Genomic DNA, 115,343 nt, shown 5'->3' with positions numbered 1-115,343 from the left:
CGGATAAGCTGGATACAATTACTGGTTGTATCTATGTTGGTTTAAGACCATCTGGCTCTCAGGATCCGTATGGACTAAGAAGACAAGCAATCGGAATCCTGAGAATATTACTAGCACAAGATTGGAAAATATCCTTAGAGGAACTATTAAGGATTCCGATTACGTTATATGAGGCATCATCCATAAAAGGAACACCAGATTTTGAAAAAGAGTTAAATGATTTTATGCGTCAGCGAATGGACTTCATTCTTAAAGAAGAAGCAATTGAAGTTGATGTCATAGCTGCTGTAACAAAAAATGCAGTAGGAAATGTAGCATATACGATAGAAAAAGCTAAAATACTTTCCGAAAAACGGAATGATCCTAGATTTAAACCAACACAGGAAGGGTTAGTTCGAGTTCTGAATTTAATGGAGACAAAAGAAAATCGTGAGGTGAAAGCGGAGTTATTCCAAACTGAGTCTGAAGCAGCATTATCTCAGGCACTACAAAACGTTACGAAAGCTTTCGCGAAAGCAAATGCAGCCTTTGATGCTGAGGAAGCATTGAATCAGCTTGCAACACTCGCTGAACCTATTCACCACTTCTTTAATGAGAACATGGTCATGGCCAAGGAAGAAGCAATTCGAAATAATCGGCTTGCATTGTTAACGAATATTGGATCTCTTATTTTGAATTTTGCTGACCTGTCTGCAATAGAGTGGAAACAGCATTTTTAACTTAAACGAGCTTAGGGAGTGGAAGCGTATATTATTCGTAATATAGACAGTACGCTTCATTTTGTAAGAAGCCATACTCATATGTGTAAGGTGAGGTTTATATGACAATTGTATGGCATAGATTCCTTTTCCACTCGTAATCATATATAATATTTAGAAGCTGTATGACATATTGAACGTGGGTGGTGAGATAGTGGAATTATCAAATAGACAAGAAAAAATCATTGAAATTGTAAAAGAAAATGGCCCGATTACAGGGGAAAACATAGCTGAGAAGTTGCATTTAACGAGAGCGACACTCCGCCCAGACCTTGCTATTTTAACAATGGCTGGATATCTGGACGCACGTCCTCGAGTCGGCTATTTTTATACAGGGAAAACAGGCTCCGAATTACTAACCGAAAAAATAAAAAAGTTTAAAATTCAAGAATATCAATCCATTCCAATTGTCGTTAATGAAAGTGTCTCAGTGTATGATGCCATTTCAACGATGTTTTTAGAGGATGTTGGAACGTTGTTTGTAGTTGATGAACATTCTTGTTTGACAGGTGTTCTTTCTCGGAAAGATTTGTTAAGAGCAAGTATTGGAAAACAAGACCTCAATCATATTCCGGTACATATCATTATGACGAGAATGCCGAATATAACAGTTTGTAGAAAAGAAGATCCATTAATTGATATTGCCAAAATTTTAATCGATAAGCAGATTGATGGTGTTCCTGTTGTAAAAGATACGGATGCTGGTTTAGAAGTGGTTGGAAGAGTTACTAAAACAACGGTAACAAAAGCATTTGTAGAATTAATTATGGATGAGCATTTATAAAGGCAGGGAGGAGAAATAATAAATGAACACGAAACCACTTGCTTATGTGTTATCTGATTCGGTAGGTGAAACAGCTGAATTAGTAATGAAGGCTGGATTAAGCCAATTTAATAATGGGGAATATAGAATTCAACGAATTCCATATGTAGAAGATAAAAAAACAATTGACGAAACCTTGCAGCTTGCAAAAGAAAATGAAGGGATTATTGGGTTCACGTTAGTAGACCCTCTTTTAAGAGGCTATTTGAATGAGCAGGCGAAAATGCTTCACGTAGAAGTAATCGATATTATGGGTCCAGTTCTTGCAGCGATGGAAAGAGTATATGAAAAATCACCTCGAATGCAGCCAGGACTTGTCCATAAGTTAGATGAAGATTATTTTAGGAAAGTAGAAGCAATCGAGTTTGCAGTAAAATACGATGATGGACGTGATCCGCGAGGAATTTCTAGAGCAGATATTATTTTGATTGGCGTTTCGAGAACGTCAAAAACGCCTTTATCACAATACTTAGCTTTAAAGCGATTAAAAGTTGCAAACGTACCAATTGTTCCTGAAGTAGATCCTCCTGAGGAATTGTTTGAAGTAGATCCTAATAAATGTATTGGATTACGTATTAGTCCCGACAAATTAAATGATATTCGTAAAGAAAGATTGAAAGCGTTAGGATTAGGCGATCAAGCTACTTATGCTAATATGAAACGAATTCATCAGGAGTTAGATTATTTTGATAAAGTTGTTGAAAAAATTGGGTGTAATGTCATCGATGTTTCAAGTAAAGCTGTAGAAGAAACAGCAAATTTAATTCTTCAATCAATTCAAAAATAAGTCTAAGCAAGGAAAATATCCGCTAAGATAGGATGTTTTCCTTGCCGATTTTTATGTACACATAAATTACCAATAAATTTAAGCGCATTTAAATGGAATTACCATTGATGATGTATTATAATTAGTATTTGTGTAAAAATAGAAGTGGTATATGGCCTAGAATGCTTTATTGAACAGGAGAGATATTCTGAAAAATAAGACATTGAGAAATAAGAAGGAAATCGCAAAGTGAACGTAGAAGTATTATTAAGGCATCAAATCCAAGTAAGAATCTATGTTTAACACTTCACATCAAGAGGAAATACTAGAAGTGAGTGAACATAGTAAATTCATCATGTAATCATCCTTCTTCACGTTATTTTACCCTAAGAAGGAAATTTTTTTCGACTTTATCAAAAAAAATGTCGAATGATGAAGGATTTTTTAAAGCGACATCGAATAATATAAAAGCATGGTGGTATCATTGTCTAATCAAATACCAGAAGAATTAATTGAACAAGTTCGTCAAGCAAATGATATTGTAGAGGTAGTTGGAGAATATGTTCAATTAAAAAAACAAGGAAGAAACTTTTTTGGATTGTGTCCTTTTCATGGAGAGAAGACTCCATCTTTCTCTGTAACCCAAGATAAACAAATTTTTCATTGTTTTGGGTGTGGAAAAGGAGGAAATGTTATTACATTTCTTATGGAAATGGAAAGCTTCTCGTTCCACGAAGCTGTGCGGGAGCTTGCAAGAAGAAGTGACATTGCTTTACCTGAATTTGCTGTGCCGCAAGAAACATCTATGTCCCAAGAGCAGCAGCAGATGGTACTTGCTTTTGACTGGCTAACCAAGCTTTATCACCACTTGCTCAGATACACAAAGGATGGTAAGGAAGGTTATCAATATTTTCAAGATCGAGGAATAAATGACGAAACCATTGATGCATTTAAGCTGGGATTTGCACCTCGAGTGAAAAATTTCACGGCTTCTTTCTTGGAAAAAAAGGGAATCCATCAACAAATTCTAGTTAAGGCAGGTTTAATTACTGTACATGATGATCACAGTATTACGGACAAGTTTAAAGGAAGGGTTATTTATCCAATTCGGAATCACCTCGGGAAAACAGTAGGATTTGGAGGCAGATCCATTACAGAGGATGGTCCCAAATATTTAAATAGTTCAGAGAGCGAGTTATTCCGAAAAGGAAAGCTATTGTTTAACTTTGATTTGGCGAAAAAGTATATTCGAAAAACAAATGAGGTCATTTTGTTTGAAGGATATATGGATGTAATTTCTGCCTACCAAGCAGGAATTCGCAATACTGTGGCAACAATGGGTACGGCATTAACGGAAACGCAAGCTAAGTTGTTAAGAAGGTATACAGAGTTAGTTGTTATTTGTTTTGATGGTGATCAAGCAGGATTAGAAGGTGCGTATAAAGCAGCGACATTGCTTCGTCAAACTGGATGTCAGGTGAAGATTGCCAATATAAAAGACGGTCTTGATCCAGATAGCTTTATTAATCAATTTGGTGGGGAGGCCTTTCAAAGGGAAGTTATCACACCAAGTGATCCTTTTATTGCGTTTTACATGCGCTATGTAAAACGAGATTTTAATATGAGTCTTGAAGGAGATCGCATTCAATATATCGAATTAATTATTAAAGAGCTTAGTAAACTGGAAAGTTCTATTGAGCTTGAGTTCTATTTAAATGAACTGCACACTGAATTTGATATATCTTTGGAAACTTTAAAAGAAGAACTAGGCAAGCATCGTGGAACCAATAAACATAAGCAGGATAAGCGATTAAAAGATAGATATACTAAGGAAAAATCTAACTTTTATCAAGCTCCAAAGATGCTACCAGCTTTTCACAAGGCTGAAAGACAACTTATTGCTTATATGCTGCAAGATCATTATATTGCGAGTAGGGTACAGGAGGAATTAGGTGCAGGGTTTAATATTGATGCACATAAGATAATAGCGACCCATTTATATGCATATTATGAAGAAGGACGTTCATCCAATGTAAGTAATTTTATTCAAATGCTTGAGGATGAGGAAGTAAGGCAGTTAGTAATTGAGATTGCAATGATCCCAATACATGAAGAAATAAGTGAAAAAGAAATTAATGATTATATTCGACTTATTCAAATGGAAACAAACGATGTTTCAAGTATCCGTGAATTAAAAAAACAGCAATTATTAGCAGAACAACAAAATGATACTGCGAAAGCAGCACATATAGCAATGCAAATAATCCAGCTTCAAAAACATATGAAGCAATGATTGATACAATATGTAATTTTGGAAGGAGGGGGACTCATGGCTGAAAATAAGTCTTCACAAACGAAAGAAAATGAAATCGAATTAACCCTTGAACAGGCGAAGGATCAAATACTGGAAATTGGGAAAAAACGAGGCTCATTAGCGTATGAAGAGATAGCAGATCGGTTATCTCACTTTGAATTAGAATCCGATCAAATTGATGAATTTTATGAGTTTCTAGGAGAACAAGGTGTAGAGGTTATTGGAGATTCAGAAACAGATCCTAATATGAAGGAAATTGCGAAAGAGGAAGAAGAATTCGACTTAAATGACTTAAGCGTCCCTATTGGAATTAAGATTAATGATCCAGTCCGGATGTATTTAAAGGAAATTGGGCGTGTTAATCTACTCTCAGCAGCGGAAGAAATTGAATTAGCGACTCGCATTGAAGAAGGCGATGAAGAAGCAAAACGTCGTCTCGCTGAAGCGAATCTTCGACTGGTTGTTAGTATTGCAAAGCGCTATGTTGGACGCGGAATGCTATTCCTTGATTTGATACAAGAAGGGAATATGGGTCTAATTAAAGCAGTAGAAAAATTTGACCACCGAAAAGGTTTTAAATTTAGTACGTATGCAACATGGTGGATTAGACAAGCGATAACGAGAGCGATTGCCGATCAAGCTAGAACCATTCGTATTCCAGTTCACATGGTAGAAACAATTAATAAGCTAATTCGAGTTCAACGTCAATTGTTACAAGATTTCGGTAGAGAACCAACTCCAGAAGAAATTGGTGAAGAGATGGAACTTTCACCAGATAAAGTGCGAGACATTCTTAAAATTGCCCAGGAGCCTGTTTCATTAGAAACACCAATTGGGGAAGAAGACGATTCCCATTTAGGTGACTTTATTGAAGACCAAGAAGCTGTTTCTCCATCAGACCATGCAGCATACGAACTGTTAAAAGAACAGCTTGAAGATGTGCTAGACACGCTTACAGACAGAGAAGAAAATGTTCTTCGTTTACGATTTGGACTGGATGATGGAAGAACACGGACATTAGAAGAAGTTGGGAAAGTTTTTGGTGTAACTAGAGAAAGAATTCGACAAATTGAGGCGAAAGCTTTAAGGAAACTTCGACATCCAAGTCGTAGTAAACGATTAAAGGATTTCCTCGATTAATTTTAGCAAGTCATTGGGAGCATTTGAACAATGACTTGGCTAATCCTGTTTTTACAGGAAGCATTGAACCGAGGTGTATATGTTGAACGATCAGCGTACAACCACAATTATTAAAGAAATACTTTATTGGAAGCAACATAAACTATTGCCTGAAATGTATTGTGATTTTTTGCTCGCACTATATACAAATGGTGAAGCTTCAACATTCGAAGATGAAGAAAAGATTTCAAATCAACGAATGGGTACTTGGACAATGAAGAAGGGACTTCAGTTCTTTCTTCTAGTCCTATTGGTACCGTTTTCATTTCTTGTCATTTATTTTACTCAATTTCAACTTGTTTTGCAACTTTCTATTTTACTTTTATTTTTTGGTTTTTCGGGATGGATGCTCAACAACTATAAGCATGTAAGGGATTCTTCCTTTCATATTGCTTTAGTAGTAATGCTTATTCTGTTTTTAATTATTTCTGATTTTTTTGTAAAACAGCTTGATTTGGGAAGTGCTGTAAGTGCAATAATCGTTTTATTTCATTTTATTTTTTGGTTTTGGATAAGTAGAAAATTACGTTTAAATTACTTAATGATTAGTAGCTTTATTGGATTATTTATTGCAGTTGGCTACTTCATTTTATAATTTTTACATCAAATGCTTTAAACTATTTAGGTTTTCAAGTAAAATAGATATAGCTTTTAGCTACATAACAAAGAAAATGGGGATACATAAGGAGGAAATACAATGAAGAGAAACCCAGTTATACCTTATGCAATTATTGCTATTATTGGGATTCTTGCGGTGATTGTGATCTCAGTTATCGGAGTTAATCAGCGTGATGACATCGAACAAGCTCAGGAAGGTGGAGCTACTGAGGAACAAGGGGGCGGAGAAGTTTCAGACGATCCAGAAGCAATATATGAATCAAATTGCGCAGCGTGTCATGGAGCTGATCTATCAGGAGGAATGGGACCAGATTTAACTAAAGTCGGTTCTAAACTTTCGGTTGATGAAATTACGGATGTGATAAAAAATGGTAAAGGCAATATGCCTCCACAAAAAAGTCTTGCTGACGAAGAAGTGAAAGTAATCGCTGATTGGCTTAGCGAGAAAAAGTAGGATGCATATGTTATGATGATAGATGTCATAAAAAGTAAGCTTTCTGTGTGATATGCCAGAAAGCTTTTCTTTTGTTTTAATATTGATAAATAAATTCCGTTTATTCGTTACACATAATTGATTTTTAACAATGAATTTGACACATGATAAATAGGAGGCAAGAATGTCCATGCAATTGAAATTATCCGAACGGCTGAAAACAGTCGCTTCTTTTCTGCCCGAAAACGCTCTGTTTGCAGATATAGGCTCTGACCATGCATATTTACCTTGCTATGTTTGTAAGTGTGATTCATCTTCACGAGCAATAGCGGGTGAAATTAATCATGGCCCGTATCAAAGCGCATTAGCAACGATTCAAAATTTTGGGCTTGAGCATGCAGTAGACGCTAGACTGGGGAATGGTTTGCAAATATTACGAGATGGTGAAGTAAAGCAAATTGTTATTGCTGGCATGGGCGGTTCTTTAATTCGAGATATACTAGAAAACGGTAAAGATAAGCTATCTCTTGTTAATCGTATTATTGCCCAACCAAATATTGACGAACGGGATGTTCGCAGATGGATGCAACAGCATCAATTTCACATTAGTGCCGAAGTATTGATGCTAGAAAACGGGCATTTCTATGAGATAATTGTAGGAGATCGTTGGAAAGAAGAAAAAGAAACGATTATACTTGATGAAAAGCAGCTTCTATTTGGACCGCACCTTTTAAAAGAACGTTCAAAGCTTTTCTATGAAAAGTGGAAGAGTGAACGAAAAAAATACAATCGAATTATTTCAGATATGAAAAATGCCAAAAAAATAAATGTTGAAAAGCTTTCCCAATTTGAAATGGAATTAAATTGGATTGAGGAGGTTTTACAGGATGGATAAACAACTAAAAAACAACGATATATTTCGCGCATTAGAACAAATGGCACCAAAGCATTTTGCGTATGAATGGGATAATGTAGGACTGCAAATTGGCTCTTCTAACCACTTAGTGAAAAAGATAATGACAACATTAGATGTGACAGAAGCGGTAGTCGATGAGGCAATTGAAAAGGACGTAAGCTTACTTATCGCTCATCATCCAATGTTTTTTAACCCGCTAAAGCAACTAAATGTTGATTCCATACAAGGAAGAATTATAAAAAAGTTACTTTCTCACAATATTTCCGTTTATGCTGCCCATACGAACTTAGACATTGCCGATGGTGGGATAAATGACATGCTTGCACAAAAGCTGGGTATTAAAGTTAAAGGAGTAATGGAAGACGTATTCACGGAAAAACTTTATAAGCTGGCTGTATTTGTTCCTAAAACACATGTTGATTCCGTGATGGACGCACTGAGCGAAAGTGGGGCAGGTCATATAGGAAACTATAGTCATTGTGTATTTCAAACAGAAGGAGAAGGAAGCTTCAAGCCGTTAGAGGGAACAAGTCCTTTTATTGGAAAAGAAAATCAACTAGAAAAAGTCAATGAGATAAAGCTAGAAACGATAGTACCAGAAGAGAATGTCTCTCGTGCCGTTGCTGCTATGCTTGAAGCCCATCCATATGAAGAAGTTGCCTATGACATCTATTTACTTAGCAATAAAGGAAAGAACTATGGGATAGGAAGAATCGGCGAGCTAGAAGAGGACATGACTCTTGCGGATTTCGTTGCTCATGTAAAGCAATCACTCGGGGTGCGAGGATTGCGTGTTGTCGGTAATTTATCGAAAAACATACGTACAGTAGCTATTTTAGGAGGTAGTGGTGAAAAATATATTCCACAAGCGATCCATAAAAAAGCAGATGTATTTATTACTGGAGATGTTACCTTCCATACTGCTCAAAACGCGTTGGATAGAGGATTAGGGATTATTGATCCTGGTCATTATATTGAAGCAATAATGAAGCAGTCCATGAAAGATTTTTTAAAGCAGCTTTCTTCTGCATATGGAGTGGACGTTATCGCTTCTGCGGTAAATACAGACCCATTTCAATTTTTATAAAGCATTCAACACTAACGAAACAATCTTCGAAAATGGAGGGAAATAATGGAGATAAATAAATTTGAGCAATTTTCTTTTAAACCCGAATTAATGCAAGCCTTGGAAAAGCTTCATTTTACGAAACCAACTGAGATTCAGACAAAGGTGATACCTGCAATTCTTCAAGGGAAAAGCGTCATCGGTCAATCCCATACAGGGTCTGGCAAAACACATGCTTACCTATTACCTTTATTCCAGCAAATGGATGTATCTAAAAGAGAGGTTCAATTTGTGATTACAGCTCCAACAAGAGAGCTTGCAATGCAAATCTATGATGAAGTAAAAAAAATCATTCGCTTTTCAAATCAAGAAGAAAAATGGATCGCAAAATTATTGGTTGGTGGAACAGATAAGCAGCGAATGATGGAGAAGCTTAAAGAACCCCCACATATTATTGTTGGAACACCCGGTAGAATTTTAGACATGGTTAAGGAAGAAGCAGTATCTATCTTTACTGCGAGTTCTTTTGTAATTGATGAAGCGGATTTAATGTTGGATTTAGGTTTTATAAATGAAGTTGATCAACTACTTTTACGGGCAAAACCGAGCATTCAACTACTTGTTTTTTCAGCTACTATTCCACAGCGGCTAGAACATTTCTTTAAAAAATATTTAGAAAATCCGCTTCATGTAAAAATAGGAGATGAACTCTCACCTACAACAATGGAGCATCGTTTAATTGCGGTAAGACATCGAAATAAAGCAAATATGATCATGGAAATCTCTAAAACCATTCACCCTTATCTAGCGATGATATTTGCGAATAGTAAAGAGCATGCCAATGAATTAGCTGGTGAGTTACAGGAAAAAGGGCTAGATGCTGGAATATTGCACGGTGGATTAAGTCCAAGAGAAAGAAAAAGAGTGTTAAAGGATATTCAACATTTGCGTTTTCAATACATTGTTGCAACTGACTTAGCAGCTCGAGGAATTGACATTAAAGGGGTAAGCCATGTTATTAATGCCGATATTCCAAAAGAAGAAGAATTCTATATTCATCGTGTTGGAAGAACGGCTAGAGCTGGATTAGAAGGAACAGCAATTAGCTTGTATACAGAAGACGATATCCCACTCATTGAAAAATTAGAAGATAAAGGGCTAACTTTCCGCTTTTTTGATGTTAAAAATGGCGAGTGGAAGGAAGCACATCCATGGAATAAAAGAAACCTTCGTACGAAAACAACAACAGATGTGGAAAAGGAAGCTTGGAAGCAAGTACGAAAAACTAAAAAAGTAAAGCCTGGCTATAAAAAGAAAATGAAAAAGCAGCAGGAGCAAATTAAAAAGACGTTAATTAGAAAAAAGAAATATAAGAAGTAATTTTTTAGCAGGAGAGGTGGAGAAGCATGTTGAAAATAGGATCTCATGTATCAATGAGTGGGAAAAAAATGCTCTTAGGATCGAGTGAAGAAGCACTATCTTACGGTGCCACTACATTTATGATTTATACTGGCGCGCCACAAAACACAAGAAGAAAACCAATTGAAGAGTTAAATATTGAACAAGGTCAATTGCATATGTCTGAGAATGGAATTACCGATATTGTCGTTCATGCTCCATATATAATTAATATTGGTAATACTCAAAAGCCAGCAACCTTCGAGCTTGGTGTTAACTTTTTACGAAATGAAATCGATCGTACAAAAGCTATTGGTGCGAAGCAAATTGTTCTTCACCCAGGCGCACATGTTGGTGCAGGAGTTGAAGAAGGAATTAATCGTATTGTTCAAGGGTTAAATGAGGTTCTGGAAAAAGATGACGACGTGCAGATTGCATTAGAAACAATGGCAGGTAAAGGATCAGAAATTGGTAGAAGCTTTGATGAATTAGCCAAAATTATTGATGGGGTCACGTATAATGAGAAGTTATCTGTTTGTTTAGATACATGTCATATCCATGATGCAGGCTATGATGTTGTGCACGATGTTGATGGCGTCTTAAATGAGTTTGATAAAATTATTGGTGTAGATCGGATAAAAGTTGTTCATGTAAATGATAGTAAAAATGAACGAGGAGCACAAAAGGACCGTCATGAAAACATCGGCTTTGGACATATCGGGTTCGACGCTTTACATTATGTTATCCAACATCCGCAATTTGCCGATATTCCCAAGATTTTAGAAACGCCATTTGTAGGGGAAGATAAGAAAAATAAAAAAGCTCCATATCTTTTTGAAATTGAAATGATTAAAAGTGGTAAATTTGATGAGCAATTAAAGGAAAAAATTCTTAAAGCTTAAAAGAAAAGGAATAGTGCCCATTTGAGCATTATTCCTTTTCTTTATGCAAAAAATCCTTCTAGACCATATGTTTTGATAAGTTCTTTAAATAACTGATTCGCTTTCATTGCTGTTTCTTCATCTGTAATTAACGCCAAGTCTTTTAGCATTTTTTTCCTTCCGCTTTCGTGAAATGGATCTATTTTTTGTGTGCGAATGTATGTTGAGATTTGTTCCGCCTGACTTCTTGTAATCGAAAATCCATATTCTCTTGCATATTGTTGGATTTCACGAGGAGATGTTTGTTTTATTTTCTTTAATGCAAGTTCTTTAATAAAGTCGTTCATCTAATAACTCCTTTCATAAATAAACGTTCCGTCTTAGTATATGGATGAAAAGAAAAAATGTATCTTGTACGAATGAGCTCTTACGTCTGTTACCAAAAAATAACGTCTTTTTTTTTCGCAGTTATCCATAAACTATGCATGCACCTCAATTTTAAAAAGGAGGTTGGTTCCAGAATGGATGATTATAAAGGACGAAATGAATTTAACGATTATGGAGAGAATAATGTAGAACGAACGGCAGAATCAGCTAACTACAACACGCCCAATACTACTTTATCATCATTTAGTAAGCGTGATGCAGAAACAGCTGCAGAATTAACTGCTAATAATACCCGGGCGGCAATTAACGATAGAGATGACGACAGAGCGTACGAAGCGGGGAGTGCAATTGGATGGATAGCATTAGCTTTATCCATCGCTTCCTTTTTTTGGGTCCCCATCATCTTCGGTGGAGCAGGGATTATTGTAGGGTTTGTAGCTCGGAACCGCGGAGTTACAACTTTAGGGAATATTGCGATTGCAGCTGGAGCTATCGCAATCGTTATATCCTTATTTGTAAGTCCATTTGTATAGATAAAGGAGAAGAGGCTTTAAATAGCCTCTTTTCTTGTATTATAAAAAACATTATCAGGGAACTTCGTCGCTATAAACAGGAAAAAAGTAATATTTTCCTGGTGTTAGCTGATATGGATTGACAGATGGGTTTGCAATTTTAAAATCAAGCATTATTTGTTTAATATCGATTTCGATTTCTTCCTGTTTATTTACTTTCTCAACAATTGAAAGCACATTTTCACCAGGAGCTACTTGTTTTTTAATTACATAAAAGGAACCTATTTGTTGCATTTCGTCATCTTGTAGTCTTGGAATATTAGCTTCTTTAAATAAATCCTGATACATACTAAAAGCAAGCAAAAGAATTACGATATATATTGCTAATCTTTTAATAAAGTTCATTTTAATGCCCCTTTTCATGAAACCTATTATAATAAAGGTACGTATTATAATATGAACTGTAATGGAGGTGGCCTCGATGGAGATTTTTTCACAGGATTGGATAGGAATTGTAATAACTGGCTTAGGTACTTTATTTTTAATAGGTGAAATATTAGTCAATATGCGTGGTTTTTTTGCCTTATTAGGAATTGGTTTTATTACTGTATATTTTTCGGTATATCTAGAAACAGGCTCTCTTATGCTTATGCTTATTATTTATTTTGTTGGATTATTACTCATCATAATCGATGGAAAGCTACTTAATGATGGAACGTTAGCGACTATTGGTTTAGCAAGTATGCTTACTGCTGTTGCACTTCCTGCTCCGAATTTCACTGCGGGTCTTTATGCTGTTTTAGGCGTATTATTAGGCGGAGGCATGTCTTTTCTGTTTTTAAAGGTGTTTAAACGAAGAGAAATGTGGACTAAAATTACACTTACAGATCAATTAACAAATGAAGCAGGCTACAATTCAATGAATCAAGAATATGGAAAGTTATTGAACCTAGAAGGTATAACACTTACAGATTTGCGTCCGGTCGGTACAATTCGTATAAATCAAAAAGATTATAGTGCAGTATCAAATGGGCAATGGATTCCTAAAGGAAGCAATATTGTTGTTGATCAAGTAGATGGAACAAAAATTCTTGTATCAATAAAAGATTAATATTACTAAATATAAAAAAGATCCGTGAGCATGTGCTTATGGATCTTTTTTTAAGCCACTTCGAATGAAAAAGATTTATTTGGGGAATCAATGAGATAGAAATGGATGATTTTATATATATATTTTAATTAATTGTAAATTTAATGTTAAGTATGTCGAAAGATACTTTACAAAGCGTTATGAATTTACAATAATGGAGAAGGTGTCACATATAATCTTAGCATTTGAAGGGATGGAGTACCGTTGGAAATTGATATTCAAACACTCCTATTTGAATTTATAGGTGGATTAGGAATATTTCTTCTTGGAATAAAGTATATGGGAGAGGGTTTACAAAGATCTGCTGGTGATCGACTTCGAGATATTTTGGATCGATTCACAAGCAACCCATTTTTGGGTGTATTAGCGGGAATAATTGTTACCATATTAATCCAAAGTAGTTCAGGAACAACTGTGCTTACGGTTGGACTAGTAAACGCGGGCTTCATGACGTTAAGACAAGCTATTGGTGTTATCATGGGGGCAAATATCGGAACAACTGTAACAGCATTTATAATTGGTATTGATATTGGTGAGTATGCATTACCGATTATTGCGCTCGGTAGCTTTCTTTTATTTTTCTTTAAGCATAAAAAAGTAACTGCAATTGGACAAGCCGTATTTGGATTTGGGGCTTTATTTTTTGGCTTGGAGTTAATGAGTAGTGGGATGTCACCATTAAGAAGTTTAGAGGCATTCCAACAGCTTACATTAGATATGAGTCAAAGTCCTATTTTAGGTGTAGTTATTGGAACAATATTTACATTAATTGTACAAAGTTCTAGTGCAACAATCGGAATTTTGCAAGGGTTATTTGCGGAGGGAGCAATTGAATTACAAGCTGCCATCCCTGTTCTCTTTGGAGATAATATTGGAACTACAATTACAGCAATTTTAGCGTCTTTAGGAGCTTCTGTTGCTGCAAAACGAGCTGCTTACACACATGTAATCTTTAACTTAGTAGGAGCTACCGTATTTATAGTGTTCTTAGGATTGTTTACGAAGTTTATTTATTTACTTCAAGGACAATTCTCACTGAATCCAGAAATGACGATTGCTTTTGCACATGGAAGCTTTAATATAGCCAATACGATTATTCAATTTCCATTCATTGGAGCATTGGCTTGGATAGTCACGAAACTAATTCCTGGGCAAGATGTAATTGTAGAGTATAAGCCGAAACATTTAGATCCTATTTTTATTCAGCAATCTTCGACACTTGCGCTCGATCAGGCAAAGGCAGAAATCATCCGTATGGGTGAATATGCGTACAAAGGCCTTGAAGAAACGAATCTTTATTTAACAACACATCAGCAAAAGCATTCGGAAATGGCAATGCAAATTGAAGGTGCGTTAAATAATCTTGATAGAAAAATCACCGAATATCTTGTGGAGATTTCAGGCGGTTCTATGTCAGAGTTAGAAAGTGCAAAGCATACTGCGCTAATGGATACAGTTAGAGATGTTGAACGTATCGGTGATCACTTTGAAAATATTATCGAGCTCATTGATTATAAAATTTCAAATAAGGTGACGATAACAGAGCAAGCACAGGAAGACTTAAATAATATGTTTGATTTAACAATTCTTACGGTAAAACAAGCAATTAAAGCACTCGAAAGTATGAATAGAGAAGAAGCACTAGCTGTTATTCAAAAAGAAGATCAGATTGATAAAATGGAACGAACCTACCGTAAAAAACACATCATTCGAATGAATGAAGGCCTATGTACTGGTTCAGCAGGTATTGTTTTCGTTGATATTATCAGTAATTTGGAACGTATAGGAGACCATGCTGTTAATATAGCTGAAGAAGTACTTTCAGACTAAAATGTTTTATAAGAAAGGGATTAATAGGAACATCCCTTTCTTATCTTTTTTAATTTTCTGTATAGCGTATCGTTTTCCGAAAATAATTTTTATGTTGAATTCCCTTTTAGAAAATGCTATAGTAATTATTGTCGTCATAACAAGAATGCGAATACATAGTTGATAAAAAAGTGCTTGACAGTTTTTGTCGAACGTGATAAATTATATTTCGTTGTCATTTTGAAAAAATGGTTTAGGAATCACAATTGAGTGAGTGGGAATAAGTTCCTAAATGTCTTTGCAAACGACAAATAATAAAAATGATGTTGATATTTTTCCACAGTAGCTCAGTGGTAGAGCAATCGGCTGTTAACCGATCGGTCGTAGGTTCGAATCCTACCTGTGGAGCCAATTTGGCGGTGTAGCTCAGCTGGCGAGAGCGTACGGTTCATACCCGTGAGGTCGGGGGTTCGATCCCCTCCGCCGCTACCAACTTTACATCATTATGGCGGTCGTGGCGAAGTGGTTAACGCACCGGATTGTGGCTCCGGCATCCGTGGGTTCGATCCCCACCGATCGCCCCATTAATAATTTGATAAACGGACCCTTAGCTCAGTTGGTTAGAGCTATCGGCTCATAACCGATCGGTCGCAGGTTCGAGTCCTGCAGGGTCCACCATTAATATCTCGGAGGTATACCCAAGTCTGGCTGAAGGGATCGGTCTTGAAAACCGACAGGGGTGTCAAAGCCCGCGGGGGTTCGAATCCCTCTACCTCCTCCATACATATGTAATTAGAAGAATTAACGCTCGGTAGCTCAGTCGGTAGAGCAAGCCGCAACCTTCCATGATAAGCACCTATGTGCAGGCATGCGAAGAGTGCGACTTCACGGAATAAGCATGCAACACGACGAGCAAAGAATACTTCCTCGAAAAACATCGAAACAAGTTAACGAGCGAGGACAAGTTTTAAAAAATTCATACATTATATGGCTCGGTAGCTCAGTCGGTAGAGCAAGCCGCAACCTTCCATGATAAGCACCTATGTGCAGGCTTGCGAGGAGTGCGACTTCACAGAAAAGCATGCAACACGACGAGCAAAGAATGCTTCCTTGAAAAGACATCGAAATAAGTTTACGAGCGAGGACACATTTTAAAAAATTCATACATTATATGGCTCGGTAGCTCAGTCGGTAGAGCAAAGGACTGAAAATCCTTGTGTCGGCGGTTCGATTCCGTCCCGAGCCACCATTAACGATTATAAGCAACGATAAGTTGCTTTTTTTGTGCATAAATTTCCTTTAACACCATTTTTATCGTGCAAATGGTTTGCAAGTTTTCTAAACCTTTGATAACCTAATTTTGAAAGGGACGTAAGCTTACCCTTTATATTAAAGAATTTTGAGGAGGAATTATTTATGGCAAAATTTGAATTACCTGAACTACCTTATGCATATGATGCATTGGAGCCTACTATTGATAAAGAAACAATGAACATTCACCATACAAAGCATCATAACACGTATGTAACGAATCTTAATGGTGCAATCGAGGGACATGCAGATCTTCAAAACAAATCATTAGAAGAGCTTATTAGTAACATGGATGCAGTTCCAGCAGATATTCGTACAGCAGTACGTAATAATGGTGGTGGTCATGCAAACCATAGCTTATTCTGGAAAGTACTTTCCCCTAATGGCGGTGGTGAACCAACTGGTGAGCTGGCTGATAAGATTAATGGAACGTTTGGTAGCTTCGATAAATTTAAAGAACCATTCGAAACAGCAGCTAAAACTCGTTTTGGCTCAGGCTGGGCTTGGTTAGTTTTAAATAATGGCGAATTAGAAGTGATAAGCACGCCAAACCAAGACAACCCATTAATGGAAGGAAAGACGCCATTATTAGGCTTGGATGTTTGGGAGCATGCATACTACTTAAAATATCAAAATAAGCGTCCTGATTATGTTGCAGCATTCTGGAATGTAGTAAATTGGGATGAAGTAACAAAAAATTATAACGCAGCAAAATAAACTTTAATTAAAATGAACATGGGAATTCTTCCTATGTTCATTTTTTTTGGCAGCTTCAATGGTGATTTCCTTAGTTTCAAACAAGTGACGTCTATTCTTGAATATTTGTGCATGAATTGCTCAAACTAAATGTGAAAGCAAAGGAGCAATGAATCATGCAAAAAATTATCCAGCACGTTGTCGGAAAAGACGGTATTAATCGAGATCTAGTGCTACTTTTAGTTATTGGTGGATTATATTCTTTGGGTATATTCCTTTCAAATACATTTGTAAATGTTTACTTATGGAAACAAGCAGGAGATTATTTAACAATTGCTATGTATAATCTGGCAATTTTTTTATTTCAACCTACTACATTCATTTTTGCAGGAAAAATTGCCAAAAAGGTCGATCGAATCATCGTTCTTCGTCTTGGGGTTATTTTTTTATCGCTTTTTTTTCTCTTTGTGTTAATTATTGGTGAGAAAGCTGCAACGTTTAATTTTTTGCTAGGAAGCTTACTAGGAATTGGCTATGGCTTTTATTGGTTAGCGTTTAATGTACTTACCTTTGAAATCACTGAACCAGAAACGCGAGATTTTTTTAATGGGTTTCTTGGTATTCTACAATCATTCGGAGGTATGGTTGCTCCTCTTAGCGCAGGCTTCATCATTGCAAATCTCCCAGATAATATAGGATATACTACTATTTTCACCATATCGTTTTTGTTGTTTATCGGTGCTGTTTCTGCCAGCTTCTTTCTAAAACGACGTCAAGCAGAAGGTGACTTTTACTTTCGACGTGTGCTTGAAGAAAGAAAACAGAATAATAATTGGAAGCGTATTTTAAATGCGCATATCTTTCAAGGATTACGGGAAGGGATTTTTACATTTGTTATAACGATATGGATTTACCTTGTAACAAATAGTGAACTCGCATTAGGAATGTTTAATTTATATTTTTCCGGTTTGTCTTTTGTGTTTTACTTTTTAGCAACAAAATATATTAAACCACATTCACGAAAAAAGGCTATATTATTTGGAAGTGTAATACTTTATTTTTCTTTGATTATCATTCTGTTTCAATTGAGCTATGTTTCATTAATAATTTATGGCATTTTGATTGGAATTGCGTATCCAATTATTAATGTTCCATACTTTTCATTAACCTATGATGTAATTGGGAAAGCATGGAAGGCAAAGGAGCTTAGAGTAGAATATATCGTAGTAAGAGAGCTATACGTTAATATCGGAAGAGTAGTTTCCATTCTCGTGTTCATAGGTGGAGTTACACTTATAGAAGCAGAAAAAATTATTCCTGTGCTGTTGCTTGTTTTTGGAACAGGTCATTTGTTTATCTACTTCTTTATTAAGGATATATATTTAAAAAGTATTCCGAATAAGGAAACATTAGTCAAATATCAAATGACAGATGAAAAAAATCGATAAAGGTCTTAGCTTCCCCTTATAATAGATGTTATAATTAAAAATACACATGTAATGAAATATATAGTTTAAGGTAATGGGGGAGTAACATGAATAAAAAGAAAAAGAAGAAAAAAGCACAGCTTCCTTTTCGTTTAAATATATTATTTTTTGTTGTGTTTATATTATTTTCAGTATTGATATTACAGCTTGGTGTTGTACAAATATTGAATGGGGAGAGTTTTCAAGAAGAAATTGACCGAACAATTCAAGATACTACAAGTGTCCCTGTACCGCGAGGGAAAATTTATGACCGTAATCATAATGTAGTCGTAGATAATGAAGCCCTTTATGCAATCACGTATACGCCACCAAAGGGTGTGCAAGCAGACGATCGGTTAGAAGTGGCAGAAAGGCTTGCTAAATACATTTCAATGTTTGATAAAGATCCAAAAGAAAAGAAAAAACAAATAGCTCGGATAACAGATCGTGATAAAAAAGAATATTGGTACTTGCTTCATTCCGATGAAGCAGAAAAAAGGTTGAGTCAAAAAGAAGCAGCAGATATGGAACCCGGAGAACAGTATCAAACTATTCTTGATCGCATTACCGAAGAAGAAATTAGTCATTATGATGAACAGGATTTAGAAATTATCTTGATTAAAAAGGAACTAGATAAAGCGTATTCGTTAACACCACAAATTGTAAAGAATAATGGAGTAACTCCTGAGGAATATGCTCGTGTAGCAGAGCATTTAAATGAAATGCCAGGTATTAACGCTACAACAGATTGGAATCGTGCATATCCATATAAAGATACAGTGCGCAGCATTATTGGCAACATTACGGATGAAAAAAGAGGAATACCTCGTGAGAGCATGGAATATTACTTAGCGAAAGGCTATAGTAGGAACGACCGTGTCGGTATTAGTGGCTTAGAAGAGCAGTATGAGGATGTGCTTCGTGGTAGGAAGGAAAAAATCGAATATACGACAAATAAGAATGGGCAAGTTGTAGATATGGAAACAGTTGTCAAAGGTGAGCGTGGCAAGGATCTTGTGCTTACCATTGATATGGAATTTCAAGAGAGGCTAGATAAAATTGTTCGTGAGGAATTGAAAAAAACAATTAATAAGCTGCCATCACTAAACAGATATTTAGAAGATGCGATTGCCGTTGTCATGAATCCGAAAACAGGGGAACTATTAGGTGTTTCTGCACAGCATTATAACCGGAAAACAAATAAATACGAAAATGCGGATTATAAGGCGTTATATGATGCTCATCGACCAGGATCTTCGGTAAAGGGAGCAACAGTTTTAGCAGGATATGAAGAAGGAGTTATTTCTCCTGGAACGCGATTATATGATAGTCCAATTAAAATAAAAGGTACACCTACGATGAAGTCTTACAAAAATATGGGGTGGGTTGATGATTTATATGCATTAGAGAAATCCTCCAACGTATATATGTTTCATATTGCACTTCGTATGGCTGGCGAATATTCGACACCAAATAATACACCCGTCAATTTTAAGGGTGATCCGTTCTTAAAAATGCGTAATTATTTTAGTCAGTTTGGCTTAGGTGTGAAAACAGGAGTTGACTTCCCATATGAATCAAGTGGATTTAAAGGGAACGCACCATTGGCAGGGAATTTACTTCATTATTCTATCGGACAGTATGATACCTATACAGCATTGCAGCTTGCACAATATGTGTCAACGATAGCGAATGGTGGATATCGCGTGAAGCCCCATTTTGTGAAAGAAATTCGCGAGCCTAGCCCTTCTGAAAAAGATGTAGGACCGGTTTTTCGAACGATTCATCCAGAAGTACTCAATCGAATTCAAATGAAAGATGCATATATTGAACGCGTACAAAAAGGTTTTAGAAGAGTTTTTACTACAGGAACTGCTAGTGTGTTTGCGAACGAACCGTATAAAGCAGCAGGGAAAACGGGTACAGCAGAGAATGAAGTATATAAAGATGGGAAAAAGCTTGCGGATACAGAAAATCACATATTAGTAGGCTATGCTCCATATGATGATCCTGAAGTGGCCTTTGCGGTTATTATTCCAAATACTGGACTTAGCAGTAGCCAGCATCCAAGTAACAAAACGATTGGAAAAGGCATTTTAGACACGTATTTTGAATTAAAGGAAGAACGTGCAAAAGAAAATGTAACAGATGCGAAAGAAGAGACGGAATCAGAAGAATAAGCTGAATAATAAATGAAAGCAGGCAGCTTTTCCGATAGGAGAAAGCTGCCTGCTTATTTAAGTTTATCTATCTTGTAATTGCCTCTGCAATTTCAAAAAAGCTCATTCCGCTGTTTACTTTAAACTCGCCTTGTTGAACGCGAGTACTGTAATTTTCTTTTTCAAGATATTGATTAAATTTAGAAGCATCGTCAATTATTTTATTGCTTTCAAGCATGTCCCCAATTTTAGATGATGGCATGCCAGATTCAATCTTGACTGTATATGTTTTTACTTCTTCTTTTTTCGTTTCTTCTACAGGGTTCGACTGATCTTTGTCATCTTTAGCTGTATTTGTATCTGTGCTATCAGAATTATCTTCTTTTGTTGATTGTGAATCATTATCTTTTTTGGAGTTTTCACCAGAGTCTGGCTTAACAGCCTGTTTGCTTGTATCTCCATTTACGGATAATGTAATGTACTCTGATTCTGTTAAGACTCGATATCCTTTATCTTTCATTTCTGAGATCATTTCGTCTACTGACATATTTTGTGCAGCTTTTTCAGGGTTATCGAAAAAGTAAAATACAGCGAGAAGAATGAGACCCGCCGTAAAGAGCCCTATAGAAAACGAGCGTATAAAATATTTCACTTCTAGTCACCTTGCTTTTCTCTAATTTTTACTTGCTCACTTTGAAGGATTTAAACGCTTGTTTCCTTTGAATACGCTAGTTCGCTAGATATATCATCGCCTAGCAATTCTTCCTCCAATATTTTAATTTTTTTCTTCATTTGATATGTATCCTGCATCGTCGCAATCGATAATTGTTCGATTTGATTTTCTAATTCGTCAAATTTATCTTTCATAAAAAATGAATAGACAAATAAAACAATTGCTACGCCAATAATGGCAAATCCTGCAAGTATCATTTTTCTTACCCTCCATAATATTAGTCAATATTAGTTATACCATACAACACCAAAAGTGAAAACAGTAAATTTTAACAAGAGCATCTTGATTGATTGGTTAAGATTTGATATTATAAATAAGTCTGATATGAAGTAATTTGAATGTTCATGGCAAGATTTGATAGTTTGGAGGGAAAATTCATGCGCGTAAACATCACGTTAGCTTGCACGGAAACAGGAGATCGCAATTACATTTCAACAAAAAATAAGCGTACAAATCCTGAACGTCTTGAGCTTATGAAATATTGTCCACGTCTTAAAAAACATACGTTACATCGTGAAACAAAATAAAAACGAGAAGCTTTCCAGTTATCCTTTACTTTTTGGCAAGAAAAGGATTAAAATGGAAAGCTTTTTGTTTATAAGCTCTTTCATATTCCTTTCATCGACATTGTCATCATTTCAACACTAAAGTGTTATTCATTTTCCATTTATAAAATATAAGCTATAATTTAGGTAAGTATACGATTCATTGGAGGGAAATAGACTGGATAAAAAACAACTGCGTGAGCGAGGATTAGCCATTCTCCAATCATTTACCAATGAGAATAGAGCGGAAATTGAAAAGAAATTAGTGCACTATTTAACAAACACATCTTGGTGGACCAAGGCGAAGACTATTGGTGTCACGCTTTCTATGGGTGAAGAGTGGAATACTGATAGAATTATTGAGGCATGCAGAAGAGAAGGAAAGCGGGTTTGTATTCCTAGATGCTTGCCACAGTCAAGAAAATTAGAATTTTATACATATGAGGATGAAGCACAATTAGAAATTGTCTATCATCATTTACGTGAGCCTATTCCTAACAAAACAACATTTGTCGCAAAGAACGAGATTGACTTACTTATTGTGCCGGGTATTCTTTTCGATGTTGATGGATATCGACTTGGTTTTGGTGGGGGTTACTATGATCGTTATTTAGTAGATTTTCAACAGCCTACCATATCATTGCTTCATACAAAGCAGTTAAAACAAAAACTTCCGGTGGAGCGGTTTGATATTCCTGTTAAACATTTAATAACAGAACATGGTGTATTGATTTGACGGTGAGGGATTAAGATGAACAGATATGCGAGACAGATGTTATTTGAACCAATTCAACAAACTGGACAGGATAAACTTGCTAATAGTGCAGTTCTAGTTGTAGGTGCTGGAGCATTAGGAACTGTTATATGTAACCAATTAGCAAGGGCAGGTATTGGAAAAATTCGTTTAGTTGATCGCGATTATGTGGAATATAGTAATTTACAACGGCAAATTTTATTTGATGAGTCGGATGCGGCACAATCGATACCAAAAGCAATTGCTGCCAAAAACAAGCTACAATCCATTAATAGCGAGATAGAGATAGAAGCATTTGTTGCAAATGTTTCAAACGATAATATTGAACAATTCGTTTCTGGCGTTGATGTAGTCATGGACGGTACAGATAACTTTGCAACGCGTTATTTATTAAATGACATATGCTATAAAAAAAATATTCCTTATTCATATGGTGGTGTTGTTAGCTCAAGAGGAATGACAGCTTTCTTTATCCCTGAAGAGACCCCGTGTATGCGTTGTTTGTTTAAGGGTGAAGCTAATTCAAATCAAACGTGTGATACCGTCGGGGTAATTGCTCCTGCTGTGGACATCATTTCTTCCTTACAAGTAACAGAAGTATTCAAATACTTAACCGATAATACAAAGCATTTGCGACGTACATTAAAGACGATAGACATTTGGTATAACCATCAATACGATTTAAAATTTCCAAAGCCTGATTCAAATTGTCCGTCGTGTCAGAAGCGTGTGTTTCCTGCTCTCATGAAAGCAGGTGTCTCAGAAGAAACGGTGCTTTGTGGAAGGAATACGGTGCAAATTCATCAAGAAACGCATTTTGATCTTGATGAACTAGCAACTAAATTATCGCGTGTTGCTACTATTAAAAAGACACCGTTTTTACTTAAGGTTCTCTTTGATGAATCAATTACATTTGTTATTTTTTCTGATGGACGCGTGCTTGTTCAAGGGACAGAGGACACGCTAGTTGCTCGCTCCTTTTATGATCGCTATATCGGTTCTTAATGTATAATTTGGGCCATAGCGTAAATAACTAAAACACCACGAAACAAATAAAGGGGTGTTTTTGTGAGAGGATTCGTCTTTTTTACTGTAATAATAACAAGCTTTTCACTATTGTATAAATGGAGATATCGCCTGTTAAATACATTGCTTGCAATTGGACTGATACGTCGTATTGCGGTTTCATTTGCGCTTCAGCCTTCTGCATTAAAAAATAAGATAATTCCTGCCTTATTTCAAACGAATGGCAAGAAAGAAATACATTAAGGAAAATGTAATATAAACTTCATCTAAACTACTTTATTTTAGAAAAAAACTAGAATAAAGTGGTTTTTTATTGTTATTTTAAATTTCTGTTTATCTCGGTCATACTAAAGGAATGGGATATGTAACATAGTAAAATGGAAGGATATTCCTTGCTGTAAGATGTTCTTCTACAAAGCTATTCGGAAAAAGATTTGATATGATGTTGATAGGGAGGAAACGTTATGTATAACAACAATCAACATAGGATGTATCGATTCGTGTACCAATTAATCACAGAACATCAGTATGACTTACTCTTTATTGATGAAAAGAACGAGGAAGTATGGTTAGAAAAATATATTGATAAAACGTCCTATCTCGTACGAATTTTATCTCAGGATTTTAATTGGAAAAACCATCTAAAAAAAGATATTGCAAGCGTATTTCAGCGTGTTCAAGGCATGAAACGGTTAGTCCGTGGAAAGCGCATGGAAATATATAATATTTATTTCGCCTCCTATAGCCCTGTAGATGAATGGGAAATGCTCAAACGGCCGATGAAATTAAAGGATAAAACATCTATTATGATGCACGTTTTTTATTTCGATGATCAAAATCTTCATGAAGAGCAAGCGAGGCTTCAGCAATTAATGCCGGATATTTCTTTGTTGCAAGGTTCAGGATTAACAGAAGGAAATCTATCGGATTCTGTGCAAGATTATAAACAATACATTGTAAATGCGTTTAAAAATAAAGTAAAAGAGGAAAAACAAGTTTTTTCCTATGCTAAGCCGTTTTTGACTTATATTCTCCTAGCGTTAAATATCGCCATGTTCTTTCTTTTGGAATGGAAGGGTGGCAGTCAATCCATTGATACGTTAATTAGTCTTGGTGCAAAATATAATCCTGCTATATTAGACGGGGAATGGTGGCGGATAGTAAGCTCCATGTTTCTACATATCGGTTTTTTACATTTAGTGTTAAACATGATTGCAATCTATTATTTAGGAACGGTTGTAGAAAAAATTTATGGAAAGTGGCGTTTTTTTGTAATCTATATGTTAGCTGGAATCGGTGGGGGGATAGCAAGTTTTACTTTTTCTCCTAGTGTAGCAGCAGGAGCATCTGGCGCTTTATTCGGTTTATTTGGTGCATTAATGTTTTTTGGTCTCCAATATAAAAAGCTCTTTTTTCAAACAATGGGTACCAATGTATTAATGTTAGTTGTCATTAATATTGTATTTGGATTTATTGTTCCCCAAGTAGATAATAGTGCGCATCTGGGAGGGCTTGTTTCCGGATTTATTGCAGCGGGGATGGTCCATTTACCGCAGAAGAGGCATCAGCTAAGAACGCAGCTCGTTTCTATCCTTGCCTATTGTTTGTTAATTGGAGCATTGCTGTTCTACGGAATTCCAAACAATCTTCAATCGCCAGAGTATCAATTGACAGTAGTTAATGAACTCCAGCAAAAAGGAGATTATCGCGAAGTAGTGCAACGAGCTTCTAAAGCATTAGACAATCCTAAAGACTTTGAAGCTCCTTTGCTGTTTCAACGTTCTTATGCATATATTCAATTAGGGGAATATAAGCAGGCAATTGATGACCTAGAGAAGTGTATACATATTAATTCCAATATGCATGAGGCATATTTTAATTTAGCAATACTTTATAATGAGCAAAATGATAAAGAAAAGGCGATTAAATATGCTGAAAAAGCGAATGCACTTCAACCGGATAATGAACAATACAAGAAATTAATGGAGAGGATTAATAAAGAAAGCGAATCTTGATCTACTACGTTAAAATTCCGGTAATTGTTGAATTAGTTTTTCATATTTTCCGTTTAACTCAAATAATACGATGAGCTGTGTGTGCTGCTTATCGATCAAAATAAGAGGCACATAGCTTTGCGATGGACGATCTTCATTATTAGATGCTGGAATTACATAGTTTTTATAAAGACCTTCCCATAGCTGCCCAATTATTTGTTCTGTTTGTTTTTGCGTAAAGCCGGGAAAATTTTTCTTCTCATATTGCGCTAAGCTTGTTAGCGGAATAGAATCATATTGATTAATATTTAATTTAAAATGTGATAGTAGGTCTTGCCAATGGCGCAATAGCTTTTTCTTCGTTACTTTATCCAGATTCTCTTTTAGTTTTTCTTCTCTGTTGTCTTCTGGTGAACGAAAACTAGTTATATCTTTTTTATTTGATTCTGCAGTATATAACTGGTCTTCGGACATCATTTGAACACTTTTAATGATATCCTTTGGGTAGTGAATTTCTCCATAATGAAAGGAAATAGCTTCCCAAAGTGTATCATTTTGAATCGGAACTGTTTCCTCCATTTGAATGGTATCTGTATTTTCTTTCCATTTACTTCGAATACCTTTTAATGTACCGTTGGCATACAAAAGGGAGACATCTTGTCGTAAGTAAAATGGAGCATCTGTTTGAGAATGAATATCCCATCTAAGTAGTTTCTTATCCTTTGTTGAATTAGCGAGCGTTAACTTCGTTTTTCCTGTTATAAAAGAAGCATTTTTATCTAGTGGAAAATAAGTGATCACTTGTTTTGCTTGTTGATTAACATAAGTGACACTTACGACTAGAATGATCGTTAAAATGAAAAGTAAACCTAGTATTTTCCGCATATTCTTCATCCTTTTCCTAAGATGTCTAATTATACGCGGCTTGTCCTCGAAATATGATGCACATTCCTTTCTTATAGAAATTCCCTTCCTGTTCTCTATTTGGTATAATCAAAATTGGTGAGGTAGTTATGATACAAACAGTATTCGATGTACAACAAGTGTTAAAACGATTTGGTATATTTATTTATGTCGGTGATCGACTGGCAGATATTGAACTAATGGAATTAGAGTTATATGAGCTTTTTAAATCAGGATTTATTTCTTCGGTTGAATACCAGCAATGTACGCTTGTTTTAAAAAAAGAAGCAAGACAAATACAAGGTGAAAAGCGGGGAAGAACGTTATGAAGCAAATAACAGTAGGAATAGATATAGGTGGCACTTCTGTAAAAATAGGTTTTATTAACGAGACAGGAGAAATTCTACATAAATGGCAAATAGCTACGAATAAAGCCAACGGTGGAAAGTTTATCGTTGATGAAATATGGAGCTCTATTCAAGCGAAATTATCAGAGAAAAAGTGGGCAATGGTTGAAATACGTGGTATTGGTGTGGGAGCCCCAGGGTTTATTGATGCCAAAACAGGAATGGTGTATGAGGCGGTCAATATTGGTTGGAAAAACTTTGACCTTGGTGATCAACTAAAAAAGCAATCCCAATTACCTGTATATGTTGAAAATGACGCTAATATTGCTGTGTTAGGGGAGAATTGGGTTGGAGCAGGGAAGCATGCGAATAACCTGATCGCCATCACATTAGGAACAGGTGTTGGTGGAGGAATTATTGCGGAGGGAAAGATTCTTTCGGGAGAAAATGGTACAGCTGGTGAAATAGGGCATATCACCATTGATCCAGAAGGAAGCCCATGTAATTGTGGTAGGAAGGGCTGTTTAGAAACAATTGCTTCTGCAACTGGTATTGTACGTCAGGCAATAGAAGTTGCTGAAAATCAACCATCTGGAAAACTCGCAGCAATTTTACAAGGTAAAGGTTATATTAGTACAAAAGATGTGTTTGCCTGTGCAGCTGAAGGAGATAAAGAAAGCCAGGTAATCATTCAACATATAACTGATGCAATAGGTTTTGCAATTGCTAATCTAGCCATCCTCCTGAACCCTTCTAAAGTTTTAATTGGTGGAGGAGTATCTCAAGCAGGAGACACGTTATTAACATACATAAATGAAGCGTTCCAAAAATATGCTTTACCTAGAGTATTCGATGTTTGTGAGTTAGCGCTTGCCCAGCTTGGAAATGATGCAGGTATTATTGGAGCTGCTTATCTTGTTCATCAGCAGCAACTAACTAATTAAAAATCTTTCAAAATTATTTGAAACTTTTTCCATCATTGAAACGTCATATAGTATAGATAAAGGCGGGCGTTTCGTTCGTTGCCGTAACGGGTAAAGAAGTGACAGCATATAATTAGAGAGCATTACGATAGATGCTTAAGATACAGGAGGAACTTATATGCAGGGGAAAAGAATTCAACTACCACTATACATTATTGCTACTTTATTATTTGGTTTGAAAACGTATATTGTATATCGCTTTTTGTTTAGTATTGAATTAGATAATGTAATGCAGGAGATCATCTTATTTCTAAACCCTTTTATTTCGGCATTCATCATATTTGCATTGAGTGTTTGGTTTAAGAGGAAAGAAAGTCAAATGAAATACTTAAGGTATACAGCATTGCTTGGCACAATCATTATTTTTGTAAATCTTGTATTTTATCGGTCTTTTACAGATTTTATCACGGTTCCTCAACTGTTCCAAGGAAGTAATGCAGCTGATTTAGGAAAAAGTATTTGGACTTTAATCAAGTTCTATGATGTCTTTTTACTTACAGATGTTGCATTTGTCTGGTACTTCAGTAAAAAGCATCCCGATAGATTTGCAGTCCAATACCCAAGAAGTGGAAAGGTTTTTGCATTAGCAATGTCGCTCGTACTTCTTGCAGGTAACTTCTTCTTAGCAGAAATGGAACGTCCTCAATTATTTACTAGAGCATTTGACAGGGAATACTTAGTGAAAAATATTGGTTTATTTAATTATCATGTTTACGATATCATTGTGCATTCCAAAGTAAAGACACAACGTGTTTTTGCTGATGGAAATGAATTACCAGAAATAACGGATTACGTAGAAAAAAATGTAAAAAGTTCAGAGAAGTCTTCACTTCACGGTGTTGCTGAAGGCAAAAATGTTATTTTTATTTGGGCAGAATCATTACAAAGTTTTGTTGTTAATAATAAAGTAAATGGGGAGGAAATAACTCCATTTTTAAATAAACTTACACAGGATGAGGATACCTATTATTTTGAAAATTTTTATCATCAAACAGAGCAAGGAAAAACATCAGACTCAGAGTTTTTAGTTGCAAACTCACTGTACCCATTATCTAGAGGAGCTGTATTTTTTACACATGGTCAAAATGAATATCATGCGTTACCTGAACTAATGAAACAAAAAGGGTATAACTCAGCTGTATTTCATGCAAATAATCGCAGCTTTTGGAATCGCGATCAAATGTATGAAAGTTTAGGATATGATGAATTTTTTGATTATGAGTCATATGATGTTACTGATAGTAATTCAGTTGGATGGGGCTTAAAGGATAAGGATTTCTTTGACCAGTCTATCAAGTATTTACAATCACTAGAGCAGCCGTTCTATTCAAAATTCATTACCTTAACAAATCATTTTCCATTTGAATTAGATGAAGAAGATAAGTCAATTGCAGCATATGATTCGAATTCAAATACATTGAACAATTATTTTCCTACGGTAAGATATTTAGATGAATCGATCGAGCAATTTTTTCAACAGTTAAAGCAAGCAGGACTATATGACAATTCAATAATCGTTATTATGGGTGATCATTACGGAATTAGTGCGAGTCATAACCATGCCATGCGACAATATCTAGAAAAAGACGAAATCACACCATTTGATCATGTTCAATTACAACGTGTACCATTCTTTATCCATATACCTAATCATGGAAAAGGGAAGGTCATGTCTGAAGTAGCTGGTCAAATTGATGTTAAGCCTACGTTACTAAATATGTTGGGAATCAAAACTGAAAATGATATTTATTTCGGAAATGATGTATTTCAAAAAAATCGTAAAGGATATATCGCTTTACGTAATGGTGACTTTATTAGTGATGATTATATTTTTACATCAGGAAATTGTTATGATAGAAAAACAGGTGAGTTACTTGAAAAAGACGAGGAAAAAAGTAATCCCACAGCTTCACAATGTGAACCGATAGGAGAAAAAGTGGATAAAGAGCTGGAGTACTCAGATAAAATTATTTATGGTGATCTATTCCGCTTTATGGAATTTAAGTAGAGCTAACCGAAATAGAGAAGTATTTAAAAAAGCTGTAAAAGCAGCTTTTTTCTTTTGTTTTTAGAGGGAGTTAGGTAATATGGAGTAAATTATAAATCCCCGCTTCCGACAAAACTTTTATCACCAGGAAGCGGGGATTTAGGATATTCATATTACTAATGACACATTGTTACAGTGAATTTTTCAAAATATCGATAATTGTAGCGATCGAGAAAAATCCAAAGGTTACAGCAGAAAGCACTGAAAATGTTAGGGCGAAAAAGTTTTTAAATTTGATTTGACGAAAGATAGAAATAACAGATAATAGTGCAACAATTAATAAGATAGAAGCTAATACAAGATGCTGCATAATATAGAATCCTCCTTACGTTTTCATCGTGCATATGTTTGATAAAGGTAATACACTTATATTATTATGTATTTACATACTATAGATTATTTTATATGATTCCCATACTTTTGTCGAGAATAATCATTGAATTTAGTGATAATTGTTTTAGGAGTGATTTATATGGAAATTATAACACTACAGTTAGGTCCATTAGGCACCAATTGTTATCTTATTGTGAAAGGTGCTGAAGCATTAATTATTGACCCAGGTGGAAACGCAGATGAAGTGATTACACGATTGCAAAACTTGAACGCTTCTCCAAAAGCTATTTTATTAACTCACGCTCACTTTGATCATATTGGTGCTGTTGAAGTACTTCGAAATCATTTTCATATCGATGTGTATTTACATCGAAACGAAAATGATTGGCTTCAAGACCCAAATTTAAATCGTTCTACATTTTTTATTGGTGAGGAAATATCTGCTCGTGAGCCGGATAAATTATTAGAACCAGGAAAAATGGAAATTGGAAAATTTCGCTTTGAAGTGGCTGAAACTCCAGGACATTCACCAGGTAGTGTGAGCTTTATTTTTAAGGAGTTAGCATTTGTTATAAGCGGAGATGTACTATTTCAACATAGTATTGGTCGAACGGACTTACCAGGTGGGGACTTTCAGCAGCTTGAAGCAAGCATAAGAAACATATTATATTCTTTACCAGATCATTTTCAAGTTTTCGCAGGACATGGTCTGATGACAACAATTGGCGAAGAGAAGAAAAATAACCCATTCGTTCCATTTAAATAAGAAACCCCCTTCTTGTAAAAGAAGGGGGTTTCTAGGGGGGATGTGCTCTGCTCTTTTGTTGGTTAGGGATAAAAAGTTAAAGCTATAATAATAACAATAAAGGTAAATAGACACTGTGTCAATAGAATTAATTTAAAAAATCTCGATTTGTTCATCGTCTCATGAAATATTTCCAAAAGATAAAATCCTGCACTTTGGAATGCAGGATTTAAAGAAAAAATATTAAGATTGCAGGCTAAACTTCATATTGAATTATAGCCATCATTCGATAAAAAGAAAAAGCAAATTATCGAAAATGGAATGTTATCTTAGTGCCCAAACCCTGGGATCAAGATAAATTCAGAATACCAAGTAAATCCAATCATAAACAATGTACAATAAGCCCCGAACAAATACATATACATCCGTTCAGATAATTTTAAATAACTTACTGCAAGGAAAAAGGCTGTTTGAACAAGAAATAGTAAAGCGACTTCAGTCATATCACCAACATAGAACATGACAGTAAATATTCCTGTCCAAAAGCCTAGCACGCGAAACATACGATCCATGCCATCCCCCTCCTTCTCGGTAACATTCATAGTCATTATAAACGAGTATTTCCATAATGTAAATGAATCATTCTAAATTACTGAAAATTTTGCGACATAGGTGCAATTTTCACAGCCCTGTAAAATATTTTCAGTTTCAACTAATTCAATACCCGAAAATAATGATTCGAACATCCCTTGAATAAACTCATTATGCATTTTACAAACCATTGATTGGTTTTTCAATGCTACTTCCTTGAATGGGCAATTGTTGACATGGAATGTTATCGTATTTTTGTTAGGGAAGTAGGTGAAGTCAGGGTAGAGACCAAGCATCGTTCCTGCATCCTCAAGAATTTGTAGCTTTTGTTCTACTGTTAAGTCTGTCGTTGTTGGTGTTTGGTAGCGCTCCATGATTTTGGCACCATATTTTCTACCAGTATCATATAAAGCTTTTCTTCCGATATCTCCTAGTTCAGCAAATGTTTCTAACGAGATAGCGGAAAGCATCTTGTAATCACGATGTGGGAAATTTAGTTCAACCACTTCGTTTGATAGACGATATAATCTACTTGGTCTCCCGCCTTTTCCAGTCTTTTGAGAATAAGAAACAAGCAAATTAATATCTTCTAGCTTAGATAAATGTAATCTTGATACATTAGCGTGAATACCAAATTCTTCTGCTATTTCATTTACTGTTACTTCTTTGCGCTTTTTAATGACATATTGATAAATATTAAATCGTGTTGGATCACTTAATACATTTGTTACTTTTAATGTACGTTCCATTTCAATCCACCTCACTACGTTTATTACTTTCATTATAGTAGAAAAATAGCCAAAAAAGGCGTTTTCAAAGTGATTGTTAAGAATTGTACACAACTCGTGAAAATAATCACAATAGAGGATTAACGCTTATTTTTTTTAATTCGTTTCGTAATAAAATAGTGTGTGTTTTTATTTGTATTAATTTTGATTGTCAAATTAAATTGGTTAAGCTCAACCAGTTCATAATCAATATGAACATCACCATGTGGAAAGGAATAAAAAACTTTCCCATTGTCCTTTTCAGAAGAGGCGGCATCTACTTTGAACTTTTCCTGACCCATTTGCATTAAAGTTTCAATTTTAATTTGTTCGATGAGGCGATGAGAAATGAAGAGTTCATTGCGATAAATAGAAACACTAGTCATTAAGACAAGAAATGATATTGCTAGAATAGCCATCGTATACGGGAGAAAAAAACCATAGGAATTATTCATCAAATATAAAGATTTTCTCATAATGGCCTCCATCGATGGTATCGATCGTTATTTTAAAACTATTTTGAAGTGAAGTAAATAACACTTCTTGTATATCTCTTAAATAAACCTCATGACCTAATCCATTTACTCTTCGTCTTATTAGTTGGTTATATTGTTCGATTGTTGCAAGATCACCATTGTGCAATGTTAGCTCTAACGTATTGTTATTGATGTTAATAGCTGATGCAAACTTTATATCCTCTCTAATATAATGGAAAAATTGAGAGACAGATAGTAGGTCATAATTATCTTTATAATGGAAGGTTTGAATAATATATATAATGAGAGGGGCGGATATGAAAAAGATCCCAAGTGATAACAGAAGTGAAGGGAAGGTAAATCCGTGACTATCTTTACGGATACCCATATAAACAAATGCTTTCTTTATTAAATTTGGCATTCTTCCAATGCGCACATCCTTTCAATAAATCATTCTTCATCATAAACGAAAATTGAACACTTTTCCCATACAGTATCAAAGAATAGTTTTGTGGTAATGTATTATTTGGCTTGACCAAAAGTAATTGTAATTCATCATGCAATCTTGAACTAATTAGTATTCGGTCATTATGATTCACACGTTCCATACGGATTTATGTATGAATAGGGATAAAGATTGTTGTTAAGATGATTATAATGCTAAAAGCAACAAGTGATTCCATTAAGAAAAATCCTTTATTGTTTTTCCACATAGCCTCTTCCTTTCCCAAGAGGAAATATAACTTTATATTTATTTTTATCCGTGTGAATGACAATCGTTCCCGGAGCCCCAATTGTACCGTTCTTCTTAAAATAGATGGTTCTATTCTGACCATTAAGCTTCCAGCCAGATGGATAGGATCTCGTTTCTACACGTTGTTCTATACTATTAATGACAGTGTACTGATCTTTTTGAAATACTAGCTTTGATTTCTGAGAAGCCCCACCAACAGCGATGTTTTGAATTAGAAGAATATCAGAGTTCATTACATGAAAAAAATGTTTTTCGTGTTGAGACTTATAAATTGATAAGGCGATAGGGGTAGTAATCGTAAGGGTTAAGCTGACTATTGCTAACAGAATAAGGAGTTCTATCAGTGTAAATCCGCTTATATTTCTGTTATGGGGTTGAAACTTTCCCGTTTTCATAAATAATACCTTCTCCGTTCGGACATTGTTTTTGTTCTGGAGTAATATAGCCTGCTACTACCAGCGTATCTAAGTCATTGGGGATACTTCCTTTATCTAGTTGATAAGCATCAACCTGTGCTTGCACGACAGAAACAAGTGCTTTACAGCCTTTTTTATAAACTTGATCACTTTTCCCACTAAGATTTGGAATAATTAATATCATTAATACTGAAATAATCATTAAAACAATCAGCATTTCGATTAATGTAAATCCACGATTATTACGAAACATAATTTTGACTCCTTTTATAGAGATTGTATTAATTCAAACATCGGCCACATTAAGGTCACATAAATGAAAATGATAAAAGCTCCAATTACAATGAAGAAAATGGGATGGATCATGGAAATGAGCTTCATCATTTGATGATGAAATCTTTCAATCAGAAGGTCTGCGTAAACAGTTAGATCCTTTTCTAACGTGATTACATCACTATTCTTCTGAAAGATAGCTGCAAATTGAGGTTGAAGCAAGGAAAGTTCAGTAATCATGCTAGATATGTGTACGCCTTGAAGTAGGCCACTATTAATAACAGTACAATAATGAGCTAGAACCGGATGCTTCGTTTGCTTAGATAAAATAGAAAGAACTTCTTTCATGGATATTCCGGTTTTTAATAGAGTACTAAGATGGGTGGCAAACAAAAAGGAATGATACATCGAAATCAATTTTCGATAAATTGGTATAGAGCGGTAGATGGCAACGAGGGTTTCGATAGAAATTTTTTTATTAAATCGTTGAAATAGGAAGGCTGTGAAAAGAGTAAGTAGAAGAAGAGTAAAAAATAGCTGAATAAATAGATCAATCATGATAATAGAAAAGTTTACTGACGTAGAAGCGGTGGAACCATTTTGAAATAAATCGCTAAATGTCGGAAGCACAATTTGTTTGATAACGATTAGTAAGCCAGTAAATAATAGAAATAAAAGGAGAGGGTAACGAGAAACGTGGTATAGTTTTTGCGTGTATTGTAACCGTTTTTCATAAAGCTGAAGTCCTTTTTTAATACTACTTGTTAGTTCGCCAGATTTATTAGCAAAAAATAAATAAGAAGTGATGGAAGGATGAAAGCCTGCCTTATCAAAAGCTTTGTCAACGGTTTCACCAGATTTTAAAGCTTTCATCATGATGGATGCGGCTTGATTTAAGTTTTTGTCCCACATCATGGTTTCTAAGGCAGAAATGAATGGATATCCATTCGCTAATGCTCTGGAAAGTACGCGAAGAAATCGCAGCTGGTGCTCACTTTTAAATGATTGCTTTTTATAAAAGCGTTTGATCAATATAGCCATATGCGAATGCCTTCTTTCGTAAATGATGGAATGACTGTATACGTTGTATGCCGGTTCCTTTTTTTTCTTTTATTGATTGATCAAGTGCGTGTCCATCCAAAAATTCCATAATAGCTGCCCTCCTTTTTTTACCTGTATTTAGTGTAATAGGGAGTAGCTGTAAAGAAGCAACTCCGATTAAAGATTGTTGTAAATCAATTTGTTTTATTCCCATGTCTAATAACCGGTGGATTGTACCAACAGTATCCTTAGCATGTAACGTACTGAGAACCAAATGTCCTGTTAATGAAGCATTAAAGGCGAATTTTGCTGTAAATGCATCTCTTATTTCTCCGATCATTATGATATCAGGGTCGTGCCTTAATGCAGCTTTTAATCCGGTTTGATACGTAATTCCCGCTTTTTCATTAATTTGAACTTGAAAGATATTATCGAGTTTTTTTTCGATAGGATCCTCTAAAGTAATGGTTTGGCATGTGCGTTCCTCCATAATACTTTGTAGCAAGGCATAGAGTGTTGTTGTTTTTCCAGATCCTGTTGGTCCTGTTAACAAAATGATGCCAGCAGGCTTGTCCATCCATGCCTTTAATTTATTTACCTGATTTGGAAAAAGAAATAGTTTATCTAATGGAAGTGCTTTTTCTTGCGGAAGGATACGAATAGCTAAACTTTCTTTGTGACCAAGCGGTAGGGTGGAAATACGCAATGCGTAGGATTTCTTGCTAAAATAAAATGAGATTGCTCCATTTTGTGGTTTTCTCGTTTCCCCAATATCAATTCCTGAGGTAAACTTAAAATAAGTGAGGATTGCATCATATTGTGAAGCTGTAATTTGTCGATGCAAAATTCTTTTACCGTGGACTCGAAAAAAAATGTTTGTTTCCTTGAGGAAAGGATAGAAGTGAATATCAGAAGCTCCAGTGGAAAAAGCAGATGAGAGAAGCTTTTCGGCGAGTACTCTTGCGGAGTTCAATAAAAAGTACACCTCCTTATAATATTTTTGAGGTATAGGTACATTTCGACACTTTTAATTAAAATCCTTCTTTTTTTGAAAAAATTATGAAAGGGAGCTGAAGTAATTGGATCGAATATATTTAATCGGGTTTATGGGAAGCGGAAAAACAACAATCGGAAAGCTATTTAGTAACGAAATGTTGCTCAGCTCGATAGATCTTGATCAATATATTGAAAAAGAGAGCGGTAAGAAGATTAAGGATATTTTTCAATGCGAAGGGGAGGAGGCTTTTCGAGAATTAGAGACAATAGCATTAAAAGAACGGGATGAGCAAGTGATTATTACTGGAGGAGGAATTGTCGAACGCTCAATTAATATAGCTTTCATGAAGCAAAATGGATGCATTGTTTATTTACACACATCCTTTGCTGAAATAACAAAACGGCTAAATAACGATACGTTACGCCCATTATGGGATATAAATGTTGATCAACGAAGACAATTATATGACAAGAGAATCCCTTTATATAAGAGCTGTGCCGATGTAATTATTGATACAGACGGAAAGTCAGAATTAGCAATTGTGTCCGAAATAAAAAAAGCATTGGAGTATAATGAGATTCCATAATGCTTATGCTAGTAATTAAAAAGGAGGCAACAATGTCTGGCGATGAATATGTGAAATATTTGGCAGGCCAATTTATAGCTTATCTTGAATCTACACCTGAAGAAAGAAAGCAGCAACGAGTGCAACAGAAAAACGAGAAAAAGAAAGGACTATCTAATCGATGGTTTGGTTTGCTGCCATTTCTTATTCAGCTAACATTCAAGAAAAGAAAGAAAACCAATAGCTAATCTCTTTAACCGCTATTGGTTTTCTGTTGCAGTTGCTGTTTCTTAATATAGATTAAACCTCCATTAATTACTTCGATTCTAACTTTTGGAGTGAACCGTTTACGAATTTCTTCTTCTTCTTGCTTCATTTGATTAGATTCTTCCTCTGGTTTGTCCGTGTAAAAGTGCTTAAGCATTTGCAATTCATCATCGAGTGCTTGATGAGAAGCGTTGGCCCATTCTTGTTCTTGATTTTCAATGTATTGCTTTAGTACGGATTCAATACGGAGATAGCCGCTTTTAAGACGAATTAATGGAGCAATCGTATAGCAAAAGTTCGATATGCTTGACTGGAAGGATAATGGTTCTAATTGCTTCATAAATTCCGTCAGCATGCTACCATTCACTAAATTCAACCCAATTGAAAACAATTCATCTCTTTTTTGCTTTCCAATATAGCTAACTTTAATATTCGTTACAAGCCAAGGATGTAGCTCAGTGTTTTGTCGCGTTTTAATGCGTTGAAAGAGCATCGTATATTTCTCTGTTGTTTTTAAATACCGTATAATTTGCTGTAGACGTGGACTACCAAAATGAATCCACTCGCCTTTTTCTTCGCGTTTTTCCGGATTTGTAATCAACGTAAGCTCCATCGGTTTACCTTTTTGTCCTGTACTCTTTACGTAATGCCAGTAAAAAGGACGGTTCATTAATGCTTTATCTAGTTCTTCGGTTAATTGGACAGTTAGGACACCACCCTCATTGTGTATAACTGGACATTGATGAGCTGTAAAGAATGAATGTAAAAACAAATGGAGGTTAGCTATTGCCATAATGCTGCTCCTTCTCTTTTTGATTTGCTAGCTGTGTTTGCTCAATAATTGACGATAGATTATCAAGCTTGATTTTTGCCTCTCCAGCGGATGTAGATTCGGTAAAGATGGATTTCACTTCTTGTTCAAAATCATCGATTTGTAATTCTGCTAAAATGGCATCAAGATGACCTATCACATTTTCGAACAAATGAATCTTTTCATAAAGCAGTTTCATAATATGTTCTTCAATCGTTCCTTCAATTGCAAAATTATAAATGTGTACATCATTTTCTTGTCCGTAGCGATGAATTCTACCAATACGTTGTTCGAGCCGCATTGGATTCCATGGTAAATCATAATTGATCATATAGTTACAAAATTGCAAGTTAATCCCTTCTCCACCTGCCTCAGTTGCAATTAACACTTGCGCATGATCCTTAAATAATTGCCGCATCCAGTCTTTTTTTCCACGTTTAAAACCACCGCGAAATGGTACAGATGAAATGCCGTGTTGTTGTAAATACCATTGTAGATAAAGCTGTGTTCCGCGATACTCGGTGAAAATAATTACTTTCTTATCTCCAATTTGTTGTAAGAGCTCCACTGTTTTCTGTGCCTTTGCATGGTGTGGAAGTGCCCCGATAATTTCCATGACACTACTCAAATTCGCACCATTATTCATCATTTTCTGTAAGGATAAAGCACAGGCTTCTCGTGACGAACAAAGCTCCCGAAGTAATGTCAATTTTGAAAACGTAGCATTGGAAGGAAACATGCTGTCAATTTCGTTATATGCATCTATTTCTTCCTGACTGAATTTAATCCAAATTGTCTCTATATTCCTTTTCGTATTGTTTAAGCTCGTATTTTGTCGCGTGTTTCGAACCATTACTTTCTGGATCAATTGCTTTAAAAATGCATCTTGATTTAATTTTTTTCGATCCTTTCCAAATTGTTCGATAAAGGAGGCGTGATTTCCTAAATGACCAGGCTTTAATATCGATACGAGATTGAATATTTCAAGTAAATTATTTTGGACTGGCGTAGCAGTTAATAATAGACAATATTTCTTTTTTAACGAACGGACAAATGCATAATTTTTAGTAGTATGGTTTTTAAGCTTATGTGCTTCATCGATAAGAACAAAATCATAATCTATGTCTAATATCGCTTCTCTGTGAGGTGAGCGTTTTGCTGTATCTAGGGAAGAAATCATAATATCATGTTGTTCCCAGGCGTAATTTTTTCGATGGGCTACAACAGGAATGTAAAATTTTTCATGCAATTCTTGCACCCATTGATTGACAAGCGAGGCCGGAACCAAAAGAAGTATTTTTTTAGCTAATCCTCGAATCATGTATTCTTTTAAAATTAATCCAGCTTCAATTGTTTTTCCTAAGCCAACCTCGTCTGCTAAAATAGCCCGACCGTTCATTTCTTCAATTGCTTGTGTTGCACTTTCGATTTGGTGGGGAAGAAAATCCACATGGGGCAAATATTTCAATGATAGGAGCCCATCAAAATTATTACTCATTGTTGTTGCTTCTGCTTCATAAGCCATGGAAAAAAGCTCCCATTTTGATAGCTTATTTCCAGAATTTATATGGCCTTCTAATTGGTCGATAAATGTTGAATCACATTGAATTAATACGTTGCTCATATATAGATGACCTTCCTTTGCTTCAGCAAGTTGTAGATTGAAAAAGAAGTGCGAAAAATAGTTTATATTATGCTATAATGAAGCTGTTACAAAACAGATATTTCGCACGTTGGTACATAGTATAACCAAAGAAGGATAATTTCATAAAATGCGAATGAACACAAGGGGAGAGCTTACAAGAAAAGTTATTCATACAGCTTTTCAAGGTAACGCCGAAGGAGCAAGCGAATTGCGAATCTCTCAGGCAAAAGAACTCTTGTAGGACGCAACTCTGGAGAGAGCCTATTAGTTAGGCCACCTACGAAGCAAGCATTTTCTGTTATTGAAAATGTGCAACTTTCTGGTGGAAGGACAGAGATTTCGGTACGTTACGTGTGAAATCTCTGTTTTTTTATGGTGAAATGTTAAAAAAGTCTGAAAAACAAGCAACGGTTTTCCAGACAATAAGATGTACAAAGGAGTGGATGGATGTGAGTGAGCTAAGACGCACCCCGATTTTTTCTGAGTATGAAAAACTTGGGGCGAAGACAATCGACTTTGGAGGGTGGGACCTCCCAGTTCAGTACAAAGGGATTAAGCTGGAACATGAGACTACAAGAGAAAGAGCAGGCTTATTTGATGTTTCGCACATGGGAGAAATTCTTGTAACAGGATCAAAAAGTCTTGATTTTCTTCAAAAGGTAATGACGAATGATGTATCAAAGCTAACTCCGCTAAAAGCGCAGTATACATTTATGTGCTATGAAGATGGTGGGACTGTCGATGATCTACTAATTTATATGCTAGAAGAGGATACGTATTTACTAGTTGTTAATGCAGCGAATACCGAAAAAGATTTTGAATGGCTCCAGCAACATAATTCATATGTTAAGGAAGAATTAAAAATTGAAAATGTCTCTGATGATTATGTACAACTAGCGATTCAAGGTCCAAAAGCAGAAGAGATATTACAAACGATAACAAAAACGGATTTATCACAAATTAAATTCTTTCGCTTTCAACAAGATGTCAAATTCTCTTCTATTGATGCTGGGGTTCTTGTTTCAAGAACGGGTTATACAGGCGAGGATGGCTTTGAACTGTATGTTGATCAAGAGGAAGGTCGAAAGCTTTGGAACCTTGTACTTGAGGCAGGAAAAGATAAAGGATTAGAACCTGTTGGTCTAGGTGCAAGGGATACGCTTCGCTTTGAAGCAAACCTTCCACTTTATGGACAAGAATTATCCCAATCTATCACCCCTATTGAAGTGGGCTTTACGTTTGCAGTTAAAGTAAATAAAGAACAAGATTTTATTGGTAAGCGGGTTTTAAAGGAGCAAGTAGAGAATGGAACAACGAGAAAGCTCGTAGGGATTGAAATGATAGATAAGGGGATACCACGTACAGGCTATGAAGTATTTGTTCAAGAAGAACAGATTGGCTTTGTTACATCAGGCACACAGGCCCCAACTTTAAATAAAAATATTGGTTTGGCATTAATTCAGACTGAGCATGCGAAAGTTGGAACAGAGCTGATGATTCAAGTTCGCAAGCGAAAACTAAAGGCTGTTGTTATTGAAACGCCGTTCCTTAAACGAAAATAAAGGGGGAAAATGAAAATGGAATTTCGCTATTTACCAATGACAGATACAGATAAACAAGAAATGCTAGATTTCATAGGTGTTGATTCTACAGAGGAATTGTTCTCTGATATTCCAGCAACCATTCGATTAAACAAAGAGCTGGACTTAAAACCGCCAGCAAATGAAGCGCAGCTAAAACAAGAATTGACGGAACTTGCCAATAAGAATGCACATGTAAAAAAATATCCATCTTTTCTAGGTGCAGGAGTATATGATCATTTTATCCCTTCTGTTGTTGATCATGTAATATCACGATCAGAGTTTTATACAGCATATACACCATACCAACCAGAAATTTCTCAAGGTGAATTACAGGCGATTTTCGAATTTCAGACAATGATCTCTGAACTGACGGCTTTACCAATTGCGAACTCATCCATGTACGATGGAGGAACTGCATTAGCAGAAGCAGTTACTTTAAGTGCGGGAGTGACAAGAAAAAAGAAAATTCTTGTTTCAAAAACTGTGCATCCTGAATCAAGAGAGGTCATTGCAACGTATGCGAAAGGCCAGCATTTAGAAATCGAAGAAATTGACGATAAAGATGGAATGATTGATCTAGATCAACTTAGTGAAAAGCTGGATGATAGCATTGCAAGTGTTGTCGTACAATATCCGAACTTCTTTGGACAAATAGAACCACTTGATCAAATTAAAGAGCAAATTTCAGCGCATAAAAAAACAATGATGATTGTTTCAAGTAACCCACTGGCGTTAGGCTACTTAACTCCACCAGGTGAATTTGGTGCCGATATTGTTGTAGGGGATACGCAGGTTTTTGGAATTCCAGCTCAATTTGGCGGTCCGCACTGTGGTTATTTTGCAACTACCGAAAAGCTTATGCGAAAAGTTCCTGGGCGGTTAGTAGGACAAACAACAGATGAAGATGGAAAAAGAGGGTTTGTATTAACGCTGCAAGCACGTGAACAACATATTCGAAGAGATAAGGCTACCTCAAACATATGCTCGAATCAAGCGTTAAATGCGCTCGCAAGCTCTGTTGCAATGAGCTCAATTGGAAAACAAGGAATCCGTGAAATGGCGATGCTTAATATGAAAAAAGCACGCTATGCTAAGAAGCAATTCGAAGCTATCGGAGTGGCTGTGTTAAATGCGGGGACATTTTTCAATGAAATTGTAGTAAAGCTTCCTATACCGGTGAAAGTGGTTAATGAAAAACTATTTCAAAAAGGAATCATAGGTGGCTATGATTTATCTAAGGTCTATTCAGACAAAGAAGGGCAAATGCTATTAGCAGTTACAGAACTACGTACCAAAGAAGAGATAGATACACTTGTTACAGAAATGGGGGCGATTATCAATGGTTAATCAAGATTTTCCTTTAATTTTTGAACGTAGTAAAGTAGGTAGAACAAGCTATAGTCTCCCAGCTCTTGATGTGCCAGATATGGATTTAGAGACCGAAGTAGAGGCTAAATTCATTCGAAAAGAATTGGCAGCGTTACCGGAAGTAAGTGAGTTAGAAATAATGCGACATTACACAGGTTTATCAAATCGAAATTTTGGAGTAGACTCTGGATTTTACCCTTTAGGCTCTTGTACGATGAAATATAATCCAAAGATAAACGAAGATGTAGCACGTCTCGAGGGATTTAGTCAGCTCCATCCTTATCAAGATACACGCCATATTCAAGGTGCGCTTGAAATGATGTATGATTTGCAGTCTGCATTAAAGGAAATTACAGGGATGCATGAAATATCATTACAGCCAGCAGCTGGAGCACATGGTGAATGGACAGGACTTATGATGATCAGAGCCTTTCATGAGGCGAATGGAGATTATCAGCGCACAAAAGTAATTGTTCCAGATTCTGCACATGGAACAAATCCAGCCTCCGCTACGGTTGCAGGATTTGAATCGGTAACCGTGAAATCAAATGAGCAAGGACTCGTTGATTTAGAAGACTTAAAGCGTGTGGTTGGCGATGACACAGCAGCTTTAATGTTAACAAATCCAAATACGCTTGGATTGTTTGAAACAGATATAATGGAAATTAAACAAATCGTACATGATGCTGGTGGCAGACTTTATTATGATGGAGCAAATTTAAATGCCATTATGGGCTACACGAGACCTGGAGATATGGGCTTTGATGTTGTTCATTTAAACCTTCATAAAACATTTACGGGTCCACATGGTGGAGGCGGACCAGGTTCTGGCCCTGTTGGTGTATCCAAAGAACTAGAACCATATTTACCAAAGCCAGTGCTTGTAAAAAAAGATGATCAATATGAATTTGACTATCATCGCCCACAGTCAATTGGTCGAGTAAAGCCATATTACGGCAACTTTGGAATTTATCTACGTGCTTATACGTACATTCGGACGATGGGAGCAGAAGGACTTAAAAAGGTAAGTGAATACGCAGTACTTAATGCGAATTACATGATGCGTAAGCTTGAAAAGGAATATGTGCTTCCTTATCCGCAGCATTGTAAGCATGAATTTGTTCTCTCTGGAAAAAAACAAAAGAAACTTGGGGTACGAACACTTGATATTGGAAAAAGATTATTGGATCATGGCTATCATCCGCCAACAGTCTATTTTCCATTAAATGTAGAAGAAGCATTAATGATTGAACCTACTGAGACAGAAGCAAAGGAAACACTGGACGGATTTATTGATGCGATGCTTTCCATAGCGGTCGAAGCGAAGGAGAACCCAGAAGTTGTTCAGGAAGCACCACATACAACTGTTGTAAAGCGAATGGATGAAACTACAGCAGCAAGAAAGCCAATCCTTCGCTACACAAAATAACAGCTTTCATAGTAATTAAAAAGCATGAGGAAGTAAGAATTTCTACTTCCTCATGCTTTTTTTATAAAAAGGTCTATCCCATTAACACGTTAAGGCTAAATGTAGCATCTTGAATTTATTTAATTTTACCTGTCCATTTTTTAAATCCGCCTTTTAATTGGTTAACATCTTCATAGCCTTTTTTATGGAGTAGCTGTGCAGCTCTTGCTGAACGAGAACCACTTTGGCAATACAAGTATACCGGTTTATCCTTTCTCAATTCAATTAAGCGTTGTTTTAATTGTGTGAGCGGAATATTTCTTGCTCCAAGGATGTGACCACGTTCAAATTCTTGTGGCTCACGAACATCGATTAATTGCGCCTTCCGATAGCCTTCTCGGAATTGTTCTTCTGTTAATGTTTTTAAATAGGTTCGTTGTCTAAAATATCGAAATATCCCGATAGCGAACAACAGAACGAGTGTAATGATTAAAAATTCCATCGTTTTTCCCCCGTCTTTCACAAATGTCATTATCTATTATATGTTGTTCTAATCTTTTTTTCAAAGTATTTTCCGTTTGAGTCAATTAATAAAAGCCATAAGAACCAATATTGTCGATCTTTGTCAAAAAAAGTAATGATATGCAACATAGAAAATCGTTTAGTTTTAGGAAAAAATACGTAATTATCTTTTAAAATCTTTAAAATGCGCTTAAATTTATTTGATTTCATTATTGACAAACGTATAATAATTTGCTTCAGGTACAATATATAGTATTTTTCTATTATAATTCCTACTATATATTGTTTTTATATCCTTTGGTGTGGTATTGTATTAATGACTATAAAAATAACTATAAAACTTATAACATACTTTGTAAAGGAGCGATAAAATGTCGACAATTGCTGAAATTAAAAAAGAGGTAAATGTAGCGAATTTGAATCGCGATATTGAGCTATTTCCACAAGTATTTCCAATTACGAAGGAAATGAAATTATCGCATAAAGGAGTTTCGCGCCTAGTAATGCTTGATCGCTATGCATTTAAAGACACGGAGAAAAAGACATTGAAAGTCGGCGATTTTGTCGTTTTAACGGTCAAGCCTGATCCGAATTTCCCAGCACGTGGGCTTGGTTTTATCAATTCCATCGATTGGGATAAAAAAGAAGCCCTTATAGAAGTGATGGCTGATTATTTAACAGTCTTGGAAGGAGAAGAGGCGGAGACAGGTATTGTTAAACGTGATTTAGATGTAATTGACAAACCGTTAGAAATTTTTTATGAGCAAATCGCAAAACGTAATGCATCTGGGCTTTCTAGTGTGGAGCAATCGGCGGAAGAAAAAAAGAAATGGTTTGACAAATTTAATAATGAGCTATCAAGCCTGAATTTTATACCCGCTGGCCGCGTGCTATATGGAGCTGGAGCAGATACTGAAGTTACATACTTTAACTGTTATGTGATGCCATACATTAAAGATTCACGCGAAGGTATTAGTGATCATCGCAAACAGGTAATGGAGATAATGAGTCGTGGTGGAGGTGTTGGAACAAATGGATCAACGCTTAGACCTAGAAATACGTTGGCAAGAGGAGTAAATGGGAAATCATCAGGTTCTGTTTCATGGTTAGATGATATTGCTAAGCTTACTCATCTCGTAGAGCAAGGTGGAAGCCGACGGGGAGCACAGATGATCATGCTTGTAGACTCACATCCAGATATTATTGAATTTATTATTTCGAAAATGCAAAACCCAAGAATTCTTCGCTACTTAATTGAAAATACGGAAGATGAGCAAATTAAACGTTTAGCGCAGGAAAAATTAAAATTCACCCCGTTAACTGAAACGGAAGTTGATTTATATCAAGGCATCATCAATTATCGATCTATTCCTGGACTTGGTGGTTTTACGCAAGCTGCGATAAGAGAAGCTGAGATAAAACTAAATACTGGTGGAACATATAGTGTTCATAATTCGGATTTCTTAACAGGGGCTAATATTTCGGTTTGCTTAACAAAAGAATTTATGGAAGCAGTAGAAAATGATACAACGTATGATTTACGTTTCCCTGATGTGGAAAATTATACTGCTGAGGAAATGAAAGCATATAATGAAAATTGGCATAATGTTGGCGATGTGCGGAAATGGGAAGAAATGGGCTATGGTGTTCGTGTATATCGTTCTATACGAGCGAAAGAATTGTGGAACTTAATTAATATTTGTGCCACATACAGTGCTGAGCCTGGTATTTTCTTTATCGATAATGCGAATGATATGACGAATGCAAAAGCATATGGACATCAGGTAGTAGCAACGAACCCTTGCGGAGAGCAGCCTCTTGCACCATATTCTGTTTGTAATCTTGCTGCAGTTAATTTAGCTGAGATGGCAAATAAAGAAACGAAAACAGTTAACTTTGATAAATTAACAGAGACAGTTACAACAGGTGTTCGAATGCAGGATAATGTCATTGATGCTACACCGTACTTCTTGGCTGAAAATAAAAAACAAGCACTTGGTGAGCGTAGAATCGGCTTAGGTGTCATGGGACTTCACGATTTACTCATATATTGTGAGACAGAATATGGCTCTGAAGAAGGAAATGCACTTATTGATAAAGTATTTGAAACAATTGCAACAACTGCATATCGTGCTTCCATTGAATTAGCAAAAGAAAAAGGAAGTTTTCCTTTTCTAGTAGGAGAAACGGATGAAGAAACAGCTTCTTTAAGACAAGCATTTATTAATACAGGCTATATGAGAAAAATGCCAGAAGAAATAAGACAGGATATTTTAAAGTATGGCATCCGTAATTCTCACTTACTTACTGTCGCTCCAACAGGAAGTACAGGTACAATGGTTGGTGTCAGTACAGGATTAGAGCCTTATTTTTCTTTTTCTTACTATCGAAGTGGCAGACTAGGTAAATTTATTGAGGTAAAAGCAGATATAGTTCAAGAATATCTAAGCCGTCATCCGGAGCAAGACCCTGAGAATCTTCCGCAATGGTTTGTAACCGCAATGGATTTATCTCCAGAAGCGCATGCAGACACGCAATGTGTGATTCAAAAGTGGGTGGATAGCTCGATTTCAAAAACAGTAAATGCACCGAAGGGTTATACAGTGGAACAGGTCGAAGAGGTCTATCGCCGCCTGTATAATGGAGGAGCTAAAGGCGGTACTGTGTATGTTGATGGAAGTAGAGATACGCAGGTATTGACACTTAAAGCAGAAGATAATACTGTTGGCGAACAAACGGAGTTATTTACAGATGAAAAGAAAAAAGTAGTGTTAATGGATACAATCCAAGAGCTAGAATATACAAATGTAACATTCGGAAACGAAGTAGGAAATACATGCCCTGTTTGCAGAAAAGGACATGTAGAGGATATTGGTGGCTGCAATACATGTACAAATTGTGGCGCACAGTTAAAATGCGGACTATAGTACCTCTTTAAGAATATGATTAAACAATAATGATCTATTATTAATCTAACAGTTGATAATAGATTAGAAAATTAAATTAAAAAATAACCTCTTTGGTTTTTTTACCTACGAGGTTATTTTTTTGTTTTTAGAAAAGAGAAAGGGAAGTGTATATTGTCTAAAAGCAAACGTTTACCACGTATAGAACAAAGAGAGGGTTTAAAAATACAATAAAGTTGGGACGATAAATTGAAGGAATTGTATAATAATATTGCCTATTTGAATTAATTATTGGTAAGAAATTTGGACATTTAATAGAATGAATGTGAAATTGATTGTAAAATAAATTAAAGTGCGAAAATAGAAGTGGTTTTATATTTTCGAGAACAAAAGCAATTTTTAAGAGAGATTTATATAAATTATTAATGAGTGGGGCTAAGATTATGTACAAAATATTTATTGTAGAAGATGATATGGTCATTGCAAGAACGGTAAAGAATCACCTTCAGTCGTGGGGATTTGAAGTTGAATATGTTACTGATTTTCAGAATATCATGACACATTTTGTTTCATTCGATCCGCAATTAGTTTTATTAGATATCTCCCTCCCCTTTGTAAACGGGTTTACCTTGTGTCAAGAGATTCGTAAAGTATCCATGGTACCAATTATCTTTATTTCTTCTGCTTCTGATAATATGAATATTGTTATGTCTATTAACATGGGTGGGGATGATTTTATATCCAAACCATTTGACTTAATAATACTTACTTCTAAAGTACAAGCATTGCTCCGGCGCACCTATGATTTTACCGGTCAATCCAATTTGATGGAACATCGGGGGGCAATCCTGAACACAAAGGATGCGACGCTTACCTTTAATGGTCAAAAAATCGATCTAACCAAAAACGAACATAAAATTTTACATGTCCTTCTTGAAAATAAGGGTAAGGCTGTTTTAAGGGATGTTCTAATGACACGGCTATGGGAAACTGACAGTTTTGTTGATGATAATACTCTAACAGTGAATATCAATCGTCTTCGGAAGAAATTAGAATCTATTGGGCTAAATGATTATATTAAAACAATGAAAGGGCTTGGCTATTTGGTGAACTAATATGAAAAACTACAAAGAAAATCTATTTCTATACTATTTACATGAAAATTGGAAATCGATAGTTCTTATTTGTCTTTTTGTCTTATGCTTTATCACTGTTTTTTTACTAAGCCATCAGCCTCTTGGTCCTATTCTCTACTCAATCCTTTTATGTTCATACATTGTCTGCATCTTTTTTGTTGTTGATTTTTTAAAATTTATAAAGCAATACAAAAAGATAAAAAACGCAGAAAAAACCATTATGTTAGAAATCGATCAATTACCTGTACCCAAAAATGCAATTGAACAGAAATATCAAGAACTGCTGCAAATTTTATATAAAAATAAGAACGAATTGACTGTTCAAGCTGATAATAAACAGAAAGATTTAGTTGATTATTTTACACAGTGGACCCATCAGATTAAAACACCAATTGCAGCGATGCGACTCCTTCTTCAATCAGAACAAAAGAAGCAAACGGCGGAATTAGAATTGGAATTGATTAAAATTGAACAATATGTTGAATTTGTTCTGCAATATCTTCGTTTAGAAAATATGTCAAATGATCTTGTTTTTAAGAAATATGAATTAGATGAGATCATCAAACAAGCGGTCCGAAAAAATGCGAAAATGTTTATTCGGAAAAAAATCAGCCTGAACTATTCGGATGTTAACTGTACCGTATTAACGGATGAAAAATGGCTGCTCTTTGTCATAGAGCAAATTTTATCCAATGCGTTGAAGTACACAAAAACAGGTTCCATTTCAATTTATAGAAAGAATAAGCGCCTTATTATAGAAGATACTGGCATAGGCATTCAAGCAGTAGATTTACCACGTGTGTTTGAAAAAGGTTTTACAGGGTTCAATGGCAGAGCCTTTAAACAATCTACGGGGATTGGTTTGTATCTTTGCAAACAAATATTGACCAAGCTATCCCATGACATAACCATTGAATCAGAGGTAGGAATTGGAACAAAGCTTATCATTGATCTGGAAACGAAGGAAATCGGGGTGGAATAATACTAGCACCTATTTAATCTTACAATATTGTAAGATTAAGCCCTTTTTTGTAAGTGAAAGCTATGTCTGTGTGAATGAAGCCTTGCTATACTGAACATGTAGTAAATGAAGAGACGGAGGAATTTTTCATGACATTTCTAGATGTGAAAAATCTAAAAAAGGTTTACACTACTCGGTTCGGTGGCAATCATATTCAGGCACTTGCCGATGTTAGCTTTTCAGTTGAAGAAGGGGAGTATGTTGCAATTATGGGCGAATCCGGTTCTGGAAAGACGACTTTATTAAATGTTTTAGCTGCACTTGATAAACCGACTAGCGGGGAAGTTTTACTGAATGATAAAGATATTGTATCCATTAGTGAAAAAGATATTTCTACATTTCGCCGCAAAAATCTCGGGTTTGTTTTTCAGGACTTTAACTTACTTGATACATTTTCATTGCAAGACAATATCTTCTTACCACTCGTATTATCCGGCACATCATACCGTGAAATGAGTAACCGTTTAAAGCCGCTTGCCGAAAAATTAAGGATCAACGATGTTTTAGCCAAATTCCCATATGAAGTTTCAGGTGGTCAAAAACAACGGGCAGCGGTTGCGAGAGCTCTCATTACGAATCCTAAGCTGGTTCTAGCCGATGAGCCGACCGGTGCGTTAGATTCACGTGCCGCTGATGATTTACTGCAAATTTTCTCGCAGATTAATCAAGAAGGCCAAACGGTTCTAATGGTTACCCATAGTACAAAGGCCGCCAGTCATGCGAGTCGCATTCTATTTATTAAAGATGGTGCAGTGTTCCATCAAATCTATAAAGGATCCTTATCTAATGAAGCGATGTACCAAAAAATCTCGGATACATTAAACATCATTGCAACGGGTGGTGGTAGAAATGAGTAGATTTTTCTACACTAAACTTGCCCTAACAAATATAAATAAACATCGGAAAACGTATATCCCTTATATCCTTACATGTATTAGTACTATTGCTATGTTCTACATGATGCATTTTATGTCGGGGAATCCGGGACTGAAAGGAATGTCAGGTGGGGAATCCCTGATTTCCATTTTAAATTTAGGCAACATCGTCATTGGGTTTTTTTCAGTAATTTTCTTGTTTTATACTAATAGCTTTTTAATTAAACGACGAAAAAAAGAGATTGGACTTTTTAATATTCTTGGAATGGGGAAAAAGCATATTTCCAAAATGATTGTTTGGGAATCCTTTTTCGTCGCAGTCTCCAGTCTTGTTATTGGATTAACAAGCGGTATGATAATAGGCAAGTTAATGTTTTTGTTCTTATCGAATATTTTACATTTTGATGTGCCACTTACGTATTTTGTTTCGACAAAATCAATAGGAATTACATTGATCCTTTTTCTTAGCATTTTTGTCCTTACCCTTTTAAACAATTTAAGGCATATTCATCTAGCAAAACCGATAGAATTATTACGAGGTGGCCAGGTTGGTGAAAAAGAACCCAAAACGAAATGGGTTCTTGTTATAATCGGGGTGGCAACACTCGCATCCGGATACTATATCGCACTAGTAACTGAATCTCCATTAGCTGCGCTCAATAAATTTTTCTTAGCCGTTCTACTCGTCATAATCGGCACATACGCTTTGTTTACAGCCGGCACGATTGCCTTATTGAAATTAATGCGAAAAAACAAAGGTTTTTATTATCAAACGAAACATTTTATCAGTGTATCAGGTATGATTTATCGGATGAAACAAAACGCAGTAGGTCTAGCCAACATTTGTATTCTATCCACAATGGTGTTGGTCATGCTATCAAGCACTGTATCCCTGTATATTGGAATGGAAGATGTGATAAATAATCGCTATCCGAAGGAAATTGATATCTCAGCAAATAATATTTCTGAAGAGCAGGCACAAGTAATTGAAAATATAATACATGAAGAAGCAGAAAAATATCAAATTGAAATAGTAGATCCACTTCATTATCGTTCTGCAGATTTTCCAGCAATTAGGGAAGGAAACACTTTTACAACAGATCGTACAACAATAAATTCATTAACAAATATTTCAATGCTTGAACTAATCTCGCTTGATGAGTTTAATCAGTTGGAAGAACAGTCCGCGAAACTGGAGGATAATGAAGTTTTAATTTACACGTTTAAGGGACAGCCTGTTGTAAATACAATCACAATATCAGGACAGGAGTTTCAAATTAAAAATCAGTTAAAAAAACTGTCACTCACCGGAGATAGTTCTGGCATGTTAACAGATGGATACTTTGTTGTTGTAAAAGATGAAGAAACAATTAAATCTCTATATCCTGTTGAGGAATTAGAGGAAGTAGAATGGAAGGATTTATCGTATTTTTCAGGCTTTGATGCTAAGGGAAGCACTGAAAATGAAATTGCTCTTACAAAGGCATTGTCCCAAAAGCTTAAGGATGCATCCATCGACGGTTATGCAGAGGGGCAAGAGGAATCAAGAGAATCTTTTTATTCCATATATGGGGGATTATTTTTCCTTGGCCTATTTCTTGGCGCATTATTCATCATGGCAACCGTTTTAATTATGTATTATAAACAAATATCTGAAGGCTATGATGACAAAGAACGATTTGCAATTATGCAGAAAGTAGGCTTGAGTAAAGAGGAAATTAAAAAAGCGATTAAGAGTCAAGTGCTCATTGTGTTTTTCTTACCACTTGTCGCAGCAGTTATTCACATCGCTTTCGCATTCAAAGTTATCACGAAATTATTGGCATTGCTAAACTTAACAAATGTTGGTCTATTTGTTATATGTACATTTACAACCATTTCCATCTTTGCTTTATTTTATGCTGTGGTTTACACAATAACGGCAAGAGAATATTATAAGATTGTCAGTTAAGAACATGGCCTGATTTCATGCTTATACTTGAAAGCAGGCGATTTTGTTAATATATGATTAATCTTTTTATTCGGAAATGTGCATTGCTTCGCAAAGAGTGGTTCCGTTTTGTTAAATTTATTATTAAAATGGATTCTAATATTTAACGTTTTACAGAAGAAGCGATTAAAATCGCTTCTTCTTCTTTTTGTCACTCTACTTGTTTATGGACAAGTTTTCCTGTATTCTTTAGACATAAACAATTTTGCATTAGCTAAAAAATGATGCTTAAAGTGAGGGAAATTCATGCCTACTCCAAGTATGGAAGACTATATTGAGTTAATATATAATTTAATCGAAACTAAAGGCTATGCTCGTGTTTCAGACATTGCGGAAGCATTAGAAGTACATCCTTCATCTGTAACAAAGATGGTTCAAAAGCTAGATAAGGACGCATATTTAAATTACGAGAAATACCGCGGGTTTGTATTAACGGAAAAAGGAAAAAAAATAGGCGAGCGGCTTTTGTTTCGACATGAATTACTAGAACGTTTTTTAGATATTATTGGTGTTGAACAAGAAAACATATATGGAGATGTGGAAGGAATTGAACATCATTTAAGCTGGAATTCTATTGATCGAATTGCTGATTTAGTTACATATTTTGAGCAAGATCAAAAAAGAAAAGAAGCTTTAAAACAAATTCAACAAACAGAAGAAAAAGTAGAATAAAGTATAGGCGATTGACCGTTCTAATTCCTCATTCCTTTGCTTAATTATATAGAAAAGGGCTGAGGAGAGAAGTTATGAAAATTGATGCGGTTTTTTCTGGCGGTGGAGTAAAGGCTTACGCATTTCTTGGTGCATTGAAAAGCCTTGAATCGAATCAATTCCAAATAGAAAGGGTTGCCGGTACATCTGCTGGGGCAATTTTAGCGTCCTTTGTTGCAGCTGGATACACTTCATCTGATATGCTGCAACTATTACAACAGACGGATTTAAAGGCGTTGTTAGATCCACCGAAACCAACTACCTTCTTACCAGGAACCAAGTGGTTTTTTCTTTATTTTCAAATGGGATTATATAAAGGAGATAAGCTCGAAAAATGGCTATATAATCATCTTGCTAATCAAGGGATTTACACATTTAGTGATCTGCCAAATGGGTGTTTAAAGGTGGTTGCAAGTGATTTGTCATTAGGAAAGCTGATTGTCATCCCTGATGATCTTTATCGTGTTTATGGAATTAATCCAGCTCATTTCCCAGTTTCAAAAGCAGTCAGGATGAGTGCGGGATTTCCATATTTTTTTATGCCAAAGAAATTACCTGGAAAAGCAAAGCAAAAAAGTATTATGGTAGATGGTGGCTTATTAAGTAATTTTCCATTATGGTTATTTACAAATTCGAATAATCGAGAGCAACGTCCTGTTTTAGGAGTGAAACTTTCGGATACTCCAGCAAATACAACACCGCATGACATTAAAAACGCTTTAGATATGCTCCATGCATTATTTGCTACGATGAAGCAAGCACATGATGCAAGATATATCTCTACGACTGACAAAAAAAATATCATTTTTATTCCTGTGAAAAATATCGAGACAACAAACTTTCAGATTAATGCAAACGAAATAGATATGCTTCTCACATTGGGAATGGAACGAACGGATCAATTTTTAAAGCACTGGCCGAAATAATCTTATTCTGAAATTATGATAGACTAGATAAAAAACGAGTATCCATTTAATTGGATGCTCGCTTTTTTCTTTTCGTTTTATTCCCGTCAATGACTCGTAGATGGGAAGTTTGACGTGTGTTTTTTTTCTTTGCTTGCGGTTTAATCGGCTGCTGTTGTATTGTTTTTGCTTTGGATGAGGGCTTCTTTTGTTTATATTTTTGCTTGGATTGCTTTACCGCCTGTTTATACTTTTTAGCATCACTTGAAGATACACGATTTTTTAAAAACAAGAAGTATATGAGACCAAAGATTAATAACCCAATAAAAATCGATTTTAGGAGACTAAATAAAAAGCCAGTTGTATTGGAAAAAAGCTGTGACATAAGTCCAATAGCAGCAAAACCAATAAGTACATATACGATAACAGATAATTTTCTACCACTCATTTTCAATTCCACCTTTCATGGATATGCTTAAATACTTGTTCCTATTGTCTTAGGAGAATGTTAGAATACTACCTTCTTTTTATTTATTATTTCCTAATATAACATGAATTATTCATTATTTTATAGAAATTAAACTACTATTAAGCACATTCTTCTTGTCAATCATCTTACTAAAATTAGAACGCAAATTCCACAACATTTCAACTGCGTTTTAAGCAGTTGTGTCGATATGAATGATAATTATTGGCCATACTATAGCTGGAGGTGATTTAGTTGAGAAAATCTGAACGAAAGAATAATGAAAGAGAACAGCAGGCTTCAACAAGTCCTTCTCTTATAGGAATAGCTGTGACCACCGGGTTAAGTGGCGGAATACTATGGAGCGCAATTGGAGTCGTTATGTACCATTTTAATTTTGCGGAAGTCGCTCCTAAGATGTTTGTATTACGGTCTTGGACAAAAGAACCTTGGACAGATACATGGCTTGGGGACTTAATTTCAATTTTAATAGTTGGGGGTATATCCATTCTTCCGGCGTTACTATATTATGCTTTATTTAAAAAGCGACAATCTATGTGGGTAGGTACTATTTATGGTTTAGCTCTCTGGTTCCTTTTATTTTATGTGCTTCATCCCATGTTCGCGAATATTCCAAACGTTACTGACCTTAACAAAAATACGATTGTATCGACAATATGCTTGTTTTTATTGTATGGTACGTTTATTGGCTATTCCATTTCATATGATTTTCATGATATGGTTGTGAAAGAGACGAAAAAAAATAACAATTAAAATTAGATTTTTTTATTCAAATGAAGTGCTTTATGATAAACTTATAACGTCCAATAATATTTGGTAAAGGGATGAAGGGGATGAACCGGCTATTATTATTGAATGGTCCAAATCTTAATCTGTTAGGGAAGCGTGAAAAAGAGATTTATGGACAATTTACATTGAAAGACATTGAAAAAAGTGTGGGGAAAGTAGCAGCTTCCTATGGATATGAAGTCGATAGCTTTCAATCGAATCATGAGGGTGAATTGATCGACCAGCTTCATGCAGCAGATGGAAAGTATTTTGGTATTATATTTAATCCAGCAGCTTATACACATACAAGTGTTGCATTAAGAGATGCAATTATTGCAATTCAAACGCCGGTCATTGAAGTACATATATCTAATATTCATCAGCGAGAAGCATTTCGGCACAAGTCATTAACCGCACCTGCATGTAAAGGACAAATTACCGGTTTTGGTCTCCAAAGCTATGTGCTTGCGGCCATGGCATTTCTTGATAAGGATACAATGTGAGACTTTATCCATTAAAGGTAGAGAAATATAATAGAAAGGGTTGAAAAGAATGGAGAAATTACGAAAAATTAGAGCTGTATTAGAAGAAAAAAATCTGGATGCATTGATTGTTGCCAGTCCAATCAATAGAAGATATATTACAGGTTTTACTGGAACAGCAGGAACGGTAATTATCACGAACAAAGATGCGCTTTTTATTACAGATTTTCGTTATACAAAGCAGGCAGCAGAACAAGCAATCGGATTTGATATTATCGAGCATAAACAGCTTATGGAACTTGAGATCCGTGATCAATTAAGTAAGCTGAAGGCAAAACGCGTAGGCTTTGAAAAAAACCATGTAACATATGCAGTGTTTGATCAATATCAATCATTATTCAATGGAGAGCTCGTACCGACTTCAGATATTGTAGAAACGATTAGACTTGTTAAAACAAACGATGAGCTTGCCATTATGAAGAAAGCAGCAGAAATTGCTGATGCAGCTTTTACGCATATTCAAGGGTTTATCAAGCCAGGCGTTCGTGAAATTGATGTTTCAAACGAATTAGAATTTTTTATGAGAAAACAAGGTGCAACATCTTCAAGCTTTGATATTATTGTTGCTTCAGGCTTTCGATCCGCGTTACCTCATGGAGTCGCTTCGACGAAGGAAATTCAATCAGGTGAACTAGTAACACTTGACTATGGGGCATTATACAATGGATATTGCTCAGATATTACTAGAACCGTTGCTGTTGGCGAAATTAGCAACGAATTGAAAACAATCTATGATACAGTACTAGAAGCACAGTTAAGAGGTGTTGATGGGATAAAGGCTGGTATGAGTGGAAAAGAAGCGGATGCACTCACGAGAGATTACATTACTGAAAAAGGCTTTGGAGCGTATTTTGGACATTCGACTGGGCACGGACTTGGAATGGAGGTTCATGAAGGACCGGGGCTTTCGCATCGAGGTGAAATTACTTTAGAGCCAGGAATGGTTGTTACAGTCGAACCAGGAATTTATATTCCGGATGTTGGTGGATGTCGAATAGAAGATGACATTGTCGTAACAGCATCAGGAAATGAGAGATTAACATTAGCAAATAAAGAACTTATTACATTATAAGAAATATTTACATTCATCCAAGGAGGAACATAGATGATATCAGTTAATGATTTTCGTACAGGTTTAACAATTGAAGTGGATAACGATGTTTGGCAAGTAATCGATTTTCAGCATGTGAAGCCAGGTAAAGGGGCAGCTTTTGTTCGATCGAAGTTGCGTAGCTTGCGAAATGGAAACATTCAAGAGAAAACTTTCCGTGGTGGAGAAAAAGTGGAAAAAGCGCATGTAGAGCATAAAAAAATGCAGTACTTATATGCTTCAGGTGATTCGCATGCATTTATGGACACAAGTACCTATGAGCAAATTGAATTACAAGCGAACCAAATTGAGCACGAGTTAAAATTTATTAAAGAAAATACCGAAGTTTCTATAATAACCTATCAAGGAGAAGTACTTGGTATAGACCTTCCAAATAATGTGGAGTTAGAAGTAGTTGAAACAGAGCCAGGAATTAAAGGAGATACGGCAAGCGGGGGATCCAAACCTGCTACTGTTGAAACAGGGCTTGTTGTTCAAGTTCCGTTCTTTGTAAATAAAGGAGACGTATTAGTCATCAATACATCTGATGGAAAATATGTTTCTCGTGCATAATATCATTTATCAGTAAAAAACAGTTCAACATTAAGTTGAGCTGTTTTTTTAGTTTAAATCGTGCATATCATTGTTCTATTATTTTTTACAATTAATCTATTTAAGATTTGTATTCGCTAAGCGTCTTAATTGTATTTCAATGCTTGTTGCCTTCGTGAAGTTAGTCATATTTTTGCGTGTTTATCAATACACTTATTATAAAGCAGCGTAAAGCGAGGAATTTATATGGAAGAAATCCTTCGATTATTTCCGGAGCCGCTAATGCAAGAAATTAGGACAAGGCTGGATAGAAGATGGGACAAACTTCAGGAAATTCGATGCCGATTACAACAACCAATTGAAGTTATTTTTGATCACCATACAGAATGGATCGAAGCTTGTATTTTAAAACCTAAATCGATGATGTATATGATTAATCGTCTTAGTGAATTCTCACTGTATCGTTTAGAGGATGAATTAAGAGAAGGTTATCTTACAATTGAAGGTGGTCACCGAATCGGCTTAGCAGGAAAAGTAAATACACGTGGAGGAACTGTGAAAGCAATTCAGCATATTGCTTTTTTAAACATTCGAATTGCAAAAGAACAAATTGGGATAGCACAGTCGATTATGCCATATGTTTATGGACAAGCATATTGGAATACATTAATTGTTGGTGAGCCGCAAACAGGAAAAACAACACTAATTCGTGATATGGCTCGGATGATTTCAATAGGCTGGGATAATATTGTGGGAAAGAAAGTAGCAATTATTGATGAACGTTCGGAAATTGCCGCTTCTATAAACGGAGTCCCGCAACATAATGTAGGAAAGAGGACGGATGTTCTCGATGCTTGTCCAAAAGCAGAAGGAATGATGATGATGATTCGTTCGATGTCTCCAGAAGTTTTGATTGTTGATGAAATTGGCAGTGATCTTGATGTAAAAGCGTTAATGGAAGCGATCAATGCAGGTGTAGTCATTATCTGTACTATCCATGGGAGATCACTAACAGAATTAAAAAAGCGACCTTCATTACAACCTTTATTTCAACAAAGAGTGTTTCAACGTATTCTCTTGCTGGACAGGCAGACAGGGCCTGGTCAAGTAAAGAGAATATGGAATGAAGAGGAAGAAAATATATTACAGAAGTCGAGGTGCCGGCCAAATGAAATGGATAGGAGCACTTCTTTTAATAAGTACAACTACATGGGCAGGGCTTGAATGGAGCAAAAAACTAGATAAAAGACCAAAGCATATTCGTCAATTAATAAACGCCTTACAAATATTAGAAGCTGAAATTTTGTATAGTCAGTTGCCACTTAAAGATGCGTTTAAATTGATGGCACGTCAGTTGCCTGCACCTGTTTGTTCCTTTTTTAACCGATTAGCAATGCAATTAAGCAAAATCGATGCCGAGTTAGAGGTTGCGTGGGAAGACAGTGTTAAAGAACTAATGCTTATTTCCTCGTTAGGTGAGAATGATAAAGAGATTTTGCTTCAATTCGGCCGCACGTTAGGGCAACATGACTTTACACAACAGCAAAAGCAAATCCATCTCACGATTACTCATCTTGAACGTGAGCTAGAGGATGCACGAGACAATCAATTTAAATATAGCAAAATGGTGAAAACGCTCGGCTTCCTAGCTGGTTTATTTATCATAATTCTTCTCTTTTAAGAAAGTGTAAGCGCCCGTTTAGTAACTTATAAACGGAAGTATTTCAAAATGAGATAAATAATCGTAGTGAAAGAATAAGAAGGTTGCAAAAACATTGCAGGGTGTAGGTGCAAATTTATGATAAGAGTTTTCTAACATCGATCCTTTTATACTTTCATCTCCTAAAAGAATAGATTCAAAGTAATTAGTTGGAAGGAGTACGGATATGATAACGGATGCATCGATATTATTTCAAATTGCTGGTATTGGAATCATCGTGGCGCTAATCCATACAATATTAAAACAAATGGGAAAAGAGGAGATCGCTCAATTTGCTACATTAGTAGGATTTATTATTGTCCTTGTAATGGTAATAAACGGTCTTTCTGATTTATTTCAACAGATAAAGTCAGTATTTTTATTTCAAGGGTAATTGTTCATGGATATTGTACAAATCGTTATTTTCGGGATTGTTGCCAGCATCCTATATATCGTTTTAAAGGATTTAAACAGTACGTTTGCTTTCTTTATTCTCCTTCTAACAGGAATTATTATTTTTCTTGCCATTATGAAGCAAATTGGAGTGATCATTAAGCTGATAGAAAGTCTAGGTAGTAAAGCACATATCGATGGATTATATATTCAAACAATCTTAAAAATTATTGGTATCGCTTATATTACTGAATTAGGTGCAAATATAACAAAGGATGCTGGATTAAATGCAGTAGCTTCCAAAATTGAATTAGCTGGAAAAGTCTTTATTCTCGTGCTTGCTATTCCTATTATTACCGCTGTAATCGAAGCGATTCTAAATTTTATAACCGTCGTTTAACGGGGTGAGAAGGGAGCGTAATAAGAAGCGAATGAAATATGTTACTTGTTTGTTTCTAGTCACAATGTTCATGCTTCAAAGTGGACAAGTTTTCGTGCATGCAGAAGATGCTCCTGAAGCCGATCAGCCGTTAGAAGAAAAAATGGTTAATGAAGTTTCATTAGATGGAATAGGAAAGTATTGGAATTTAATTGTGGATGAGTATGGCGGGTATTTACCAGAGCTTGAAAAAACAAGTGTTTATGAATTAGTTAAGAATAATGATTCCTTTTCGATAAAAGGAGCGATTTCAGGACTAATCGAATATTTGTTTCATGAATTAATTATGAATGGAAAACTATTAGGAATACTGATGCTACTTACATTGTTTTCTGTGTTCCTGCAAACATTACATACAGCCTTTGACAAAGGAACGGTAAGCAAAATAGCCTATTTTATCGTCTATATCGTATTACTCTTTATCGCCTTAAACAGTTTTTATTTAGTTGTAAATTATACAAAAGATGCCATCGATACGATGAGCGGTTTCATGATTGCTTTATTGCCGCTTTTGTTAGGATTGATGGCCTCAATCGGAAATTTAGTCACCGTTTCTTTTTTACATCCAATTATTATTATGCTCATTAATGTAAGTGGTGTTCTTGTATCTAATGTTATCTTACCCTTTTTATTTTTATCAGCGCTTTTACTGATCGTTAGTACATTGAATGAAAGCTATAAAGTCACACATTTGGCTAACTTATTTAAGAACGTTAGCTTAGGGATTTTAGGTGGCTTCTTAACTATATTTTTAGGAGTTATGTCTGTGCAAGGTGCAGCTAGCGCAATACAAGATGGCGTCGGAATGAAAACGGCTAAATTTATTACTGGTAATTTTATTCCGGTTGTAGGAAGGACATTCACAGACGCAGCTGACACTGTATTGAGCGCTTCGTTAATATTAAAAAATGCAATTGGGATAGTTGGGGTTGGAATTGTCATCTTTATAGCACTTTTTCCTGCATTAAAGATTTTAGCAGTGGCAATTATTTATAAACTTGCTGCGGCAACATTACAACCAATAGGAGATGGGCCGGTAATTTCGAGTTTAAATACGATTGCAAACTATATTATCTATATGCTTGCTTGTTTGGTAGCAGTTTCATTTATGTTTTTTTTAGCAATCGTAGTTATTGTAGTCGCGAGCAATATAACCTTGCTTCTTCGATAGGATGATAGAAATGGAATATATTATTCAATGGGTAACAAAAATAGTGATTTTTATCCTGCTGGCAACAATTATAGATTTACTGATACCAGCTTCAGCTATGAAAAAGTATATCAAATTTGTCGTGGGATTAATTTTAATCTTGATTTTTTTACAGCCACTTTTTCAACTGTTTCAAATTGATATTAAACAAGCGATAAATACGTCACTAATGCAACGAAATGGATCAATTGAAAATGAGCAAAATATTGAAAAATTGATTGATTTCAAAAAAAGTGAAATACAATCCTCTCAAAATGCATATATTGAAGAACAAATGGCTGTCCAATTAATGGAACTTGCTCAACCTCAATTGCGAACGGAACATGCCGTAGAAATCACGAGTATGGATATTGATTTTGTACCGAACAGTACGAATATCCCCGAGAATCTTGAAAAAGTCATTATCTATATTCAGGAAGCGAATAATGAGGAGGGAACCGTAAATGTTGTGGAGGATGTTGTAATTAATATGGACAGGCAAGAAGATAATATTGCGGATGAACCGGATGCAGAAGCGATTAAAAAAACATTACAGGAGGTATGGCAGATTGATGATACTGTACTAACGATTGAATGGGAGGGAGAGTGACATTGATTAATAAAATTCAAAAGTATTTTTCATCTTTATGGAAACGCACGACTACTACAAGCTCCAAAAAAACTGGCTATATTATCATAATTGGATTAGTTGGATTGCTTTTATTAATTGTTGGAAACCTATTTTCCTCGACTAATGAAGAAGATAAGACAACAAATGAAATGGAATTGCTAGAGTCACCAGATAAACAAGCAGTTGAAACAAACGGAAAACAAGCTTCTGCAACTTCTAACCTCGCTGAATTAGAAAAAAGCTACAAAAAGGATCTAGAGGCAATGCTTGAGAATATTCAAGGTGTTTCAGATGTCGAAGTGATGGTGAATCTCGATTCAACAAATGTAAAAGTTTATGAAAGAAATCTAATATCTGGACAGCAAACTACGGATGAAAATGATAAAAATGGGGGAACCCGTCAAATAGAAGAACATACGAAGGAAACCCAAGTGGTACTTGTAAGACAAGGTGATAAAGAAACACCGTTGTTAATTCAAACAAAAAAGCCAGCGGTGCGAGGGGTGTTTGTCGTTGCAAAAGGAGTTGATCATGCCACCGTAAAAAAATGGGTAGTAGAGGCAGTGTCTCGTGTCTTGGATGTACCGACCCATCAAGTATCAGTGATGCAAAGAAAATAAGGAGGAGAAAAAATGCTTAAAAAACAAACAATCTGGTTATTAACGATGCTTAGTTTAATGATTGTGTTAAGTGTGTATTACATGACATCGGACGGTAGTGAAGATATTGCTTTTATTAATGAGGGAAGCAATGATTCACAAGAAACAGCTGGAACAGATGGATTAAATGAAGAAGAGGCAGATGTAAATAATATAGAGAACATTGGTGGAGACGAACTATTTGCTACCATTCGAATGAATTTAGAAGACCAAAGAAGTATGGAAAAGACAAGGTTAGAAAAAATTGTTGCTTCAAGTGAAGCATCTACTGAGGAGAAAAATGAAGCCTGGGAAAGCATTAGTGCAATCGAAGAACTGACAACTAAAGAATCGATTCTTGAAGAATCAATTTTGGCTTCGGCAAAATATGAGGATGTCCTTGTCCGAAAAGATGGAAATGCCGTTCATGTTCATGTAAAAACAGAAAATCTTCCTGAAGAAGAAGCCATAAATATTATGCAAATGGTAAAGGATGAATTTGGAGAAATTACAGTAGATGTTAATTTCGGACCAACTGCAAGCTAATTAAAAAGAGGCAACCGGGTACGATTGTATCCGGTTTTTTTGTTGCAAAAACGTGTTCTAATTAAGTAATATTCGCATTCGGTTTTCCCCATTGCTATAATGTTTGTAGGGGATAAAAGATTTAGAATGAAAGGCTAAAACTGGAGAAAGTATGTATTAGGTATTGATGTTAGAGCACTTTTTATCGTAAAATGTTAAGAGGAGTTATTAAGACCTAATAATAAATTATGTTGGACATGAAGGGGTGCAAATAATATATGTTAAAAGTTCAAGAAATTCGCGAATTAATAAAATTGATAGATCAATCCTCGATTGATGAGTTTACGTATGAATCAAATGGAACTACCGTTACGATGAAAAAAGCTAGTGCAGAAAAGAAGTTGTCTTCGAGTACACAGGTTAACGCCAGTGAAGAGCAAGCTGCTAAAAAAGTGGTGGAAGAACAAGTAAATGTAAGTCAAATAACTGAACCGACTTCTCCTGCAAAGGAAAGTAAAGAATCACCAGCTGCTACGAACTATGATTATGAAATTAAATCACCAATGGTTGGTACATTTTACAGTTCTCCAAACCCAGAGAGTGATGCCTATGTAACGGTTGGTTCTACTGTTAAAAATGACTCTGTTGTTTGTATTGTAGAAGCAATGAAACTGTTTAATGAAATTGAGGCAGAAGTAAATGGAGAAATTGTTGAAGTGCTTGTAGAAAATGGAGAATTGGTTGAATATGGTCAACCACTATTTCGTGTTAAAAAGAAGTGAAGGGACGATAGCAAGTGATTAAAAAACTGTTAATTGCAAACAGAGGAGAAATTGCTGTCCGAATTATTCGAGCATGTAAAGAGATGGATATTCATACAGTAGCTATACATTCTGAGGCGGATGAAGAAGCATTACATGTACAACTGGCGGATGAGGCATACTGCATCGGTCCTAAGTCAAGTAAAGATAGCTACCTCAATTTTACTAATATTATGAGTGTAGCGACGATGACAAAGGTGGATGCAATCCATCCAGGCTACGGCTTTTTAGCAGAGAATGCCGACTTTGCAGAAATGTGTAGAGCATGTAATATTATATTTGTTGGACCAACTCCCCAAGCGATTCAAAAAATGGGTATTAAGGATGTAGCGAGAGAAACAATGAAGGCTGCAAATGTACCGATTGTTCCAGGATCAGAAGGAATTTTAGAATCTGAGAGTGAAGCAATTGAACTTGCAAAAGAAATTGGGTATCCTGTAATTATAAAGGCTACTGCTGGCGGCGGTGGAAAAGGTATCCGTGTTGCTGAAGATGAAGAAGCTTTAATAAAGGGAATGCGATTAACTCAAAAAGAAGCAGAAACAGCTTTTGGTAACCCTGGTGTATATCTAGAAAAATTTATTGAGGATTTCAGGCATGTTGAAATTCAAGTGCTTGCAGATCAGCATGGTAACGTAATTCATTTAGGAGAAAGAGACTGCTCTATTCAGAGAAGGTTACAAAAACTGATTGAGGAAACACCATCTCCTGCAATAACACCGGAAACAAGGGAAAAAATGGGTAATGCAGCAGTTAAAGCAGCAAAAGCAGTTGACTATATAGGTGCAGGTACAATTGAGTTTATCTATGACCGTCAGCGTGGAGATTACTACTTTATGGAAATGAATACAAGAATTCAAGTAGAGCACCCTGTAACAGAAATGGTCACTGGTGTTGATTTAATAAAAGAACAAATCCGTATAGCGAATGGAGAAAAGCTTTCTATCTCTCAGTCTGATGTAGAGTTTAATGGATGGTCTATTGAGTGCAGAATTAATGCAGAAAATCCATTTAAAAACTTTATGCCGTCGCCTGGAAAAATAGAAATGTATCTTCCTCCTGGTGGATTTGGCGTTCGTGTCGACTCTGCGGCTTATCCAGGATATATGATTCCGCCGTATTATGATTCCATGATTGCAAAGCTAATTACATACGGTCCTACACGCGAAGAAGCTATTAATCGCATGAAGCGTGCATTGGATGAGTTTGTGATTGAAGGTATCCATACGACCGTTCCGTTTCATCGCTTAATTATGGATCATGACGTATTTATTAGTGGGGATTTTAATACGAAATTTTTAGAGGAAAATCCAATATTGGAATCAAATGAAGAGGAGTGATGACATGAGTGAACAGCCTTTAGTTAATGTGAGTGACAACACTGGTTTAGGAAGTGTTGAGATTGCTCCAGAGGTTATTGAAGTAATAGCAGGTATCGCTGCTTCTGAAGTAGAGGGACTATCGTCGATGAGAGGTAATTTTGCTACAGGAGTTGTGGAGCGTTTTGGGAAAAAGTCTCACAGTAAAGGTGTAAAGGTTGAACTAACGGATAATGGAATTTTAATTGATTTATTTGTTGTATTAAACTTTGGCGTATCGATTCCTGAAGTCGCGCAAAAGCTACAAACAAATATCCGAAATTCCATTAAAAACATGACAGCACTTGAAATTGCAGAAATAAATGTGCATGTAGTAGGCATTCAAATGGAAAAAGAAGATCCACAATTACCAAACGAATAATGAGAGAAAGATCAAAAGACAACTGTGCTTTTGATCTTTCTTTTTCTATAATAGGTTGCACTGGAATGTAGCATTGCCTTTATAAACATGTTATTATTTGTAATAGATATTTAAAAGAATTTATTAAATGAAGAGAGCTTAAAGGAGATTAATCTGAATGAATCGGCGTACAGCAAGAGAAAAAGCATTTCAAGTACTATTTCAATTAGCAATGAATGAAACAAATACAATGGGCTTGATTTCAGAGTCTTTACAGAAAGAAGAACAAGATAACTTCTTAACAATGTTGACTGAGGGAGTGGCAAGTAACCTAAAGGAAATCGATCAACTCATTTCTGAGCATCTAGAGAAATGGAGCTTCCAACGAATAGCAGCAGTAGAACGAACTATTCTTCGAATTGCAGCTTATGAAATTCAATTCATGGAGGATATCCCCTTCAATGTTTCAATTAATGAGGCAGTAGAACTAGCTAACAAATATGGGGATGATCGCTCTGGAAAATTCGTAAACGGTGTTTTATCGAAGTTCAAGAAATAAGAAAAGGGCGGTGAACGGATTGACTGCAGAAATAATTAATGGAAAAGAACTCTCAACAAAATTAAAAGCAAGTATGAAAATAGAAATAGAAACATTAAAAAGGAAAGGAATTGTTCCACATTTAACGGTTGTACTTGTTGGTGATAATCTTGCATCACGCTCGTATGTTAGCGGGAAGGAAAAAGCATCGCAAGAAATAGGAATGAGTTCCGAAGTAATTGAATTACCTACAACAATTTCAGAAACCGAACTTCTAGCATTAATTCAGCAACTAAATGATAAACCTTCTGTGCACGGCATTTTAGTTCAACTTCCATTACCTCCTCATATAAAGGAACAGCATATTATCGAAGCGATTCACCCATCTAAAGATGTAGATGGCTTCCATCCTTTAAGCATAGGTCGAATGATAACAGGTCAGGATACATTTATTTCATGTACACCATATGGGATTATGGAAATGCTTCGTTCTAAGAATATTTCTATCGAAGGAAAACATGCTGTTGTAATTGGAAGAAGTAACATCGTTGGAAAACCTATAGGACAATTACTCTTGAATGAAAATGCGACCGTTACCTATTGTCATTCTAAGACAGTTGACTTAAAAGCCTATACAACGCAAGCAGACATTTTAATTGTTGCAACTGGAGTACCCCAAATGATCAATGCTGATTATATTAAAAAAGGTGCAGTTGTCATTGATGTAGGGATAAATCGCAATGAAGAAGGTAAATTAGTCGGCGATGTTGATTTTGAGAGTGTAAAGGAAAAGGCAGCATTTATTACACCAGTTCCTCGAGGTGTTGGACCGATGACGATTACGATGCTTTTAAAAAACACATTAAAAGCAGCAAAAGGATTGGCTGGAAATTGACGAAACCATATTTAACCGTTACCGCATTAACAAAGTACATTAAACGAAAACTTGATATTGATCCCCATTTACGGAGTGTTCTAGTAAAAGGTGAAATATCGAATTTTAAACATCATACACGTGGTCATATGTATTTGACAATAAAAGACGATCATAGCCGGATTCAAGCAGTTATGTTTGCAGGTAATAATCGAATGTTGAATTTTGTTCCTGAAAATGGCATGCAAGTGTTTATTACAGGAAATATTAGTGTCTTTGAAGCGACCGGTCAATATCAGCTTTACATACAGGAAATGGAGCCAGACGGACTTGGCTCCCTTTATTTAGCATTTGAGCAGTTAAAGGAAAAGCTACGAAATAAAGGTTATTTTTCACAAGAATTAAAAAAACCAATCCCTTCTTTCCCGAAGCATATTGGTGTCATCACTTCTCCTACAGGTGCAGCAATTAGAGATATTCTAACGACAATAAAAAGACGTTATCCTATCGTAGAAATTACCGTTATTCCCGTACTTGTTCAAGGAACAGCAGCCGCGACATCTATAAGTGATGCCATTAAAAAAGCAAATGATTATTCGAAGTATGACATATTGATTGTCGGAAGAGGTGGCGGTTCCATTGAGGAGCTATGGAGTTTTAATGATGAACAAGTTGCTGAAGCGATTTATTGTTCTACAACCCCGATTATTTCTGCAGTTGGACATGAGACTGATACGACAATTAGTGATTTTGTAGCTGATTTAAGAGCTCCAACACCGACAGGAGCTGCAGAATTAGCGGTACCATCAAGACAAGAGCTTGAAGATAAGATAAGGCGGTTGCAGGGTGCATTAAAGCAAGCAATGGAAGCAACTTTTAAACAAAGAGAGATCGACTATTCCCATTTAAAGCAAGCATATGCATTTAAATATCCTGCTTTACTGATCCAACAAAAGGAGCAAGAGTTAGATCGAATGACGGAAAAGCTTGCAAAAGCATTTACTGTTTTTAGAGAACAAAAGACGGATAAGCATGACAATGTTTATGGAAGGTTATTGGCAAACCATCCAAAACGACAAACGATCCAAGCTGTAAAAGATCTACAAGGATTATCCAAACGATTAAACGGCAGCTTTCAATTAATTTATGACAGGCATACATCCCGGTTAAATACAACACTGGAAAAGCTTCTGCTTGTTAACCCATTAGCGATAATGAAAAGAGGGTTTGCTATTCCATATACAACTAATGGTGAGATCCTGAGAACGAAGGAGCAAATCCATATTGACGATCATATTGTTGTTCGAATAACGGATGGGAAATTAGAATGTCAGGTAATAAATGTGGAGGACGAAAACTATGAAGAAGAATGAAGAGCTATCCTTTGAAGAAGCGATGGAGCAACTTGAAGAGATTGTAGATAAGCTAGAACAAGGGGACGTACCATTAGAAAAGGCAATCACTTATTACCAAGAGGGTATGGAGCTTTCAAAGGTATGTAATGAAAAACTTTCAAAAGTTCAACAGAAAATGGTGAACATCATCAATGAACATGGCGAAATAGAACAGTTTGATTTACAGGGGGAAGAATAATTTTGAAAGCAGATGTGAAGGTTTATATTGAAAAGACACAACACTTACTAGAAGAGCATTTGTTCCGTCTAGTGCGTGATTTAAAGGCACCTGATCGATTAAAGGAATCGATAATTTATTCGATTGAAGCTGGAGGAAAACGACTGCGCCCTATTTTAATGATTGCTAGCTATCAGGCATTATCAAATGCAAATGTTGAAAAGGTCTTTACTGGGGCAAATGCGCTTGAAATGATTCATACGTATTCATTAGTTCATGACGACTTACCCGCCATGGATGATGATGCATACAGAAGAGGAAAGCCTACCAATCATAAAATGTTTGATGAAGCAACAGCAATTCTTGCCGGGGATGGTTTGTTAACATACAGCTTCGAAGTGATAACAAATGATCCACTACTTTCTTCGGATGAAAAAGTACAACTTATTCAGTGGCTATCGAGAGCAAGCGGACCAACGGGAATGGTTGCCGGACAAATACTGGATATGGAAGCTGAAAATCAACAAGTGGCTCTAGAGAGGTTAGAGGAAATACACGCCAAGAAAACAGGGGAGCTCCTTTCTTTTTCCGTACAAGGAGGAGCATACCTTGGTGGAGCAACGAACGAACAATTGAAGTACTTAAAGACGTATGCATATTATCTTGGATTAATTTTTCAAGTACAGGATGATATTTTAGATGTTACTGGTGACGAAACAAAGCTTGGTAAAAAAGTTGGAAGTGATGAAGGTAATTTAAAAAGTACCTATCCAAAGTTGCTTGGATTAGAAGGTGCAATCAAGCAAAAAGAACTATACCAACAAAAAGCTCGCGAAGCATTGCAAAAAGCGAATGTTGATACGAGTATCTTAATGGCTTTAATTGATCTTTTTGGTGAACGTGATCATTAGCATCCATAGTATTTTTTCTGTAATTATGATATAATAATGTGAGAAAAGGAATGGTGCAGTATTCTAGTCAGCCCTCCGTTTCTGAAGGCGGGGCTAAAAATCCGCTAAAGGGCACATCGATGAAGTTCCTTGTGTTGGCTTGAGGCGCCCAGCCTTGGGTCAATGCTGGGAGTTAAGGTTTTTGGGCGATCCGCAAAGGCATGTGGGCGTTGACCCGATTACCGTGGAGGCCCATCTCTGTAGTGATAGCTAAGCCTAGTTGTTGTTATGGAATGGGGTATGAACCTGCATGAAGGTAAGGGACACCTAATGTGCAGCGTAGCCTGCCTTGAGTGGTGCTTGAGGGGATTAGAGTCTAAAATTATCATGCTGGTGGCCACTGGATGATGATTTTCATCTCTATGAAATCAGCACTGCAAAAGAGGCTAGGAAACGGTTAAAGGCTGTGGAGGAAATCTCCTAGACTGTTCCTCGGACGTTTAAATGGGATTATAGTGTGGACTAAGTGGTAATCCAGTCTAGCTTTTGGTGACAATGCTAAGGTGGATTTAAAGGGGAACCGCCTTTATGGCAACATAAGGTATCCACTTGGGAAAACCTACTGGACCTAAGCCACAGTTTTTACCATTTAGATGACCATTCCTACTTACATAATAGTGTGTACTAAATAATTTATTTAAATCAAGAATATAGAGGTAAAATATGAACTCGCAAATAAAACGTTCGCTAAAATTTAGCTTAACTATTGCCGTTATCACTTTTGTGCTAGCGGCTATTTTTTCAGTTATTTCATCTTCCATTTTAAGTAGTGTAATGTGGATGGTTGGTTTACTAGTTGTATTCACCATCGTTTTGATTGGTGTTGTGTTTGATATGCTTGGAATTGCTTCAACTGCTGCCGATGAAGCTCCTTTTCATGCAATGGCAGCAGAAAAGGTACCTGGCTCTAAACAGGCAGTCTATATTATTCGCAATGCGGACCGATTTGCCAGCTTTTGTAATGATGTAATTGGAGATATATCAGGAATTGTTAGTGGAACAGCATCTGCAATAGTTGTATTACAAATCGCCACCATCCTCGGACAAGGGGAAGGTTCGCCTTTACAGATTGTGATTTCTGTATTTCTAACCAGTCTTGTGGCGGCTTTAACTGTTGGAGGGAAAGCAATAGGTAAATTTTTCGCAATTCATTCTTCCACACAAATTATTTTCTTTACTGGTAAAGTAATTGATATGGTCGAGTCTAAATTACACATTAAAATATTGCCAACAAATAACCGTGTAAATCAGAAATAAAAGAGGCTAAGAAAATGGGAAAAAAAAGATTGGATATTTTATTGGTTGAAAGAAATTTAGCAGATACGAGAGAAAAAGCAAAGCGACTTATTATGGCAGGTCTTGTGTTTTCTGAACAGGTTAGATTAGACAAGCCAGGTGTAAAAGTTGATGAGACAATTCCTTTATTAGTAAAAGGAAAAGCAATTCCTTATGTAGGACGTGGGGGATTGAAATTAGAAAAGGCACTTAAGACTTTTCATATTGATACGCAAGATCGAATTCTCGTTGATGTTGGATCTTCAACAGGTGGTTTTACGGATTGTGCACTGCAAAACGGCGCGAAGCTATCTTATGCTATTGATGTCGGTTATAATCAGCTTGATTGGAAGCTCCGCAACGATGAGCGAGTAATTGTAATGGAACGTACAAATTTTCGTTACGTTACACCAGATATGTTGCAACATGGTCTCCCTAATCTAGCCACAATAGATGTATCTTTTATTTCTTTAAAGCTAATTCTACCAGTTCTTAAGCATATTTTACTGCAAAATAGTGATGTCGTGGCTTTAATAAAGCCTCAGTTTGAAGCAGGCCGTGAACAAGTAGGAAAAAAAGGAATTGTACGCGATAAAAAAGTTCACTTTAATGTACTGCAGCGATTAACTGATTTTGCTATTTCTGAAGGATATGAGCTATTTGATATAACCTTCTCTCCTGTCACAGGGGGAGATGGAAATATTGAGTTTCTTGTACATTTAGGCTGGAACTATGTGGGAAAAGAAGGGAAATTGTTATCAGATGTCGAATTAGAACAAGTAGTAGAAGAAGCACATGCGGAATTAAAAACAGGCAATAAATAAAATCATTTTGGATTAAAGTGAGGACCAATATGAGTAAATTACAACGCCATATTAAAATACGAGAACTAATAACAGAGAATGAGATTGAAACACAAGATGAACTTGTAGATGAGCTAAAACAGCTAGGATTTAATGTAACACAAGCTACAGTATCTAGAGATATTAAAGAACTACATCTTGTAAAAGTCCCTTCTAATAATGGAACGTACAAATATAGCTTACCTGCTGATCGGAAGTTTAATCCACAGGAAAAATTAAAGCGGTTAATTATGGATGCATTTGTAAAGATCGATTCTACGAGCCATTTTATCATCTTAAAAACATTGCCTGGAAATGCGCAAGCAGTTGGTGCATTAATCGATAATTTAGATTGGAATGAAATTATGGGAACGATTTGTGGCGATGATACGTGTCTTATGATTTGTCGAACAGAAGCTGATGCCTTGGATATAAAAGAACGGTTTATTCGTATGCTTTAGAATGGAGTGTTTCGGACATGCTAACGGAATTATCTATACGTGATTTTGCTATTATTGATCATGTTGCGATCACTTTTTCAGATGGCCTGACGGTGCTTACAGGTGAAACAGGTGCTGGAAAATCGATTATTATTGATGCGATTCAGCTGCTTGCTGGAGGACGAGGGTCAGTAGAATTTGTACGACATGGGTCAAAGCGAGCGGAAATAGAAGGTTTATTTATATTAGATAAGACGGATCATGCAGTTCAAACGGTAGGAAAACAATTTGGAATTGATATTGTAGATGAACAAGTTGTACTAGAAAGGGTTATTACTTCTAGTGGTAAAAGTATATGTCGGGTAAACGGGAAACTCGTTACACTTTCGATTTTGAAAGAGATTGGAAAAACACTGATTGACGTGCACAGTCAGCATGAAACTCAATCATTAATGGATTCCGAAAGTCATCTTCATCTACTCGATATGTATGACTTTGCTAAGACCGCTAAAGTTAAACAAGATTATAGTCAATTGTACGAAGAACTTTTAATTTTAAAAAAGCGATACAAAGAACTTTCAAACAACGAGCAAGAAATGGCGCATCGCTTAGATTTGCTTGAATTTCAATTAAAAGAGTTGGAAGGTGCAGATTTAAGTCCAAATGAAGATGACGAACTTGAAGCTGAACGAAAGCAGCTCGGTAATTATGAACGGATTTATACTGTTGTACAAGACGCTTATAATGCATTATATGGTGAGCAAAAAGGAATTGAATGGTTATATCAAGCTAAGCAGGCATTAGATAACGGAGCTGACCATGACGAATTTATTGCTAAAAAATCCGATGAGTTAGGGAATCATTATTATTTAGTGGAAGAGCTTTCTTTTCAGCTAAGAAATTATATTGATGGTCTTGAATATGATCCAGCACGGTTAAATGAAATAGAAGCGCGGTTAGATGAAATTAGTAGGTTAAAGAAGAAATATGGAAATACAGTAAATGAAATGCTTGAATACCAAGCAATGATTGAGGAAGAGATGGAGCAATTAAAGAATAAAGATTCCCATTTACTACAACTTTCCAAGGAAATTAAAGAATTGGAACATGATGTATATTTAGAGGCAAAAGAGCTTCACGATGTAAGAAAACAAGCTGCAGAAAATTTAGTTCAAGATGTTCAAAAAGAGCTGAAAAGTTTGTATTTAGAAAAAGCATCTTTTAGGGTGGCGTTCTCGCCAGATATAGGAGATGGCCCAGTATCAGAAATTCCCAAATTACATAAAAATGGCTTTGATCATGTTCATTTTTTAATTTCTACAAATACTGGTGAACCATTAAAGGAATTATCAAAAACAGCTTCTGGTGGCGAGCTTTCTCGTATCATGCTCGTTCTTAAGAAAATATTTGCCCAGCATCAAGGCGTAACAAGTGTCATTTTTGATGAAGTGGATACGGGTGTTAGTGGCAGAGTAGCTCAAGCTATTGCTGAAAAAATATATGAAGTATCTGGTAATTCACAAGTATTGTGTATTACGCATCTTCCACAGGTTGCAGCAATGGCAGATACACACAAATTGATTCAAAAAGAAGAAAAAAATAAACGAACCGCCACATTTGTTCATGAATTATCGCGCCAAGAACAAATTAATGAATTGAGTAGAATGATTACGGGAACGAAGCTAACAGAGACTGCAATGGAACATGCAAGAGAAATGTTAGAATTAGCCCACAGTTATAAAAAACAGGTATATCAGGTTAACGGATAAAAGGGACCTTGCAATTTGTTTGCAAAGGTCTTTTTTCTATTTCCGATCTTTATTCGAGCATGTTTTATCTTGATTAGGAAATGTTACACAGCATTTCTTATCTTTAACCAGTTTAAAATCTTAGCTTAAAGGTCAAATTAGAAATACAGATATAAAAGTGTGGGTTAGGAATCAGGAGAGTGAAGCTATTGAAAAAATACAGATCAACTATACGAATCTTTATCGGAGTATTTCTCCTTGCAACCTTATTATTTGTACCTTTTCTAGCCCCTATACAGAATTACCTGGCCATTCCCAATCATATGGTGACCTTCCAAAATGAGTCCCAACAGATTCCTCTTTTAAGCAAAGAGGTTGATGTAAAATCAAATAATAATGTAATTCAAGCCATTGACTCAAGCCAATTCCATGCAAAAGAAACTGGTGAAAGCCAGCTTACGTATCAAGTAGCAGGCGTTCCAATTAAAAAAGTAAATGTATCTGTGCTTAATGACCTAAAAGTAATACCAGGAGGTCAATCTATTGGTGTCCAGCTTCAAACAAAAGGCGTTCTTGTTGTCGGACATCACCTTGTACAAGGAAAGGAAGGTTCCACATCACCAGGGGAAGAAGCAAATATTCAAGTAGGTGATGTTATTATGCAAATTAACGGTGATCAAATAAAAGAGATGCAGGAAGTAAAACCATTTGTAGAGAAAGCTGGGAAAAATAATCAGGCGTTAGATGTTACGATAAGAAGAGGTAAAAAAACAATAAATACAAAACTAGAACCAATTATGGACAAAAAAGAAAACCAATATCGCATTGGACTCTATATTCGTGACTCTGCTGCTGGTATTGGAACAATGACTTTTTATGAACCAAAATCAAAAAAATACGGTGCACTTGGCCATGTTATATCAGACATGGATACAAAGAAACCAATTTTGATTAATAATGGTACGATTGTTCGTTCATCTGTAACCTCAATTCAAAAAGGAAACAGCGGAACACCAGGTGAAAAGCAGGCTGAGTTTTCAATTAAAGAAAATAAAATAGGAAATATAACTAAAAATAGTCCATTTGGGATTTTTGGAGTGCTAAACAAAGGTGTAACTGATGGGAAATATAAAAAACCAATGCCAATTGCACTGTCAGATCAAGTGGAGAAGGGACCAGCTAAAATTTTAACGGTTCTTGATGGCGAAAAAGTGGAGGAATTTGATGTTGAAATTGTTAGCAGTATTCCACAAAAGTCACCGGCAACAAAAGGAATGGTCGTTAAAATTACTGACCCTAAGTTATTAGATAAAACAGGTGGCATTGTCCAAGGAATGAGTGGAAGTCCAATCATTCAAAACAACAAAATTATCGGAGCGGTTACGCATGTCTTTGTTAATGATCCAACCTCTGGATACGGAGTCCATATTGAATGGATGTTACAGGAAGCGGGCATTGACATTTACAACAAAGAACAATTAGCAAGTTAAAGCGGAGACTTCCCCATATTGGGGTGGTCTCTTTCTTTTCTTATTGGTATAATTTACATAAATATTTTTCGACAATATCTTGTGAAAATTATCGAATGTAGGCGAAAATATAAGAAAACGTTAGAAAATGAAAGAATATATAAAAAATTTTAAAGTTTTTCAAATAAAAAAAGGAATTTTTTAACTAATGTCGAATCTATATAATGGGCAAAAATTGAAGATCATAAAGGGAGGAAGTTTGAAGTGGAGAAAATTTCAGTTTGTTTAGTGGATGATAACAAGGAACTCGTTCAATTAATGGAAGATTTTTTTGAAGACCAAGAAGATATTGAAATAATTGGTACGGCTTATAATGGCAAAGAATGTCTTGAATTGCTTGATGAAATCGAACCAGATGTTTTGATTCTTGATATCATTATGCCTCATATTGACGGTTTAGCTGTTTTAAATACGATAAAACAAAATGAAAGCACTTCAAGTCCAAATGTCATCATGTTAACTGCTTTCGGTCAAGAAGAGGTAATGAAGAAGGCGGTTGATCTTGGTGCAGCTTATTTTGTATTAAAGCCGTTTGATCTAGATAATTTAGCAGACCAGATTCGACAGGTTCAAGGAAATAGTGCTGCATTTTCAAATAAACAAAGTATTAGCAAAGGAAATCGAAAAGAACGTAAGAAAAAGGATCTAGAAGCAAGTATAACGAATATTATCCATGAAATTGGCGTTCCTGCTCATATAAAGGGGTATATGTATTTACGCGAAGCAATCACCATGGTTTATAACGATGTTGAATTACTCGGGTCTATTACAAAGGTATTATATCCGGATATTGCCAAAAAGTTTAATACAACAGCCTCACGGGTCGAAAGAGCAATACGCCATGCAATAGAAGTGGCTTGGAATAGAGGGAATATAGACTCCATATCTGCATTATTTGGATATACAGTGAGTATCTCTAAAACAAAACCTACAAATAGTGAGTTCATTGCTATGGTTGCAGACAGATTACGTCTGGAACATAAGGCAAGCTAGAGTTTAAATAAGTAAAGGGATGGAAAATCCCCTTTGTTCATGATGTATTCCATGATGAACAAAGGGGATTTTAGTACTTGTAAAATATACGATCACTAATCAAAAAACACTTTATAAAGAGACTGAATTGCTTTCTCCAAATCATTTGCATCGATGCCGAACATCATGGATACATCAGAAGATCCTTGATTGATCATTACGATATTAACATTCGCATCTTTGAAAGCTTTTGTAGCTTTTTGGGCAATTCCAATGGTTCGCATCATTCCTTCACCAACAATCATAATCATTGCCAAATTTCGTTGGATCGTGACTGTTTCAGGTTGCAATTGCTCTTTGATTTTTTCCATAATAAATTGTTCTTTACTTGGTGTGAGCTGATTTTCTCTTAAAATAACCGAAAGATCATCAATTCCCGATGGAACATGCTCAAATGAAATGTCCTCATCCTCTAAAATATGTAATAATTTTCTTCCAAATCCTACTTCTCGATTCATTAAATATTTACTAACAAAAAGACTAGAAAAACCATCATCACTTGCGATTCCCACGACTCCTATATTTTTTGCTTCTTTTTCAGCGACTATCCTTGTGCCAGCGGCTTTTGGATTATTCGTATTTTTAATGGCAACAGGAATACCTGCACGGAAAGCAGGAATAAGCGCTTCATCATGAAAGACGGAAAATCCAGCATAAGAGAGCTCACGCATTTCTTTATAGGTAAGGACTTGAATTTCCTTTGGATTTTGCACGATTGTTGGATTGACAGCGTAAACAGAGTCTACGTCTGTAAAGTTTTCATAAAGTGATGCTTTGACACCTGCAGCTAGTATTGCTCCTGTAATATCAGATCCGCCTCTAGAAAACGTTGCTAATGTTCCATCTAATGTATACCCAAAAAAACCTGGTATAACGATAATTTGTGATTTTTCTCTTAAAGCAAATATTCTTTCCATGCTCTCGGGAAGGAGTTGTGCATTACCCGCTTCATTACTTACAATAATTCCTGCATCTTTTGGATTCATATACATAGCGTTTAAACCATTTAGACTCAAGTATTGGCTCAAGATACGAGCAGACCAATCTTCCCCAAGTGCTTTTATAGCATCAAGCTTGCGCTCAGAAGGTAAATCACTCTGAATCACACGTTCAATAGATTGTATTATTTCCTCAACCAATCCATTTTGCAGGCCGAGACCTTCAATTATTTCTTGGAATTGCTCTTGTACCATTTGAGTAAATTGGTTATATGGCTTGTAATTGATTGAAGCTTCTCCAATCATAATTAGTAAATCAGTCATTTTGAGAGATGAATCGGAATGTTTTCCAGGTGCCGATACAACAATAATTTTACGATCACCATCTTCTTGAATAATTCTACCGACTTTTTTAAATTGATTTGCATTTGCTAATGAGCTTCCTCCGAATTTTGCAACTTTCATCAAACCACTCCAATATATTGAATAGAAAATTCTTAAAAGTTTTATTAAAAATAATAACACATAATTCATACAAAAGGGAAATAACAAACAAAAAAATAGGTGTCGAATATGCGCTCACCTATTTTTTATGCATGCATTACATGCTTGATCTGTATTTTGTTTTTTACGATCTCGGTGGATGATAAACCCACCAATAAATGCTAGTCCAAAAAGAAATAATAGTACTCCAACCGTAAATTGGACGCCAATATGAATAAATAGCGGTGTGAACTCATTAAACAAAGCATCACGCATCAATTTTATTCCAATGGCGGAAAATATACCTGGAATAACTAGTAATAAAACGGCAATAATTCTTCCCATACATGTTCTCCTTCGTAATATTTTTCTAATTCTAGTATAACAGATGAATATAAATTAGAAATGAAAAAGAAATTGAAATAATGTGCATTATCCCGTAAGATAAAAACATGCATAATGTTGCAAGGTGGGATCTTATGAAACGAGTTCTTATTGTTGGCGCAGGAAACGGCGGTACATCATTATTAAAAATTTTGCATGCTGTAAATCGAATGGAAATCCGAGGTGTCATCGATCGTAATAGAAATGCAAAAGGATTAAAAATCGCTCAGCAGTTAAATGTACCGATTGGATATGATTGGGAAAAATGGCTCCATGATCATGAAGAAGTTGATATTATTGTGGAAGCAACAGGCGATGAAAAAGTACTTGAAGCACTTCTAAAGGCTAGGGGAAGTAAAACGATTGTAATACCAGGAAGTGTCGCTTACATCATTTCTGAGCTATTTGATGAAAAGGAAGCTTTACTTAGCAAGTTAAAGCTACAGACATATAATCAAGAGCTGATTCTTAATAATATCAAAGACGGTATGATTGTTGTTGATAAAGATGGTGTAGTGAAGTTCGTTAATAAAAGCGCAGAAAAGATTGTAGGAGTTAATAAGTCTGATTTTATTGGCAACCCTGTTAGAGAAATAATAAGTGACTCAAGATTACCTATTATATTAAGAAACAGAAGAAAAGAAGTTAATCAGAAGCTATTTCTCGAAAACGGAAAGAAAGTAATTACTACTCGAATTCCAATTATTAATGCAAACGGTGAATTAGTCGGTGCATTCGCAGTTTTTAAAGATATTACAGAAGTAGTGAATTTAGCAGAAGAGAATACTGATTTAAAAGAAATAAAAACAATGCTCGAAGCAATTATCTATTCTTCTGAGGAAGCAATTAGTGTAGTAGACGAATCCGGAATAGGCATGATGATAAATCCAGCCTATACAAGAATCACAGGACTAACAGAAAAGGAAATTGTTGGACAACCTGCCGCAACTGATATCTCTGAAGGTGAAAGTATGCATATGAAGGTGTTGCAAACACGAAGACCAGTTCGAGGAGTTCGAATGAAAGTTGGTCCGAGTAAAAAGGATGTTATTGTAAATGTAGCACCGATTATTGTAGATGGAAAAATAAAAGGAAGTGTTGGAATACTTCACGATGTTTCTGAAATTAAAACACTTACGAGTGAATTAAAGCGAGCAAGACAAATTATTCGGAATTTAGAAGCGAAATATACATTTGATGATATTATTGCCAGTTCTTCAGAAATGAAGCTTGCTTTAGAACAGGCTAAGGTTGGTGCACGAACACCTGCAACTGTATTGCTAAGGGGAGAATCAGGAACAGGCAAGGAATTGTTCGCACATGCAATTCATAATGAAAGCGATCGGAAACACAAAAAGTTTATCCGAGTCAATTGTGCGGCAATTGCAGAGTCGATATTGGAAAGTGAATTATTTGGTTATGAGGAAGGTGCGTTTTCTGGAGCAAAACAGGGAGGCAAAAAAGGGTTATTTGAAGAAGCGAACTTTGGAAGTATTTTTCTAGATGAGATTGGAGAGTTATCTTTAGGAATGCAAGCTAAATTGCTTCGCGTCCTTCAAGAAAATGAAATCATTCGTGTTGGCGGAACAAACCCGATCACGATTGATGTTCGAGTTATTGCTGCTACAAATGTTAATTTAGAAAAAGCAATCATGAACAAAAGCTTTCGGGAGGATTTATATTATCGTTTAAATCGATTGCCTATCTTTATACCTTCTTTATCTGAAAGACTTGATGATATTCCAGATTTAATCCAACATATAATTCATAAGATAAATCAGGACTATGGTAGAAATGTTTCTTCTATTGCGGATGATGCGTTGCAAGCACTCTATACATATGATTGGCCAGGAAATGTACGAGAGCTTGAAAATGTAATCGGACGAGCGATGATTTATATGGATATGAACGAGGAAATGATTCAAAAACATCATCTTTCTGATTTACATCCAAAAATAAAAGCAAAACAAGGACAGGCTTTCAATAAGTTTAACAAGGATGAAACACTTCAACATGCGATGGAGAACTTCGAGAAGGCATATATAGTTGCTACATATGAACAAAATAATTTTAATAAAACAAGAACTGCAAAGCAATTAAACATTTCCATACGGAATTTATATTATAAGATGGAGAAATATCAAATTGAACAAAATGACCTGCAATAAACTGCATGCCTGCAAATTATTGCATAGTTAAAATTAAATAAAATAAAGCGCTTTCAAAATAAAAAAGTTGGCACGATATTTGCAAGTATATATATGAGGGGTTGAAGTTATTAAAATGGAAGAAATCGCATCGATAAGAAATCAAATAACGAATCATTCAAATGTAGTAGCAATTGCAAATGCGGCAAATTTAGAGGTGCTAAAAACGGTAAAGCTTGCAATCGAGGATAATCTTTGTGGATTTCAATTATATGGAGAAGAAAAAGCAATTCGTGCAATGGCCAATGAAATTCACTTAGATGTCGCTTCGCCCAATATTTCGATTATACAAGCGCCAATAAATGATGTTTGCGATGCCGCTGTCGAAGCTGTACACAATCAGGAAGCACATGTCCTAATGAAAGGAGATGTTTCTACGAAGAATCTCTTACAAGCCGTGCTTCACAAGGATAAAGGCTTACGCACTGGAAATGTGTTATCACATGTTGCGTTATTTGAAATTCCAGGTAGAAAACGAGTGATTTTTTTGACGGATGCCGCAATGAACATTGCACCTCGCTTACAAGAAAAAGCACAAATCATTCAAAATGCTGTTTTTGTTGCAAATTCGATTGGCGTAAAATGTCCAAAGGTTGCGGCGATTGCACCAGTTGAGGTAGTAAACGAAGCGATTCCTTCCACCGTAGACGCTGCATTGTTAACTCAAATGCAAAAAAGAGGACAGCTTAAAAATTGCATTGTTGATGGTCCATTACAATTTGACATTGCGGTTTCTACGCGAGCAAAGGAAGAAAAACAGGTGGAATCCGATGTTGCTGGGGAAACAGATATTTTACTCGTTCCATCACTTGAAACAGGAAATGCATTATATAAAGCATTCACATGTTTTGCCAATGCAAAGGTCGCAGCGATGGTGGGGGGAGCAAGTGCTCCAATTGTATTAACATCGAGAGCAGATTCGGCTCCGAATAAGCTTCTATCTCTTTATTTAGCATTAGCTGCATTAAAAACATTTTAAAGGAGGAAATAACATGGAAATTTTTACTTATATGGAAAAATACGATTACGAACAACTTGTTATATGTCAGGACAAAAATTCTGGATTAAAGGCGATTATTGCTATTCATGATACAACATTAGGCCCTGCATTAGGGGGGACGAGAATGTGGACTTATGCATCGGAAGAGGAAGCAATAGAAGATGCCCTACGTTTAGCAAAAGGGATGACTTACAAAAATGCAGCAGCAGGTTTAGATTTAGGTGGAGGAAAAACCGTTATTATAGGAGATCCTAAGAAGGATAAAAATCCAGAGATGTTTCGTGCCTTTGGACGATATATACAAGGGTTAAATGGAAGATATATTACGGCCGAGGATGTTGGTACAACAGAGCAGGATATGGATATCATTCATCTTGAAACTGACTATGTAACAGGAACCTCGAGTGCGAATTCTTCAGGGAATCCATCTCCAGTAACTGGTTTCGGTGTTTATAAAGGAATGAAAGCTGCTGTGAAAGAAGCGTTTGGTGATGACTCCCTTGAAGGAAAAGTGGTAGCTGTACAAGGGGTAGGTAATGTTGCGTTCACTCTTTGTGAATATTTACATAAAGAAGGTGCAAGCTTAGTCGTTACAGACATAAATAAGAATGCAGTACAGCGAGCAGTCGATAGCTTTGGTGCAAAAGCTGTTGATCCTGAAGATATTTATGATGTAGACTGCGATGTGTACGCACCTTGTGCGCTTGGTGCAACGATAAATGACGACACAATTGCAAGAATAAAAGCAAAGGTTATTGCTGGCTCTGCAAACAATCAACTAAAAGAATCCAAGCACGGTGACATGCTCCATGAAAAAGGGATTGTTTATGCTCCTGATTATGTGATTAATTCAGGCGGTGTCATCAATGTTGCTGATGAGCTTCTTGGCTATAATGAAGAACGCGCATTAAAAAAGGTGGAAACGATTTATGATTCCTTGTTAAAGGTATTTGAAATATCGAAAAGAGATAACATTCCTTCCTATGTTGCAGCAGATCGTATGGCAGAAGAACGGATTGCATCGGTAAGGAATTCAAGAAGTCAATTTTTGCAAAATGGATTGCATATACTTAGCAGAAGATAATGCCACGGGGGGCAAATTTGTGCAGCAATTTTTTCGTATACTTGTAATAAATCCAGGTTCAACGTCTACTAAAATTGGTGTATTCGATGATGATACTTGCATTTTCGAAAAGACGATTCGACATCATGCTTCAGAGCTTTCTATTTATAAGCATGTTATTGATCAATATGCATTTAGAAAGAAAGTAATTCTTGAACAATTAGATTATGAAGGAATAAATATTTCAAAATTAAACGCAGTTTGTTCTAGAGGTGGGCTTGTTCAACCGATTGAAGGTGGCACATATATCGTTAACGATCAAATGCTTTATGATCTCAAAACAGGGTTTAATGGAGATCACGCATCAAATCTTGGCGGTATTATTGCGCATGAAATTGCTTATAGCCTAAATATAAATGCTTACATTGTAGATCCTGTAGTAGTAGATGAATTAGATGAGATAGCGCGGTTTTCTGGTGTGGTTGAATTGCCTAGAAAAAGTATATTTCATGCGTTAAATCAAAAAGCAGTTGCAAGAAGAGCAGCGAAAGATTTACAAAAAGCCTATGACCGTGCGCAATTCATCGTCACGCATATGGGTGGTGGCATAACGATTGGAGCTCATCGAAATGGAAAGGTAATTGATGTAAATAACGGACTCCATGGTGAAGGTCCTTTCTCACCAGAACGTGCAGGAACAGTTCCGGCTGGAGATCTTGTATCTCTTTGTTTTTCTGGACAATATTATCAGCATGAAATAATGGAAAAATTAGTTGGAAAAGGCGGTTTGATGGCTTATCTGCAAACAAATGATGCGGTTGAAGTAGAACAAAGAATTGCAAATGGCGATGAATATGCTTTAAAAATTTACGATGCCATGGCATATCAAATTGCAAAAGAGATAGGAGCAATGAGTGCTGTGCTAGAGGGGAAAGTAGATGCCATCATTTTAACTGGTGGACTTGCATATGGGAAATCATTTGTAGATTTGATTTCCAAGCGTGTAGACTGGATCTCTGATGTTATTGTTTATCCAGGTGAAAATGAATTACAGGCACTTGCAGAAGGAAGCTTACGTGTGCTACGTCATGAAGAAGCTCCAAAGCATTATCCGAATTTAATTGAAGGGGTGAGGGTGAATGACCGTTGAATATGATCTTGTTGTACTTGGTGGCGGAACCGGTGGCTATGTAGCAGCTATTCGCGCTTCGCAGCTAGGGATGAAAGTGGCCATTGTTGAGAAAGAAAAGCTTGGTGGTACATGTCTTCACCGAGGCTGTATTCCATCAAAGGCGTTGTTAAGAAGTGCAGAGGTCTATAAACAAACAAAAGAGGCAAGTAAATTCGGTGTTGAAACGAATGATATTTCATTAAATTTCACACGTGTTCAAGATCGAAAAAGCAATATTGTCGAAACGTTACATCAAGGTGTGCAATCTTTAATGAAAAAAGGAAAAATTGATGTGTATCACGGCTTTGGGCGTATTTTAGGGCCAAGCATATTTTCCCCCATGCCTGGTACGATTTCTATTGAATATGAAAACGGGGATGAGAATACAATGCTTGTTCCTAAACAAGTGCTAATTGCCACAGGATCAAAACCACGTTCATTACCCGGACTTGAATTTGATAGTGAATTTGTTTTAAGCTCTGATGAGGCATTACAGCTTGAGGAACTTCCTGCTTCAATCATAATTGTTGGTGGCGGTGTAATTGGAATTGAATGGGCATCGATGCTCGCAGATTTTGGGGTAGATGTGACAGTTATCGAATCTTCAAAACACATCTTACCTACGGAGGATTTGGCTATCTCTAAAGAAGTTGAACGATTGTTAAAGAAAAAAGGGATTACCTTTTTAAAGCAAGCAACAATATTACCTGAAACTGTGAAAAAGGATGGAGCGGTTTCCATTGATGTCGAGTGGAAGAAAGAAGTAAAGAAGCTCCAAGCCGAAAAAATACTGCTTTCAATTGGAAGAACAGCAAACACAGAGAATATCGGAATTGAGAATACCGACATTATTGTAGAGAATGGGGTCATCCAAACGAATACATGCTATCAAACGAAAGAAGCGCATATATATGCAATTGGAGATGTTATTGGTGGATTACAGCTAGCGCATGTCGCTTCTCATGAAGGAATTGTTGCAGTCGAGCATATGGCAGGTCAACATCCTGCTGAAATAGATTATTCAGCAATCCCATCTTGTATTTATTCTAATCCAGAGGTTGCTAGAGTTGGTTTAACAGAAGAACAAGCAAATGAGGCTGGATTTAATGTGAAAATAGGAAAATTTCCATTTAAAGCGATTGGCAAAGCATTAGTTTACGGAGAAAGTGATGGCTTCGTTAAAATCATCGCAAATCAAGCGAATGATGATATTTTAGGAATTCACATGATTGGCCCTCATGTTACAGAGTTAATTTCGGAAGCAGGACTTGCAAAAGTATTGGATGCGACACCGTGGGAAATCGCTCATACTATTCATCCACATCCAACGCTTGCAGAGGTAATGGGAGAGGCGGCATTAGCTGTAGAAGGACAGCAAATTCACGGCTAGTAATTAAAATAAGGAGGGATATTAGATGGCAAAAATGCGTCATGAACAAATTGGTTTATCCAATGATACTGTACTTGAAATGTTTAAGACAATGCTTTTAGCGCGTAAGATTGATGAAAGAATGTGGTTATTAAACCGTGCTGGAAAAATTCCTTTCGTTATTTCTTGTCAAGGACAAGAAGCTGCACAAGTAGGGGCAGCATTCGCGCTTGATCGTGAACATGATTATGTAGCACCATATTATCGAGATTTAGGAGTGGTTTTAGCCTTTGGTATGACAGCAAAGGATATTATGCTTTCAGGCTTTGCAAAGGCAGAGGATCCTAATTCAGGTGGACGTCAAATGCCAGGGCACTTTGGACAAAAAAAGAACCGAATATTAACTGGTTCTTCACCAGTAACTACTCAAGTTCCACATGCAGTAGGTGTAGCGTTAGCTGCTAAGATGGAGAAAAAGAATTTTGCTTCCTTTGTGACATTAGGAGAAGGATCATCCAATCAAGGAGATTTCCATGAAGGATTAAACTTTGCTGGTGTACATAAACTACCAGTAATTACAATGGTAGAAAATAATAAATATGCGATTTCGGTACCACTCGAAAAACAGTTAGCATGTGAAAGTGTCGCTGATCGTGGAGCAAGCTATGGTATGCCTGGTATAACAGTGGATGGAAATGATCCGCTTGCTGTGTTTGAAGCAGTAAGTGAAGCTAGAGAGAGAGCGGTCGCTGGAAAAGGTCCAACATTAATTGAGGCAGTAACTTACCGGCTTACCGCACATTCTAGTGATGATGATGATCGACTCTATCGAGATCGAGACGAAGTAGATGAAGCAAAGAAGAAAGATTCCATTTTTACGTTTGCTGCATACTTAAAAGAAAATAACATCCTAACAGATGAGATTGAAGCGAACATAAACAAAGATATTGATCAACTCGTTAATGAAGCAACAGATTATGCAGAAAATGCTGCCTATGCAGAACCAGAATCAGCATTAAAATACGTATACGAGGAATAGGGGGGATTCTAAATGGCTATTATGTCGTATATTCAAGCAGTGACAGCTGCTTTAAAAGAAGAAATGGAACGTGATGAAAAAGTATTTGTTCTTGGTGAAGACGTAGGAAAAAAAGGTGGCGTCTTTCGAGCGACGGATGGTTTGTATGATCGTTTTGGAGAATATCGTGTTTTAGATACGCCTCTTGCGGAATCAGCAATTGCAGGGGTGGGCATTGGTGCGGCGATGTACGGAATGCGCCCTGTAGCTGAAATGCAATTTGCCGATTTTATTATGCCGGCTGTGAATCAAATCATATCTGAAGCAGCGAAAATCAGATATCGTTCTAACAATGATTGGAATTGTCCGATAACGATTCGCGCACCATATGGTGGCGGTGTACACGGTGCGTTATATCATTCGCAATCTGTTGAGGCAGTGTTTGCGAATCAACCAGGATTAAAAATAGTAATGCCTTCTACACCATATGATGTAAAAGGGTTGTTAAAGGCCGCCATTCGGGATAATGATCCTGTACTCTTTTTTGAGCATAAACGTGCATATCGATTATTAAAAGGTGAGGTACCAGAGGAAGATTATGTATTACCGATTGGTAAAGCAGATATAAAGCGAGAAGGTACGGATGTCACCATCATTACGTACGGTTTATGTGTACATTTTGCACTTCAAGCAGCTGAAAAGCTTGCTGATGAAGGTATTGATGCACATATTCTAGATTTACGAACTGTATACCCACTTGATAAAGAAGCAATTATAGAGGCAGCGCGTAAAACTGGGAAGGTACTACTAGTAACAGAGGATAACAAAGAGGGGAGTATCATAGGTGAGGTTGCAGCAATTATTGCTGAGCATTGTCTGTTTGACTTGGATGCTCCGATTCAAAGACTTGCTGGACCAGATGTTCCTGCCATGCCTTATGCGCCTACAATGGAGAAATACTTCATGATTAATCCGGACAAAGTTGAAAAAGCAATAAGAGAATTAGCAGCGTTTTAATGAATAATGTTGAAGGATTAAGGAGGGATTTCAGTGGCAAAAGAGAAAATAACAATGCCTCAGCTTGGTGAGAGTGTCACGGAAGGTACGATTAGTACCTGGCTAGTTAAAGAAGGGGACACAGTTAATAAATATGATCCGATTGCAGAAGTAATGACAGATAAAGTAAACGCAGAGGTTCCTTCTTCTTTCGCAGGTACAATATCAGAGTTAATTGCGAACGAAGGAGATACGATTGAAGTTGGAGAGTTAATTTGTGTGATTGAAACAGATGATAAAGAAGCAAATGCTAGTAATGTGGAAAACACGGAGAAAGCGACTAACAATGTATCTGAAGAAACAAAAGAAGATGGCGATACCTCAATGAAAATAAGATATTCACCCGCCGTGTTACGAATGGCACAGGAACATAATATTGATCTTGAACAAGTAACCGGGACTGGTCGAGGCGGCCGCATCACCCGGAAGGATATTCAACATCTTATCGAACAAGGTATACAGCCAGGTGTAGAACAGAAAGAAGAACAGGCAAAAGCATTTGAACAAAGATCGGTTACCAAACATACTTCTCAAACAACAAAGGCTCCCTTTCCAGGTAGTGTTGCTGGAGACTTGGAAATTCCAGTTACTGGGGTACGAAAGGTTATTGCCCAAAACATGGTTCGCGCCAAAACAGAAATTCCGCATGCGTGGATGATGGTTGAGGTAGATGTAACGGATCTTGTTGCTTATCGAAATCGAGTAAAATCAACATTTAAACAAAATGAAGGATTTAATTTAACGTTTTTTGCGTTTTTTGTAAAAGCAATTTCACAAGCTATTAAGGAGTTTCCACAATTAAATAGCATGTGGGCAGGCGATAAGATTATCCAGAAGAAAGACATTCATATTTCCATTGCTGTTGCTAAAGATCAGGAGTTATTTGTTCCAGTCATACGAAATGCTGATGAAAAAAGCATCAAAGGTATTGCTCGAGATATTCATGAATTAGCGATGAAAGCCAGAAACGGAAAGCTTACTTCTGAAGATATGCAAGGTGGTACTTTTACAGTAAATAATACCGGTTCATTTGGATCAGTTCAGTCGATGGGAGTCATTAATTATCCGCAGGCTGCAATATTACAAGTGGAATCGATTGTGAAACGTCCGGTAATCATTAATGATATGTTTGCAGCGCGTGATATGGTGAACCTCTGTTTATCGTTAGACCATCGTATATTAGATGGGCTAATTTGCGGACAGTTTTTAGCAAGGGTAAAAGAAATACTAGAAAACATGAACGATAAAACAGTGCAAATGTACTAACAGTCAATTTTTTAAATTGAATTTTCAAAGCAATATTGATAAGCTAATTTATAAGTTAATGGGTTAACTTATAAATACTTTTAATAAGGAGATGCATGTTTGCATGGATTTTAATTTATTTATGAATGACGTAGTAGATGTAGCACGTCAAGATATACGAGAAGCTGGTTATGAGGAATTAAAGACTGTAGAGGAAGTAGATGCAGCGCTTAATCGTAAAGGAACAACATTAGTAATGATAAATTCTGTGTGCGGCTGTGCGGGTGGTGTTGCGAGACCAGCTGCAGCAAATGCAATTCATTATGACAAGCGTCCAGACCATCTTGTAACTGTATTTGCAGGTCAAGATAAGGATGCAACAGAAAGGGCTCGAGAATATTTTGAAGGATTTCCTCCTTCTTCTCCGTCATTTGCATTTTTAAAAGATGGAAAAATTGTTACAATGTTAGAGCGTCATGACATCGAAGGCTTTAATGCAATGGATGTAATGACAAAGCTACAACAAATTTTTGATAATCATTGTGAGGAAGTATAACATTACCTGTAGAAATGAAAAAAGGCTGTCTCATTAATTGCGGGTCAGCCTTATTTTCATCGTTTATAAAAGGAAGTTCTAATTGAGGAGATATGAAGGTGAAAATTGGCTACCGAACAATAAAGACTGCGATTGGCACACCAGTTGCAATAGCCATTGCGCAATTTTTAGGATTAACTAATTTCGTTTCCGCGGGAATATTGACGATGCTTTGCATTCAACCATCTAGAAAAAGATCGGTATTAAGTGCATGGGATCGATTTGCCGCGTGTGTATTAGCAAGTATACTTTCGTTTGGTTTTTTTGAAATACTCGGATACAATACAATAGTTCTTGGTATTATGTTAGCTTTCTTTATTCCATTAACTGTATTGTTGAAAATAACGCAAGGGATTACGACCAGCTCTGTTATCATTATTAACCTATATAGTGCAGGTCATATTGATTACGTGTTTTTGTTTAATCAATTCATGCTAATCCTAGTTGGAATCGGTATTGGTTTGATTGTCAATCTCTATATGCCGAGTATGGATAAACAATTAAGAGAAAAGCAAAAGAAACTTGAAACGAATTTTCGCATCATCCTTTATGAAATTGCTGCTTATATTCGAGATAAGAACCAGACATGGGATGGGAAGGAAATAACAGAAACAGAACATATTCTTGAAGAAACAATTGAACTAGTTGAACGCGATAGGGAAAATCATATGCTTCGTTCAGAGCATACATATTATGATTATTTTAATATGCGCACAAAGCAATTTGATATTTTAAAAAGAATGCTTCCATTAGTTACGAAGCTTCCTTTCAAAGATCCGATGTCAGAGGAAATTGCTAATTTCTTTGAAAGACTTTCCGAAGCAGTTCACCCGGGGAATACTGCCATTCTATTTCTTAAGGAATTAAATGATTTATATACAGTTTTTCATGATGAAGATATGCCTACATCAAAGGAAGAATTTGAGACTCGCGCTAATCTATATCGTCTTCTTCGGGAAATGGAAGACTATTTAATCATTAAGAAAAAGTTCAAAAAAAGTGATGTAGTCATAAAATATAAAATTAAAAAGACTGGTTCTACATAACTAACCAGTCTCCTTGGTTGCATCTTATTAAATCATTTCTTTTTAAAGAAAGGCGATTAGCCCAGTTGTTAAAGTGGATAGTAGCATTGCAATTATCATAATATACACAATTAATGTTATTCTGCGCTCTCGCTTTGACTTCTTTTTCGTAGATGTCTTTTGTGGCTGATTTGCTGCCATGAAGTTCTCCTCCTTCATCCATAATGCTATTTGTATTTTAACGTTAAAATCCAGATTGGACAAGGAAAATATATCGTTTTTATTTAACTGTTTTACTAATTTCTGTTGTTTATAATATGTGTCTCATTTGAACAAGGGGGTTTTGGATACAATGAATACAGAAAATAAGTATGAACAAGCTTGGAAAGATGATTGTAACGAATTAAGTAAGCGTTTTCCTGAACGGGAAGATCAATTTACGACTTCATCCAATATCGAAGTTGATCGATTATATTATTCGAAAAACGAGTATGATGAAGAGAAGCTTAGCTTTCCAGGACAATTTCCTTACACACGAGGAATTCAACCTACTATGTATCGAAGTCGTTTTTGGACAATGCGTCAATACGCTGGATTCGGTTCTGCAAAAGAAACAAATAAACGATTTCGTTATTTGTTAGAGCAAGGACAAACTGGTTTATCGGTTGCCTTTGATTTACCAACCCAAATTGGCTATGATTCTGATGATGTGATGGCAGAAGGAGAAGTCGGGAAAGTAGGAGTTGCGATTGATTCCTTAAAAGACATGGAACAGCTTTTTGATAACATTCCATTAGATAAGGTAAGTACATCGATGACAATTAATGCACCTGCTTCGATTTTATTTTGTATGTACATCGCTGTAGGTGAAAAGCAAGGAGTACCTCTAGAACAATTAACGGGTACGATTCAAAATGATATTTTAAAAGAATATATCGCAAGAGGTACTTATATTTTCCCACCAAAGCCTTCCATGAGATTGATAACGAATATATTTGAATATTGTCAAGCTCATGTTCCAAAATTTAATACGATCAGTATATCTGGCTATCATATTCGCGAAGCTGGATCGACCGCAGTGCAAGAAGCCGCATTTACGATTGCCAATGGGATGGCATATGTGGATGCAGCACTTGAATCTGGATTAGATATTGATCAGTTTGCACCTCGGCTTGCGTTTTTCTTTAATGCGCATAACAACTTCTTTGAAGAAATCGCCAAATTTCGAGCGGCTCGTCGCGTTTGGGCAAAGATTATGAAAAACCATTATGGAGCTAAAAATCCAAAAAGCTGGAAGCTTCGTTTTCATACACAAACTGGTGGATCTACATTAACTGCGCAACAGCCAGATAATAATATTGTCCGTGTTACATTACAAGCATTAGCAGCAGTAATGGGAGGAACACAAAGTTTACATACGAATTCCCGAGATGAAGCGTTATCACTACCAACTGAAGATTCTGCTAGAATTGCACTACGAACCCAGCAAATTATTGCACATGAGAGCGGAGCTGCGGATACAGTTGATCCTCTAGGTGGTTCTTATTTTGTTGAGGAATTAACAGATAGGATCGAAGCAGAAATTAATGCTTATTTAGAAAAAATTGAAGCAATCGGTGGAGCTGTTCAAGCTGTTGAAGAGGGGTACATGCAGCGTGAAATTCACCAAAACGCATACGAAACACAAAAAAGGATTGAACGAAAAGATGAAATTATTGTTGGATTAAATAAGTTCGTCTTAGAAGAAGAAGTAAACCCGGATTTACTAAAGGTCGATGAAGCCTTAGAAAAAGCACAAATAAATGCCTTGAAAAATATTCGTTCAACCCGAGACCAAGCTGCTGTCGATAATTCATTACAGGCCATTAAAAAACATGCTCAAAATCAAAGTAGTAACTTAATTCCATATATTTTAGATGCAGTGAAAGCATATGCAACTGTTGGGGAAATTTGCAATGTTTTACGCGATGAATTTGGTGAATATTCAGGAATATAGGGGGGAGAAAGCATGAAAAAGATTCGAGTCTTAATCGCAAAACCTGGACTAGATGGACATGATAGAGGGGCATTAGTGATAGCACAAGCATTACGAGACCATGGAATGGAAGTTATTTATACAGGATTACGTCAATCTCCTCAGCAAATCGCTCAAGCTGCAATTCAGGAAGATGTAGATGTCATTGGTTTATCTTCATTATCTGGCGCACATCGCACGCTATTTCCAAAAGTTGTGCAAGAATTGGAACAAAGAAATGCAGGAGATATCCCGGTAATCGGTGGCGGTGTTATTCCAAGTGAAGATATTCCATACTTACTTGAACAAGGAATCAAGAAAATCTTCACTAGTGGTTCGACAACAGATGCTTTAGCAAGCTTTATTAAGGAACTTATGCAGGTAAATGGTCACGTCGTTTCAAAACCAAAGAAAATAGCCCATATCGGAATCGCAGTGCAAAATATAGAGCAAGCGCTTTCCTTTTACACAGATATGCTGCATTTAGATCTAGAGCATGTGGAGCATGTTGAAAGTGAAGGGGTAAAGGTAGCTTTTCTTCGTATTGGTGAAACGCGTATAGAGCTACTAGAACCTCTACACGAGGATTCTAGTATAAAACGTTTTCTTGAAAAACAAGGAGAAGGAATACATCATATTGCCATTGATGTTGACAATATTGAAGCACGAATGACACAAATGAAAACAAATGGTGTTAAATTTAGTAACGATGCTCCTACACAAGGTGCACACGATACAAAAGTCGCATTTATCCATCCAAAATCTGCTCATGGCGTTTTAATTGAATTATGTGAGCAAATGAAAGGATCTGAATAAGGATGGATATTTTTGATAAAATTAACGAATTATATGATAAGCGGAGGTCCGTTGAGCTTGGTGGTGGAGATGAACGTATCGATAAGCAGCATGCGAAAGGAAAACTAACAGCTCGTGAGCGAATTGAGTATCTTTTGGATAATGGATCATTCGTTGAATTAAATCCTTTTATCGAACATCGAGTCAGTGATTTTGGAATGGATAGTGCAACTGCAAAAGGCGAAGGTGTAGTAACAGGCTACGGAAAGATAAATGGAAAACCTGTGTATTTATTTGCTCAGGATTTCACCGTATATGGTGGAGCGCTAGGTGAAATGCACGGAAGAAAAATTGCCAATGTCATGGATCTAGCTGCAGAGAACGGAGTACCATTTATTGGATTGAACGATTCAGGTGGAGCTCGGATTCAAGAAGGTGTCTCCTCTCTCGACGGCTATGGTCAAGTATTTTATCGAAATTCCATCTATTCAGGTGTTATCCCACAAATTTCGGTAATTATGGGTCCAAGTGCAGGTGGAGCTGTTTATTCTCCGGCAATCACAGATTTTGTAATTATGGTAGAAAAAACGTCGCAAATGTTTATTACTGGTCCTAAAGTAATTGAAACGGTAACTGGTGAGAAAATTTCCTCAGAAGCACTTGGTGGTGCGGCAATACATAATTCAACAAGTGGCAATGCACATATGCAAGCAGCAACAGAGGAAGAGGCATTAGATTATGTTAAACAGCTTTTAAGCTATTTACCTGCTAACAGCAAAGAAAAGCCATCAGAATTGCCGTTAGAGGAAGATTTAAACGATTACCGTTCTGAGCTAACTGATGTTGTTCCCTTTAATTCAGTTCGTCCTTATGATGTTAAAAAAGTAATCGAACAAGTTGTAGATGAAAATAGCTTTTTTGAGATTCATGCACAGTTTGCAAAAAATATAGTCGTTGGCTTTGCACGAATAAAAGGAAGAACAGTTGGCTTAGTTTGTAATCAGCCAAAATATATGGCCGGTGGTCTTGATATTGATTCAAGTGATAAAGCTGCTCGATTTATTCGCTTTTGTGATTGCTTCCAAATTCCGATAATTACATTCGAAGATGTGACAGGCTTTTTTCCTGGTGTGAAACAAGAACATGGTGGCATTATCCGCCATGGTGCGAAAATCTTGTATGCGTATTCAGAAGCAACGGTTCCTAAAATAACTGTAATTACAAGGAAGGCATATGGTGGTGCATATGTCGCACTAAATAGTAAATCAATTGGTGCTGATCTTGTCTATGCATGGCCAAATGCAGAAATAGCTGTAATGGGACCTGAAGGGGCTGCGAATATTATTTTTGCAAAGGACATCGCTGAAAGTGACAATCCAGAGGTAACAAGGCAGGAGAAAATCGAAACCTATCGCGAAAAATTTGCAAATCCATATATTGCGGCTGGCTTAGGGATGGTGGATGACGTTATAGATCCACGAGAAACACGAATAAAGCTTGTGCAAGCCTTGGAAATGCTACAAAATAAAACGGTACAACGTCCTGCAAAAAAACACGGAAACATCCCGTTATAAATCCTCATGTGTCTTATGTGACGGCGAGGTAATAAAAGTGATATGATAATGAAATACGTAAGTTTTATAATTGAAGGAGATATCAATCATGGTCAAGATTAACGAAGAAAGATTAGTACAAGAATTTTTTGAATTGGTTCAAATTGATTCGGAAACAAAGCATGAAGCAGAAATAGCTAGTGTGCTAAAAAAGAAATTTTCAGACCTTGGAGTAGAAGTGTTCGAGGATGATGCGAAGAAACTAACGGGGCATGGAGCAGGAAATTTAATTTGTACATTAAAAGGGAATAAATTAAATGCGGATCCAATCTATTTCACATCACATATGGACACAGTTGTTCCAGGAAAAGGAATTAAGCCGTCTATTAAAGATGGATACATTGTTTCAGATGGAACGACGATTCTCGGTGCGGACGATAAAGCAGGTCTCGCTGCGATTTTTGAAGCTATTCGAATGATACAAGAAAACGATGTACCACATGGCGATATTCAATTTATCATTACAGTCGGGGAAGAATCTGGTCTAGTTGGAGCAAAGGTTCTAGATAAAAAGCACATCCATGCAAAATTCGGCTATGCGATTGATAGTAATGGAGAAGTTGGAGATATTATTGTTGCTGCTCCCACACAAGCAAAGATTTTGGCGGTAATTAAGGGAAAAACAGCACACGCTGGTGTAGCTCCGGAAAAGGGGATTTCCGCTATAACACTAGCCGCTAAAGCCATTTCTAAAATGCCGCTCGGTAGAATTGATGAGGAAACCACTGCAAATATCGGTCGTTTTGAAGGTGGCAAACAAACGAATATTGTTTGTGATTATGTAGAAATTTTAGCAGAAGCAAGATCACTTGTAGCTGAGAAAATGGAAGCGCAAGTAGCAAAGATGAAGCAAGCATTTGAAGAAACAGCAAATGAATACGGTGGCGAAGCACAAGTAGAAGTGAAGGTCATGTATCCAGGCTTTAAACAGCAAGCAGGAGATGAAGTAGTTGAAGTAGCTCGGGATGCCGCAAAGAAGATCGGCAGAACAAGTAGCTTGTTAAAAAGTGGTGGTGGTAGTGATGCAAATATTATTGCTGGCTTTGGAATACCTACCGTTAATTTAGCTGTTGGGTATGAGGAGATTCATACAACGAATGAACGAATTGCAGTGCATGAATTGGTGAAGATCAGCGAGCTCATTGCTGCGATAATAGAGGAAGTTGCAAATCGCTCTTAATAGAAGATGATTTCAAGAGAATGAAGAGTGAAGCAGGGCAAATATTCGGTGAATATTGCACCTGCTTTTTTATTAGAAGTAGGGGAAATGAAGTTAAATTAGCTATTCTCATATGAGCGTAGCCTTGTTTTTATTTATTGAAAGTTGATAGGAACGAGCGCTTCCATTTTATCGGAAGCTAACCAATGTGCTATAATGGATGCAAACAATTGTTCTGAAAAGGAAGTAATTGCATGAATGAGCAGAAGCAAAATAAAGCTAGAGTAATTTTTCATCTTGATATGAATTGTTTTTATGCCTCTGTCGAAATGGCTTACGACCCTGCTCTTAAAGGGAAAGCACTAGCCATTGCAGGTAATCCAGAAGAACGAAAAGGGATTATTGTTACGAGTAGCTATGAAGCACGTGCGAAAGGTGTAAAAACAACAATGCCATTGTGGAAAGCGAAGCAGCTTTGCCCAAATCTTATTATCATGCGCCCTAACTTCAATCGATATCGGCAAGCTTCGCGTCAAATATTTAAGATGCTTGCAGAGATTACCCCATATATTCAACCAGTATCCATTGATGAAGGCTATTTGGATGTTACGGAGGTAGAAGGTAATCCTATTGAAATTGCAAAAAAACTCCAAGCAGATATTCAACGTAACTTACATTTACCATGTAGTATTGGTATCGCTCCAAATAAATTTTTAGCAAAAATGGCTTCAGACATGAAAAAGCCAATGGGAATCACGATATTGAGAAAAAGAGATATCCCAACGCTATTATGGCCACTCGCAATTGAAGAAATGTATGGAGTTGGAACGAAGACGGCAGAAAAGCTACGCAAGCTTGACATACTAACTATAGGGGATCTTGCTGCTACAGATAGTTATGTTTTAAAGCGTCTACTAGGAATAAATGGAGAACGCTTGAAAAATAGAGCAAATGGAATTGATCCAAGCCCTGTAGATCCTGAAGCTGTGAATGAATTTAAAAGTATTGGAAGCTCACAAACACTGCCAGAAGATACAGTAAACGAACGTGAATTAAAACAATTGATTCAAGTTTTGGCCGATAATGTTGAAAAACGAATAAAGCGCAAGCAAGCTGCTGCTCTTAGCCTGCAGCTAACAATCCGCTATCATGATCGCAAAACGATCACGCGTAGCAAGAAACTCTATGAATATATTGATAGTAAAAACGAGATTGTTTCCATTGCACTTGAAATGTTGCAATCACACTGGAATGGAGAGCCTATTCGTTTGTTAGGTATTACATTACAGGATGTAGAAGAAAAGAAAAATATCGCGCAACAGCTCGATATCTTTTCGTACGAAAAGGAAGAAGGCAAAGAAAAGATTAGTGCTGTAATCGAGAAGCTTACGAAGAAATATGGTGAAAATCCATTTAAAGTGCTAACCGAAGAAAAGCAAGAAAATGAACCACGGACAAGCTTTCAAAAGGACTTTTTAGATGATTATAAGAAATAATAATATCCTAGAGCCTAGCTTGTCCGTAAACGGTCGAATTTTAGAAAAATCTTTTTATAATGGCACTTGTAATTTTTCCACCAGGATAGCGAAAGGGTAAATCAAATGATGTTGTTTGTTTCATGACGCTTTTTTGATGGGTAAATGTATCAAAGCTATATTTTCCGTGATAAGCGCCCATCCCACTTGAACCAACACCACCAAAGGGGAGATGCGGGTTTGCAAGATGATACAATGTATCGTTCATACACCCACCGCCAAAGGAAAGTTGCGAAACAATCGAATCCTGTTTTCTTTTTTTGTTGCCAAAATAATAAAGTGCTAACGGCTTTTCTTTTTGCTGCAGCTCTGCAACTACTTCATCAATATGATCAAAAGGAAGGATAGGGAGTAATGGACCAAATATTTCTTCCTGCATAATTGAATCTTCCCAAGTTATACCCTCTAAAACAGTTGGTTCGATTTGTAGACTTGTTTTATCGCTCTTTCCGCCAATAACAATTTGACCATCCTCTAAAAAGCTACATAAACGCTTGAAATGTCGTTTCGATACAATACGTACATATTGTTTGTTTTCGAGAGGGGATTTACCATAAAGCTCTCTAACATACTTGCGGATTTGCTTTAGTAGCTTTTTCTTTACTTGTCTATGAACATAAAGAAAATCAGGTGCAACACAGGTTTGACCTGCATTAGTAAATTTGCCCCATACAATTCGTTTTGCTGCAAGCTCAAGGTTTGCATCTTTATCTACAATCGCTGGACTTTTACCTCCTAATTCTAGTGTTACTGGAGTAAGGTGTTTACTAGCTTCTTCCATGACAACCTTGCCAATAGCTGTACTTCCTGTGAAAAATATATAATCGAAGCGCTGTTTTAAAAGCATCTGACTCGTCTCTTTGTCTCCTTCTACAACAGTAAAAAAGGAAGCTTCAAAGAAGTGACTGACCATTTGCGCCAATAATGTTGATGTTGCTGGTGTTAATTCCGACGGTTTAAGAATAACGGTATTACCAGCAGCAATAGCTCCAATAGCAGGGGCGATTGCTAATTGAATAGGGTAATTCCATGGAGAGATGATTAAAGTAACACCATATGGGTCTTTGTATATCCAATTTGTTGTTCCTTGGTGTGTAATTGGGCGTTCTACTTTATCAGGTGCCATCCATTTCTTAAGATTTTTTTTCGCAAAATCAATTTCGCTGTAAAGTAAACCCATTTCGGTTGTCAACGATTCGTGCTCGGATTTGTTTAAATCTGCTTTTAATGCGTTGTATATGTCACGTTCGTATGTTTTAAGCATTTGCTTTAAATTATCTAGCTGGTTAATCCGAAACGAATAATCCTTTGTTTGGTTCGTAAAGAAAAACTGTCTTTGGTTTTGAACAAGTTCAGCTATTTTAATCAATCTCATCCACTCCTTTAATTAATGGGATATCGAGCATTAAGAAATCAGAGGCAAGCTCTGTATTTGGAAAGATAGCTTTTGCTTCATCCAATAACCTTGGATAATCCTCCTTTTGAAATCGGGAAGATATATGGGTTAATATGAGTTTTTTGACGCCAGCATCCTTTGCTGTTTGCGCAGCCTGTGCTGTCGTAGAATGGTAATAATTTTTTGCTAATAGCACCTGTTCCTCACTAAAGGTTGCTTCATGGACGAGTAAATCCGAGTTTCTTATAAAAGATTGAAATGCTTTATTAAATCGAGTATCTCCTAAAATAGTTATGACTCTACCAGGCTTATTTGGACCAAGAAACTGATGTCGGTGCAGTTCTTGTCCATCAGGAGCAATTGTCACATCATTGTTTTTAATTTTCTGGTATATGGGACCAGGGGGAATACCAATCTCCATTAACTTATCAACTTGTAATTCTCCTAGCTTGTCTTTTTCTTCGATACGAAAACCATAGCTTGGAATACCGTGTTCTAGTTTCTTTGCAAAAACAGTTACATTCGCATCTTCATAAATTTTCCCTTCTTCTATTTCCACGATTGTTAATGGATATGTCAAATGACTTTCACTGAGCTGTAGGCTTGTTTCAATATATTGTTTAATCCCTGGGGGACCAAACAGTTGCAATTCATCCTTCCCACCTTGAAAGGAACGAGAGCTAAGAAATCCTGGCAACCCAAAAATATGGTCTCCATGTAAGTGTGTAATGAATACTTTATTAATTTTCCCTGGCTTGATAGATGTACAGAGTATTTGATGCTGTGTTCCTTCGCCACAGTCGAATAACCACGTACTATTTAATTCCTGTGCCATATGAAGTGCAATGGAAGTGACATTTCGTTCCTTGGAAGGAATCCCTGCACCAGTTCCTAAAAAAATAATTTTCATATTATCTCTCCTAAAAGCAGTTATTTCCATCCTCTTTTGTAACTTAAAGGTGCAGGTATAGAAATATTTAATTCATCTGCGACTTGTTTTGGCCAATATGGATTTCTTAACAGTGCTCTTCCAATAAATACAAGATCTGCTCGCTTATTTTGAATAATTTCCTCAGCCTGTACTCCTGAAGTAATTAATCCTACTGCCCCTGTAGAAATCGAAAGGTTGTTTTTAATAGTTTCACTATATGTTACTTGATAGCCTGGGTAGGAAGAAATAGCGGCAGGAACCACACCACCTGAACTACAATCGATTAAATCAACTCCAGCAGATTTCATTTGCTTAGCAATGTACAGTATATCCTCAATTGTATTTCCTTTCTCATCGTATTCATTCGCTGAAATGCGAACAAACACTGGTCCATTCCAGACGGTTTTTATTGCTTCTATGATTTCTTTTAAAAACCGATAACGATTTTGAATCGATCCACCATACCTATCTGTTCGTATGTTTGTTAATGGTGAAAGGAATTGGTTAATTAAATAGCCATGGGCGGCATGAATTTCGATTATGTCAAACCCAGCAGCTTTCGCGCGTTTTGCACCTTCTTTAAATGCTAATACTGTTCGATTAATATCTCCCTGTTCCATTGCAACTGGCATCTTTGATGTTTCATCAAATGAAAGAGGGGAGGGCGCATAGGCGTTTGATTGGAGAACTGCCTTTCTTCCAGCGTGACCAAGCTGAATAGCTGTCTTCGCTCCATAGGAATGAAGCTCATCATTTAAAGTCTTTAGTCCATCAATGTGCACATCATTCCAAATCCCTAAATCATTTGCAGAAATGCGTCCTTCTGGAAGAACTGCTGTAGCTTCTACCATTATTAATCCTACCTGACCAACTGCTCTCGAAATATAATGTGTCATATGAAAAGGGGTGATTTTACCAGTTTCATCCTGAGATGCATACATACACATTGGTGACATGACAATTCGATTTTTAAGTGTTATATCCTTAAATTGAATGGGTGAAAAAAGCGAGGGCATCAAATTCCTCCTTCATATTTAAATCTTTTCGCATTTTATTTATGCTTATTATATACCTTTCGGAAGGCTATTGCTTTATCAGGAACATCTGTAAAAATCCCATCCGCTTCCGCTTTAAAAGCAGCATGCATTCTTCTTGTGCTATTAATTGTATACACGCGTAGTGGCATTCCTTTCGCATGACAAGCTTTTACTAAGTTCTGATTGAGTAAGCGGTATTTTACATGTAATGCATTTGCTCCTATGCTAGCAGCCGTCTTAACAAGATTGCCACATTTCCTTGAAGCAAGTAAGGCGACGCCTACCTTATGTTGAAATTGTTTCATTCTTTCTACACTATTAGGATTAAAAGTAGAAATGGTACTATTTGCAAGCAATTGATAGTGTGCTAGCATTTCATATACAATATTCTCGATATGCTTATAATCTATTTTATTATTTTTTAATTCTATATTTAAAGTTAACTGCTTGTTTTTAGCCCATCGTAAAAATTCCTCTAAGCTTACAATTTGTGTTCCAGTATAGGTGCGAGAAAACCAAGCTCCTGCATCGAGTGATGTCACTGTATCCCATGTCATGTCTTTAATAAAGCCACGTCCATTCGTAGTTCGTTTTACATTTTCATCATGGATAAGAACAGGAACATTGTCCTTCGTCAGCTGAACATCTACTTCTATACCTTCTGCACCCATATCATAAGCAAGCTCAAAGGCGGGCATCGTATTTTCTGGTGCAATTCTACTTGCACCTCGATGGGCAATAATTTCAGTTTTCATGGTTTCACCTCTTGGTTTGATTGTGTTTTATTTTACTTATAAAGTCAATTCATTCGGTGTCAAATTGAACAATGACAAATGACATGAATGAAGGTAAACTATAAGATAATGAATGATGATTCACTTCCGGAGGGATGCACATGACATTTCATATAAATTCTATTCACCAACTAACGATACCAACACCTTTTTCAGTGGGTGACACACATGTATATTTACTAAAAGGAGATACACTAACCTTAATTGATGCGGGTATCAAAACGGTTGAGGCAAAAAAAGCCATGACTGAACAATTACATGCACTCGGATACGGACTGGAGGATATTGAACAAATTATTTTAACGCATCATCATCCTGATCATATTGGTTTAATTGAAGCGTTTCCTCGTCTTCAGCATCTTGTTGCTGATCAGAAGGTCGATGCATGGCTAACTCGAGATGAAGCTTTTCTCCAATCCTATGAACAATTTTTTAGGGAACTCTTTATTAGCTCTGGTGTACCAGCGCATTTTTATCCATACCTTGATCAACTTCGGAAGCCACTATCCTATGCTGGAAAAGGAAAGCTAACGAAAACTTTAGGGGAAGGAGATCTTCTTCCAGGACACGAGGATTGGGTGACAGTAAATACTGCTGGACATGCACAATCTCACCTATCTTTTTATCGAGAAAAAGACGGTACGTTCATTGGTGGAGATCATTTGCTATATCATATTTCATCCAATCCATTATTGGAACCGCCGATTAATCAAAAGGAGAGACCAAAACCGTTGCTCCAATATCGACAGAATTTAGAAAAATGCTTGCGCATGGATATTAATCAGGTTCTTCCAGGACATGGAAAGATATTTACAGAGCCCGCTCCCATTATAAAAGATAGACTTAAAAAGCAGGAAGAGCGAGCTTTAAAGGTGCTTTCTATGGTAAGGAGTCATCCAAGCTCTGCCTTCCAATTATGCCAGCAGTTATTTCCTCATCAATATGAGCGGCAACTTGATTTGACGATGTCTGAAACAATCGGACAATTAGATTATTTAGAGGAAAAAAAGCTAATTAAAAAAAGAATGAAAGACGGGGTATTCATTTATTATGAACAAACGAATTAAGGATAAGAAGATTATTGTAACAGGTGCCTCTAGTGGGCTTGGAAAGGAAATCGCATGGAAAATCGCCGCGAACGGTGGTGTTCCGATTATGATTTCCCGTTCAATGGATAAAATGCAGTTAGAAATGGAACAGATAAAAACTACATATGGGATTCAGAGTTATTGTTATGAAGCTGATTTAGAGGATGAAGGAGCAATTGAAGCAATTGTTTATACAATTATAGAAGAGCAGCAAACGATTCATGCTTTAATTAACAATGCTGGAATCGGTTTTTTTCAATATATTAAAGAGATGGAGTGGAAACAGGTTGAACGGATGTTTCAATTAAACACCTTTGCGGTAATGCATTTGACTAGACTTCTTTTACCACATTTTCTAGCAAGAAAAGAGGGGCATTTTATTACGGTTGCTTCACAAGCAGCAAAGCTCGCCACTCCGAAGGCTTCATACTACGCAGCCTCTAAGCATGCCATCTTAGGTTATACAAATGCGTTACGCTTGGAGCTTTCCAAGGATCCAATTAAGGTAACAGCCGTAAATCTAGGTCCGGTTCGAACAAATTTCTTTGCAGTAGCGGATCCAGAAGGAACATATGTGAAAAATATAGAAAAATATATGCTTGACCCAGAACAAGTAGCAATAAAAATTGTCAATCGTTTATTTACAAACAAACGGGAAATTAATATGCCATATTGGATGGAGCTAGGAAGTAAATTACATTATTTGTTCCCTAATATTATGGAAACATTATTGCACAAACAGTTTCATCAAAAATAAAAATGATTAAAAAAATGGGGATAAGACATAACAAGCGTAATTGTATCAAACTAGTATTTTGCAGTATTTTCTTTTCCCTGGCCACAGCCTCAACTAACTTGGAAAAGCGTAATTTCTAGCCCTAGTTAGTTGAGGTTCGCGCCGTTCCAAGGACAAGGAATGCTTTAGTAGCGACATATCGCACAATTTTCTTTTCAAGGATTCTCTTCATTTACTCCACGGTAACTTATATTTCGTTCGGATTTATCGAATGAAAAATCCTTTTCGCTCAGCCTAGTAAATTCGATGATTCGTATATGTATTTAATCGAGTTATTTGTTGCAGGTTATTGTATAAATCTTTATAAATTGGTGTCTGTACATCAATCTCAATAGCCTCTTCTAGCTGATTTATGCTGCTTGCACCAAAAACAGTTGTTACAACTGCCGGATGTAGAAGCGGGTAAGTTAATGCTATTTCATGTATAGATGAACCGTTGGCATCCACAAGCGATTTTAATCGCTCAAATAAGGCAGTTAGCTCCGACATTGAATAATCTAAATAACCGTTACTAGCTTTCTTTTCTATCTGTGCACTGCCATGTTTACTTAGTATTCCTTTTGCAAGTGGACCTCTTGCTAACACACTTATGTGGTTTTTGTGAAGAAGATCAAGTATTTCTTCCTCTGGACGTCGATCTAATAAGCTATACTGCATCATCACTCCGTCGATATTCGACCGTTTCACATATTCATGAATGACATTCGGACGAATAGAAGAGATCCCGTAAGCTCGAATATAGCCTGCTTGTTTCAATGATTCAAATGCTTCAATTGTTTCATCAATTGGATCCTCAATTGTTCCACCATGAAGCATACAAAAATCAAGATAATCAGTTTGAAGACGTTTAAGACTATTTTTCACTGCGTTTTTGATATATTGCTTTGAAGGATCCCAGTACCATTCTTTATTTTTTTGATTAAAATGATTGCCAACCTTTGTTGATAAAACGATTTGATGTCTTTTGTCTTGAATGGCATCGCCAACTATTTCCTCATTCCAACCAAAATCATAAAGATCAGCTGTATCTAAATGATTGATTCCCGCATCAATTGCGCGATCAATCATTGCTTTTGCATGCTGTTTATTCGTTCCTAGTGACATACACCCGAGCGTTAATGCTGACATTTCAATGTCTGATTTACCAAGTCTGTTTTTTCGCATTTTATTCCACCTTTCATCTCATTACCATTATTTTAAAAAGGAAAAGAACAAAGTACAACTATTACATAACTTTCATGAGTAGAATTTATGCTAAAATGGAAGCACCATCTATATTAACCACTAACATATCTAGTTTTATATATTTTGAAGGGATGGCTCTAAATGAAAAACTTTGAAGAAAAAACGATAAATAGCAAAGCCATTTTTAAAGGAAATGTAGTAGAGCTTCAAGTAGATGAAGTCTTACTTCCGAATGGCAAAACAGCTTCACGTGAACTTATTAAGCACCCAGGTGCAGTAGGTGTTATCGCCATCACAAGGGACAAAAAGATTGTTTTCGTTAAACAATATCGAAAAGCCTTAGAAAAAACATTAATTGAGATTCCAGCTGGCAAATTAGAAAAAGGGGAAAAACCAGAGAGAACAGCGATACGTGAATTAGAAGAAGAAACAGGCTATACAACAAATGAGCTTCGATTCGTTGATTCATTTTATACATCACCTGGTTTTGCGGATGAACATATGTATATTTATTTGACGGATCAACTATCAAAATTAGAAACACCACCTGCTGGTGATGATGATGAGTTTGTAGAATTATTAGAACTTACACTAGATGAAGCAAAGCAGCTTGTGTACAATCAAGAAATTCAGGATGCGAAAACGAATTATTCAATCTTATATTTAGATAGTTTGGGGTTGTAATCATGTTAGAAACGTATTTTGCAGATATGCATATTCATATAGGACGAGATATATTCGATAAGCCAGTAAAAATCACTGGAGCAAAAACATTAACGGTGACAAATATTTTAAAGGAATCTAGTCGAAATAAAGGAATAAATATGATCGGGATCATTGATTGTCAATCTCCCAATGTACAGCTGGAAATAAAGCAGCTAATAGAAAAAAAGCAGGCATGCGAGCTTCCAGATGGCGGGATTCGTTTTGAAGAGGTTACGTTAATACTTGGTTCAGAAATTGAAGTATATGATAACGCCTGCCAAGGACCGATCCATGTTTTATGTTACTTTCCCACATTAGAAAATCTAGAATTGTTTTCAGCCTGGTTAACAGGGAGAATGAAAAATATTACATTAAGCACCCAGCGTTATTATGGAACAGCCAAAGAATTACAATATAAAGTAAAAGAGCTTGCTGGTATCTTTATTCCAGCCCACGTTTTCACCCCTTTTAAAAGCTTGTATGGCAAAGGAGTAAAAAGCTCATTAACAGAGGTATTTGATCCTGATCTAATTGATGGAATTGAATTAGGTTTAAGTGCAGATATGGGAATGGCTGATCAAATTGAAGAATTACATCGATATACATATTTGACGAATTCAGATGCACATTCACTCCCGAAAATTGCCCGAGAGTATCAAGAAATGGTATTGGAGCAACCGTCTTTTAAAGAATTTCAATGGGCTCTCCATCACATAGATGGAAGAAGCATCATGAAAAATTATGGTATGAATCCTCAATTAGGTAAATATTACACAACGGTTTGCGATGATTGTAGTCTACCATTGACACCCAAATTAGATCAATGTCCGAGTTGTCATTCGAACAAAGTAATAAAAGGGGTTTACGACCGAATTCAAGAATTAAAGTCAGGAGCAGGTTCACTTAATGAACGCCCGACTTATTTATATCAAGTTCCATTAGAGTATTTGCCAGGTTTAGGACCAAAAACGCATGAAAAATTACTAAACAAATTTGGAACAGAAATGTTTGTTCTTCACCACGCCTCCTATGAAGCGCTTCTATCAGTAGTAGGTGAAAAACTAGCAACATTGATATGTAAAATGAGAGAAGGAGAAATTAAGATAAAGGCTGGCGGGGGAGGGAAATACGGCTCATTATTACCTGAAGAATAGTAGTCCGTCGAAAAAATAATAGATACAAGGTATTTTTAACGGAATTCCTTCATAGTTTTATATGAAAGCAGCTTATCGAATGGAGGAATTCCACATGTACTCAAGCAAAGGACAATTACTAAATCATTTTAGAGAACACGCAACCATTTATGTTTTTATGATAATTTTATTTGTAACTGGCGTTATTTTTGGAGCGGTCATTGTAAATAGTATGAATGTCATTCAAAAACAAGAGCTTTTCTTTTATCTCGAAAAGTTTTTTGGTCAAATTGCATCTGAAAGTCAAATTTCTAGTAGTGAAGTTTTTAAGAACAGCTTTTTATATCATGCAAAATACTTACTCCTGCTTTTCATTCTAGGTCTATCCATTATTGGACTTCCCATTGTATGGATTTTGTTATTTATTAAAGGCCTTGTTGTCGGATTTACTGTTGGCTTTCTTGTGAATCAGCTTGGTATGGAAGGATTTTTACTTGCATCTTTTTCGATTGCGCCACAAAACTTTATTATTATTCCTGTGTACATTATAGCTGGAAGTCTATCGATGATATTTTCGCTAATTTTATTAAATAAATTATTTTCAAGAAGAGTAACAGAGCCTGTCCTACAGCCTTTCGGGAAATATCTTTCTGTATATTTAGGTTTATTCATTTTCGCAATGTGCGCAGGGGCATTAGAAGCGTTTGTAGCTAATGAAGCAATGAGTTCTTTTATTCAGTCGTATTTTTCTAAATGAGAATACTATAAAACATCATTTGTCTATAATAATGATTATATAATAATAATTATTATCATTTGTTTGTTGTATCCATTTTATTTTGACACTTTAATTAGGAGTGCATATAATAAAGATGGGATATGAGGAGGGAACCTGCCATGGAACATCGAATAGATCGGATAAAAAAGCAGCTCCACGCGCAAAGCTACAAGCTAACTCCGCAACGAGAAGCAACAGTAAGAGTGTTGCTGGAAAGAGAAGAAGATCATTTAAGTGCGGAGGATATTTATTTATTAGTTAAGGAAAAAGCACCAGAAATTGGGCTAGCAACAGTATATCGCACATTAGAATTATTATCTGAACTAAAGATAGTAGATAAGATAAACTTTGGTGACGGTGTTTCTCGATATGATTTACGTAAGGAAGGCGCGGAGCATTTTCATCATCATTTAGTATGTATTGAATGTGGTTCGGTTGAAGAAGTTGTTGATGACTTGCTAGGCGATGTGGAAAAAATCATTGAAAACGATTGGGGATTTCAGGTTAAAGATCATCGCTTAACCTTTCATGGAATATGCAAACAATGTCAAAAAGCGACAGTAAAATCTTAATAAGTGATACGCTTGCCTTTTTATATTTGAAAAGGCAATTTTTATTAAATGTGAAAACATTTAGAACAAGTTAGAAGTGGATGTGCATTTTATTTACAAAATGAATGAAATACGATATTTTAAGAGTATAAGGTATAAATAAACAAGATTTTCAGATTGTTTTCCCATTGTATGTATAAAGCTTGTCTTTTTTGGCATATCTTTTAATAATAATTTTATTATGAGGAGATTTGTTGGATGAAATATATGCTTTGGGATGTAATTAAAGTCTTTGTTTTATTTATTGCATGTACGTTTTTATTCTATTTCGGTTTACGTATTATGCACTCAGAGTATGAACAGTTTCATAGATACGACACACCAGAAGGACCATCTGTTAAAGTTTTTAATGAGAATGAAAACGTAAAGGATAAATACAATGTCTTTTTTCGGTTTGGAGAGTAACAGATATGCTAAAACATGCGTATGATGATTTTTTTCACTATTTATTAATTGAAAGAGGACTTGCAGACAATACCCTTTCTTCCTATAAAAGAGACTTATCAAATTATCAGCGTTATATTAGTGAAACCGTTCATGTAACGGATTGGAATGCTGTTGGTCGAAAGGACATACTTGGTTTTCTCTACAAGCTAAAGGATGAAGGGAAATCTGCCGCAACGCTGGCACGAACAACATCATCCATTCGCTTGTTTCATCAATTTTTAGTACGTGAAAGTCTGGTGGACCATGATGCCAGTCTTCACATTGAAACACCTCGGAAGGAACGAAGACTACCAAATGTATTATCCTTGCAGGAAGTAGATGCACTTCTTGAGTTGAAACTAGATTCACCATTAGCGATTCGTAACAAGGCGATGATTGAACTTCTTTATGCTACTGGTTTACGAGTTTCTGAGTTAATTTCATTAAAAATGAGTGATCTTCATTTAATGATGGGTTTTGTACGTTGTGTTGGAAAGGGCTCAAAGGAGCGCATTGTACCAATTGGCGATGCTGCCGCCGCAGCTTTACAGCAATATTTAGAAGAAGTACGAGGTAAGCTCGTTAAAAATAGTGCTGAAGAAAACGCTTTATTTGTTAATCATCATGGTAGAGCGATGTCAAGGCAAGGTTTTTGGAAAATATTGAACCAAATCGCACTTCAGGCCAATATTAATAAAAAGATCACACCACATATGTTGAGACATTCATTTGCCACACACTTATTGGAAAACGGTGCAGATTTAAGAGCAGTGCAAGAGATGTTGGGACATGCTGATATCGCTACTACGCAAATTTATACGCATGTAACAAAAGCTAGATTAAAGGATGTATACAAAGCGTTTCATCCAAGAGCATAATATTTTTACATAAAGTTGTCTGACATCATACTTCTTAATCGAATATGAATTGATTATTTGGGTAAATCATATATAGGAGGGAAATTGAATGAAAAACTTTAAACGTGTATTCTTAGTTGTAATGGATTCAGTAGGAATTGGTGAGGCACCAGATGCTGCTAAATTTAACGATGTCGGTGCAGATACATTAGGACATATTGCGGAGCAAATGGGTGGCTTGAATATGCCTAATATGGCAAAGCTTGGTCTTAGTAATATTCGCGAAATTAAAGGTGTTGAAAAGCAATCAACTCCTTTAGCTCACTTTACGAAAATGGAAGAGGCTTCAAACGGGAAGGATACAATGACTGGTCATTGGGAAATTATGGGGCTAAACATTCAAAAACCATTTCAGACGTTTCCGGATGGATTTCCTGCTGAGTTAATAAATGAATTGGAAAGTAAAACCGGTAGAGCTATTATTGGAAATAAGCCTGCTTCAGGTACTGCTATTCTCGATGAACTCGGTGAGGAGCACATGAAAACAGGTGCACTCATTGTTTATACTTCTGCTGATTCGGTTTTACAAATTGCAGCACATGAAGAAGTTGTACCATTAGAGGAGCTTTATCGAATTTGTGAAATAGCTCGCGAGCTTACATTAGATGAAAAATACATGGTAGGCAGAGTGATTGCTCGTCCTTTTGTTGGGAAGCCAGGAGCATTTGAAAGAACTTCAAACCGTCATGATTATGCGTTAAAGCCCTTTGGCAGAACGGTGATGAATGAATTAAAAGACAATAAGCACGATGTGATTGCTTTAGGAAAAATCTCTGATATTTATGATGGAGAAGGTGTAACGGAAGCAATAAGAACGGTAGATAATGAAGATGGAATGACGAAGCTTATTCAATCAATGGATAAAGATTTTACAGGCATCAGCTTTCTTAACTTAGTTGATTTCGATGCCAAGTATGGGCATCGTCGAGATCCAATTGGCTATGGAAAAGCGTTAGAAGCATATGATGCAAGACTTCCAGAAGTTTTTGAGAAGCTAACGGATGATGATTTATTAATCATTACTGCAGACCATGGTAATGATCCTGTTCACCATGGAACGGATCATACACGAGAATATGTGCCATTACTCATTTATCATACATCAATTGATGTTGGCAGACAGCTTCCAATCCGAAAAACATTTGCAGATATCGGAGCTACCATAGCTGATAATTTTGCGATTCAACAACCAAATCATGGCACAAGCTTTTTATCAGAAATTAAATAAGAGGTAAGGGGGAATTTAAAATGAAACATGCTGCATTAAAAGAAGCAAGTGCATTTATTCAGTCTCATTTAAAGGAGACACCGACAATAGGTTTAATATTAGGATCAGGTTTAGGAGTACTAGCTGATGAAATAGAGCATCCAGTTACGATTCCTTATACGGAAATACCGCATTTCCCGGTTTCTACTGTGTCAGGACATAAGGGACAGCTTGTAGTAGGAGAGTTAAATGGAAAACAAGTGATCGCAATGCAAGGACGATTTCATTTTTATGAAGGATATAGTATGGAGCAAGTGACTTTCCCGGTTCGAATCATGAAACTTCTCGGGATTGAAACGATCATCGTCACAAATGCTGCGGGAGGAATTAATAAAGCATTTGAACCTGGCGACTTAATGATTATTACTGACCATATTAATAACATGGGTACAAATCCATTAATCGGACCAAATGACGATGAGTTTGGCGTTCGATTCCCAGATATGTCATCTGTTTATGATAAGGAATATATCCAAATTGCTTTAGACTGTGCACAGAATCTTAAATTAGACGTACGTCAGGGGGTTTATGTTGGAAATACAGGACCTAGCTATGAGACTCCTGCAGAGATTAACATGTTGCGCACATTAGGTGGCGATGCTGTAGGAATGTCTACTGTTCCTGAAGTTATTATCGCAGCACATGCTGGTTTACGTGTGCTTGGAGTCTCATGTATTTCTAATATGGCAGCTGGTATTTTAGAGCAACCATTAACTCATCAAGAGGTAATTGAAACGACAGATAAAGTAAGAGAGGATTTCTTGCGCTTTATAAAGAAAATTATTCTGTCTTTACCAAACTAATATGAAAAAGGTGATCAAAAATGAGAATGTATGACATCATTGAGAAAAAAAGAGATGGGAAAGCACTGACCAAAGATGAAATTGAATTTTTTGTTAATGGGTATACAGATGGTTCCATACCAGATTATCAAGTAAGTGCGCTTTTAATGGCAATTTATTTGCAGGATATGAATCAAGAGGAACGGGCAATATTAACAACTGCAATGGTTGAATCTGGTGATAAAATCGATTTATCTGCAATCGACGGAATTAAAGTAGATAAACATTCAACAGGTGGGGTTGGAGATACAACGACATTGATTCTTGCACCCTTAGTAGCTTCTGTTGATGTTCCAGTTGCTAAGATGAGTGGACGAGGACTTGGACACACAGGAGGAACTATCGATAAGCTAGAAGCAGTTCCTGGTTTTCATGTGGAAATTTCAAATGATGAATTTATTGACTTAGTAAATAAAAATAAAGTTGCTGTTATTGGTCAATCTGGAAATTTGACGCCTGCTGACAAGAAAATATATAGCTTGCGAGATGTTACTGCAACAGTTAGTTCTATTCCATTAATTGCTAGCTCTATAATGAGTAAAAAAATAGCAGCAGGTGCAGATGCCATTGTTTTAGACGTTAAAACGGGTGCAGGTGCGTTTATGAAGAATGAAACGGATGCGAAGGAATTAGCACATGCAATGGTATCGATTGGCAATAAAGTAGGTCGGAATACAATGGCAGTTATTTCGGATATGAGCCAACCACTAGGAAGAGCTATTGGGAATGCATTAGAGATTAAGGAAGCAATTGATACACTCCAAGGAAATGGTCCAGATGATTTAACAGAACTTTGTCTAACCCTAGGTAGTCAAATGGTTGTTCTAGCTCAAAAAGCGAAGACAATTGAGGATGCAAGAGCAATGCTCGAAGAAAATCTACGCAATGGGAAGGCACTCGCACACTTTAAGCTATTTTTAGCTTCCCAAGGTGGCGATGCAACGGTTGTAGATCACCCCGAACAATTGCCACAGGCCAAATATCAAATAGAATTAATAGCTAAAAAATCTGGTACAGTTGCAGAGATTGTTGCAAATGAAATAGGTGCAGCAGCAATGATGCTTGGTGCTGGGAGAGCTACCAAAGAATCAATCATTGACTTAGCAGTTGGTATTGTGTTGCACAAAAAAGTCGGCGATCCTGTTCAAGAGGGCGAAGCTTTATTAACGATTCACAGCAATTCAGAGGATGTACAAGATGTGATGGATAAGCTGTATGCCAATATTAATATTTCCACAGAAACAGTTACACCACCAACATTAATCTATAATGTCGTTACCGAATAATCGAAAATCTGGATAGCTAATCAAAACACACATTTTTTATGTGTGTTTTTTTTTGTTATAAATGCCAGGTTGAATGGCAACACTATATTTATATTATGTGTTGGAGGGTAAACAATGAAAAAGTATGCAGTAATTACCTGGATCATCTGTTTTATGTATGTTATCACAAGCATTCCCGTGCATGGCCAACAAGTGAATGAAAAGACAAATGAGGATTATAGTAAGTTAAACTTTGCCGAGGACGTTAAATCAGCAATTTTGATTGAACGCGATACAGGAAAACTGCTTTATGATAAAAATGCGCATGAACAGTTACCACCAGCAAGTATGACGAAAATAATGACCCTTTTATTAATTATGGAAGAACTAGAGAAAGGAAAACTCCAAAAAGATGAAGTTGTTCGGGTAAGTGAAAATGCAGCTTCAATGGGAGGGTCACAAGTATTTTTGGAAGCGGGAGAAGAAATGACTGTTAATGATCTAATAAAAGGAGTTGCAATTGCCTCGGGAAATGATGCTAGTGTTGCTTTAGCAGAAAGAATTGCAGGTAGTGAGGAAGCCTTTGTAGAAAAGATGAATAAAAAGGTTAGTGAGCTCGGCTTAGAAAATACGAAGTTTCAAAATGTATCTGGACTACCAGCCGAAGAGCATTATAGTACCGCATTCGATATGGCAATTATCTCAAAGGAGCTTCTTAAATACGAATCAATTACAGAGTATACATCTATTTATGAAGATTATTTACGAAAAGGACAAGAGAACGAATTTTGGTTAGTAAATACAAATAAGCTTGTGAAATTTTATCCTGGTGTGGATGGATTAAAAACGGGTTATACAAATGAAGCGAAATATTGCTTAACTGCTACAGCAAAAAAAGGAGATATGCGTGTTATATCTGTTGTTATGGGAGCAAATACAATCAAGAAAAGAAATGCGGTCACATCCCAAATGCTTGATTATGCATTTAACCATTATGAAACGAAACAACTGTTTAAAAAAGGACAAATCATTACTAGACTTGACCTCCTAAAAGCGGAGCAGAGCAATTTTAAAGTTATTACGCCACAATCCTTAAGTATCCTTTATAAGAAGGGTGAGGAAATCGATAATATTACAACGTCTATTAGTATCAATAACAATATTAAATTACCTTTAAATAAAGGAGATGCTGTTGGATTTCTAACGATTTATAAAGGAAAGGACATTATTGGGAAATCGGAGCTAGTTGTCGAACAGCCAATTGAAAAAGCTTCCTATTTCACTTTATTAAAACGAGCAATGCAAGATATGTCGAAAGCAAAATAATTTCATCTATTTTAGACGAATTGTTACTTCTTTTGTCTTTAAGCAGGATTTCTCCCATTTAATAAAGAACTTAACCTACAAAGGAAAGTAAGGAGGAAATTAAATGGGATTAACCTATTCATTTCATGTGAGAGAAGATGTTTTAATTGTAAGGCTTCAAGGTGAGTTAGATCATCATGAAGCAGAAGCTCTACGAGAAAATTGGAAGGATATGATGTATAAAAATGCAATCAAACATGTCATTCTTAATTTAGAAGCTGTGACGTTTATGGATAGTTCGGGACTTGGGGTGGTTTTAGGACGGTATAAGGAGGTTTTACAATTAGGTGGAGAAATGATTGTTTGCTCTATTGAACCTTCAATCAAACGTTTGTTTGAAATGTCGGGTCTCTTTAAAATTATTCGATTAGAGGAAAATGAGAATTATGCATTAGCTACGTTGGGGGTGGCTTCATGAAAAACGAAATGTATATTGAGTTTTCGAGTGTGAGTGAAAATGAATCTTTTGCACGTGTGACCATTGGTTCATTTGTAGCGCAGCTTGATCCAACGATGGATGAGCTTACGGAAATTAAAACCGTCGTTTCAGAAGCAGTTACAAATGCAATTATTCATGGCTATAATAATGAGCCAAATCATAAAGTGGCGATAAGCTGTATGTTGTATGAAGATGAGATCGAATTAATTATTCGTGATGAGGGAATCGGTATTGAAAATGTCGACGAGGCAAGAGAACCGTTATACACGTCGAAACCAGAGCTTGAAAGATCCGGAATGGGTTTTACAATTATTGAGAATTTCATGGATTCAGTTGAGGTAGTATCCCATACAGGAAAAGGAACGACCGTTTACATGAAAAAACAGTTCTTAAAAAGTAAAACGGTTCGTAATTAGGAAGCTGTCTATGGATGTTAATGTGAAACAAGATATGAAGGATGCCTTGACTGACGCACAAGTAAAAGACTTTATTTACCGAAGTCAACATGGAGATAAAGCAGCACGAGATATTCTGGTAGAACGAAACGTACGATTGGTATGGTCAGTAGTTCAACGCTTTCTTAATAGAGGATATGACCCAGAGGATCTCTTCCAAATAGGTAGTATCGGTTTAATCAAATCGATTGATAAATTTGATTTGTCTTATGATGTACGTTTTTCCACCTATGCTGTTCCAATGATTATCGGAGAAATACAACGATTTTTACGAGATGATGGCAGTGTCAAAGTAAGTCGTTCACTGAAAGAAATCGGCAACAAAGTACGTAGAAAAAAAGATGAATTAACAAAGAAATTAGGAAGATCACCAACGGTTTCTGAGATCGCCAATGCATTAGACATAACTGCAGAAGAAGTAGTTCATGCTCAAGAAGCAAGTAAAGCTCCACATTCCATTCACGAAACGGTATTTGAAAATGATGGTGATCCAATCACGTTATTAGATCAAATAGCCGAGGATGAATCAAGTTGGTTTGATAAGCTTTCACTACAAGAAGCAATTCGCGGGTTAGATGAACGGGAAAGGCTTATCGTATATTTGCGGTATTATAAAGATCAAACACAATCAGAAGTTGCTGAACGTCTTGGAATATCACAAGTACAAGTTTCTCGATTAGAAAAAAAAATATTGCACGATATGAAAGAAAAGATGAACCTTTAAAATCACTACAAATTGTGGTGATTTTTTTATTACTGGTTTTAAAACCACAGGCTCTGCCTGTGTGAGAATTCAACTTGTAGAGTTGTAACAGACAAATCTCCTTTCGGTATAATAGAGCTGGCCGTCAAACCGACTCTATATACGAA

At 36.2% G+C, this 115,343-nt stretch carries 120 protein-coding genes, 6 tRNA genes and 2 riboswitches (1 of these 128 running past the window's edge); of the genes, 100 read left to right on the top strand and 26 right to left on the bottom strand.

Going from position 1 to position 115,343, the window contains the following annotated elements; translation table 11 throughout:
* The 11 genes from glyS to QBK89_RS07495 form a co-directional block, all read left to right on the top strand.
* Positions 1-719, top strand: the end of a protein-coding gene (gene glyS, locus QBK89_RS07545; protein WP_284140427.1) for a glycine--tRNA ligase subunit beta. Its footprint begins 1,360 nt before the window's first position; only the last 719 of its 2,079 coding nucleotides appear in the window; its start codon lies off the left edge, out of view; it ends in the stop codon at positions 717-719.
* 193 nt (positions 720-912) lie between these two features.
* Positions 913-1,542 carry a transcriptional regulator CcpN gene (gene ccpN / locus QBK89_RS07540; protein ID WP_284140426.1) on the top strand — a complete coding sequence of 210 codons (630 nt, stop codon included), beginning with the start codon at positions 913-915 and terminating at the stop codon, positions 1,540-1,542.
* Positions 1,543-1,564: 22 nt separating this feature from the next.
* Positions 1,565-2,368 (top strand): pyruvate, water dikinase regulatory protein, encoded by an 804-nt coding sequence (locus tag QBK89_RS07535; protein WP_284140425.1) that lies wholly within the window; start codon positions 1,565-1,567, stop codon positions 2,366-2,368.
* A 463-nt stretch (positions 2,369-2,831) separates the two neighbouring features.
* Positions 2,832-4,640: a DNA primase gene (dnaG, locus tag QBK89_RS07530; RefSeq protein WP_284140424.1), complete on the top strand. Its 1,809-nt coding sequence runs from the start codon at positions 2,832-2,834 to the stop codon at positions 4,638-4,640.
* A 36-nt stretch (positions 4,641-4,676) separates the two neighbouring features.
* On the top strand, positions 4,677-5,801 hold the full coding sequence (gene rpoD / locus QBK89_RS07525) for an RNA polymerase sigma factor RpoD (RefSeq protein WP_284140423.1): 1,125 nt from the start codon (positions 4,677-4,679) through the stop codon (positions 5,799-5,801).
* A 79-nt stretch (positions 5,802-5,880) separates the two neighbouring features.
* A complete protein-coding gene (locus QBK89_RS07520; protein ID WP_284140422.1) occupies positions 5,881-6,435 on the top strand; it encodes a hypothetical protein in 555 nt (184 codons plus the stop codon).
* A gap of 102 nt (positions 6,436-6,537) precedes the next feature.
* The gene (cccA, locus tag QBK89_RS07515) at positions 6,538-6,912 is read left to right on the top strand and encodes a cytochrome c550 (protein WP_284140421.1); all 375 of its coding nucleotides are present in this window, start codon (positions 6,538-6,540) and stop codon (positions 6,910-6,912) included.
* Positions 6,913-7,075: 163 nt separating this feature from the next.
* Positions 7,076-7,786 (top strand): tRNA (adenine(22)-N(1))-methyltransferase, encoded by a 711-nt coding sequence (locus QBK89_RS07510; protein WP_284140420.1) that lies wholly within the window; start codon positions 7,076-7,078, stop codon positions 7,784-7,786.
* On the top strand, positions 7,779-8,894 hold the full coding sequence (locus QBK89_RS07505) for a Nif3-like dinuclear metal center hexameric protein (RefSeq protein WP_284140419.1): 1,116 nt from the start codon (positions 7,779-7,781) through the stop codon (positions 8,892-8,894). The genes QBK89_RS07510 and QBK89_RS07505 overlap by 8 nt, the downstream gene beginning before the upstream one ends.
* 45 nt (positions 8,895-8,939) lie before the next feature.
* A complete protein-coding gene (locus QBK89_RS07500; protein WP_284140418.1) occupies positions 8,940-10,253 on the top strand; it encodes a DEAD/DEAH box helicase in 1,314 nt (437 codons plus the stop codon).
* A 26-nt stretch (positions 10,254-10,279) separates the two neighbouring features.
* Positions 10,280-11,173, top strand: coding sequence for a deoxyribonuclease IV (locus QBK89_RS07495; protein WP_284140417.1), 894 nt, complete (start codon positions 10,280-10,282; stop codon positions 11,171-11,173).
* A 41-nt stretch (positions 11,174-11,214) separates the two neighbouring features.
* Here QBK89_RS07495 and QBK89_RS07490 read toward each other — a convergent pair whose 3' ends face one another.
* A complete protein-coding gene (locus tag QBK89_RS07490; RefSeq protein ID WP_284140416.1) occupies positions 11,215-11,499 on the bottom strand; it encodes a DUF2624 domain-containing protein in 285 nt (94 codons plus the stop codon).
* Positions 11,500-11,673: 174 nt separating this feature from the next.
* Between QBK89_RS07490 and QBK89_RS07485 the strand changes: the two genes are divergently transcribed.
* Positions 11,674-12,072, top strand: coding sequence for a DUF4190 domain-containing protein (locus tag QBK89_RS07485; protein WP_284140415.1), 399 nt, complete (start codon positions 11,674-11,676; stop codon positions 12,070-12,072).
* Positions 12,073-12,126: 54 nt separating this feature from the next.
* On the opposite strand, the gene QBK89_RS07480 is transcribed toward QBK89_RS07485, so the two are convergent.
* Positions 12,127-12,456: a hypothetical protein gene (locus QBK89_RS07480; RefSeq protein WP_284140414.1), complete on the bottom strand. Its 330-nt coding sequence runs from the start codon at positions 12,454-12,456 to the stop codon at positions 12,127-12,129.
* 76 nt (positions 12,457-12,532) lie between these two features.
* Between QBK89_RS07480 and QBK89_RS07475 the strand changes: the two genes are divergently transcribed.
* The 11 genes from QBK89_RS07475 to QBK89_RS07425 all read left to right on the top strand — a co-directional run bounded on the left by QBK89_RS07475 (position 12,533) and on the right by QBK89_RS07425 (position 20,663).
* Positions 12,533-13,162: an NfeD family protein gene (locus tag QBK89_RS07475; protein WP_284140413.1), complete on the top strand. Its 630-nt coding sequence runs from the start codon at positions 12,533-12,535 to the stop codon at positions 13,160-13,162.
* Positions 13,163-13,405: 243 nt separating this feature from the next.
* Entirely contained in the window at positions 13,406-15,031 is a 1,626-nt protein-coding gene (locus QBK89_RS07470) for a Na/Pi cotransporter family protein (RefSeq protein ID WP_284140412.1), read from the top strand.
* Between the two features lie 315 nt (positions 15,032-15,346).
* Positions 15,347-15,421: transfer RNA gene (locus QBK89_RS07465), tRNA-Asn, on the top strand.
* Positions 15,422-15,425: 4 nt separating this feature from the next.
* A tRNA-Met gene (locus tag QBK89_RS07460) sits at positions 15,426-15,502 on the top strand.
* Between the two features lie 16 nt (positions 15,503-15,518).
* Positions 15,519-15,594: transfer RNA gene (locus QBK89_RS07455), tRNA-His, on the top strand.
* A 17-nt stretch (positions 15,595-15,611) separates the two neighbouring features.
* A tRNA-Ile gene (locus QBK89_RS07450) sits at positions 15,612-15,688 on the top strand.
* A 10-nt stretch (positions 15,689-15,698) separates the two neighbouring features.
* Positions 15,699-15,791: transfer RNA gene (locus tag QBK89_RS07445), tRNA-Ser, on the top strand.
* 392 nt (positions 15,792-16,183) lie between these two features.
* Positions 16,184-16,259: transfer RNA gene (locus QBK89_RS07440), tRNA-Phe, on the top strand.
* A gap of 167 nt (positions 16,260-16,426) precedes the next feature.
* A complete protein-coding gene (locus QBK89_RS07435) occupies positions 16,427-17,038 on the top strand; it encodes a superoxide dismutase (RefSeq protein ID WP_284140411.1) in 612 nt (203 codons plus the stop codon).
* A 155-nt stretch (positions 17,039-17,193) separates the two neighbouring features.
* On the top strand, positions 17,194-18,465 hold the full coding sequence (locus QBK89_RS07430; protein ID WP_284140410.1) for an MFS transporter: 1,272 nt from the start codon (positions 17,194-17,196) through the stop codon (positions 18,463-18,465).
* 86 nt (positions 18,466-18,551) lie between these two features.
* Positions 18,552-20,663, top strand: coding sequence for a peptidoglycan D,D-transpeptidase FtsI family protein (locus QBK89_RS07425; RefSeq protein ID WP_284140409.1), 2,112 nt, complete (start codon positions 18,552-18,554; stop codon positions 20,661-20,663).
* A gap of 67 nt (positions 20,664-20,730) precedes the next feature.
* Here QBK89_RS07425 and QBK89_RS07420 read toward each other — a convergent pair whose 3' ends face one another.
* Both QBK89_RS07420 and QBK89_RS07415 read right to left on the bottom strand, forming a co-directional pair.
* On the bottom strand, positions 20,731-21,294 hold the full coding sequence (locus tag QBK89_RS07420; protein WP_284140408.1) for a hypothetical protein: 564 nt from the start codon (positions 21,292-21,294) through the stop codon (positions 20,731-20,733).
* Between the two features lie 50 nt (positions 21,295-21,344).
* A complete protein-coding gene (locus QBK89_RS07415; protein ID WP_284140407.1) occupies positions 21,345-21,572 on the bottom strand; it encodes a hypothetical protein in 228 nt (75 codons plus the stop codon).
* 180 nt (positions 21,573-21,752) lie between these two features.
* Here QBK89_RS07415 and rpmG point away from each other — a divergent pair, with 180 nt between their 5' ends.
* The 5 genes from rpmG (at position 21,753) to QBK89_RS07390 (ending at position 25,715) form a co-directional block, all read left to right on the top strand.
* Positions 21,753-21,902, top strand: coding sequence for a 50S ribosomal protein L33 (gene rpmG / locus QBK89_RS07410; RefSeq protein ID WP_029271012.1), 150 nt, complete (start codon positions 21,753-21,755; stop codon positions 21,900-21,902).
* A gap of 181 nt (positions 21,903-22,083) precedes the next feature.
* A complete protein-coding gene (locus QBK89_RS07405; protein WP_284140406.1) occupies positions 22,084-22,656 on the top strand; it encodes a 5-formyltetrahydrofolate cyclo-ligase in 573 nt (190 codons plus the stop codon).
* 15 nt (positions 22,657-22,671) lie between these two features.
* Positions 22,672-23,679, top strand: a complete 1,008-nt coding sequence (locus QBK89_RS07400; RefSeq protein ID WP_284140405.1) for a ThiF family adenylyltransferase — start codon at positions 22,672-22,674, stop codon at positions 23,677-23,679.
* A 63-nt stretch (positions 23,680-23,742) separates the two neighbouring features.
* The gene (locus tag QBK89_RS07395) at positions 23,743-23,943 is read left to right on the top strand and encodes a hypothetical protein (RefSeq protein WP_284140404.1); all 201 of its coding nucleotides are present in this window, start codon (positions 23,743-23,745) and stop codon (positions 23,941-23,943) included.
* A gap of 221 nt (positions 23,944-24,164) precedes the next feature.
* On the top strand, positions 24,165-25,715 hold the full coding sequence (locus tag QBK89_RS07390) for a rhomboid family intramembrane serine protease (RefSeq protein WP_284140403.1): 1,551 nt from the start codon (positions 24,165-24,167) through the stop codon (positions 25,713-25,715).
* A 9-nt stretch (positions 25,716-25,724) separates the two neighbouring features.
* Here the strand turns inward: QBK89_RS07390 and QBK89_RS07385 are convergent, their stop codons facing one another.
* A complete protein-coding gene (locus QBK89_RS07385) occupies positions 25,725-26,579 on the bottom strand; it encodes a hypothetical protein (RefSeq protein WP_284140402.1) in 855 nt (284 codons plus the stop codon).
* 131 nt (positions 26,580-26,710) lie between these two features.
* On the opposite strand from QBK89_RS07385, the gene QBK89_RS07380 reads away from it, so the two are divergent.
* From QBK89_RS07380 to QBK89_RS07370, 3 genes are all read left to right on the top strand, one after another.
* Positions 26,711-26,926, top strand: a complete 216-nt coding sequence (locus tag QBK89_RS07380; protein WP_284140477.1) for a YqgQ family protein — start codon at positions 26,711-26,713, stop codon at positions 26,924-26,926.
* Entirely contained in the window at positions 26,923-27,888 is a 966-nt protein-coding gene (locus QBK89_RS07375; protein WP_284140401.1) for an ROK family glucokinase, read from the top strand. Before QBK89_RS07380 ends, QBK89_RS07375 begins: the two co-directional genes overlap by 4 nt.
* A gap of 157 nt (positions 27,889-28,045) precedes the next feature.
* Positions 28,046-29,935 carry an LTA synthase family protein gene (locus QBK89_RS07370; RefSeq protein WP_284140400.1) on the top strand — a complete coding sequence of 630 codons (1,890 nt, stop codon included), beginning with the start codon at positions 28,046-28,048 and terminating at the stop codon, positions 29,933-29,935.
* A 169-nt stretch (positions 29,936-30,104) separates the two neighbouring features.
* Here QBK89_RS07370 and QBK89_RS07365 read toward each other — a convergent pair whose 3' ends face one another.
* The gene (locus QBK89_RS07365; protein WP_284140399.1) at positions 30,105-30,284 is read right to left on the bottom strand and encodes a DUF2759 family protein; all 180 of its coding nucleotides are present in this window, start codon (positions 30,282-30,284) and stop codon (positions 30,105-30,107) included.
* A 162-nt stretch (positions 30,285-30,446) separates the two neighbouring features.
* On the opposite strand from QBK89_RS07365, the gene QBK89_RS07360 reads away from it, so the two are divergent.
* Complete coding sequence (locus tag QBK89_RS07360) at positions 30,447-31,073, top strand: MBL fold metallo-hydrolase (protein WP_284140398.1); 627 nt, start codon at positions 30,447-30,449, stop codon at positions 31,071-31,073.
* 308 nt (positions 31,074-31,381) lie between these two features.
* Here the strand turns inward: QBK89_RS07360 and QBK89_RS07355 are convergent, their stop codons facing one another.
* The 8 genes from QBK89_RS07355 to comGA all read right to left on the bottom strand — a co-directional run bounded on the left by QBK89_RS07355 (position 31,382) and on the right by comGA (position 36,343).
* Entirely contained in the window at positions 31,382-31,624 is a 243-nt protein-coding gene (locus QBK89_RS07355; protein WP_284140397.1) for a DUF2626 domain-containing protein, read from the bottom strand.
* A 72-nt stretch (positions 31,625-31,696) separates the two neighbouring features.
* Positions 31,697-32,392, bottom strand: coding sequence for a helix-turn-helix transcriptional regulator (locus QBK89_RS07350; RefSeq protein WP_284140396.1), 696 nt, complete (start codon positions 32,390-32,392; stop codon positions 31,697-31,699).
* Between the two features lie 119 nt (positions 32,393-32,511).
* Entirely contained in the window at positions 32,512-32,886 is a 375-nt protein-coding gene (gene comGG / locus QBK89_RS07345; RefSeq protein WP_284140395.1) for a competence type IV pilus minor pilin ComGG, read from the bottom strand.
* The gene (locus QBK89_RS07340) at positions 32,858-33,307 is read right to left on the bottom strand and encodes a ComGF family competence protein (RefSeq protein ID WP_284140394.1); all 450 of its coding nucleotides are present in this window, start codon (positions 33,305-33,307) and stop codon (positions 32,858-32,860) included. Before QBK89_RS07340 ends, comGG begins: the two co-directional genes overlap by 29 nt.
* Positions 33,308-33,582: 275 nt before the next feature.
* Entirely contained in the window at positions 33,583-34,035 is a 453-nt protein-coding gene (comGD, locus tag QBK89_RS07335) for a competence type IV pilus minor pilin ComGD (protein WP_284140393.1), read from the bottom strand.
* Complete coding sequence (gene comGC, locus QBK89_RS07330; RefSeq protein WP_443089748.1) at positions 34,007-34,309, bottom strand: competence type IV pilus major pilin ComGC; 303 nt, start codon at positions 34,307-34,309, stop codon at positions 34,007-34,009. Before comGC ends, comGD begins: the two co-directional genes overlap by 29 nt.
* Before the next feature lie 14 nt (positions 34,310-34,323).
* Positions 34,324-35,370, bottom strand: coding sequence for a type II secretion system F family protein (locus QBK89_RS07325; protein WP_284140392.1), 1,047 nt, complete (start codon positions 35,368-35,370; stop codon positions 34,324-34,326).
* Positions 35,342-36,343 carry a competence type IV pilus ATPase ComGA gene (comGA, locus tag QBK89_RS07320; protein WP_284140391.1) on the bottom strand — a complete coding sequence of 334 codons (1,002 nt, stop codon included), beginning with the start codon at positions 36,341-36,343 and terminating at the stop codon, positions 35,342-35,344. Before comGA ends, QBK89_RS07325 begins: the two co-directional genes overlap by 29 nt.
* A 106-nt stretch (positions 36,344-36,449) precedes the next feature.
* Here comGA and QBK89_RS07315 point away from each other — a divergent pair, with 106 nt between their 5' ends.
* Positions 36,450-36,953 (top strand): shikimate kinase, encoded by a 504-nt coding sequence (locus QBK89_RS07315; RefSeq protein ID WP_284140390.1) that lies wholly within the window; start codon positions 36,450-36,452, stop codon positions 36,951-36,953.
* A gap of 32 nt (positions 36,954-36,985) precedes the next feature.
* Positions 36,986-37,180 carry a YqzE family protein gene (locus QBK89_RS07310; protein WP_284140389.1) on the top strand — a complete coding sequence of 65 codons (195 nt, stop codon included), beginning with the start codon at positions 36,986-36,988 and terminating at the stop codon, positions 37,178-37,180.
* A 5-nt stretch (positions 37,181-37,185) separates the two neighbouring features.
* On the opposite strand, the gene QBK89_RS07305 is transcribed toward QBK89_RS07310, so the two are convergent.
* Positions 37,186-37,992 (bottom strand): YqhG family protein, encoded by an 807-nt coding sequence (locus QBK89_RS07305; RefSeq protein ID WP_284140388.1) that lies wholly within the window; start codon positions 37,990-37,992, stop codon positions 37,186-37,188.
* Positions 37,979-39,634: a DEAD/DEAH box helicase gene (locus QBK89_RS07300; RefSeq protein WP_284140387.1), complete on the bottom strand. Its 1,656-nt coding sequence runs from the start codon at positions 39,632-39,634 to the stop codon at positions 37,979-37,981. Before QBK89_RS07300 ends, QBK89_RS07305 begins: the two co-directional genes overlap by 14 nt.
* 154 nt (positions 39,635-39,788) lie before the next feature.
* Positions 39,789-39,900, top strand: a riboswitch (glycine riboswitch).
* A gap of 3 nt (positions 39,901-39,903) precedes the next feature.
* Positions 39,904-39,991: riboswitch (glycine riboswitch) on the top strand.
* 113 nt (positions 39,992-40,104) lie between these two features.
* On the opposite strand from QBK89_RS07300, the gene gcvT reads away from it, so the two are divergent.
* Genes gcvT through gcvPB form a run of 3 tightly spaced genes read left to right on the top strand, consistent with a single transcriptional unit; the run spans position 40,105 to position 44,035 of the window.
* Complete coding sequence (gene gcvT / locus QBK89_RS07295) at positions 40,105-41,217, top strand: glycine cleavage system aminomethyltransferase GcvT (protein WP_284140386.1); 1,113 nt, start codon at positions 40,105-40,107, stop codon at positions 41,215-41,217.
* A 15-nt stretch (positions 41,218-41,232) separates the two neighbouring features.
* On the top strand, positions 41,233-42,585 hold the full coding sequence (gcvPA, locus tag QBK89_RS07290; RefSeq protein ID WP_284140385.1) for an aminomethyl-transferring glycine dehydrogenase subunit GcvPA: 1,353 nt from the start codon (positions 41,233-41,235) through the stop codon (positions 42,583-42,585).
* Positions 42,578-44,035 carry an aminomethyl-transferring glycine dehydrogenase subunit GcvPB gene (gene gcvPB, locus QBK89_RS07285; RefSeq protein ID WP_284140384.1) on the top strand — a complete coding sequence of 486 codons (1,458 nt, stop codon included), beginning with the start codon at positions 42,578-42,580 and terminating at the stop codon, positions 44,033-44,035. The genes gcvPA and gcvPB overlap by 8 nt, the downstream gene beginning before the upstream one ends.
* 115 nt (positions 44,036-44,150) lie before the next feature.
* On the opposite strand, the gene QBK89_RS07280 is transcribed toward gcvPB, so the two are convergent.
* Positions 44,151-44,516, bottom strand: a complete 366-nt coding sequence (locus QBK89_RS07280) for a rhodanese-like domain-containing protein (protein WP_284140383.1) — start codon at positions 44,514-44,516, stop codon at positions 44,151-44,153.
* A gap of 391 nt (positions 44,517-44,907) precedes the next feature.
* On the opposite strand from QBK89_RS07280, the gene QBK89_RS07275 reads away from it, so the two are divergent.
* The 7 genes from QBK89_RS07275 to QBK89_RS07245 all read left to right on the top strand — a co-directional run bounded on the left by QBK89_RS07275 (position 44,908) and on the right by QBK89_RS07245 (position 54,101).
* On the top strand, positions 44,908-47,463 hold the full coding sequence (locus QBK89_RS07275) for a vitamin B12-dependent ribonucleotide reductase (RefSeq protein ID WP_284140382.1): 2,556 nt from the start codon (positions 44,908-44,910) through the stop codon (positions 47,461-47,463).
* Positions 47,464-47,885: 422 nt separating this feature from the next.
* The gene (locus tag QBK89_RS07270) at positions 47,886-48,557 is read left to right on the top strand and encodes a response regulator transcription factor (RefSeq protein WP_284140381.1); all 672 of its coding nucleotides are present in this window, start codon (positions 47,886-47,888) and stop codon (positions 48,555-48,557) included.
* A gap of 241 nt (positions 48,558-48,798) precedes the next feature.
* Positions 48,799-49,560 carry a sensor histidine kinase gene (locus QBK89_RS07265; RefSeq protein WP_284140380.1) on the top strand — a complete coding sequence of 254 codons (762 nt, stop codon included), beginning with the start codon at positions 48,799-48,801 and terminating at the stop codon, positions 49,558-49,560.
* A gap of 128 nt (positions 49,561-49,688) precedes the next feature.
* Complete coding sequence (locus QBK89_RS07260; protein ID WP_284140379.1) at positions 49,689-50,456, top strand: ABC transporter ATP-binding protein; 768 nt, start codon at positions 49,689-49,691, stop codon at positions 50,454-50,456.
* A 139-nt stretch (positions 50,457-50,595) separates the two neighbouring features.
* Complete coding sequence (locus QBK89_RS07255) at positions 50,596-52,425, top strand: FtsX-like permease family protein (protein ID WP_284140378.1); 1,830 nt, start codon at positions 50,596-50,598, stop codon at positions 52,423-52,425.
* Between the two features lie 285 nt (positions 52,426-52,710).
* Complete coding sequence (gene mntR, locus QBK89_RS07250; RefSeq protein WP_284140377.1) at positions 52,711-53,136, top strand: transcriptional regulator MntR; 426 nt, start codon at positions 52,711-52,713, stop codon at positions 53,134-53,136.
* Between the two features lie 74 nt (positions 53,137-53,210).
* A complete protein-coding gene (locus QBK89_RS07245; protein WP_284140376.1) occupies positions 53,211-54,101 on the top strand; it encodes a patatin-like phospholipase family protein in 891 nt (296 codons plus the stop codon).
* A 46-nt stretch (positions 54,102-54,147) separates the two neighbouring features.
* Here the strand turns inward: QBK89_RS07245 and QBK89_RS07240 are convergent, their stop codons facing one another.
* Positions 54,148-54,528: an SA1362 family protein gene (locus tag QBK89_RS07240; RefSeq protein WP_284140375.1), complete on the bottom strand. Its 381-nt coding sequence runs from the start codon at positions 54,526-54,528 to the stop codon at positions 54,148-54,150.
* Positions 54,529-54,801: 273 nt separating this feature from the next.
* On the opposite strand from QBK89_RS07240, the gene QBK89_RS07235 reads away from it, so the two are divergent.
* The 26 genes from QBK89_RS07235 to spo0A all read left to right on the top strand — a co-directional run bounded on the left by QBK89_RS07235 (position 54,802) and on the right by spo0A (position 76,334).
* Entirely contained in the window at positions 54,802-55,320 is a 519-nt protein-coding gene (locus tag QBK89_RS07235) for a YqhR family membrane protein (protein WP_284140374.1), read from the top strand.
* 80 nt (positions 55,321-55,400) lie between these two features.
* Positions 55,401-55,838 (top strand): type II 3-dehydroquinate dehydratase, encoded by a 438-nt coding sequence (gene aroQ / locus QBK89_RS07230; protein WP_284140373.1) that lies wholly within the window; start codon positions 55,401-55,403, stop codon positions 55,836-55,838.
* A gap of 49 nt (positions 55,839-55,887) precedes the next feature.
* Positions 55,888-56,949, top strand: a complete 1,062-nt coding sequence (locus tag QBK89_RS07225; protein ID WP_284140372.1) for a M24 family metallopeptidase — start codon at positions 55,888-55,890, stop codon at positions 56,947-56,949.
* A 33-nt stretch (positions 56,950-56,982) separates the two neighbouring features.
* Positions 56,983-57,540 carry an elongation factor P gene (gene efp / locus QBK89_RS07220; RefSeq protein ID WP_284140371.1) on the top strand — a complete coding sequence of 186 codons (558 nt, stop codon included), beginning with the start codon at positions 56,983-56,985 and terminating at the stop codon, positions 57,538-57,540.
* 225 nt (positions 57,541-57,765) lie between these two features.
* Positions 57,766-58,743: a stage III sporulation protein AA gene (spoIIIAA, locus tag QBK89_RS07215; protein WP_284140370.1), complete on the top strand. Its 978-nt coding sequence runs from the start codon at positions 57,766-57,768 to the stop codon at positions 58,741-58,743.
* The gene (spoIIIAB, locus tag QBK89_RS07210) at positions 58,688-59,200 is read left to right on the top strand and encodes a stage III sporulation protein SpoIIIAB (RefSeq protein ID WP_284140369.1); all 513 of its coding nucleotides are present in this window, start codon (positions 58,688-58,690) and stop codon (positions 59,198-59,200) included. The genes spoIIIAA and spoIIIAB overlap by 56 nt, the downstream gene beginning before the upstream one ends.
* Positions 59,201-59,405: 205 nt before the next feature.
* Positions 59,406-59,612 (top strand): stage III sporulation protein AC, encoded by a 207-nt coding sequence (gene spoIIIAC / locus QBK89_RS07205; RefSeq protein WP_284140368.1) that lies wholly within the window; start codon positions 59,406-59,408, stop codon positions 59,610-59,612.
* Positions 59,613-59,618: 6 nt separating this feature from the next.
* Positions 59,619-60,011, top strand: a complete 393-nt coding sequence (gene spoIIIAD, locus QBK89_RS07200; RefSeq protein WP_284140367.1) for a stage III sporulation protein AD — start codon at positions 59,619-59,621, stop codon at positions 60,009-60,011.
* A gap of 31 nt (positions 60,012-60,042) precedes the next feature.
* Entirely contained in the window at positions 60,043-61,221 is a 1,179-nt protein-coding gene (spoIIIAE, locus tag QBK89_RS07195) for a stage III sporulation protein AE (protein WP_284140366.1), read from the top strand.
* A gap of 10 nt (positions 61,222-61,231) precedes the next feature.
* The gene (gene spoIIIAF, locus QBK89_RS07190) at positions 61,232-61,849 is read left to right on the top strand and encodes a stage III sporulation protein AF (RefSeq protein WP_284140365.1); all 618 of its coding nucleotides are present in this window, start codon (positions 61,232-61,234) and stop codon (positions 61,847-61,849) included.
* A 2-nt stretch (positions 61,850-61,851) separates the two neighbouring features.
* On the top strand, positions 61,852-62,490 hold the full coding sequence (spoIIIAG, locus tag QBK89_RS07185) for a stage III sporulation protein AG (protein WP_284140364.1): 639 nt from the start codon (positions 61,852-61,854) through the stop codon (positions 62,488-62,490).
* Positions 62,491-62,502: 12 nt separating this feature from the next.
* Positions 62,503-63,054, top strand: a complete 552-nt coding sequence (locus QBK89_RS07180; RefSeq protein WP_284140363.1) for a SpoIIIAH-like family protein — start codon at positions 62,503-62,505, stop codon at positions 63,052-63,054.
* A gap of 257 nt (positions 63,055-63,311) precedes the next feature.
* Positions 63,312-63,815 (top strand): acetyl-CoA carboxylase biotin carboxyl carrier protein, encoded by a 504-nt coding sequence (accB, locus tag QBK89_RS07175; protein WP_284140362.1) that lies wholly within the window; start codon positions 63,312-63,314, stop codon positions 63,813-63,815.
* Between the two features lie 14 nt (positions 63,816-63,829).
* Complete coding sequence (accC, locus tag QBK89_RS07170) at positions 63,830-65,194, top strand: acetyl-CoA carboxylase biotin carboxylase subunit (RefSeq protein WP_284140361.1); 1,365 nt, start codon at positions 63,830-63,832, stop codon at positions 65,192-65,194.
* 4 nt (positions 65,195-65,198) lie between these two features.
* Positions 65,199-65,594: an Asp23/Gls24 family envelope stress response protein gene (locus tag QBK89_RS07165; RefSeq protein ID WP_284140360.1), complete on the top strand. Its 396-nt coding sequence runs from the start codon at positions 65,199-65,201 to the stop codon at positions 65,592-65,594.
* 157 nt (positions 65,595-65,751) lie between these two features.
* The gene (gene nusB, locus QBK89_RS07160; RefSeq protein ID WP_284140359.1) at positions 65,752-66,132 is read left to right on the top strand and encodes a transcription antitermination factor NusB; all 381 of its coding nucleotides are present in this window, start codon (positions 65,752-65,754) and stop codon (positions 66,130-66,132) included.
* Between the two features lie 19 nt (positions 66,133-66,151).
* Positions 66,152-67,006, top strand: coding sequence for a bifunctional methylenetetrahydrofolate dehydrogenase/methenyltetrahydrofolate cyclohydrolase FolD (folD, locus tag QBK89_RS07155; RefSeq protein ID WP_284140358.1), 855 nt, complete (start codon positions 66,152-66,154; stop codon positions 67,004-67,006).
* Entirely contained in the window at positions 67,003-68,358 is a 1,356-nt protein-coding gene (xseA, locus tag QBK89_RS07150) for an exodeoxyribonuclease VII large subunit (protein WP_284140357.1), read from the top strand. The genes folD and xseA overlap by 4 nt, the downstream gene beginning before the upstream one ends.
* Positions 68,345-68,578, top strand: coding sequence for an exodeoxyribonuclease VII small subunit (locus QBK89_RS07145; protein WP_284140356.1), 234 nt, complete (start codon positions 68,345-68,347; stop codon positions 68,576-68,578). The genes xseA and QBK89_RS07145 overlap by 14 nt, the downstream gene beginning before the upstream one ends.
* A 2-nt stretch (positions 68,579-68,580) precedes the next feature.
* Positions 68,581-69,468: a polyprenyl synthetase family protein gene (locus tag QBK89_RS07140; protein ID WP_284140355.1), complete on the top strand. Its 888-nt coding sequence runs from the start codon at positions 68,581-68,583 to the stop codon at positions 69,466-69,468.
* A gap of 702 nt (positions 69,469-70,170) precedes the next feature.
* Positions 70,171-70,764: a hypothetical protein gene (locus QBK89_RS07135; protein ID WP_284140354.1), complete on the top strand. Its 594-nt coding sequence runs from the start codon at positions 70,171-70,173 to the stop codon at positions 70,762-70,764.
* A gap of 14 nt (positions 70,765-70,778) precedes the next feature.
* Positions 70,779-71,606, top strand: coding sequence for a TlyA family RNA methyltransferase (locus QBK89_RS07130; RefSeq protein WP_284140353.1), 828 nt, complete (start codon positions 70,779-70,781; stop codon positions 71,604-71,606).
* A gap of 29 nt (positions 71,607-71,635) precedes the next feature.
* Positions 71,636-72,085, top strand: a complete 450-nt coding sequence (gene ahrC, locus QBK89_RS07125; protein ID WP_284140352.1) for a transcriptional regulator AhrC/ArgR — start codon at positions 71,636-71,638, stop codon at positions 72,083-72,085.
* Between the two features lie 17 nt (positions 72,086-72,102).
* Complete coding sequence (gene recN, locus QBK89_RS07120; protein WP_284140351.1) at positions 72,103-73,833, top strand: DNA repair protein RecN; 1,731 nt, start codon at positions 72,103-72,105, stop codon at positions 73,831-73,833.
* A gap of 179 nt (positions 73,834-74,012) precedes the next feature.
* The gene (gene spoIVB / locus QBK89_RS07115; protein WP_443089747.1) at positions 74,013-75,302 is read left to right on the top strand and encodes a SpoIVB peptidase; all 1,290 of its coding nucleotides are present in this window, start codon (positions 74,013-74,015) and stop codon (positions 75,300-75,302) included.
* A 243-nt stretch (positions 75,303-75,545) separates the two neighbouring features.
* Positions 75,546-76,334, top strand: a complete 789-nt coding sequence (gene spo0A / locus QBK89_RS07110; protein WP_284140349.1) for a sporulation transcription factor Spo0A — start codon at positions 75,546-75,548, stop codon at positions 76,332-76,334.
* Positions 76,335-76,429: 95 nt separating this feature from the next.
* On the opposite strand, the gene QBK89_RS07105 is transcribed toward spo0A, so the two are convergent.
* Both QBK89_RS07105 and QBK89_RS07100 read right to left on the bottom strand, forming a co-directional pair.
* Positions 76,430-77,776 (bottom strand): aspartate kinase, encoded by a 1,347-nt coding sequence (locus QBK89_RS07105; protein ID WP_284140348.1) that lies wholly within the window; start codon positions 77,774-77,776, stop codon positions 76,430-76,432.
* Positions 77,777-77,890: 114 nt separating this feature from the next.
* Positions 77,891-78,139 (bottom strand): DUF2627 domain-containing protein, encoded by a 249-nt coding sequence (locus QBK89_RS07100; RefSeq protein WP_284140347.1) that lies wholly within the window; start codon positions 78,137-78,139, stop codon positions 77,891-77,893.
* A 134-nt stretch (positions 78,140-78,273) separates the two neighbouring features.
* Here QBK89_RS07100 and QBK89_RS07095 point away from each other — a divergent pair, with 134 nt between their 5' ends.
* From QBK89_RS07095 to QBK89_RS07050, 10 genes are all read left to right on the top strand, one after another.
* Positions 78,274-80,346, top strand: coding sequence for a sigma 54-interacting transcriptional regulator (locus QBK89_RS07095; RefSeq protein WP_284140346.1), 2,073 nt, complete (start codon positions 78,274-78,276; stop codon positions 80,344-80,346).
* 115 nt (positions 80,347-80,461) lie between these two features.
* Positions 80,462-81,364: a phosphate acyltransferase gene (locus QBK89_RS07090; RefSeq protein WP_284140345.1), complete on the top strand. Its 903-nt coding sequence runs from the start codon at positions 80,462-80,464 to the stop codon at positions 81,362-81,364.
* 13 nt (positions 81,365-81,377) lie between these two features.
* Positions 81,378-82,469: a Leu/Phe/Val dehydrogenase gene (locus QBK89_RS07085; RefSeq protein ID WP_284140344.1), complete on the top strand. Its 1,092-nt coding sequence runs from the start codon at positions 81,378-81,380 to the stop codon at positions 82,467-82,469.
* 19 nt (positions 82,470-82,488) lie between these two features.
* Positions 82,489-83,598: a butyrate kinase gene (gene buk, locus QBK89_RS07080; protein ID WP_284140343.1), complete on the top strand. Its 1,110-nt coding sequence runs from the start codon at positions 82,489-82,491 to the stop codon at positions 83,596-83,598.
* Positions 83,588-85,009 carry a dihydrolipoyl dehydrogenase gene (lpdA, locus tag QBK89_RS07075; protein ID WP_284140342.1) on the top strand — a complete coding sequence of 474 codons (1,422 nt, stop codon included), beginning with the start codon at positions 83,588-83,590 and terminating at the stop codon, positions 85,007-85,009. Before buk ends, lpdA begins: the two co-directional genes overlap by 11 nt.
* Before the next feature lie 25 nt (positions 85,010-85,034).
* On the top strand, positions 85,035-86,027 hold the full coding sequence (locus QBK89_RS07070; RefSeq protein WP_284140341.1) for a thiamine pyrophosphate-dependent dehydrogenase E1 component subunit alpha: 993 nt from the start codon (positions 85,035-85,037) through the stop codon (positions 86,025-86,027).
* A gap of 12 nt (positions 86,028-86,039) precedes the next feature.
* Positions 86,040-87,023 (top strand): alpha-ketoacid dehydrogenase subunit beta, encoded by a 984-nt coding sequence (locus QBK89_RS07065; protein WP_284140340.1) that lies wholly within the window; start codon positions 86,040-86,042, stop codon positions 87,021-87,023.
* A gap of 33 nt (positions 87,024-87,056) precedes the next feature.
* On the top strand, positions 87,057-88,328 hold the full coding sequence (locus tag QBK89_RS07060) for a dihydrolipoamide acetyltransferase family protein (protein ID WP_284140339.1): 1,272 nt from the start codon (positions 87,057-87,059) through the stop codon (positions 88,326-88,328).
* A gap of 103 nt (positions 88,329-88,431) precedes the next feature.
* Positions 88,432-88,863, top strand: a complete 432-nt coding sequence (locus QBK89_RS07055) for a BrxA/BrxB family bacilliredoxin (RefSeq protein WP_284140338.1) — start codon at positions 88,432-88,434, stop codon at positions 88,861-88,863.
* 98 nt (positions 88,864-88,961) lie between these two features.
* Entirely contained in the window at positions 88,962-89,948 is a 987-nt protein-coding gene (locus tag QBK89_RS07050; protein ID WP_284140337.1) for an aromatic acid exporter family protein, read from the top strand.
* A gap of 42 nt (positions 89,949-89,990) precedes the next feature.
* Here the strand turns inward: QBK89_RS07050 and prli42 are convergent, their stop codons facing one another.
* Complete coding sequence (gene prli42, locus QBK89_RS07045) at positions 89,991-90,128, bottom strand: stressosome-associated protein Prli42 (protein ID WP_284140336.1); 138 nt, start codon at positions 90,126-90,128, stop codon at positions 89,991-89,993.
* Between the two features lie 151 nt (positions 90,129-90,279).
* On the opposite strand from prli42, the gene QBK89_RS07040 reads away from it, so the two are divergent.
* The 5 genes from QBK89_RS07040 (at position 90,280) to QBK89_RS07020 (ending at position 97,004) form a co-directional block, all read left to right on the top strand.
* Positions 90,280-91,923, top strand: a complete 1,644-nt coding sequence (locus QBK89_RS07040; protein WP_284140335.1) for an acyl-CoA mutase large subunit family protein — start codon at positions 90,280-90,282, stop codon at positions 91,921-91,923.
* Between the two features lie 12 nt (positions 91,924-91,935).
* Positions 91,936-92,757 carry a methylmalonyl-CoA epimerase gene (mce, locus tag QBK89_RS07035; protein WP_284140334.1) on the top strand — a complete coding sequence of 274 codons (822 nt, stop codon included), beginning with the start codon at positions 91,936-91,938 and terminating at the stop codon, positions 92,755-92,757.
* A gap of 2 nt (positions 92,758-92,759) precedes the next feature.
* Positions 92,760-94,310, top strand: a complete 1,551-nt coding sequence (locus QBK89_RS07030; protein ID WP_284140333.1) for an acyl-CoA carboxylase subunit beta — start codon at positions 92,760-92,762, stop codon at positions 94,308-94,310.
* An 88-nt stretch (positions 94,311-94,398) separates the two neighbouring features.
* Positions 94,399-95,529, top strand: a complete 1,131-nt coding sequence (locus tag QBK89_RS07025) for a M20/M25/M40 family metallo-hydrolase (RefSeq protein ID WP_284140332.1) — start codon at positions 94,399-94,401, stop codon at positions 95,527-95,529.
* A gap of 233 nt (positions 95,530-95,762) precedes the next feature.
* Positions 95,763-97,004, top strand: coding sequence for a DNA polymerase IV (locus QBK89_RS07020; RefSeq protein ID WP_284140331.1), 1,242 nt, complete (start codon positions 95,763-95,765; stop codon positions 97,002-97,004).
* Positions 97,005-97,044: 40 nt separating this feature from the next.
* Here QBK89_RS07020 and QBK89_RS07015 read toward each other — a convergent pair whose 3' ends face one another.
* The 4 genes from QBK89_RS07015 to QBK89_RS07000 are packed head-to-tail and all read right to left on the bottom strand — an operon-like array spanning position 97,045 to position 101,162.
* Positions 97,045-98,418 carry an aldehyde dehydrogenase gene (locus tag QBK89_RS07015; protein WP_284140330.1) on the bottom strand — a complete coding sequence of 458 codons (1,374 nt, stop codon included), beginning with the start codon at positions 98,416-98,418 and terminating at the stop codon, positions 97,045-97,047.
* Positions 98,405-99,349 (bottom strand): ribonuclease Z, encoded by a 945-nt coding sequence (rnz, locus tag QBK89_RS07010; protein WP_284140329.1) that lies wholly within the window; start codon positions 99,347-99,349, stop codon positions 98,405-98,407. Before rnz ends, QBK89_RS07015 begins: the two co-directional genes overlap by 14 nt.
* A gap of 20 nt (positions 99,350-99,369) precedes the next feature.
* The gene (namA, locus tag QBK89_RS07005) at positions 99,370-100,386 is read right to left on the bottom strand and encodes an NADPH dehydrogenase NamA (RefSeq protein ID WP_284140328.1); all 1,017 of its coding nucleotides are present in this window, start codon (positions 100,384-100,386) and stop codon (positions 99,370-99,372) included.
* A gap of 35 nt (positions 100,387-100,421) precedes the next feature.
* Complete coding sequence (locus QBK89_RS07000; RefSeq protein ID WP_284140327.1) at positions 100,422-101,162, bottom strand: glycerophosphodiester phosphodiesterase; 741 nt, start codon at positions 101,160-101,162, stop codon at positions 100,422-100,424.
* Between the two features lie 140 nt (positions 101,163-101,302).
* Between QBK89_RS07000 and QBK89_RS06995 the strand changes: the two genes are divergently transcribed.
* Together QBK89_RS06995 and QBK89_RS06990 are read left to right on the top strand one after the other, a co-directional pair.
* Positions 101,303-102,268, top strand: coding sequence for an MBL fold metallo-hydrolase (locus tag QBK89_RS06995; RefSeq protein WP_284140326.1), 966 nt, complete (start codon positions 101,303-101,305; stop codon positions 102,266-102,268).
* On the top strand, positions 102,252-103,046 hold the full coding sequence (locus QBK89_RS06990; protein WP_284140325.1) for an SDR family NAD(P)-dependent oxidoreductase: 795 nt from the start codon (positions 102,252-102,254) through the stop codon (positions 103,044-103,046). The genes QBK89_RS06995 and QBK89_RS06990 overlap by 17 nt, the downstream gene beginning before the upstream one ends.
* Positions 103,047-103,319: 273 nt before the next feature.
* Here QBK89_RS06990 and QBK89_RS06985 read toward each other — a convergent pair whose 3' ends face one another.
* On the bottom strand, positions 103,320-104,249 hold the full coding sequence (locus QBK89_RS06985; protein WP_284140324.1) for an aldo/keto reductase: 930 nt from the start codon (positions 104,247-104,249) through the stop codon (positions 103,320-103,322).
* 162 nt (positions 104,250-104,411) lie between these two features.
* Here QBK89_RS06985 and QBK89_RS06980 point away from each other — a divergent pair, with 162 nt between their 5' ends.
* The 13 genes from QBK89_RS06980 (at position 104,412) to sigF (ending at position 115,197) form a co-directional block, all read left to right on the top strand.
* On the top strand, positions 104,412-104,954 hold the full coding sequence (locus QBK89_RS06980) for an NUDIX hydrolase (RefSeq protein WP_284140323.1): 543 nt from the start codon (positions 104,412-104,414) through the stop codon (positions 104,952-104,954).
* A 2-nt stretch (positions 104,955-104,956) separates the two neighbouring features.
* Positions 104,957-106,129: an endonuclease Q family protein gene (locus QBK89_RS06975; protein WP_284140322.1), complete on the top strand. Its 1,173-nt coding sequence runs from the start codon at positions 104,957-104,959 to the stop codon at positions 106,127-106,129.
* 94 nt (positions 106,130-106,223) lie between these two features.
* Positions 106,224-106,865 carry a stage II sporulation protein M gene (spoIIM, locus tag QBK89_RS06970; protein WP_284140321.1) on the top strand — a complete coding sequence of 214 codons (642 nt, stop codon included), beginning with the start codon at positions 106,224-106,226 and terminating at the stop codon, positions 106,863-106,865.
* Between the two features lie 140 nt (positions 106,866-107,005).
* Positions 107,006-107,458 carry a ferric iron uptake transcriptional regulator gene (gene fur, locus QBK89_RS06965; RefSeq protein ID WP_284140320.1) on the top strand — a complete coding sequence of 151 codons (453 nt, stop codon included), beginning with the start codon at positions 107,006-107,008 and terminating at the stop codon, positions 107,456-107,458.
* A gap of 237 nt (positions 107,459-107,695) precedes the next feature.
* Positions 107,696-107,902: a DUF4227 family protein gene (locus QBK89_RS06960; RefSeq protein ID WP_284140319.1), complete on the top strand. Its 207-nt coding sequence runs from the start codon at positions 107,696-107,698 to the stop codon at positions 107,900-107,902.
* Positions 107,903-107,907: 5 nt separating this feature from the next.
* Positions 107,908-108,801: a site-specific tyrosine recombinase XerD gene (xerD, locus tag QBK89_RS06955; protein ID WP_284140318.1), complete on the top strand. Its 894-nt coding sequence runs from the start codon at positions 107,908-107,910 to the stop codon at positions 108,799-108,801.
* Positions 108,802-108,889: 88 nt separating this feature from the next.
* A complete protein-coding gene (gene deoB / locus QBK89_RS06950; protein WP_284140317.1) occupies positions 108,890-110,068 on the top strand; it encodes a phosphopentomutase in 1,179 nt (392 codons plus the stop codon).
* A gap of 20 nt (positions 110,069-110,088) precedes the next feature.
* Positions 110,089-110,910, top strand: coding sequence for a purine-nucleoside phosphorylase (locus QBK89_RS06945; protein ID WP_284140316.1), 822 nt, complete (start codon positions 110,089-110,091; stop codon positions 110,908-110,910).
* 20 nt (positions 110,911-110,930) lie between these two features.
* The gene (locus QBK89_RS06940) at positions 110,931-112,235 is read left to right on the top strand and encodes a pyrimidine-nucleoside phosphorylase (RefSeq protein ID WP_284140315.1); all 1,305 of its coding nucleotides are present in this window, start codon (positions 110,931-110,933) and stop codon (positions 112,233-112,235) included.
* A 114-nt stretch (positions 112,236-112,349) separates the two neighbouring features.
* A complete protein-coding gene (locus QBK89_RS06935; protein WP_284140314.1) occupies positions 112,350-113,540 on the top strand; it encodes a D-alanyl-D-alanine carboxypeptidase family protein in 1,191 nt (396 codons plus the stop codon).
* 103 nt (positions 113,541-113,643) lie between these two features.
* A complete protein-coding gene (gene spoIIAA / locus QBK89_RS06930) occupies positions 113,644-113,997 on the top strand; it encodes an anti-sigma F factor antagonist (RefSeq protein WP_284140313.1) in 354 nt (117 codons plus the stop codon).
* On the top strand, positions 113,994-114,434 hold the full coding sequence (gene spoIIAB, locus QBK89_RS06925) for an anti-sigma F factor (RefSeq protein ID WP_284140312.1): 441 nt from the start codon (positions 113,994-113,996) through the stop codon (positions 114,432-114,434). Before spoIIAA ends, spoIIAB begins: the two co-directional genes overlap by 4 nt.
* Before the next feature lie 10 nt (positions 114,435-114,444).
* On the top strand, positions 114,445-115,197 hold the full coding sequence (sigF, locus tag QBK89_RS06920; RefSeq protein WP_284140311.1) for an RNA polymerase sporulation sigma factor SigF: 753 nt from the start codon (positions 114,445-114,447) through the stop codon (positions 115,195-115,197).
* Positions 115,198-115,343 lie beyond the last annotated feature (146 nt).

It is taken from the genome of Virgibacillus sp. LDC-1, assembly GCF_030137545.1.
In the GTDB taxonomy this organism is placed as follows: domain Bacteria; phylum Bacillota; class Bacilli; order Bacillales; family Amphibacillaceae; genus LDC-1.
The sequence above is the reverse complement of the archived record's forward strand: the minus strand, read 5'-3'. Positions and strand labels throughout refer to the sequence as shown.

Excerpts from the sequence above, each read along its gene's own strand:
- QBK89_RS07535 (WP_284140425.1), top strand. The coding sequence starts at position 1,565 with ATGAACACGAAACCACTTGCTTATGTGTTATCTGATTCGGTAGGTGAA.
- rpoD (WP_284140423.1), top strand. The coding sequence starts at position 4,677 with ATGGCTGAAAATAAGTCTTCACAAACGAAAGAAAATGAAATCGAATTA.
- QBK89_RS07520 (WP_284140422.1), top strand. The coding sequence starts at position 5,881 with ATGTTGAACGATCAGCGTACAACCACAATTATTAAAGAAATACTTTAT.
- cccA (WP_284140421.1), top strand. The coding sequence starts at position 6,538 with ATGAAGAGAAACCCAGTTATACCTTATGCAATTATTGCTATTATTGGG.
- QBK89_RS07510 (WP_284140420.1), top strand. The coding sequence starts at position 7,076 with ATGTCCATGCAATTGAAATTATCCGAACGGCTGAAAACAGTCGCTTCT.
- QBK89_RS07505 (WP_284140419.1), top strand. The coding sequence starts at position 7,779 with ATGGATAAACAACTAAAAAACAACGATATATTTCGCGCATTAGAACAA.
- QBK89_RS07500 (WP_284140418.1), top strand. The coding sequence starts at position 8,940 with ATGGAGATAAATAAATTTGAGCAATTTTCTTTTAAACCCGAATTAATG.
- QBK89_RS07495 (WP_284140417.1), top strand. The coding sequence starts at position 10,280 with ATGTTGAAAATAGGATCTCATGTATCAATGAGTGGGAAAAAAATGCTC.
- QBK89_RS07490 (WP_284140416.1), bottom strand. The coding sequence starts at position 11,499 with ATGAACGACTTTATTAAAGAACTTGCATTAAAGAAAATAAAACAAACA.
- QBK89_RS07485 (WP_284140415.1), top strand. The coding sequence starts at position 11,674 with ATGGATGATTATAAAGGACGAAATGAATTTAACGATTATGGAGAGAAT.
- QBK89_RS07480 (WP_284140414.1), bottom strand. The coding sequence starts at position 12,456 with ATGAACTTTATTAAAAGATTAGCAATATATATCGTAATTCTTTTGCTT.
- QBK89_RS07475 (WP_284140413.1), top strand. The coding sequence starts at position 12,533 with ATGGAGATTTTTTCACAGGATTGGATAGGAATTGTAATAACTGGCTTA.
- QBK89_RS07435 (WP_284140411.1), top strand. The coding sequence starts at position 16,427 with ATGGCAAAATTTGAATTACCTGAACTACCTTATGCATATGATGCATTG.
- QBK89_RS07430 (WP_284140410.1), top strand. The coding sequence starts at position 17,194 with ATGCAAAAAATTATCCAGCACGTTGTCGGAAAAGACGGTATTAATCGA.
- QBK89_RS07425 (WP_284140409.1), top strand. The coding sequence starts at position 18,552 with ATGAATAAAAAGAAAAAGAAGAAAAAAGCACAGCTTCCTTTTCGTTTA.
- QBK89_RS07415 (WP_284140407.1), bottom strand. The coding sequence starts at position 21,572 with ATGATACTTGCAGGATTTGCCATTATTGGCGTAGCAATTGTTTTATTT.
- rpmG (WP_029271012.1), top strand. The coding sequence starts at position 21,753 with ATGCGCGTAAACATCACGTTAGCTTGCACGGAAACAGGAGATCGCAAT.
- QBK89_RS07400 (WP_284140405.1), top strand. The coding sequence starts at position 22,672 with ATGAACAGATATGCGAGACAGATGTTATTTGAACCAATTCAACAAACT.
- QBK89_RS07390 (WP_284140403.1), top strand. The coding sequence starts at position 24,165 with ATGTATAACAACAATCAACATAGGATGTATCGATTCGTGTACCAATTA.
- QBK89_RS07385 (WP_284140402.1), bottom strand. The coding sequence starts at position 26,579 with ATGCGGAAAATACTAGGTTTACTTTTCATTTTAACGATCATTCTAGTC.
- QBK89_RS07375 (WP_284140401.1), top strand. The coding sequence starts at position 26,923 with ATGAAGCAAATAACAGTAGGAATAGATATAGGTGGCACTTCTGTAAAA.
- QBK89_RS07370 (WP_284140400.1), top strand. The coding sequence starts at position 28,046 with ATGCAGGGGAAAAGAATTCAACTACCACTATACATTATTGCTACTTTA.
- QBK89_RS07365 (WP_284140399.1), bottom strand. The coding sequence starts at position 30,284 with ATGCAGCATCTTGTATTAGCTTCTATCTTATTAATTGTTGCACTATTA.
- QBK89_RS07360 (WP_284140398.1), top strand. The coding sequence starts at position 30,447 with ATGGAAATTATAACACTACAGTTAGGTCCATTAGGCACCAATTGTTAT.
- QBK89_RS07355 (WP_284140397.1), bottom strand. The coding sequence starts at position 31,624 with ATGGATCGTATGTTTCGCGTGCTAGGCTTTTGGACAGGAATATTTACT.
- QBK89_RS07350 (WP_284140396.1), bottom strand. The coding sequence starts at position 32,392 with ATGGAACGTACATTAAAAGTAACAAATGTATTAAGTGATCCAACACGA.
- comGG (WP_284140395.1), bottom strand. The coding sequence starts at position 32,886 with ATGAGAAAATCTTTATATTTGATGAATAATTCCTATGGTTTTTTTCTC.
- QBK89_RS07340 (WP_284140394.1), bottom strand. The coding sequence starts at position 33,307 with ATGCCAAATTTAATAAAGAAAGCATTTGTTTATATGGGTATCCGTAAA.
- comGD (WP_284140393.1), bottom strand. The coding sequence starts at position 34,035 with ATGAAAACGGGAAAGTTTCAACCCCATAACAGAAATATAAGCGGATTT.
- comGC (WP_443089748.1), bottom strand. The coding sequence starts at position 34,309 with ATGTTTCGTAATAATCGTGGATTTACATTAATCGAAATGCTGATTGTT.
- QBK89_RS07325 (WP_284140392.1), bottom strand. The coding sequence starts at position 35,370 with ATGGCTATATTGATCAAACGCTTTTATAAAAAGCAATCATTTAAAAGT.
- QBK89_RS07310 (WP_284140389.1), top strand. The coding sequence starts at position 36,986 with ATGTCTGGCGATGAATATGTGAAATATTTGGCAGGCCAATTTATAGCT.
- QBK89_RS07305 (WP_284140388.1), bottom strand. The coding sequence starts at position 37,992 with ATGGCAATAGCTAACCTCCATTTGTTTTTACATTCATTCTTTACAGCT.
- QBK89_RS07300 (WP_284140387.1), bottom strand. The coding sequence starts at position 39,634 with ATGAGCAACGTATTAATTCAATGTGATTCAACATTTATCGACCAATTA.
- gcvPA (WP_284140385.1), top strand. The coding sequence starts at position 41,233 with ATGGAATTTCGCTATTTACCAATGACAGATACAGATAAACAAGAAATG.
- gcvPB (WP_284140384.1), top strand. The coding sequence starts at position 42,578 with ATGGTTAATCAAGATTTTCCTTTAATTTTTGAACGTAGTAAAGTAGGT.
- QBK89_RS07280 (WP_284140383.1), bottom strand. The coding sequence starts at position 44,516 with ATGGAATTTTTAATCATTACACTCGTTCTGTTGTTCGCTATCGGGATA.
- QBK89_RS07275 (WP_284140382.1), top strand. The coding sequence starts at position 44,908 with ATGTCGACAATTGCTGAAATTAAAAAAGAGGTAAATGTAGCGAATTTG.
- QBK89_RS07270 (WP_284140381.1), top strand. The coding sequence starts at position 47,886 with ATGTACAAAATATTTATTGTAGAAGATGATATGGTCATTGCAAGAACG.
- QBK89_RS07265 (WP_284140380.1), top strand. The coding sequence starts at position 48,799 with ATGTTAGAAATCGATCAATTACCTGTACCCAAAAATGCAATTGAACAG.
- QBK89_RS07260 (WP_284140379.1), top strand. The coding sequence starts at position 49,689 with ATGACATTTCTAGATGTGAAAAATCTAAAAAAGGTTTACACTACTCGG.
- QBK89_RS07255 (WP_284140378.1), top strand. The coding sequence starts at position 50,596 with ATGTCAGGTGGGGAATCCCTGATTTCCATTTTAAATTTAGGCAACATC.
- mntR (WP_284140377.1), top strand. The coding sequence starts at position 52,711 with ATGCCTACTCCAAGTATGGAAGACTATATTGAGTTAATATATAATTTA.
- QBK89_RS07245 (WP_284140376.1), top strand. The coding sequence starts at position 53,211 with ATGAAAATTGATGCGGTTTTTTCTGGCGGTGGAGTAAAGGCTTACGCA.
- QBK89_RS07240 (WP_284140375.1), bottom strand. The coding sequence starts at position 54,528 with ATGAGTGGTAGAAAATTATCTGTTATCGTATATGTACTTATTGGTTTT.
- aroQ (WP_284140373.1), top strand. The coding sequence starts at position 55,401 with ATGAACCGGCTATTATTATTGAATGGTCCAAATCTTAATCTGTTAGGG.
- QBK89_RS07225 (WP_284140372.1), top strand. The coding sequence starts at position 55,888 with ATGGAGAAATTACGAAAAATTAGAGCTGTATTAGAAGAAAAAAATCTG.
- efp (WP_284140371.1), top strand. The coding sequence starts at position 56,983 with ATGATATCAGTTAATGATTTTCGTACAGGTTTAACAATTGAAGTGGAT.
- spoIIIAA (WP_284140370.1), top strand. The coding sequence starts at position 57,766 with ATGGAAGAAATCCTTCGATTATTTCCGGAGCCGCTAATGCAAGAAATT.
- spoIIIAB (WP_284140369.1), top strand. The coding sequence starts at position 58,688 with ATGAAATGGATAGGAGCACTTCTTTTAATAAGTACAACTACATGGGCA.
- spoIIIAC (WP_284140368.1), top strand. The coding sequence starts at position 59,406 with ATGATAACGGATGCATCGATATTATTTCAAATTGCTGGTATTGGAATC.
- spoIIIAD (WP_284140367.1), top strand. The coding sequence starts at position 59,619 with ATGGATATTGTACAAATCGTTATTTTCGGGATTGTTGCCAGCATCCTA.
- spoIIIAE (WP_284140366.1), top strand. The coding sequence starts at position 60,043 with ATGAAATATGTTACTTGTTTGTTTCTAGTCACAATGTTCATGCTTCAA.
- spoIIIAF (WP_284140365.1), top strand. The coding sequence starts at position 61,232 with ATGGAATATATTATTCAATGGGTAACAAAAATAGTGATTTTTATCCTG.
- QBK89_RS07180 (WP_284140363.1), top strand. The coding sequence starts at position 62,503 with ATGCTTAAAAAACAAACAATCTGGTTATTAACGATGCTTAGTTTAATG.
- accB (WP_284140362.1), top strand. The coding sequence starts at position 63,312 with ATGTTAAAAGTTCAAGAAATTCGCGAATTAATAAAATTGATAGATCAA.
- QBK89_RS07165 (WP_284140360.1), top strand. The coding sequence starts at position 65,199 with ATGAGTGAACAGCCTTTAGTTAATGTGAGTGACAACACTGGTTTAGGA.
- nusB (WP_284140359.1), top strand. The coding sequence starts at position 65,752 with ATGAATCGGCGTACAGCAAGAGAAAAAGCATTTCAAGTACTATTTCAA.
- QBK89_RS07145 (WP_284140356.1), top strand. The coding sequence starts at position 68,345 with ATGAAGAAGAATGAAGAGCTATCCTTTGAAGAAGCGATGGAGCAACTT.
- QBK89_RS07135 (WP_284140354.1), top strand. The coding sequence starts at position 70,171 with ATGAACTCGCAAATAAAACGTTCGCTAAAATTTAGCTTAACTATTGCC.
- QBK89_RS07130 (WP_284140353.1), top strand. The coding sequence starts at position 70,779 with ATGGGAAAAAAAAGATTGGATATTTTATTGGTTGAAAGAAATTTAGCA.
- ahrC (WP_284140352.1), top strand. The coding sequence starts at position 71,636 with ATGAGTAAATTACAACGCCATATTAAAATACGAGAACTAATAACAGAG.
- recN (WP_284140351.1), top strand. The coding sequence starts at position 72,103 with ATGCTAACGGAATTATCTATACGTGATTTTGCTATTATTGATCATGTT.
- QBK89_RS07105 (WP_284140348.1), bottom strand. The coding sequence starts at position 77,776 with ATGAAAGTTGCAAAATTCGGAGGAAGCTCATTAGCAAATGCAAATCAA.
- QBK89_RS07100 (WP_284140347.1), bottom strand. The coding sequence starts at position 78,139 with ATGGGAAGAATTATTGCCGTTTTATTACTAGTTATTCCAGGTATATTT.
- QBK89_RS07095 (WP_284140346.1), top strand. The coding sequence starts at position 78,274 with ATGAAACGAGTTCTTATTGTTGGCGCAGGAAACGGCGGTACATCATTA.
- QBK89_RS07090 (WP_284140345.1), top strand. The coding sequence starts at position 80,462 with ATGGAAGAAATCGCATCGATAAGAAATCAAATAACGAATCATTCAAAT.
- QBK89_RS07085 (WP_284140344.1), top strand. The coding sequence starts at position 81,378 with ATGGAAATTTTTACTTATATGGAAAAATACGATTACGAACAACTTGTT.
- lpdA (WP_284140342.1), top strand. The coding sequence starts at position 83,588 with ATGACCGTTGAATATGATCTTGTTGTACTTGGTGGCGGAACCGGTGGC.
- QBK89_RS07070 (WP_284140341.1), top strand. The coding sequence starts at position 85,035 with ATGGCAAAAATGCGTCATGAACAAATTGGTTTATCCAATGATACTGTA.
- QBK89_RS07065 (WP_284140340.1), top strand. The coding sequence starts at position 86,040 with ATGGCTATTATGTCGTATATTCAAGCAGTGACAGCTGCTTTAAAAGAA.
- QBK89_RS07055 (WP_284140338.1), top strand. The coding sequence starts at position 88,432 with ATGGATTTTAATTTATTTATGAATGACGTAGTAGATGTAGCACGTCAA.
- prli42 (WP_284140336.1), bottom strand. The coding sequence starts at position 90,128 with ATGGCAGCAAATCAGCCACAAAAGACATCTACGAAAAAGAAGTCAAAG.
- QBK89_RS07040 (WP_284140335.1), top strand. The coding sequence starts at position 90,280 with ATGAATACAGAAAATAAGTATGAACAAGCTTGGAAAGATGATTGTAAC.
- mce (WP_284140334.1), top strand. The coding sequence starts at position 91,936 with ATGAAAAAGATTCGAGTCTTAATCGCAAAACCTGGACTAGATGGACAT.
- QBK89_RS07030 (WP_284140333.1), top strand. The coding sequence starts at position 92,760 with ATGGATATTTTTGATAAAATTAACGAATTATATGATAAGCGGAGGTCC.
- QBK89_RS07025 (WP_284140332.1), top strand. The coding sequence starts at position 94,399 with ATGGTCAAGATTAACGAAGAAAGATTAGTACAAGAATTTTTTGAATTG.
- QBK89_RS07020 (WP_284140331.1), top strand. The coding sequence starts at position 95,763 with ATGAATGAGCAGAAGCAAAATAAAGCTAGAGTAATTTTTCATCTTGAT.
- QBK89_RS07015 (WP_284140330.1), bottom strand. The coding sequence starts at position 98,418 with ATGAGATTGATTAAAATAGCTGAACTTGTTCAAAACCAAAGACAGTTT.
- rnz (WP_284140329.1), bottom strand. The coding sequence starts at position 99,349 with ATGAAAATTATTTTTTTAGGAACTGGTGCAGGGATTCCTTCCAAGGAA.
- namA (WP_284140328.1), bottom strand. The coding sequence starts at position 100,386 with ATGCCCTCGCTTTTTTCACCCATTCAATTTAAGGATATAACACTTAAA.
- QBK89_RS07000 (WP_284140327.1), bottom strand. The coding sequence starts at position 101,162 with ATGAAAACTGAAATTATTGCCCATCGAGGTGCAAGTAGAATTGCACCA.
- QBK89_RS06995 (WP_284140326.1), top strand. The coding sequence starts at position 101,303 with ATGACATTTCATATAAATTCTATTCACCAACTAACGATACCAACACCT.
- QBK89_RS06990 (WP_284140325.1), top strand. The coding sequence starts at position 102,252 with ATGAACAAACGAATTAAGGATAAGAAGATTATTGTAACAGGTGCCTCT.
- QBK89_RS06985 (WP_284140324.1), bottom strand. The coding sequence starts at position 104,249 with ATGCGAAAAAACAGACTTGGTAAATCAGACATTGAAATGTCAGCATTA.
- QBK89_RS06980 (WP_284140323.1), top strand. The coding sequence starts at position 104,412 with ATGAAAAACTTTGAAGAAAAAACGATAAATAGCAAAGCCATTTTTAAA.
- QBK89_RS06975 (WP_284140322.1), top strand. The coding sequence starts at position 104,957 with ATGTTAGAAACGTATTTTGCAGATATGCATATTCATATAGGACGAGAT.
- spoIIM (WP_284140321.1), top strand. The coding sequence starts at position 106,224 with ATGTACTCAAGCAAAGGACAATTACTAAATCATTTTAGAGAACACGCA.
- fur (WP_284140320.1), top strand. The coding sequence starts at position 107,006 with ATGGAACATCGAATAGATCGGATAAAAAAGCAGCTCCACGCGCAAAGC.
- QBK89_RS06960 (WP_284140319.1), top strand. The coding sequence starts at position 107,696 with ATGAAATATATGCTTTGGGATGTAATTAAAGTCTTTGTTTTATTTATT.
- xerD (WP_284140318.1), top strand. The coding sequence starts at position 107,908 with ATGCTAAAACATGCGTATGATGATTTTTTTCACTATTTATTAATTGAA.
- deoB (WP_284140317.1), top strand. The coding sequence starts at position 108,890 with ATGAAAAACTTTAAACGTGTATTCTTAGTTGTAATGGATTCAGTAGGA.
- QBK89_RS06945 (WP_284140316.1), top strand. The coding sequence starts at position 110,089 with ATGAAACATGCTGCATTAAAAGAAGCAAGTGCATTTATTCAGTCTCAT.
- QBK89_RS06940 (WP_284140315.1), top strand. The coding sequence starts at position 110,931 with ATGAGAATGTATGACATCATTGAGAAAAAAAGAGATGGGAAAGCACTG.
- QBK89_RS06935 (WP_284140314.1), top strand. The coding sequence starts at position 112,350 with ATGAAAAAGTATGCAGTAATTACCTGGATCATCTGTTTTATGTATGTT.
- spoIIAA (WP_284140313.1), top strand. The coding sequence starts at position 113,644 with ATGGGATTAACCTATTCATTTCATGTGAGAGAAGATGTTTTAATTGTA.
- spoIIAB (WP_284140312.1), top strand. The coding sequence starts at position 113,994 with ATGAAAAACGAAATGTATATTGAGTTTTCGAGTGTGAGTGAAAATGAA.
- sigF (WP_284140311.1), top strand. The coding sequence starts at position 114,445 with ATGGATGTTAATGTGAAACAAGATATGAAGGATGCCTTGACTGACGCA.